Raw genomic sequence first — 110,714 nt, 5'->3', positions numbered from 1 at the left:
CTCAACGACGTCATGGGTGGCCGCGTCTCGATGATGTTCGTCGACATCCTGACCGGCCTGCCCCACGTCAACGGCAACGCCCTGCGCGCGCTCGCCGTCACCACCAAGGAACGCTCGCCGCTCGTGCCGCACCTGCCCTCGATGCAGGAGGCGGGCGTGCCTGACTTCGACATCTCGTCCTGGCAGGGCTATTTCGGCCCCGCCGGCATGCCGAAGGAGATCGTGACGCGGCTCAACGCCGAGATCCGGAAGATCGTCGAGAAGCCCGAGATAAAGGCCAAGCTCGCCACGCTCGGCATGGACGCCTTTTCCGGCACGCCGGAGCAGCTCGGCACCTTCGTGAACGAGCAGCTCGTGCTGTGGGAGAAGCTGATCACGAACGCGAAGATCGAGAAGCAGTAGCGCTGCGCCCCACGAAAGCTGTCATCCCCCGCGAAGGCGGGGGATCCAGTACTCCGAGACGTTGATGGTTGACCCGATGGGCCGCGGCGTACTGGATGCCCCGCCTTCGCGGGGCATGACAGCCTATAGGACTGAAAAGAAAAGATGGGCACGACGCTTCGCGTCTTTGCCCACCCGAATTCAGCTGCCGCGGCATGGGCCCCGGCTCTGCAGTGCACCGCTTCTGGACGATGCTTCGCATCGCCAGGGAAGCGCTGCGCTGCGTCCGGGGGCACGAGACCTGCGCGTTCAGCCTACGCCGCGCGAACCTTGGCGAGGAAGTTGTCGACGGCGGAGCGCAACGCGCCGGACTGGTTGTCCAGCTCGCGGGCGTTGGAGAGCACGTCGGTGGCTGCACTGCCGGTCGCTTCCGCGGCCGAGGTGACGCTGCCGATATGGGCGTTGATCTCGCTCGAGCCGGCCGCGACCGACTGGATGTTGCGCGCGATCTCGCGCGTCGCCTCGCCCTGCTGCTCGATCGACGCGGAAATGCCCGCGGTGATCTCGCTCATCTCGGCGATCGTCTGGGTGATGCCGGAGATGGCCGCGACCGCGTCGCTGGTCGAGGTCTGCATTGCCGCGACCTGGGCGGAGATCTCCTCAGTCGCCTTCGCGGTCTGGTTGGCGAGCGCCTTGACCTCGGAGGCGACCACGGCGAAGCCGCGGCCGGACTCGCCGGCGCGGGCCGCTTCGATGGTGGCGTTGAGCGCGAGCAGGTTGGTCTGCGCCGCGATCGAGTGGATCAGCTTGACGACCTCGCCGATCTTCTCGGCGCCGGAGGAGAGCACCTGGACGGTGGCGTTGGTACGCTCGGCATCGTTGACGGCGCGGCTCGCCACTTCGGTCGAGCGCGTGACCTGGCGGGAGATTTCCGCAACCGAGCTCGACAGCTCTTCGGCGGCCGCCGCGACCGTGCCGACATTGCCGGAAGCCTTTTGCGAGGCCGCGCCGACCGTCGCCGCACGCGACGAGGCGTCGCTGGCGGTTGCGGTCATCGACTGCGCCGTCGTCTGCATGCCGGCCGCGGCCGAGGAGACCGAGCGGACGATGCCGTTGACGCTGCGTTCGAAGTCGTTGGCGATCTCATCCATCGCACTGCGGCGTTCCGCCGCGGCACGCTCCTGGGCATCGGCTTCGGTCTTCTCGAGGTCGCGGATACGGACCGCGTTGTCCTTGAAGATCTGCACCGTAGCGGCCATTGCGCCGACCTCGTCGCCGCGGCCGACGCCCGGAATGTCGCCTTCGAGCTTGCCGTCGGCGAGGTCCTTCATGCGGCCGCCGAGCAGCGCCAGCGGGCGGCTGATGCCGCGGCCGATCAGCCAGGCAACGCCGCCGGCGACAATGAAGATGCCGAGCATGGCAAGGCCAAGTAGCCAATAGACCGGGCCCATCTTCTCGTCGATGTCCTCGAGATAGGCGCCGGTGCCGAGATACATCTCGAAGCCGGGCACCGCGACGGCGTAGCCGAGCTTGCGGATCGGCTTGGCCTGGCCGGGCTTCATATATTCGTAGAACAGCAGGATCTCGCCGTTCGCCTTCACACCGTCCATGATCTCGCGGGACAGCTTCCGGCCGTTCGTCTCCACGTCCATGCGGTTGGCGCCGATCACCTTCGGATCGGGCGCAAGCTGCGTGATGCCGTCGTAGGTCGTGCCGAACAGATAGCCGGAGCCCTTGTCGTAGGTCATCGCATTGCCGTAGCGGCGCAGCTCGGCGAGCGCGGCATCCTTGGTCATCTCGCCGGCATTGACCCGCTTCACCAGCGTGGCGGCGTAGTTGCGGGCCAGCTCGACGATTGCCTTGGTCTGGTCGATGCGCGCATTCACCATCTCGCGCTTCATCAGATAGCCGGCGAGAACACCGGAGACGCACAAGCCGAACAAGGTGACGCCGACAAGAATGCCCAGCTTGGGCGCGATCTTCAGATTGCTCAACTTCACAGGTTAGCTCCGGCAATGATGGGACACGGGCACGCGACCAGATCGATCAAAATCGAATCAATTTTTAGTGGGGGAGCCCTTAGCAAGTTACTTACGTGCCTCCGTAGAAGCCCGGACCGCGCACGGAAAAACGGAAATATACCGCGCTCATGACAACCGGGAATTGTACGCACCCGCCCCAATTTCGCGTAAAAGACGCAAAGGCCCGCCACGAAGGCGGGTCACAACAAGAAACCAAATCGGGAGCAGGACATGCCGAAATACAGGGTGGTGACGCCGAAGGGTGCGAGCTTCACCGTCGCGGGCAGCGATTATTCCTACGAGCGCGAGGCGCTCGATCCGATCGATGCCGAGATCGTCGAGGGGCCCGCCGACGAAGCCGGGTTCATCGCCGCCGCCAAAAATGCCGACGCCATCTACGCCAAGGGCATCCCGATCACCAAACCGATCATCGACGCGCTCGAGAGCTGCAAGGTCATCACGCTCGGCTCGGTCGGCGTCGACAGTGTCGACGTCAAGGCCGCCACCGCCCGTGGAATTCCGGTGACCAACATCCCCGACACCTTCATCGAGGAGGTCGCCGACCACGCCATGATGCTGCTGCTCGCCGGCTTCCGCCGCCTGGTCGAGCAGGACCGCATGGTGCGTGACGGCCGCTGGGCCGAGGGCCGGCCGGCACTGCTCAAGATCCCGAGGCTGATGGGCCAGACGCTCGGCTTCATCTCGTTCGGCCGCGTCGCGCGTGCGGTTGCGAAGCGCGCCGCGCCGTTCGGCCTGCGCATGATGGCCTACGATCCCTTCATCCAGGAAACGCTGATGTACGACCACGGCGTGATCCCGGCGACGCTGAACGAGGTGCTGTCGCAATCCGACTTCGTCTCGATGCACGCCCCGGCGAGGCCCGAGGTGCATCACATGCTGACCGAGAAGCATTTTCGGCAGATGAAGAAGGGCTCGATCTTCATCAACACCGGCCGCGGCGCCACCGTGGACGAGGAGAGCCTGATCAAGGCGCTGCAAGAGGGCTGGATCGCACACGCCGCCCTCGACGTGCTGGAGAAGGAACCGCCCTCGCACAACAATCCCCTGCTCGGCATGGAGAACGTGACCCTGACCGCCCACGTCGCCTCGGCCTCGGCACGGTTTGACGAGGCGCGCAAGCGCCGGGTGGGCTACGAATTGTCACTGGTGCTTCAGGGCATGTGGCCGGTAAGCTGCGTCAATCCGTCGGTGCTGCAGAACACCGCGCTCCGCCGCTGGCAGCCCGTCAGCATGGACCGCGGACCGAACAGCTAGACGGGCCGGCGCAAAACGCGCCGACGACCGAAACGGCCCTTCACCGGCGATCAACGCCGGGAAGGGAACATCATAGGGAGGTACTGATGAGGAACGACATCACACGTCGTGATGCCTTGGCGCTGGGCCTGTCCGCTGCAACGCTCGCGGCCACCGGTGCTGCAGCGCAAACATCCAATATCAAGGCTGCCGACGTGCCGGCGCCCAAGCGCGAGATCGAGAAGGGCGCATCCTTGCGCATGCTTCGCCCGGTGCGCTTCGTCCAGGCCGACGAGGACGTGTTCCGCGCCAATGCGGCGAAGTTCACCAAGGAGACCGGTGTCGAGGTCAAGGTCGACTTCGTCGGCTGGGAAGACATCAACCAGCAGACCGCGGTGACCGCCAATTCCGGTGCCGGCCCTGATATCATCATCGGCTTCTCGGATGCGCCGCACATCTACATCGACAAGCTGATCGAGCTGACTGACGTCGCCGACTATGTCGGCAAGAAGTATGGCGGCTGGCTGCCGCTGGCGCAGCGCTATGGCAAGAAGAACAAGAGCGAGGCCTGGATTGGGCTGCCGTTCGGCGCCACTGCGGGGCCCCTGATCTACCGCAAATCCATCCTGCAATCGGTCGGCTTCGACAAGGTGCCGGAAGACCATGCCGGAATCCTCGACCTCTGCCAGAAGCTACACAAGGCCGGCAAGCCGGCCGGCTTCGCGCTCGGCAACGCCAAGGGCGACGGCAACGGCTTCGCCAACTGGGCGCTGTGGTCGCACAACGGATCCCTGCTCGACGAAGAAGGCAACGTCGTCATCAACAGCAAGGAGACCATCGCCGCGCTGAACTGGGTCAAGCAGCTCTATCCGACCTTCATCGCCGGCACGACGTCGTGGAACGACGTCAGCAACAACCGCGCCTACTCCTCGCAGGAGATTTCCCTGACCGCCAACGGCGTCTCGCTGTACTTCTCCCTGAAGAACGATCCGGCGACCAAGGCGATCGCCGACGACAGCGAGCATCAATTGCTGCCGAAGGGCCTGGCCAAGGTCTCGCCGATGGCGGGCCTGACGCTGAACGCGATGGTGTTCAAGCACAGCCAGTATCCGAACGCTGCCAAGGCCTTCCTGCAATACATGCTGGAAAAGGATCAGTACGAGCCGTGGCTCAACGCCAATTCCGGCTACTGGTCGCAGCCGCTGGCCGCCTATGCCGAGGCGGCCGTATGGTCGCAGGATCCCAAGGTGAGGCTGTTCAAGGACACGATGAACAGCACCTATTACGACGGCTACAAAGGCCCGATCTCGACGGCGACGGGTGCCGTCAGCGCCGACTACGTGCTGATTCAGATGTTCTCGTCCGTTGCGACCGGCGCGGCCACGCCGGAGGCCGCGGCCGCGGAAGCCGAGCAGCGCTGCAAGCGCTATTTCCGGCGGCAGGGCCGGTGAGAAGCAAGCACGACGGACGTCATTGTGCCGGGCAATGACAAGCCGTCATTCCGGGACGGTGCGCAAGCACCAGACTTCAGGTGCGCAATTGCGCACCGGGAAATCTCGAGATTCCGGGTTCGATGCTGCGCATCGCCCCGGAATGACCTTGGAGCCCTGAAAAAGACAAAGGTCCGATGTCCGTAACCACTCTTTCAACGCACAGCGTCGTGGCCCGGCAGCCGAACTGGCTGGTCCGCCTGTTCGACTACAAGCCGTTCCTGATCGTGATGTGCCTCGCGCCCGCGATCGGGCTGCTCACGGTGTTCCTGACCTATCCGCTCGGCCTCGGCATCTGGCTCGCCTTCACCGACACCACGATCGGCAGGCGTGGCATCTATGTCGGCCTGGAGAATTTCCAGTATCTGCTGACCGATTCCCTGTGGTGGAACGCAGTGTTCTACAGCGTGGTGTACACGGCCATCGCGACCTTCGGGAAGTTCGCACTCGGCTTCTGGCTCGCGCTGCTGCTCAACAACCATTTTCCGTTCAAGAGCCTCTTGCGTGCGATCATCCTGTTGCCCTGGATCGTGCCGACCGTGCTCTCGGCGCTGGCTTTCTGGTGGATCTACGATCCGCAATTTTCGATCATCTCCTACCTGCTGGTCGACGTGCTGCATTGGCGCGACAGCAATGTCGACTTCCTCGGCTCACCCTGGCCGGCGCGCTTCTCGCTGATCGCCGCCAATATCTGGCGCGGCATTCCCTTCGTCGCGATCTCGCTGCTGGCGGGCCTGCAGACCATCTCGCCCTCGCTCTACGAGGCCGCGATGCTGGACGGCGCCAGCGCCTGGCAGCGCTTCCGCTACATCACCTTCCCGATGATGATGCCGATCCTCGCCATCGTCATGACCTTCTCGATCATCTTCACCTTCACCGACTTCCAGCTCGTCTACGCCATCACCCGTGGCGGTCCCGGCAACTCGACTCATCTGCTGGCAACACTGGCCTTCCAGCGTGGCATTGCCGGCGGCGAGCTCGGCGAAGGTGCAGCGATCGCGGTGTCGATGATCCCGTTCCTGGTGTTCGCGACGCTGTTCTCCTATTTCGGCCTGGCGCGCCGCAAATGGCAGCAGGGAGAGGCCAATGACTGACACTGTCGCGCAACCGACCGTCGCCGACGCGAAGGCGGCACCCGACACCATGGCCTGGGATTCCGGGCTGCGGCGGCTGATGATGATCTATCTGCCGCTCGGCTGCTTCGTGCTCATCCTGCTGTTCCCGTTCTACTGGATGGCGATCACCTCGTTCAAGCCGAACGCGGAGCTGATGAATTACAAGGAGCACAATCCGTTCTGGATCTCGTCGCCGACATTGGCGCACATCAAGCACCTCCTGTTCAACACCGCCTATCCGCACTGGCTGTGGACGACGATGCTGGTGGCGATCGGGTCGACCACGCTGTCGCTGATCGCGAGCACGCTGGCGGCGTACGCGATCGAGCGTCTGCGCTTCCGCGGCAGTCCCTATGTCGGCCTCGGCATCTATCTCGCCTATCTGGTGCCGCCGTCGATCCTGTTCATTCCGCTCGCGACCGTCGTGGTGCAATTCGGCCTGTTCGACTCGCCGCTCGCCCTGATCCTGGTCTATCCGACCTTCCTGGTGCCGTTCTGCACCTGGCTCCTGATCGGCTATTTCAAGTCGATCCCCTACGAGCTCGAGGAATGCGCGCTGGTCGACGGCGCCACCCGGCTGCAGATCCTGCGCCGGATCACGCTGCCACTGGCGGTGCCCGGGCTGATCTCGGCCGGCATCTTCTCCTTCACGCTGTCCTGGAACGAGTTCATCTACGCGCTCGCCTTCATCCAGAGCGGCGCCAACAAGACCGTGCCGGTCGCGATCCTGACCGAGCTCGTCACCGGCGACGTCTACCAATGGGGCGCACTGATGGCGGGCTCGCTGCTCGGCTCGCTGCCGGTCGCGATCTTCTACTCGCTGTTCGTGGACTACTACGTGTCCTCGCTGACCGGCGCGGTGAAGGAGTAGCCGGCGGCTGCGGCGTTTGGCCCGGCTTCACAATACTGCAACATGCGATCCGCATAAGGCGTGCGTCCGCCAACAGGAGACGCACATGCGCGCGACTTTTCTCTCTACCGTCGCAACGATCATTCTCACCGCGAGCACGGCGCTCGCGCAAGGCGAGGGCGAATTCCCGGCCAGGCTCGCCGGCCACGTGGTGATGCCGGCCGAGTCGTTCATCGATGCGCCGGCTGACGCACCCGCCGATCTCAAGACACCGGGCAAATATACCACCGGCAAGCGGATCGACGCGGTTGGCACCGTCATGGGCAAGTCCTATGAGCGACCGACCGGCGTGTCGCTGCCGTTCAAGGGCCAGCCGCTCCAGGGCCATTCCGGCATCAAGACCATGCCCGACGGCAGTTTCTGGGTCGTCACCGACAACGGCATGGGCGCGCGCGCCAACTCGCCGGACTCGATGCTGTACCTCAACCGCTACAAGATGGATTGGGCGAACGGCAAGATCGAGCGGCTGGAGACCATCTTCCTGCACGATCCCGACAGACGCGTGCCGTTCCGCATCGTGCATGAGGACACCCAGAAGCGCTACCTCACCGGCTCCGATTTCGACACCGAAGGTTTCCAGATCATCGGCGACACTTTCTGGATCGGCGACGAGTTCGGCCCCTACGTCCTGAAGGCGGACAAATCAGGAAAAATCCTCGGCGTGTTCGAGACGGTTGCCGACGGCAAGCCGGTGCGCTCGCCGGACAACTGGGCCGTGGCAACGCCCGGCGCACCCGGCGCGACCTACACCAACGTCAATCTCCGCCGCTCCAAGGGCTATGAGGGCTTCGCCGCGTCGAAGGACGGCAAGTTCCTCTACGGCCTGCTCGAAGGACCGCTGTGGGACGCCGAGAAGAAGGACTGGGAGAAGGTCGACGGCAAGGAAGCCTCCCGCATCCTCGAATTCGACGTCGCGGCGGAGAAATTCACCGGCCGCTACTGGCAGTATGTGTTCGAGCAGAACGGCAACGCGATCGGCGACTTCAACATGATCGATCAGGCCTCCGGCCTCATCATCGAGCGCGACAATGGCGAAGGCACCGCCGACAAGGCCTGCCCGCAGGGCACCCGCGGCGAGAACTGCTTCCCTGATCTCGCCAAGTTCAAGCGCATCTACAAGATCGAGCTCTCCGACGCCAATGTCGGCAAGCCCGTGCGCAAGATCGGCTATGTCGACCTGATGAAGATCCGGGATCCCGACAAGAAGGCGAAGAAGCCGCTCAATGACGGCGTCTACACCTTCCCGTTCTTCACCATCGAGAACGTCGATCGCGTCGACGACACCCACATCATCGTCGGCAACGACAACAACCTGCCGTTCTCCTCCAGCCGCGATCCCAACAAGGCCGACGACAACGAGTTCGTGCTGCTCGAGGTCGCGGATTTCCTGAAGGCGAAGTAGCAGCGAAGCTCTCTCGCCACGGTCATCGCCCGGCTCGCCCGGGCGATCCAGTACGCCGCGGCGCCAGCGATTGAATCGTAAGGCCTCGGCGTACTGGATGCCCCGGTCAAGCCGGGGCATGACAGCGGGGCTATCTCACCGTGAACTCCACCGGAATCGTAAAGCTCATCGAGCCGTTCTTGATCTCATCCGGGATCGGCGGGAACGGCGAGGCTTGGCGGACCATCGACATCGCCTGAGCGTCGAAGGCCGCGACGCCCGAGGAGCCGCCGAGGCGGCTGGATGTCACTTGCCCGCTACGGGTAATCGTGAAGCTCAGCCTCGCGATGCCGCGCTGACCACCGCCAGCGGACGGATATTGGTGAAAACGCATCAGATGCGCGCGGACGCGTTGATTGTAGGATGCGATCGTGGAGGCCGTCGCACCCGCACTCACGGCGGATGCCATCGGCGCCTCGCGCTCAGCGCGCGGCGGTGCGGTGGTGCGCGGCGCAGGCGTCGCATCCGACGGCTTCTTTGCATCGGGGCGAACCACCTTGGGCTTCGCCGGCAACGGCTTTTCAACAGGCACAACTTTCGTCGGTTCCGGCTTCGGAGGAACCGGCTCGAGCTTTTGCTCCGGCGGCGCGACCACGTCGGGCTTTTCCTGCGGTGGCGTCGGCGGAATCATCTCCTCGACGGCCTGCTGCTGCATCGGCTCCGGTGGCGAGGCATCCGCCTGCTGCATCAGCGGTCCGGGCGCAATATCGAGCGGCGTCGACTGCGGCGCCGACGTCTCCGGTGTCATGTCGATCAGGATGGCCGGCATGTTGACGCCCTCATCCGGCGCATGCTTCAGCCAGCCCATCGCAAGCACCGCGGCAGAAAGATGCAGCGCCACGATCACCGCCGCAGACGCGCCCCAGCGCGCGGTCTCGCGCTCGCCGAGCGGCTCGTGCAGGGCAAAGGCGTTCGCGGCGGCCATCAACTGCGTCCGTCGAGGCCAACGAGGGCGACCTTGAGATAGCCGGCGTTGCGCAAAGTGTTCATCACCTCCATCAGGTCGCCGTAGCTCACCGCCTTGTCGGCGCGTAAGTAAATGCGCTCGTCCTTGCGCCCATGGGTGGCTGCTGCGAGTGCAGCGGCGAGACCGTCGCGCGCCATCGTGTCCTCGCCGACGGCAACGGTGAGATCCGGCTTCACCGTCACGAAGACCGGCTTGTCGGGCCGCGGCGCCGGTTCGGCCGCCGTCGCCGGCAGATCGACGCCGATGTCGACTGTGGCAAGTGGCGCCGCCACCATGAAGATGATCAGGAGCACCAACATCACATCGATGAACGGCGTGACATTGATCTCGTGGGTGACGTCGAGATCATTGGAGTCGCCGCGCCCGCGCGGCGATCCCGAGTGCGTACCGAGCTTCGCAGCCATGGCCTACTCCGCCGCCCGTGCCAGGCGGAACTCCCTGTGGTCGCGCTGGCGGCTGACCAGCAGCATCAGCTGCGCCGAGGCGTCACCGAGCAGTGCGCGGTAATTGGCAATGCCGCGGACGAGATGATTGTAGATCACGACCGCCGGAATCGCGGCGACGAGGCCGAGCGCGGTGGCAAGCAACGCTTCCGCAATGCCGGGCGCGACCACCGCAAGACTGGTGGTGTGGCTCTCGGAGATGCCGATGAAGGAATTCATGATACCCCAGACGGTGCCGAACAGGCCGACGAAGGGCGCGATGGCGCCGATGGTCGCAAGCACGCCGGTGCCGCGCGCGATCTGCCGGGACACCGCCGCCTCGACCCGCTCCAGCCGCAACGCCACCCGCTCCTGCAGGCCGTCGTCGAGAATGCCGCCGGAGAGCTCGGCCTCCTTGGCGCAGGACTGGATGAGCTGAGCGACCGCGTCGCGCGCGTCGCTGGCCCGTACGGATGCCTCGGCCAGCGTCATGTTGCCCTCGAGCGCGCGCGTCCGCTGCAAGGCGAGCGAGCCCTTGCGGCGCAGCTCGACGGTCTTGGCGAGCCACACCGTCCATGTCACCAGCGAGGCGATGGCGAGCCCGACCATCACCGTCTTCACGATGATATCGGCACTGAGGAACATGCCCCAGGGCGACAGATTGCGTGGCAACAGGGCTTCGTCGATCGCGAAGGCCGGTGTCGGCGCCAAGGCCAGCGCGATTGTTGCGATCACGTGCCGAAGCCTGAAAATGCCGTGCATCCTGATCTCCCGACAGATGGAAGGAAGCTACGCAGCAGGCTGCGCCGCGATACGGTCAGCAAGCTGGCGGAACCGCGCCAGTTGATCCGCCCGCAGCGCCCGGGTCTCGTCGCGACCGACGAAGACCTTGAACATGATGCCACCGTCGGCGTTCACGAATGCGACGAAGGCCGAGATCTTGCCCATGAAGGGCCGCTCGACAAAGGCAACGCCTGCGCAGCGCTCGTGGCGGAGATGGCCATGCAGGCCCTTCGGCTGCATCAGGTTGAAATAGCCGCGGCCGATCTCGCCCGCGGGAATTGGGCCCGTGAACTCGAAGATCGCATCATCCGTGTGCACGATCAGCGTGACCTCGCCCCATTCCGCAATGTCCTGCATGGCGGCGGCGAAATGCTCGCCGCTGCCGATACGCACCATGGACGGCGGCAGCGCCTCGATCACCGCGCGCGGGGTGACCTTGCGCTCGCGCGCAACGTCCTCGATCACCGCGCCGGGATTGTCGGCCATGTATGCCTTGAGATCGGCGAGATCGGTGCTCAGCATGTCGGGCTCCTCTCGTGCGTCATTGACTCAGGCAGCCGCGGCCTTGCGCTCGCTCTGGATCACCTCAAAGCCCTCGAACTTGGGATGGCCGAGATACAGGCTCTCGCCGGTCCTGTTGTCGGCGCGGGCGTGGGCGCGACGGAATTCCTCCGAGCGTGTCCAGGCCTCGAACGCCGCCTTGTCGACCCAGCTGGTGTGCGACGAATAGAGCGTGTGGTCCTCGGCCTCCGGGCCCTTCAACAGATGAAACTCGACGAAGCCCGGCATGCTGCCGAGATAGGATTCGCGGGTCGCCCAGACGGTCTCGAACGCGGTCTCCGCGCCCTTCTTCACCTGAAAACGATTCATAGCGATGAACATGAAAGTCTCTCCTTGCTATCAAGACGAAAACGCGCCGAAGCCGCGCTGGAGCATCAGCGCGGCCCGGCGGAGGCTGTGGTGTTGCGGCGCCGGTCGGCTTACGCACCTCCAAAGTGGATCTTCATGCCGGCCTTGTAGACCCTGCCCGGACCCGGGCTCGACCACAGCACGTCATTCTGCGACGTCCCGTCGGTCGAGCTGCCGGGAACGGCGTAAGGCCGGTAGTACTGGTTCAAGAGATTGTCGATCGAGGCCGAGAACACGATGTCCCTGGTCGCGTTGTAGGTCAGGTAGAGGTTGACCAGCTCGTAACCGGTCGCAGGAAGATAGTTGGCGGGCACATCGTTGTTCGGACCGAACGAGGCCCATTGCGCCGTCAGGATCAGCGTGCGGTCGAGCAAGCGGACACCGCCGGTCGTGACGACCTTGCGCGGGGTGATGGTGGCGAGCCCGATATTGGTGGCGACGTTCTTGCCCTGGATGTAGTGACCGGCGACACCGATGAACCAGCTGCCGGCATCGTACATCGTCTCGGCCTCGAAGCCCTGGATGCGGGCCTGCGCGATGTTCTGGTACTGATAATATTGAGCGAACGTGCCAACGCCCGGGAACGTCACGAAGCCGAACGGAACGAGGTCGATGTAGTCGCTGACGTCATTGCGGAACAAGTTGATCTTGCCGCGGAACGAGTCTGACGCGGTGAAGATGTTGTCGTATTTGAGGTTGAAGCCGACTTCCTTGTTCTTGCCGACCTCGGGACGAAGGTTCGGGTTGGGCAGGAAGCAGAACAGGCCGACGGTGCCGTCTGGACAAGGGAATAAGGCCGGTCCGCCACCGGTCGCATGCGCCCCGGAAATCACGGTCTCGGTGATCGACGGCGCCCGGTAGCCTTCGGCGTAGCTCACATAAGGCTGGAAGCCCGGGACGGGCGTGACGCCGAGAGTGATCTTCGGCGAGAAGCGGTCGCCGCCGGCGCTGGTCCTGCCGGAATCGAGATCGTAGCGATCATAGCGGATCGCACTCACCGCCTCGAACCAGGTGCTGTAGTTCTGCTTCAACTGCACGAAGCCGCCAGACACGGTGCGGATGCCGCTCGGCGTTGTGATGTTGGAGTTTCCGCGGCTGTCGGTCGTGATCACGTCGTCCTGGAAGGCGTCGACGCCCCAGGTGACGGCATTGCGCCAGTCGCCCACGTTGAAGCGCGTGGTGTTGTTGACGTCGATGCCGTAAGTATTGAGGACATAGCCGCGCTTGTCGCCGACGCAGCCCGAAATGTTGTTGCCGAAATTGCCGGCGCCGCAATAGGCCGCGCCCCCGGTCGAGTAGTGATAGGTCTTGGTCTGGTCGTTGTCGACCCGGTTGCCGTAGACCGACATGTGCCAGTCGAACAGATTGTCGCTCGGCAGCGAATAGTTCCAGGTGATGGTGCCGGTGTAGTTCTTCGCATCGGAGGCATAGACCGACGAGCCCTGATAGAGCGCGCGCTGCGCCGCCGTTGCCACCGGGCCGCGGTTGAACTGGCCGATGTCGTATTGGTAGTCCTGGAAGACGGCGCCGAACTTGACCTCGTGACCGAGGGCCGGCCGCACCGTGAGCTTCATCAGCCCGGCCTCGACCTGGTTGCCGGTGTTGCCGATCTCGGTGCCGTTGCCGTCCTTGTAGTTGCCCTGCGTGCGATAAACCGCGCCGCCGAAAATATCGACGTCGGGGGTGGCGCGCACGCCGCCGAACACCGAGCCGAGGCCGCGATTGTTGTTGGAGCCGTAGGAGCCCGAGAGATCGACGCCCCAGCGCTCGCCGGGACGCAGCACGTCGTCGATGTCCTTGGTGCGGAACGAGACCAGGCCACCGATCGCGCCGGAGCCGTAGATGTTGGCGGTCGGTCCGCGCACGACGTCGACGCCGCCGATCAATTCAGGATCGAGGAAGAAGGAGCCGTTGGCGTTGTGGCCGGTGCGCTGATAATTCTGCCGCGCGCCGTCGACGACGACAGCGACACGGCCGAAATCCTGCAAGCCGCGGATGTTGATGACCGTTGCGGGATCGTCACCGCGTTCCTGGAACGACACGCCGGGCACCGCATAGAAAATGCCCGACAGCCGGTTCGGCTGGATGCCCTGGATCTGGTCGAGCGTAATCGAGCTGACAGGCGCGAGCGCGTCGATGGCGCGCTCCTTGGTCTTGGTTGCGGCGACGGTAATGGTGTCGAGCACCTGAACGGGCGCCGTGCCGCCGGCCTGGGCGCGGGCGTTCATGACCTCAGGCGTTGCCTGCTGCGCGACTTGCGCCTTCCCCGGCTTGCGCTTGGCCTGTTTCGGTCGTTCCGAGGACGCGTTTTCAGCCTGCGGCGATGCGGTCTGCGCGAGACTGCCCTCCGTCATCATTGCCGCAATTGAAACCACCGACGCGCCCAAAATCAGGGCGCGCGAATACCTAGCCCCGTCAGCCATATCAGCCCCAGCCTGCACTTTACTTTAGCTTTTTCAGTCTGTTGGCTGGCGTGCGCTCGCAACGCGAGCGACTGGCTGGCTGATTGTCGCAAGAGGCGGGCATGTTCCCCGCTGCAAGAAATGGTTACGTGGCAACACTCTGACGGTCAATGACATCAGGTTGCACTTTATATCGATTGTAAATTGCGACCGTTGGAATGCGCTTCGCGCCGCCTATACAAACAAGCGGTACTCCAGATTTTCGAAAGCGCATCACACTCACAATGTCAGCAACATCAGGAGACAGCAGCGGCAGCGCGGCAGGGCCGGCACAAAGCCCTTCCGCAACAACGCGAACTCTGACCATGCGCGGGACCCGGATCGACAGCCGCGAGCTGTTTGCGGCCGAGCGCGAGATCATCATTGCGCATGGCGAGGACAGCTATCGTCTCCGCTTGACCTCGCAGAACAAGCTGATCCTGACGAAGTGACCTTCAATGACATTTTGCCGCACCCTCGCCAATCTCCTGCTCTCCGGCGGAATCGCGCTCGCGTCTGCCGCGCACGCGGCCGGCATCACCGTCCATGACGCGCGCAATCGCGAAGTCACTGTTGCCGATTTTGCGCGCACGGTCTCGATCGGCGGCGCCATCACCGAGATCCTCTATGCGCTCGGGCTGGAGAGCCGGCTGGTCGGCGTCGACACCACGAGCCTTTATCCGGCGGCGGCGCTGCACGACAAACCCAATGTCGGCTACATGCGCCAGATCTCGGCCGAAGGCGTGCTCGGCCTCAACCCGACGCTGATCCTGGCGATCCAGGGATCTGGCCCGCGCGAGACCATGGACATCCTGGAGACGGCGAAGGTGCCGCTGGTGCTGGTGCCCGAGACCTTCTCCGAGGAAGGCCTGATCGAGAAGATAAAACTGGTCGGCCACGCCATGGGCGTCGATGCGCGCGCCGAATGCCTGAGCGCCGCTGTCGGCGCCGATCTTGCGCAGCTGCGCGCGCTGCGCGCCAAGGTGACGAAGCCGGTGCGTGTGATGTTCGTGATGTCGCTGCAGAACGGGCGCGCGATGGTGGCCGGCCACAAGACCGCGGCCGACGAGATCATCCAGCTCGCGGGCGCGACCAATGCGGTGGGCGATTACGACGGCTACAAGATCATCGGCGACGAGGCGATCGTAGCGGCCAAGCCCGAATTCGTGCTGTCGATCGAGCGCGGCAAGGACTCGCTCCAGGCCGATGCGGTCTATGCACATCCGGGCTTTTCGCTGACGCCGGTTGCGGCCAACAAGAGCTTCATCACCATGGACGGGCTCTATCTGCTCGGCTTCGGGCCGCGCACGGCCGCGGCGGCGCGCGATCTCTCCGTCAAGCTATACCCGGCATTGGCCGACGGCGGCGCATTCACGTCGGCACTGTCGACGACGAATTGCCGGCAATGAGCGTGGCCGTCGAGATCGAAGCACGAAGCCCGCGACGAAGCCCGGGACGGCGGTCGGCATCGTTCGCGATCCCCCTACTGCTCGTGGTGCTATTGATCACCATCATCGTTGCTCTGACGGTCGGCGCGGCCGGCATCCCGCTCTCTCGGCTGCCTGCCGCCCTGGGCCTGGCCGGCGAAATCACGGCCATGACGGTCCGCGACCAGCTCGTGCTGTGGTCGATCCGTATCCCTCGGATCGCGGCGGCCGCGATGGTCGGCGGCCTGCTCGCCGCGGCCGGCGCGATCATGCAGGGGCTGTTTCGCAACCCGCTCGCCGATCCCGCCCTGGTCGGCGTCTCCAGCGGCGGCGCGCTCGCAGCCGCGAGCGCGATCGTCTTCACGGATTCGCGCTTCGGCGAAGCGCTCCGATTCCTCCAGACCGAGCTGTTGCCGCTCGCGGCCTTCGCGGGCTCGCTGGCGACCACAGCAATCCTCTACGGCATCTCCAGCCGCTCGGGGCGGACCTCGATCGCGATCTTCCTGCTCGCGGGCGTTGCCATCACCGCCATCGCCAACGCAGGCATCGGTCTGCTGGTGTTCATCGCCGACGACCGCCAGCTCCGCGACATCACGTTCTGGATGCTCGGCTCGATGAGCGGCGCGACCTGGACCAAGGTCGCCGTGCTCGCGCCGGTCCTCGTCGCGGGACTCGCGTCCTGTGCCTTCATCGCCCGCGGTCTCGATCTGCTGGTGCTCGGCGAGGCCGATGCCTTTCACGGCGGCATCGATGTCGAGCGTCTCAAGCGGATCTCGATCGTCATGGTGTCCGCCATGACCGGTGTCGCGGTGTCGATCAGCGGCGTCATCGGCTTCGTCGGCATCGTGGTGCCGCATCTGCTCCGTCTCGTGATCGGGCCGGCGCATCGCCTGCTGCTGCCGGCCTCGGTGCTGCTCGGCGCGGTCCTCATGGTCGGCGCCGACACGCTGGCGCGGACCATCGTCGCGCCGGCGGAGATGCCGATCGGCATCCTGACGGCCGCCGTCGGCGCGCCTATCTTTCTCTTCATCCTGCTGCGACAGCGCGGGCGCGCCGCGCTATGACCGCGGTGATCGAGGCGCGACGTTTGAGCAAGCGCGTCGGCCGCGCGACGCTGCTCGATGACGTCGGCCTGACGGTTGCGGCCGGCGAGATGGTCGCCATCATCGGCCCGAACGGCGCCGGCAAGTCGACGCTGCTGCGGCTGCTCTCCGGCGATCTTCGCCCGAGCGCAGGCGAGGTGCGGCTGAAGCAGCGCGACATCGGCAGCTTCACGCCGCGCGAGCTCGCCGCACGCCGCGCGATGCTGTCCCAGCACGTCAACGTCACCTTCCCGTTCACGGTCGAGGAGATCGTGCTGATGGGCGCGGGCGAGCGCAGCCTTCGTGATGCCGGTCCGTTCGTCGACGCCGCGCTGGACGAGGTCGGGCTTTCGCAATTCCGCGAGCGGCAATTGCCGACGCTATCAGGCGGCGAGCAGCAGCGCGCCCATTTCGCCCGCGTGCTGGTGCAGCTCGCCTGCGGCGAGGCTGAGCACGGACCCGGGCTCCTGCTGCTGGACGAGCCGACCTCGAGCCTCGATCTGCGTCACCAGATCGACCTCGTCGAAGCGGCGCGCCGCCGCGCGGCTGCCGGCACCGCAGTCATCGCCATTCTGCACGATCTCAATCTCGCGATCCGCTTCGCCAACCGGCTGGTCGTGCTGGCCGGCGGCAGGCTCGCCGCGGACGGCCCGCGCACGAATGTCGTCACGCGCGAGATCATCCGCGACATCTTCGAGATCGACGCGCTCGTGCATCAGGCTGACGGCGTGCCGTATGTGCTGCCGCAGTCGATGCGGGCAATTGAAACCGGAATTTAGCCAATCCTGTTTCTGCAAGGACCGTGCGCTCCCTCCCCCGCTTGCGCAGGGCTATCGCATTTGAGAGCTTTTCCCTGCGGCCATCCTTCGAGACGCCCGCTTTAGGCGGGCTCCTCAGGATGAGGACGGAGTGCGCGGCAGCAGTTTCAACGGGTACTGAGGCCGATTAGCCTCATCCTGAGCCCCCAGCGCCGAAAGCGGGCGCTGCACATGGAACCATGAATCACCTGCCAGACGTCGTCTGACAGGTGGCTCATGGAGAGGAGGCGCGTAAGCGCCGTCTCGAAGGACGAGGCGTGCGCGCGGGCTGCCGCCACGAGTCATATGCGATAGCCCTGCCCGCCTGCGGAGGAGGGTTGGGGAGAGGGTGTCTCCAACACGGGACAATCCCCTAGAGGAGAGAGCCCTCACCCCGGCCCTCTCCCGCAAGCGGGAGAGGGAGCGCCCCTCGTTCGTGGCTGGCAATCTCCCCCGCCGGCACGATCACCATGCTCTTGTCCTTCGGCCAGCGGACGCGCCAGGCGAAGTTGATGTCGCGGGCCTCGCCGGGCTTGGCGTCGAACGACCATTCCAGCACGCCGCGCTTGTCGCGGATGTTGGTTGCGGTCGGCTGCGTGCTCGACGGCAGCATCTCGACGACGATGTCCTCATTCTCGCTGACCGGCAGCTGATCCTCGATCGCGACGCGAATCGGGAAATCATGGCCGTTGCGGATCGTGGTCTTGAACGAACGCTCATCGGTCCTCGACGTCGTGACCAAGAGGCCTGCCGAACCCTCGTTGCGCTTGAGCACCGCGCGCTCGATTCTCACCTTGTCGTCGGCGCCGAAGCCGAGCCGCACGATGTCGTCCTTGGCGGACGCCGTGATCTTGCCGCGGCCGACAAAGGTACCGTCGCGGTAGATCGCGACCTTGCCGGGCAGCAGGGTCGTGTCGTCCGCTTGCTTGAAGCTGGCTTCGAGGAACGCGGTGGGATTCATGACCGGCGCGGCGCGCACCGCGAGATCGGCGGGCACATTCACCGCAGCGATACGCAGGCTCTTGGCGCCCTCGGCAGCGCCGAGGCTGACGCGGCCGGGAATTTTGAAGGTGGCCTGGAAGTCGCCGATCTCGGCGACGGCCTGTTGCTCGTCGGCGCGCTCGCGCGGCTCGGCCGCTTCCGCAACCTTGGGCATCAGCGATTGCGCCTGGCGCGTCATCGGGGCCGGCCGCGCCAGATCCGACACGGTCCCGAGCGCCAGCGGCTTCGGCACTTGCGGATATTGCGCGACCAGCGAGCTCAGCTCCGGGGCACTGCCGCCGCGGCTGATGCGGACGGTGGAGACGCCGAGCGTCACGTTCGACCAGTCCTCGCCGGTCGACTGCGTGACCTCGGCGCGCCGAACGAGCTCGAGCTGCGGCTTGCGATCCTTGGCGCCAGTGTCGAGCCGGGCGTCGTAGAGCGGCACCCAGCGCGCGTTGCGCACGGCATAGGTCACGCGCAGCGTCGCCTTGGTCGCCGCGGCTGAGGCGACGTCGATCCGCACCTCAAGCTTGCTCGGCGGCTTGGCCGAGCGCTCGGCTTCCAATTCCGCGATCTGGCGGTCGATCTCGCGCTGTTTTCGCGCGGCGTCGCGAATTGCGGTGTCAGCGGTCGCGATCTCCTCGGCAACCGCTGCAAAGGCCGCGCGCCATTCGGCAATCGGGCGCGCATCGCCCTTCTCGCCGAGGCCGGCCGGCGACGCCTCAGCAAAGTGCTGTGCAAACTTGCGCCGGGCGTTGGCCGAGTCGACCGCACCCTGCAGATCGGCGCGCTGATCCCTCAGTGCTTCGATGCGCTTGTCCAGCTCGGAGAGGTTTGCGGGCGGTGCCGCCTTCGGCGGCCGCGCATCGATCGTGCCGATGGTGAGCTTGGCGCCCGCCTCGCCTTCAACACGGAGGGAAGACGGATCGAGCGAGAGCGGAAAATCCTTGGCGACCAGCGTCGAGTCACCGGAGGCGAGGTCCAATGAAATGACACGGGTGACGGTGGCACCGTCGGGATAGACGGTGACCGTGTCGATCGTCGACGTGGCATCCACGTTGGCCGCCCATGACGGCGATGCGATGGCCGTGGTCACCAGGACCAGGCCCGTGGTTGCCAAATATCTTGCGGTGATGCGCATCAAGTCCCTCCTGCCGGTATCGCCGCGCCGCCAGCCGGACGCGCGCGATGAAATGCCTCGCCATCGTGGTTGGACGCGGCAGGGAAGGAACTGGTTCGATTGAGGTTTCTGTGCGGCGCCGCCGCGGCGGCACCATGGCCGCGGAACGCTTTGTCGTTCCCGGAAGCCCTTAAAACTGGGTCGGCGAGGCCTGGCCGAAGATACGGCGCAGCAGATCGGTCACGTTGCGGGCGCCGGCCTTCTTCAGGATGCTGGCGCGGTAACCCTCGACCGTCCGCGCGCTCAGATGCATGCGCCGGGCGATCTCCTTGTTGGTGAGGCCGGCGGCGAGATGCTCGAGCACGTCGCCTTCACGCTCGGTCAGGGGCTCGCAACCGGGCAGCCAGCATTGCCGGATCGTGGCGGGCTGGGCGAACTCATCGATGGCGGCATCGATCCGGCCGACGATGTCGTGGGTGCGGAACGGCTTTTCGATGAAGTCGGCCGCGCCGCTCTTGATGGCGTCGACCGCCATGGCAATGCTGCCGTTCGCCGAGGTCACCAGCACCGGCGCCATGCAGTTCTCGCCGCGCAGCCGCTTGAGCACCTCGAGGCCCGAGTGATCGGACGGCAGCTCCAGCAGCACGCAGGCCGGCATCCGCGCCTTTGCTGCGGACACGAGAGACGCACCGTCAGCGAAACAGATCACCTCATAGGCGTTCCGTTGGAGCGCCGCCGAAAGTTGCTCGCGAGAGGCTGCGTCGGTGTCGATGACGAATATCTCACCCTTGGAAAGCATGTTTCCCGGCATGATCCCGATCCAGCAATGTCTTGGTCAAATGGTCCGAGACGGTAGCCGGCTCCATCGCCCTGCCGCGCCGTCGTAAGCACGGCATTCACGCTCGTGCTTCGGTTTCCCCTATGTATGTTCCGTCCGGTTCCTGGGTTTGACTGACCGGGACAGAAATTTTACATTTCGAGACATCTGCAGGGATGGCTGGAACGGTTCGCATGACCGACCTCATTCGCAGCTCAAGCCTGAGTTATTATCCGGACGTCGCCCGGTCAGTCGGGCTCGACCCCAGGCAGATGATGCGCAAGGCAAGGCTGCCGCCAACCTGCCTCGACAAACCCGACACGCCCATTGCCGTCGCCGGCCTGCGCCGTCTGCTCGAATCGTCGGCGGAGGCGTCCGGCACTGAGGATTTCGGCTTGCGCCTCGCCGAGCGCGGCGGCCTGACCAATTTCGGCGCGGTCGGCCTGATCGTGCGCGAGCAAGCGACCGTCGGTGAGGCCATCGATGCGTTCTCGCGCTTCATCCATGTCCATCATGACGGCATGCGGCTGGACGTTGCGCGCGGCAAGCAGACCGTGACCATCACGATGCATCTGCGCGGCCGGCACCCGAGCGCGTCGCGGCAGTCGATCGACATGGCGCTCGGCAGCGTCCACCGCATCATCCAGTCGCTGTTCGGTCACGACTGGCGGCCGCAAGAGGTGCACCTGCATTACCCACCGCCGCACGACCGCAAGCGCCACCGCGAATTCTTCGGCTGCCGCGTGATCTTCAACGCGAAGGATAACGCGATCCTGTTGTCGCTGCACGATATGGAACGTCGGATCCCGAGCGCGCATCCACTGATCGCGAGCTATCTGCGCAAGCGGATCGAGGCGATCGAAACACGGCCCGCCAGCTGGGAGCAGAAGGTCGACGAGGTCGTACGCCTCCTGCTCGCCGGCGGCGACTGCACGGTCGAGCGCGTCGCCGAGCATCTTGCCTGCACCCGCCGGACCATCCACCGCCGCCTCGCTGCATCGGGCACCAGCTTCTCGGCCATCCTCGACGCGCGACGCGCCGATCTCGTGACCCGGCTGATCGAAGATCCCGGCCGGCCGCTGGCCGACATCGCGGTACAGCTTGGCTTCTCCGCGCAGAGCGCCATGGCGCGCTGGTTCCGCGGCCGGTTCGGCTGCACCATCACCGAGTGGCGCAAGGGCGTGCGGCCTCTGACGGCGCCGCCCGCGGCGACTGCCGCTTGAGCTCAGCGCGCCGGAGCGGGCACGCCCATCGTGGCGAGGGCACGCCGCCGGCTGCCGGCGAGCAACGGGCCGAACGCGATGGCAAATCCGAGGAAGGCGACGATCCAGCCGAAGGCGGCGATGTGCAACAACACATCGTTGTGCGCGGGCAGTAGGACGGCAGCGACCCGGGCCAGAGCCGCGATGATGACCGCGGCATAGATTCCCTGGATCGCCGGCGAAGCCGTCAAGGCCTGTCCGGTATGGCCGAGGCTTGCGCGGGTCATCACCGCGAGAGTCATGGTTCCCGCCGCACCCGCCATCCAGGCGTGGATGCCGGCGCTTGGCGGCAGCACGCCGAAGGCGGCCAGAGCGTTCAAAATGAAACCGAACGGCACGAAGACATAACCGACATGCAGGATCAGCAGCAGCCGCTCGCGCGTGGTGCGATCGCCGGCCCAGCGTGCAAGCCGAACCAGATGCAGTATGCCAATCGCCGCCATCACGATGCCGGTGATCATGTTGAGCGGCGCCACGATCCATGAGACGAGCGCGAGCGCGCTGCATCCGATCACCGCGCCGTCGAAGCGTCCGAATGGCACGGGCAGACGGCCGGGATTGAACTTGACCAGCCAGTTGCGGGTGAAGCTCGGAATGATGCGGCCGCCGATCAAGGCGATCAGCAGAATGACCACGCCGATGCCGACGCGGATGCTGACATCGGCCGCGCCCTCGTCATGCGTTTCAACATGGAAGGCGACATTGCCGGCGAGCAGAACGAGCACCAGCCCCACCACGGGCAGATTGCGCCAGTTGCCGCCTGCGATGATCTCGCGCGCCGCGGCAGCGACGACCAATGCCAGGAAGGCGGCATCGACGACCAGCGCAAACGCCCAGCCGATATTGGCCGACATCGTCACCACGACGCGCCCGGCAAGCCAGACCGCCAGCAGCGCTCCCAGCGGCGTGCCCCGGATCGGCAGCCGCCCCGTCCAGTTCGGGATTGCGGTGAACAGGAACCCGGTGATGACAGCCGGCAGAAAGCCATAGAGCATCTCGTGGATGTGCCAGTCGCGGGGTGCGAATGCGGAGCTCACGGACAATTCGCCATAGAACATCGGCAGCCAGGCCAGGATCGACAGGGCCGCCTGGATCGCGGCGAGCAGGAAAAAGGGGCGAAAGCTGTTCGCAAACAGCGGCCAGCCCGCAAAGTTGCGGGATCGGGCGCCAGCCATGGGGTCAACTCCAATGAATTCAGACCGTCATTTGGAAAAATACTGCCACCCGGCCGGCCCGTTTTGCGCTATCGCAAACTACCTGACGATTGCAGGTGCCATCACACTCCCGAGCGTCAAGGAGGCAGAATGGCCAAGGTCGACACATCGCTGGTTGCGCATTTGCCGCTGTTTGCGGGGGTGACACCGGAAGCTCTGGACGAGATCCTGCGTGAGGCCCGCTCGGCGCGCTACCCCAAGAACAGTGCCATCTTCGAGCAGGGGGCGGACGCGCAGTCCTTCTTCCTGCTGCTGCACGGCCATGTCCGCGCGGCCAAGACCACGCCGACCGGCGAGCAGATCGTGGTGCGCTATGTCGCGCCCGGCGAAACATTCGGGCTCGCGATGGCGATCGGAGCCACGCGGTATCCGGCGACGGCGATGGCGGTCGATGACAGCGTCGTGCTGATCTGGCCGACCTCGGCCTGGCCGCGGTTGATCGATCGGTTTCCGGCGCTTGCCGCCAACACGCTCCAGACCGTCGGCACGCGGCTTCAGGAGAGTCACACCCGCATCCTGGAAATGTCGACCCAGCAGGTCGAGCAACGCGTCGCGCACGCGCTGCTGCGCCTCGCCAAGCAATCCGGCAAGAAGCTCGACCACGGCATCGAGATCGATTTCCCGATCAGCCGCCAGGACATCGCGCAGATGACCGGCACCACGCTGCACACGGTCAGCCGCATCCTGAGCGGCTGGGAGAGCCAAGGCCTCGTCGAGAGCGGCCGGCAGCGCATCATCCTGCGCGAGCCGCACAAGATCGTCGTGCTGGCGGAGCGGAGCGCCGACGGCGGCGCGACGTGAGAGCCGCACCAGGATATCTCCGCTCAAGATAGGGGTGAGGGGTGCTTCCGCTTACGGCGAAAGCGCTCCCTCATCCGGGAATTCGCGCGCACCCGCGCAAATTCCAGACCGCGTCACGCCGGCACGCAATCGCTCAGTGCAGCGAGGAATTTCTCGCGATCGATGCCATGCTCGCGGCAGGCGTCATCCACGGTGTGGAAGATCGCGATCGGACAGCCGACACAAGCCATCCTGAAGGCGAGAAACACGCGGATCGTGTGCGGCGCCGTGCGCATGATGTCATCGACCAAATCATCGGATCGGAAGGGCATGGACAACTCCGTTCCGAATTGACGATAGCGGCGCGGGCGGAAGTCTCTTTGTTGAAGCGCAAGCTGCTGCCAGTTCCTCAGCTCGTCATTCCGGGGCGCGCCTCTTGGCGCGAGCCCGGAATGCCGGAGAGAGGGTGGCTCTAAACCGCCCGACTATGCAGCTGCTTGTCCGGATCCAGATGCGCATCGAACGCGGCTGCGACGCTGCGCACCAGAAAGCGCGAGTCCTTGGCGACCGCGAGCCGATCGCCGTCCAACCTCACGACGCCGTCGGAGATCAGCGGCTTCAGACGCGCCGCCGATTTCAACATCGCGCCGGCCTCTGCGCCATGGCGCGCGCAGATGTCGCCGAGATCGGCACTGAACTCGCACATGATGCGTTCGATGATGTCGGCGCGCAGCCGGTCGTCGTCAGTAAGCCCATAGCCCTTCGCGGTGGCGAGGCGGCCGGCGGCGATGCTCTGCGCATAGGCGCCGATCTGCACCTCGTTCTGGACGTAGCCCTGCGGCAGATGTCCGATCGCGCTCGCACCGAAGCCGAGCAGGACTTCACACTTGTCGGTGGTGTAGCCCTGAAAATTGCGCCGCAGCGTTCCCTGCTCGAACGCCACGGCCATGGCATCGTCGGGGCGCGCGAAATGATCGAGCCCGATCTGCACGTAACCTGCCTCCTTCAGGGCATTCGCGATCGCGCAGGCCTGGTCGTGGCGGGCAAGGCCGTCGGGCAGCACGGCCTCGTTGATCATGCGCTGGTGCTTCTTGAAATCAGGCACATGAGCATAGCCGAACACCGAAAAACGATTGGGCGCGAGCGCGAGGCTGCGCCGCACGGTGTCCAGGCACGACGCGACAGTCTGGTGCGGCAACCCGTAGATCAGGTCGAAATTGATGCCCTCGATCCCGGCATGGCGGAGCATGTCGACCACGGAGGCCGTCTGCTCGAAACTCTGCACGCGATTGATTGCCCGCTGCACCACGGGATCGAAGCTCTGCACGCCGAGGCTCGCGCGGTTGACGCCCGAGAGCCGCATGGCCTCGACCATGTCCACGGTCAATGTGCGGGGATCGATCTCGACGGCGATTTCGGCCGAAGGCAGCACGAAGAAGTTCTGGCGCATCGTCGCCATCAGTTCGGCAAAAGCCTCCGGCGCCATGATCGTCGGCGTACCGCCGCCGAAATGGATGTGCTCGACCTTGATGCGGCGGCCGATGGTTTCGGCAGCGAGCGCGATCTCGCTGCGGAGCGTGCGTTGATAACCGGCAATGAGCTCGTCGCGGCGGACGATCTGGGTGTGGCAGCCGCAGTACCAGCACATCTCGCGGCAGAACGGCACGTGCAGATAAAGCGACGCGCTCGCGCCCGGCGGCAGCTCCGCCAGCCACCGGGCATATGTGTCCGGTCCGATCGCGGGCGTAAAGTGCGGTGCGGTCGGATAGCTGGTGTAGCGTGGCAGACGTTCCTCGCCGTAGATCGCCGCAAGATCAGCTCTCATATCTTACCCATTCGTAAATTTCCGCCGCGCGCAGACATCGCGGCAAATCAGGGAATGAGTTCAATTAACCCGGATGCGCGGAAGCGACTTTGCGCTCGCGCAAAGCGCGGCGATCGGTTCCCGACCATGATGAGAATAATTCGCGCGGCCATCCGGAGCGTTTGCCATGAGGCTTCTCGCACTCGAACTCATTCTCTCCCTGCCCGACGTCCGCGGCCACATCCCGCGTTTCGACGACTTCCGGCCGGCCCCGGCCACGCCAGCCGCCGCCGGCGTGGTGCGCGCCCTGGCCGCAGCGATCGCCGTCTTCGTCGTGCTGGCGCTGGCGATCTGGGGAACGGTCTGGCTTGCCGTGCATCTGCTCTAACCTCGATTTCGACAAGGCTTCGATTCGGCGCATAGGTGCCGGGCGAGTAGATCATCCAACTTTGAAGATGCAAACGAGTTGCCGCTGAGCGCCGATACCGTTGCGCTCACGCGCGGCAATCAACGTGATGGCACCCATCCTGCTACGTTGAGGCACCTAAGTACTGTTGCGGAGTTGGAAACGCGGCAAAAGCTTGTCGCAGCGCAAACACGCTTGCCGCGATCGGCGCACACTGCATCCGTCATCAAAACCTTTTCACATGAAGGATGCTTCCGATGTTGACCCGCAGAGCCGCATTGATCAGCGCCGCCGCGACCGCCCTGATGTTGGCGACGCCGGCTTTCGCCGCCAGCGATCTCAAGCTGCCGCGTCAGAAGGTAGAGCTGGTCGCTCCGCCCTTCGTGCATGCGCACGAGCAGGCCACGACGCAGGGCCCCAAGATCATCGAGTTCAAGCTCACGATCGAGGAGAAGAAGGTCGTCATCGACGAGAAGGGCACCACCTTCCAGGCCATGACCTTCAACGGCTCGATGCCGGGCCCGCTCATGGTCGTGCATGAGGGCGACTACGTCGAGACGACGCTGGTCAATCCCGCGACCAACACCATGCCGCACAACATCGACTTCCATTCCGCGACCGGTGCGCTCGGCGGCGGCGCGCTCACTTTGATCAATCCCGGCGAACAGGTCGTGTTGCGCTGGAAGGCGACCAAGACCGGCGTGTTCGTCTATCACTGCGCGCCGGGCGGCCCGATGATCCCCTGGCACGTCGTCTCCGGCATGAACGGCGCCGTGATGGTGCTGCCGCGCGAGGGACTGAACGACGGCAAGGGCCACGCGCTGAAGTACGACAAGGTCTACTATATCGGCGAGCAGGACATGTACGTGCCGCGTGACGAGAAGGGCAATTTCAAGTCCTACGACTCGCCGGGCGAGGCCTTCACCGACACGGAAGAGGTGATGAAGAAGCTGACTCCCACCCATGTCGTGTTCAACGGCAAGGTCGGCGCACTCACCGGCAAGAATGCGCTGACCGCCAATGTCGGCGAGAACGTGCTGATCGTGCACTCCCAGGCCAATCGCGACAGCCGTCCGCATCTGATCGGCGGCCATGGCGACTATGTCTGGGAGACCGGAAAGTTCGGCAATGCACCTGAGGTCGGGCTCGAGACCTGGTTCATCCGCGGCGGTTCGGCGGGAGCTGCGCTGTACAAATTCCAGCAACCCGGCATCTACGCCTATGTCACGCATAATCTGATCGAGGCGGCCGATCTCGGCGCCACCGCGCACTTCAAGGTCGAAGGCAAGTGGAACGACGATCTGATGACCCAGGTGAAGGTGCCTGCAGAAATACCGCCTGCCGGCACCAACTAAACGCGACGAGGGGCCGGTCATCACCGGCCCCTTTTTCTTTCTTCGGGGAATGACCGTGCTGATCGCATTCAAGCTCAAACTGGCACTCGCCTGCGCGGCCGGGCTTGCGGGACCGCTGGCGGTCGCGCCTCTGGTTTCGGAGATGGCGACGCGCCACGCGGGAGGTGAGCCGGCGATGATCGAAGTCGCCGCCGGCAGCTTCTCATATCGTGAAGCCGGCGACTTCACCCGCGGCGGGCGGCAGGCGGAAGCGCCGCTGCGCACCATTCGGATGGACCGGCCGCTGCACATCATGCGAAATCAGGTCGCCTCATCCGATTATCAGGCCTGCGTGCGAGACGGCGCCTGCCGCGCGCTCGATCGCGACGTGGCGATCGCCCCCGATCGCCCCGCAGTGCAGGTGAGCTGGCACGATGCCGAGGCCTATGCAGGCTGGCTGTCGCGCAAGACCGGCCACCATTACCGCCTGCCGAGTGACGAGGAATGGGCCTTCGCCGCCGGCTCCAGATTTAAGGACGATGGTGTCGCGGTCGATGCCAACGATCCTTCGAAGCGCTGGATCAGCCGCTACGAGCGTGAATCCGAACGCGACCTCGCCGACACCACCGCCTATCCGTTCGGCAAGTTCGGCCCGAACGAGCATGGCGTCGAGGATCTCGCCGGCAACGTCTGGGAGTGGACCACGACCTGCTTCGTGCGCTCGCGCGTCGACGACACCGGCAATGTCGGCCGCCCGACCGTGAACTGCGGCGTGCGTGTCGCCGAGGGCGCCCACCGCGCCTATGTCACCGATTTCATCCGCGACGCCCGCGCCGGCGGCTGTGCCCAAGGCGTGCCGCCTGCCAATCTCGGCTTCCGCCTGGTGCGCGAGGAGACGTCCTGGGTGGCGAGCGTATCGGCGCGATGGAGCAAGGCGTGGGCGGCGAGGTCGTAGCCGCCCCACACTCGATGTCATTGCCCGCGAAGGCGGGCGATCCAGTACTCCGGGGCGGCGGTGATCGAATCGAGATGCCGCGGCGTACTGGATGCCCCGCCTAAAGCGGGGCATGACACTGTCGGATGCGGCGACTAGGCGCGCTCAAATCGTGCGCGCGAACATTCGAAAACCGGGCGCGCCGATGATCGCCTCGAAGGCCGGATCACGCTTCTCCTCGGCAAAGACAAACCCGGCCTTGGCGTAGGCGCGCTCGGCCGCATCGTTACCGATCAGGAACGATATCGTCGCCCGCGCAAATCCGGCCGACCGTCCCTTCTCAAGTGCGTGGACAATCAGCGCCTGCACCAGCCCGCGGCCGCGATATGCGGGGTCGGTCGCGACATACTCGATCATCCAGTCGCCCTCGCCGCCCTGAACCCAGCAGGCGCGCGAATAGGCGCCGCGTTGGCGGATGGTGTCCAGCTCCGGCCGAGCGAGCCCGGTCGCAGTGGCGACTTCCTCGATCGCGTGCCAGGCCGCAGGCCCCGTGCCCGCCGCCGGCAAGGCACAGAGCGCCGCCGCCGGCCTGCCATCGACCTCGGCGACCAGGAATTGCGAGACGTGCCACATCGACACGGTGCGGGCGACCGCGATGCGCGCGATGAAATCGCGGCACTGTGCTTCGGGCCAGCCAAGCGCGACGTCGAACCAGCCGCGCGAGCGGTAGCCGCGCTGCGACGACAGGATGGTTTGTACGATGAAACCGGCGTCTTCGGAACGCGCAGACCGTATTGTCATGCGCGCCCCATTGCAAAGCCTCAGGTATTCTTCAGCGCGACGCGGAATTCGGCTTCGGTCTTGGACTTGACCTCGTCGAGCGAGACGCCGTCGGCGAGCTCGATCAGGGCCATGCCGCCGTCGCCGTGCTTGTCGATGGTGAAGACGGCGAGATCGGTGACGACCATGTCGACCACGCGCTCGCCGGTCAGCGGCAGGTTGCACTTCTTCAGCAGCTTCGGGCCGTCCTTGGCCGAATGCTCCATCACCACGACGACGCGCTTGACGCCGGCGACGAGATCCATCGCGCCGCCCATGCCCTTGACCATCTTGCCGGGGATCATCCAGTTGGCGAGATCGCCATTCTGGGCCACCTGCATGGCGCCGAGGATCGAAAGATCCATGTGGCCGCCGCGGATCATGCCGAAGGAATCCGCGCTCGAGAAGTACGAGGTCGAGGGCAGCTCGCTCACGGTCTGCTTGCCGGCGTTGATGAGGTCCGCATCCACCTCGTCTTCATAGGGGAACGGGCCCATGCCGAGCATGCCGTTCTCGCTCTGGAGGCTGACGTCCATGCCATCAGGGATGTAGTTCGAGACCAGCGTCGGGATGCCGATGCCGAGATTGACGTAATAGCCGTCGCGCAATTCCTTCGCGGCGCGCGCGGCCATCTGTTCACGGGTCCAGGCCATCAGATTTCAACTCCAGTGCCGGCCGCCGGCGCCGTCGTCGGACGCGGGCGGGTGTTGCGGAATTCGATGCGCTTCTTGGCCGTGCCGACCTCGACGATGCGCTTCACGAAGATGCCGGGGGTGTGGATGTGGTCGGGATTGAGTTCACCGGCCGGAACCAGATGCTCGACCTCGGCCACCGTGATCTTCGCGGCGGTCGCCATCATCGGGTTAAAATTACGGGCGGTCTTGCGGTAGATGAGGTTGCCGGCGGTGTCGCCCTTCCAGGCATGCACGATGGCGAGGTCGGCGAACAGGCCGCGCTCCATCAGGTACTTCTCGCCGTCGAACTCCTTCACTTCCTTGCCTTCGGCGATCAGCGTGCCGACGCCGGTCTTGGTGTAGAAAGCCGGGATGCCGGCGCCGCCGGCGCGGATGCGCTCGGCCAGCGTGCCCTGCGGGTTGAATTCAAGTTCCAGCTCGCCGGCAAGGAATTGCTGGGCGAACAGCTTGTTCTCGCCGACATAGGACGAGATCATCTTCTTGATCTGGCGGGTTTCGAGAAGGCGGCTGAGGCCGATACCGTCGACGCCGGCATTGTTGGAGACCACCGTCAAGCCCTTGACGCCGGACTCCCGGATCGCGTCCGATAGCTCCTCGGCAATGCCGCAGAGGCCGAAGCCGCCCGACATGATCATCATGTTGTCTTTTAGAATGCCGTCGAGCGCCGACTTGGCGTCGGGATAGACCTTGTTCATGCAAAAAACCTCGACTGAACCTTCGGCTTGCAGGCGTCGCGCCTCATTGGCGGCGATTATTAGGCGAAATCGTCCGAAGCCGTCAATGATACGGGGGTTCTCCGCTCCGCCCCCGGGTGATAGAAGCTGCCCATGCCGTGGGCATAACCGTGCCGCGGCCTTGAAAGCGTCAAGAAAACCCATCAAGTTGCGGGGGTTGGGTGTGGGCGCGCAGGTTTCCCGGCCCGCCCTTCTGGCTCCAACGACCAACCCGATCAGGACATGCCATTGACCATGGCCCAAGGAATGAAGCGCCTCGGGACGCCGATCGCGGCGCTGCTCGGCGTCGCCCTGATCGCCCTGATCGCGACCTCCTGGCTCATCAACCGCGACGCGCTGCGCAAGGCGGTCGAAGCGCAGATCCGCGACGTCACCGGGCTCGAGCTCAACGTCGCGGGCAGCATCGACATCTCGGTGCTGCCGGCGAGCTACATCTCCTTTCACGACGTCGGCCTCAAGGGCGGCGGCACTAGCGCTCCCGCGCTCCAGGTCGACGTGCTCACCGCGAATTTGCGGCTGCTCCCGCTGCTGCTGCAGCGGTTCGAGATCGCCGACCTGATGCTGCTGCGGCCGCGGATCCACGTCAACCTCAAGCCGGACGGCGAGAGCAACTGGACGCCCTTCATCCAGACCATCGCCCGCACCATGAAGCCCGGGGCCGAGAACCAGGTCTCGTTCTCCGAAATCCGGATCCAGGACGGCGTGCTCGATTACGAGGACGCCGCCACGCATGCCACCGAGAAGCTCGAGGACATCGACCTGTCGCTGGCCTGGCCTTCGATCTCGCGCTCCTTTGCTGCGACCGGGCAGTTCGACTGGCGCGGCGAGCGCGTCGACGGCTCGATCAGCTTTTCCGATTTCGTCGCCGCCCTCTCCGGCGACCGGTCCGGCCTGAAGGCGCGAATCGCCAGCGCGCCGCTCAAGCTCGCCTTCGACGGCAGCGTCGCCAATCGCACCAGCCCGATGATGGAAGGCACGCTCACCGTCGACAGCCCGTCCTTGCGCAACGCGCTGCGCTGGACCGGGCAGCCGCAGCCCGGCAGCGGCGGCTTCGGCCGCTTCGCGCTAAAGGCGCGCGCCAACGTCGTCGGCGCCTCGATCGCGCTCACCAATGTCAATGTCGAGCTCGACGGCAATGCCGCCGAGGGTGTCATGACCTACGCCAATAACGGCCGGCAGACGCTGCAGGCGACGCTCGCCGCCGACGCGCTCGACTTCACACCTTATATCTCGACGTTCCGCCTGCTCGCGAGCGGCGCACGCGACTGGAACAGGCAGCTGTTCGATCTCAATGGATTGTCGACCACCGACCTCGACATGCGCCTGTCGGCCGCAAGGCTGACGGTCGGGCCGACGAAGCTCGGCCGCACCGCGATCGGCGCCAATTTGCGCAATGGCACGCTGGCGCTCTCGGTCGGCGAGGCGCAAGTCTATGGCGGGATCGCGAAGGGCTCGTTCGGCATCGCGCGGTCCGACACAGTCGCCGACATCAAGGCGCAATTCCAGTTCACCGACGTCGATCTCCAGGCCTGCGCCACCGAACTGTTCGGTCTCAACAAGCTGTCCGGCCGCGGCAACATCAATGTCTCGCTCCTCGCCTCAGGATCGAGCCCGTTCGGCCTCGTGCAGTCACTCGACGGAAGCGCCACCGTGACCGGGCATGACGGTGCGATCGCGGGCTTCAACGCCGAGCAGCTCTTGAAGCGGCTGGAGCGGCGGCCGTTGTCGGGCGGTGGCAATTTCCGCAACGGCTCGACGCCCTACAACAATCTCACCATCGCCGTGAAATTCTCCGACGGGATCGCCACCGCCGAGGACATCCGCGTCGAAGGGCCGGCGGCGAAGATCACGCTCACCGGCACCGCCTCGGTTCCGACGCGCGAATACGACATGAAGGGCGTGGCGAGCCTCAACAGTGCGTCGGGGTTCGAACTGCCCTTCGTGGTGCAGGGCCCCTGGGACGATCCGCTGATCTTCCCCGATCCGGAAAGCCTGATCCGCCGCTCGCCGGCCTCCGCGCCGCTGCTCGACATGCTGAAGGACCGCAAGGGAGGCGACGCCGTGCGCTCCGCAATCGAGCGCATCACCGGCAGCGGAAAGCGCCCCGCACCGGCGGAATCGCCCACGGCGGAGAACGCGAAGGACAGCGCCAAGTCCAACTAGAGGCGTCAACTTCGCTCTCTCAGAAGTTGGCTGCCTGCGCACGACGGCCCAACTTGCCATACTGACCGATTTCATGCGAATGCGGCGTCACGCGGCCGATTGCGGCGTCGAAATCCAGCTTTTGTCCTCCCGCACCACTGGTGCCGCAGCGATCTTCGGCGCGGCCGCGACCTCGCCCTGACCCAGTTCACGGGCCAACACCTCGCGATCACAGGCGTCCTCCCACAGCGAAATGGTGATGGATGCGACACAGTTGCTGATCATGCTGGTCAGCGCCCGCGCCTCCGACATGAAGCGGTCGATGCCGACAAGCAGCGCCACGCCGGTCACGGGCAGGTCCGGCATGACGGAGAGGGTCGCGACAAGCGCAACGAAGCCGCTGCCGGTAACACCGGCGGCCCCTTTGGACGTCAGCAGCATCAATCCGAGCATCGCCGCAATCTGCCCCCATGACAGGTGAATGTCGCAGGCTTGCGCGATGAAGATGGACGCCAGGGTGAGATAAATGGCGCTGCCATCCAAATTGAAGGAATAGCCCATCGGCAACACGAGCCCCGATACGCCTTTCCGGCATCCGAGCTGCTCCAGCTTGCGCAGCGCGCCAGGCAGCGCCGGCTCCGACGACGACGTGCCGAGCACGATCAGCAATTCTTCCTTGAAGTAGCGGATCGTCTTCCACAGGCTGAAGCCGTTCAGCCGCGCCAGCGTGCCCAGCACGATGACCACGAAGACGGAGCAGGCAAGATAGAACGTCAGGATCAGCAGTCCGAGCGAGCCAATCGAACGGATGCCATAGCGGCCCACCGTGAACGCCATGGCGCCAAAGGCGCCGAGCGGAGCGAGCTTCATGATGAAGCCGAAGGACACGAACAGCACCTCAGAGAACGAGGCGACTGCCTTTGTCACCACGACACCCCCGTCACCGGCGCGGCTCAGCCCAAAGGCGATGAGAATGGAGACCAGCAGGACCGGCAGCACTTCGCCGTCGGCGAACGCTCCAAAGAACGAATGCGGGATGATGTGCAGCATGAAGTCCGCGAAGCCGGATACCCCTGCCTGCTTGGTGAATTTCGCGGCTACCGACGGATCCAGCGTATTGACCGCAACATGCATGCCCGCGCCCGGCTGGATCAGCGACACCGCGATCAGCCCTGCCAGCAAAGCGAGCACGGTCAGCAGGTAGAACAGCGCCATGGACTTCACCAGCGTGCGGCCGACCTCGCGCGAATCGCTGATGCTGTTGATGCCGCTCACGATGGTGCAGAACACGATCGGCGCGATCATCATCTTGACCAGCTTGACGAAGCCGTCGCCAAACGGCTTCAGCGCGGCGCCGAATTCGGGCCAGAAATGGCCGGTGAGGACACCGAGCATGAGGCCGATCAGCACCTGGACATAGAGAATCCGGTAGAACGGCTTTCGCGGCTCACTGCTCGCGGGCCCAGCCTGCGCTCGCATCTGCATTCTCGTTTCTCCCTTGTCTTATTTCTTGAGGTTTAAGAGCAGCCCGGCGTCAGGCCGCCAGGACCGAACAAGGCACGTGCGACCGGCGGGCGAAGACCTGGCCCTCGAAGATTCGCCGGGCTGTCCGCAGCACCCGGGCAACCGGGCCGGGCTCCAGCCTGACCACGAGCTGGCCGGAGGGGTGGGCGAGTGTGATCGGCACCGGCGGCACCAGCGGTCCGACCATCTCTGCGGCGATCGTCCCGGGCGTGACGCACGCCGTCGCGATCGCGACCGCGCCGGTGACCGCCAGCGCGCTATGGCAGTCGTGTGGCATGAAGTACCTGACGTTCAACGTCGCCCCGCACGCGGGCGCAATCAGAACCGGTTTCGGGATCACCATCGTCGCGGGATCTGGAAAGCCCATCCGGCGGCCCGCCTCGATGCGCAGATCTTCGAGACGTGCGCGGAAGCCGCTGTCGGCGAAATCCGACGGAGCCTCACGGCCGCTCCATCCCAGATCCGCCGCGCGGACCAGCATGACCGGCATCGCCGCGTCGAGGCAGGTCACATCGATGCCTTCGATGCGGTCGACGGATCGTCCCGTCGGCAGCAGGCGACCAGTGCGTGCGCCGGCCGCGTTGGGGAACGACAGTTCGATCGGCGCGGCCGTTCCCGGCACACCGTCGATCCGCGTCTCACCATCGTAAGTCACGCGTCCTGCGGGGGTCGGAACGGTCGCGTCAATCAACTTGCCGGTGTTGACATTGTGGATGCGCACATGGGTGCGATCCGCGGCAGCGGCGACCAGGCCGGCTTCAATTGCGAACGGCCCCACGGCCGCCAACATGTTTCCGCAATTCGGCGAGGTATCGACGATCCCTTCACGAACCCGCACCTGGGCAAACAGGTAGTCAACATCGGCACCGGGCACCGTTGCCGGCCCGATGATCGCGACCTTGTTGATGACGGCGTTGCCGCCGCCGATCCCGTCGATTCCAAGGTCGTGTCCCCCTCCCATCACGGACAACAGGAGCGCGTCGCGCAGGTTGGCGTCGGCCGGAAGATCACGGGCCAGGAAAAACGGCCCGCGCGAGGTGCCCCCGCGCATGACCACACAGGGAATGGCAATCTGATCGTTCATGGAGCTGTTCCGTTCGGCGACATCTTCGCGCGAGCCAAAGCATCCTCCGGCAGAACTCTTTTGTGAAATGCAAATATCTGATGTATTATTTCTTTTATCGAAATAATGGAGCCTGCCGTGAACGCAGAACTGCTCGACCTCAAGGCGTTCATCACCGTGGCGGAGACGGGAAGCTTCGTCCGCACCGCCAGGGCGCTGAACCTGTCGCAGCCGGCGCTGAGCCGACGCATTCAGAAACTGGAAGAAGGCCTCGGTGCGCCGTTGCTCGAACGGTCGACGCGCCACGTCAATCTCACCATGACCGGGCGCGACTTCTTGCCGAAGGTGCGCCGCCTCATCGACGAGTTCGAGACCTCGGTGCTCGCCATCCACGATATCGGCGCGCGAAGTTCAGGCCTGGTCTCGGTGGCTGCGGTGCCGACAGCGGTGTTCTATTTCCTGCCGCGTGCGATCGGTCGGTTTGCCGAAGCGTATCCGCGCATTCGCATCCGGATACTCGACATCGGTGCCAACGAGGGATTGGAAGCGGTCGCGCGCGGAGAAGCCGACTTCGGCATCAACTTCATCGGTGCTTCGCATGCGGAAATCGAGTTCGAGAAACTGGTTGAGGACCCTTTCGTCCTGGCCTGCCGTCATGACCATCCGCTGGCATCGCGCAAGCAGGTCAGCTGGTCGGAAATCGTGTCGCACCGGGTCATCACCGTCGGTCGCAACAGCGGCAATCGCGCGCTGATCGACAATGCGCTGGCGCGACACGGCTTGCAGCTGAACTGGTCCTATGAAGTCGCTCACCTTTCCGGCTCGCTTGGCCTGGTCGAAGCCGGCCTCGGCATCGCCGTGCTGCCGAGGCTCGCGACGCCAGCGGCCGGCCATCCGATCATTCACACCATTCGGCTGACCGAGCCGGAAGTCTCGCGGACGATCGGCATCGTGCGCAGGCGCGGGGCGACGCTGTCGCCTCACGCCGGCCAATTTCTCAAGATGCTCCTCGAGGCATGGCGTTCGCCTTCCCCGACGAGCGGACAAGGCAAGCCGCGGCCGCGATCCGCCGAGGCAAGTTCGAATGCCGCGTCCACGGGCCTGAAGCGGAAACGCTGATAGCTCGCCGGCAGAGCGGTGCAAGACCGTCCGCCGTCGCGCCGGAGTTCCTCGACTCGTCCAGCCTAGATTTTCTAGAGACATGTCTTCGGAGACATTTTCGCTCCTGCAGCCGGAGCATCGCGGCGTTGCGAACTCATTGCGTTGCGTTCAGTCCTCATACCGCCTACAACCGCGGGCTTTCGCGGGCGAGCAGGTGTGCGGAGTTGCGCATGGTCCAGGCGAAGCCAGAACGCACAAACCCGAATTGATTGCCGGGAATTGATGCGGTCATTGCATCGATGCGTGTGTTAAGCATCTCCGCTGGCCCGATATCCCGCGACCATGGTCTGACAAGATGGCGCTAGATCGGACTTCCGCCATGGGCTAGTGTTTTATACGACCGGTTAAAAACACCGGCCGTTTGAGGGAGAAAAACGTGAGATCCAAGGTTATTGGCGCAGTATCATTGGCGGTCGCTGCGGTTGGGCTTTTTGCCGCCACTGCACCCGCCTTTGCGCAGCAGAAGACGATCACAGTCTGGTGGGGCAAGGGCTTCTATCGCTCCGAAGACGACGCGCTGATCGAGACGATCAAGAAATTCGAAGCCAAGACCGGCATCAAGGTCGAATTGTCGCAATACGCGATCCAGGACATGATTCCGAAGACGGTCGCCGCGCTCGATGCCGGCACCGTGCCCGATGTGGCCTATTCCGATTCCTATGACGTGCAGGCACAGGGCAAGTGGGCCTATGAGGGCAAGCTCGAAGACCTCACTGATGTGATGGAGCCGATCAAGGGCCGGTTCGTGCAGAACACGCTGGACGCCTCGATCCTCTACAACGACGTCACCAAGAAGAAAGCCTATTACGGCTTTCCGCTGAAGCAGCAGAGCATGCACGTCCAGATCTGGAACGACATGCTGGAGAAAGCCGGCGTCAAGCAGAGCGACATCCCGAACGACTGGACGGGTTATTGGACGTTCTGGTGCGACAAGGTGCAGCCGGCGATCCGCAAGGCCACCGGCCAGCGCATCTACGCCGTCGGCCAGCCGATGGGCGTGGAATCCACCGACGCGTTCCAGTCGTTCTACACCTTCATGGACGCCTACCACGTCAAGCTGGTCGACGACGACGGCAAGCTGCTGGTCGACGATCCCAAGGTCCGCGACGGCCTGATCAAGGCGATGAAGGACTACACCGACACTTATATCAAGGGCTGCACCCCGCCCTCCTCGACGACCTGGAAGGACCCCGACAACAACGTCGCTTTCCACAACAAGACCATCGTGATGACCCACAACTTCACGATCTCGATCGCGGCGAAGTGGTTCGAGGACTCGCAGAACCAGGCCCTGACCCAGGAGCAGCGCGACGCCGGCAAGAAGGCCTACGAGCAGGACATCATCACGGCCTCCTTCCCGAAGGCTCCGGACGGCTCGACCATCCGCTACCGCTCCGACGTCAAGACCGGGCTGATCTTCACCGCGGCCAAGAACAAGGCCGAGGCCAAGCAGTTCATCAGCTTCCTGCTCCAGGAAGAGAACGTCCGTCCCTATATCGAGGGCGCACTCGGCCGCTGGTTCCCGGTGACCAAGGAAAGCCAGGAAAGTCCGTTCTGGCAGGCTGACAAGCACCGCAAGGCGGTCTACACGCAGTTCAAAGGCGGCACCGCGGCGTTCGACTTCACCAAGAACTGGAAGTTCACGATTCTCAACAACGAGAACGTGTGGGCGAAGGCGATGAACCGCGTCGTCAGCGAGAAGGTTCCGGTCGACAAGGCCGTCGACGAACTGATTGCCCGCATCAAGCAGGTCGCGGGTTAGTCATCCGCCCCTCTCCCCGCGTTGCAGGGAGAGGTATAAGAACAACACCGGCCGCGTTTCGCGGCCGGCTTCTCTTTGAAGAGTCCGAAAAGAATGGCGATCACGCTCTCTGGCGATCAGGCAATCCCCGGCCCGCCCTTGTCGTCGCGGCTGACCCCGGCGCAGGTCTGGGGCATCATCCTGCTCGCGCCCTATCTGCTCGTTTTCCTCGCCTTCGTGGTCTATCCCGTCTGCTACGGGCTGTGGCTGGCGCGTGCTCCGGAGAACTATGTCGCGCTGTACAACGACCCGATCTTTGCACGCGCCGCGGTCAACACGCTGATCTTCCTGGTCATCGGCATCAACATCAAGATGCTGATCGCGCTGCTGCTGTCCGGCTTCTTCGCGCAGCAGCGCACCTGGATCAAATGGCTCTCGGTGATCTTCATCCTGCCCTGGGCGGTGCCGTCGATCCCGACCATCCTGTCGGTGCGCTTCATGCTCAATCCCGAGTGGGGCGTCATCAACCACCTCATCTTCTCCTTCACCGGCGATGACGGCCCGAACTGGCTGAACGATCCGACCGTGGCGCTCAGCATGGCGATCGGCGTGCACATCTGGAAGTCGCTGCCGTTCTGGACGCTGATCCTGATCACCGGACGCCTTGCGATCTCGCACGATCTGTTCGAAGCCGCCGAAGTGGACGGCGCGAGCTGGTGGCAGAAATTCCGCTACATCACCTGGCCGTCGATGCAGACGCTCTACGTGACCTGCACGCTGCTCTCGATGATCTGGACGCTGGGCGATTTCAACAGCGTCTACCTGCTCACCGGCGGTGGCCCGGCCGACCTCACGCACGTGCTGTCGACGCTCGGTATCCGCTATTTGCGGCTCGACCAGCTCTCACTGGCAATGGCATCCATCGTCTGCGCGATGCCGTTCGTCCTGCCGCTCGTGTACTTCATGATGAAACGGCTGTCGCGATGAAGCTCCCCGGCGTAAGAGAATTTTCTTGGCGCGAAGTCGCGACTGAAGCGCGGCTGCTGCTGATCGGCATTCCCGTCTTCCTGTGGACGATGATCCCGATCTATCACATGTTCCTGTTCGCGATCTCCCCGAAGGAGGACGCGTTCTCGGGCAAGCTGTGGCCGGATCATCCGACGCTGCATAATTTCGAGATCGTGTTCAAGCAGCAGCACTATTTCCTGCGCGACTTCTACGTCCAGTTCTGGAACTCGACCCTGATCGCGGCGTCCGTCGGCATGCTGACGCTGTTCATCGCCACGGCCGCGGCGTTCTCGATCTCGCGGCTGAAGGTGCCGGGCGGACGCATGGTGCTGAACCTCGCGCTCTTCACCTACTTCATTCCGGCGGCGTTCCTCGCCGTGCCGATGTACCGCACCATGGGCAATTACGGCCTGCTCAACAATCATTGGGCGCTGATCCTGGCCATGGTGACGATCGCGAGCCCCTACGCGATCTGGGTGCTGAAGCAGGCCTCCGACAAGCTGCCGGTGGAGCTGGACGAGGCGGCCGTGATGGACGGCGCCACGACGCTGCAGATCTTCCGCCTGGTCTACCTGCCGCTGATGATGCCCTCGCTGGTCGCGATCGGCACCTATGCGGTGCTGCTGGCCTGGAACGAATATCTTTACGCGTTCCTGCTGCTCTCGAACGACCGCGAGATCACCCTGCCCGTCGCGCTCGGCAACTTCCTCGCCGCCGACGACTCACCGTGGGAGCTGTTGATGACCACCGGCTTCATCTACGCGCTGCCGCCGGCCGCGGTCTACTACGCCTTCCGCCGCTACATGGTGGGCGGGCTCACGGCGGGTGCGGGGAAGTCCTAGAGCATGATGCGATCGGGTACAGTCGATCGGCGCGCGTTCACCTCTCCCCATCGGGGAGAGGTCGATTTGCGTAGCAAATCGGGTGAGGGGCCGCGGCTCCAACGATAGACCGTAACCCCTCACCCGGCGCTACGCGCCGACCTCTCCCAAGGGAGAGGTGATCCTCCCTTGCCGCAACACTCAACCCGATTTCATCAGGCTCTCGGCGACGAGACTTTGGGCGCAACCCTTGTTAGGTCCGGATGTCACTGCTCTTCTTCGTTTGGTAGTACTTCTTCTTCCACGACAGCTCGTAGAAGAGAGTTCCGTGCAATCCGACCATATCCGGTTTCTTTACGCGACGATTCCAAACATTGCGCATCATCGCTCCCAATTCCTCATCCCCCACCCGCGCGATCGCGTCCTCGATGAATTCCACATCTTGACCAGCCTCGGGAAATAGAACGGAGAACTCCTCTTCGGTCACTGAGAATATGTCATAAGAACAATTCATGGCGCCGTCGATCACTTGAATATTTTTCATCGGGCGATCCTCGATTTGTCGTATTGAATGGAATGCACGACTACCGGCTCACAGCGGCGCCGCGCTCTCGCCCTGCGAGCTCGACAGTTTCGAAGCGAGCGAGGCGATGACGATGACCACCGCGATCAGGGCGATCACCAGCGTGCAGATCGCGTTGATCTCGGGCTTCACCCCGAGCCGCACCTCCGAATAGATCCTGATCGGCAGCGTCGCCGCGCCGGGACCGGTGGTGAAGCTCGCGATCACGAGATCGTCCAGCGAGAGCGTGAAGGCCAGCATCCAGCCGGCGACGATGGCGGGCGCGATCAGCGGCAGCGTCACGGATACGAACGCGCGGACCGGGTCGCAGCCGAGGTCCATCGCGGCCTCCTCCAGCGAGCGATCGAGCGAGCCGAGACGGGACTGCACGACCACCGCGACAAAGCACATCGTCAGCGTGGTGTGGGCGATCGTCACGGTCCAGAAGCCGCGCTCGGCGTTCAGCGCCACGAATAGCAAGAGCAGCGACAATCCGGTGATCACCTCCGGCATCACCAGCGGCGCATAGAGCATGCCGGAGAACAGCGTGCGGCCGCGAAAGCGCTCGCCGCGCGACAGTGCGATCGCCGCGAGCGTGCCGAGCAGTGTCGCAATGGTCGCGGAGGAGACCGCAACCCGCAGGCTCATCCACGCCGCCTCTATCATGGCGCGGTCGTTGAAGAATTCGTGATACCAGCGCAACGACCAGCCGCCCCACACCGTCACCAGCCGCGAGGCGTTGAAGGAATAGATCACGAGGATGAGGATCGGCAAATAGAGGAACGCCAACCCCAGCGCGAGCGAGGCGATGTTGAAGCGGGACAGGCGGGGGACCTTGCGCATCGCCCTACCTTCCCTGTTCCAGCTGCCGCTTCTGCAGCCGCTCGTACAACAGCAGCGGCACCAGCAGCACCACCAGCAGCACGATGGCCGCGGCGGAGGCGACCGGCCAGTCCTTGTTGGTGAAGAATTCAAGCCACAGGGTCTGGCCGATCATCAGCGAATTGGAGCCGGCCAGAAGGTCGGGAATCACGAACTCGCCGACGATCGGGATGAAGCATAGCAGCACGCCGGCGCCGACGCCGGGCAGCGACAGCGGGAAGGTGACGAGCCAGAACACCTGCCACGGCGGCGCGCCAAGATCGGAGGCCGCCTCCTCCAGCGCTGGCTCCATCTTGGCGAGCGTGGCGTAGAGCGGCAGGATCATGAACGGCAGATACGAATAGACGATGCCGATATACATCGCGGTGTCGGTGGACAGCCACACCACGGGCTCGCGGACCAGATGCAGCGCCAGCAGGACCTGGTTGAGCAGGCCGTCATGCTGGAGGATGTTGATCCAGGCATAGATGCGGATCAGGAACGAGGTCCAGAACGGCACGATCACCAGCACCATCGCCACCGCCTGCCAGCGCTTCGGCAGCCGCGCCATGCCATAGGCAATGGGATAGCCGATCAGGAGCAGCAGCGCGGTCGCCGTGAGCGCAACAGTAAGGCTGCGCACATAGGCAAAGACATAGATGTCGTCGGAGACAAGCAGCCTGAAATTGTCGATCGAGAGTGCGGCAAGGGCGCCCCTGAGCGCTTCCCATCCCGCCGTCAGGTCGAACACAGGCTCGTAAGGCGGCTGCGCGATCGCGGTCTGCGACAGGCTGATCTTGAGCACGAAGGCGAACGGCACCAGGAAGAACAGCGCCATCCAGACATAGGGTGCGATCGCGGCAAAGCGCGCCGGTCGCGCGAAGATGCGACGGGCGCTCATGATTGCAGCACCACGCAATCGTCGGGCGTGAACCAGGCGACGACGTGCTGGTTCAAGCTGTAGGCGTCGACGTCGATGCGCGCGCTGTTGGCGACGGAAGCCTGCAGCATCCCGCCGGTATCGAGCTTCACCTTGTAGGTGGTGGTGCCGCCGAGATAGCAGATGTCGGCGATGACGCCGTCGAGCCGGTTGATCGCCGTCTCACGACCGGCCTCGCTCACCGGGCCGCGCCGCGAGAGCTTGACCTTCTCGGGGCGGATCGCGACGGCAAATTTTCCCGTGCCAATCGGCTCGCGCGGCTCGGCCACCACCAGCGCACCCGCATCGCGCGTGCCAACGACCAGACGATGACCGTCGCGCAATTTGGACTCGCCGTCGAACAGATTGATGTCGCCGACGAACTCCGCGATCCAGCGCGAGCGCGGCGCCTCGTAGAGCTCGCGTGGGCTCGCGACCTGGGCGAGCTTGCCTGATTTCATCACGCCGATCCGGCCCGCCATCGTCATCGCCTCCTCCTGGTCGTGGGTGACGATGATGAAGGTCATGCCGAGCCGGCGCTGCAGCTCCATCAATTCGCCTTGCGTGCTCTCGCGCAGCTTCTTGTCGAGCGCTGCGAGCGGCTCGTCGAGCAGCAGGAGTTGCGGCCGGCGCGCCAGGGCGCGGGCGAGCGCGACACGCTGGCGCTGGCCGCCGGAGAGCTGGTCGGGCTTGCGCTTCTCCAGCCCCTCGAGTTTCACCAGCGCGACCATTTCCGCAACGCGGGTGGCAGTCTCGGCGCGCGCCATGCCGGCACGCTTCAGGCCGAAGGCGATGTTGTCGCGCACCGACAGATGCGGGAACAGCGCATAGTTCTGGAACATCATGTTGATGGGACGCTCGTGCGGCAGCGCCTGCGCGATGTCCTTGCCGCCGAGCAGGATGCGCCCCTCGTCCGGCGCCTCGAAGCCGGCGAGCATGCGCAGCAGCGTGGTCTTGCCGCAGCCGCTGGGGCCGAGCAGCGCGAAGAACTCGCCGGCCTTGATCTCGAGCGACACGCCGTCGACGGCGCGGAACGTCCCGAACGTCTTGGCGACGCCCTCGATGCGCAGCAGCGGCTGACCCGCCGCCGGACTAGCATCTCCGTCGGCCGCATGAGCCGCGACGTCCGTTCTGGGCAACTCGTCAGTCATGGTCCCTGCCAACCCCGATTCCGCCGCACGCTAGCGGCCGATCGTTCCCAGCTCAACCGGTTCGGGTTCGATCGTTCACACCCGACATGAACGCGGCCAGGGCGTCGCGGTCCGCCGCCGGCATGGTCAGGCCGAGCTTAGAGCGGCGCCATAGGATGTCGTCCGGAAAACGCGCCCATTCATGGCTCATGAGATAGCGCACCTCGGCGCCGGTCAGTTCGGGACCGAAGGCAGGGCCGAGCTCGTCGCGGGCTTTCGCCTCGCCCAGCACCGCCGGCAGCCGCGAGCCATAGGCCGCAACCAGACGCTGGGCTTCCGGCTCCGACAGAAAGCGCCAGCGGTCGCGTGCGATGTCGACCTCGGTGTCGAACTGATCCCAGGCGAAATCGCCACCCGGTAGCGCCGCGCCGGCGGTCCAGGGCGGCGACATCGGGTAGAACGGCGTCAGCTTCGTCACCGCCCGCTCCGCGCGCAGGCGCGAGGTGGTGAGGTCGCCGCCGAACATCGTGAGCAGCGGGGCCTTGCGCCGACGCGCGTGGAACAGAGTCGTGCCGTCACGTCGCCGCGCGGACGCCGGCCTCAAATTGACGCCGGAGACCGTCCGAACCACGTCGGTCGGAACGACGCGCTCGCGGAAATAGCGGCTGGCGGCCTCGCAGAGATAGCTGACGTCGGCGCCCGACATCGCCACGATGGCGGGATCGCCGGTGAAATCATGCGTGACCGTGCCGATCAGCGTGAACTCGCGCTCGAACGGGCTTGCGAAAATCAGTCGGCCATCACTGTTCTGGAAGACGTAGACGTTGTCTGAATCGAACAGCCTGGGCACGATGATCTGGCTCATCTGAGTGGCCACCATCGCCGGCTGCGGCTGCCGCAGCACGGTCTCCGCGACCATCGAGGTCCAGCCACCGGTGGTGTTGGCCAGCGCCCGGGTCGTGATGGAGCGGCGATGGCCGCGATCGACCACGGCGAGCCGCCAGGTATCGGTTCGATCGGCGCGGACGCAGCGCGCCCCAGTCCGGATCGCAGCGCCACGTTCGGCCGCGTCCAGCGCCGTGAGCACGACCAGGCGGGAATCGTCGACGACGCAATCCGAATATTCGAACGCCGTGCCGAATGGGCGCTTCAGCGCGTTGCCGACCGGATGATGGGTGATGTCGAGGGTCGTCGATCCCGGCAACCCGCTCCGGCCGGCGAGGCTGTCATAGAGGAGCAGGCCGGCGCGCAACAGCCACGGTGGACGCTCGTCCGCATGCGCAGGAATCACGAAACGCATCGGCCGGACCAGATGCGGCGCGATCCGGAGCCAGGTTCGGCGCTCGGCCAGAGCCCGGCGGACCCGCCAAAAGCCGCGGCGCTCCAGCACCGAGAGATCGCCGTGGATCAGCCGCGGTGTTGCCGACGATGCCGCGCCGCCGAGATCGCCCTGCTCGAACAGGATGACCCGCAGGCCGCGGCCGGCCGCATCGCGGGCGAGGCTGACGCCGTTCAGGCCGCCGCCGATGATCGCGAGGTCGTAATCCGCCATGAAGCCGTCGAATGGGAGCGAAGCACTCCCATAACTAACCGGTCTTCAGCGCAAGCTCCATGGCTTCGGCGCGGCCGACGAGGCCGGCATATTTCCCGATCGGCAGCGGCTTGCCGAGCAGATAGCCCTGCACGCCGTCGCAGCCCTCCTTGGCGAGGAAGGCGAGCTGGTCCACCGTCTCGACGCCCTCGGCGATGATCGACATTTCGAGGCCGTGGCCGAGATCGATCACGGCGCGCACGATCGCCGCCGATTGCGGGTTGCGGCCGAGATTGATGATGAAGGCGCGGTCGATCTTGATCTTGTCGAACGGGAACGCCTGGAGATAGCTCAGCGAGGAGTAACCGCTGCCGAAATCGTCCATGGAGATGCGCACGCCGAGCGCCTTGAGGCGGCGCAGCAGCGCGAGGCCCCGGTCGAAATCCTCGATCAGGACACCCTCGGTGATCTCGAGTTCGAGACGGCCCGGTGCAAGACCCGTCTCGATCAGGATCGAATGGACGAGGCCAACCACGTCACCGTGCATGAACTGCGCAGGGGACAGGTTGACCGCGACCTGAAGCGGCTTCGGCCAGGACGACGCCTCGCGGCAGGCCTCGCGCAGGATCCACTCGCCCATCTCGACGATGAGGCCGCTCTCCTCGGCGATCGGGATGAATTCGGCCGGCGAGACCTGGCCGCGCACCGGATGCTGCCAGCGCGCCAGCGCCTCGAAGCCGATGATCTCGCTCTCGGCGACGCTGTGGCCCGCGGCCCCCTGCGGCTGGAAAGCGAGCGAGAGCTCGCCGTTCTTGATCGCCATGGAGAGGTCCTGATGCAGCACGCGGCGATCGCGGATCTGCTGGTCCATCTCCGGCTGGTAGAGGCTGATCGTGCCGCGGGACTTCTGCTTGGCGCGGAACAGCGCCGCACCGGCGTTGGCAAGCAGCGAGGCGCCGTCACTGCCATTGTGCGGGAAGATCGCCATTCCGGTGGTGGCGCCGGCGCGGACCGGCCGCCCGTCGATCTGGAATTCCTGCGCGACGGCCTCGCCGAGCTGCTGCGCCAGCGCCAGACCCGATTCCGGCTGCTTGCCGTCGATGATCAGGCCGAACTCGTCGCCGGACAGGCGCGCCACCACGCCGCCGCGCGCCGAGTCCTGGAGCCGCTGGGCCACCTCGATCAGGAGCTTGTCGCCGAGCGCATGGCCGAAGACGTCGTTGACCTCCTTGAGCCCGTCGAGGTCGACGCAGAGGACGGCGAACTCCTCGCCGGTGCCTTCACAGGCCTCGATCATCTGGGTCAGCGCCTGCAGGAAGGCGGCGCGGTTCGGCAGATCGGTGAGACCGTCATGATAGGCCATGTGCGCCATGCGCGACTCAGTCTGCCGGCGGTCGGTGACGTCCTCATGGGTCTTGATCAGATATTGCGGCTCACCGGCATCGCTGAGCACCGTGGCGCGGCGGGTCAGGAACAGCCGCAGGCCGTCCTTGGTGGAGATCGGATGCTCCTCGGTGATCATCCCGCGCTTCTTGATCGCGGCCTCGTCGCGCGCGATGATCAGCTTGGCTTCCTTGGCGTTGAAGATGTCGGACGCCGTCAGACCCGTGGCTTCCTCGCGCCGGCGGTTGAGGATCGTCTCGGCGCTGCGGTTGGCGAGCAGGTAGCGGCCGTCCTTGACCTGCTCGACGATCAGCGCGACCGGGATATTGTCGACCACGAGCTCGAGGAACTTCTTGGTGCTCTCCAGCTCCTGCGACAGGGAGCGGCGGTCGGTGATGTCCTCGAACACCAGCAGCAGGAATCCGGGCCGGTTGCTTTCATTGCGCACCGCGATCCGGATCGAGGCGACCATGCGCCGCTCCCCGCCGCGCTCGACCTCGAATTCGTTGCGGAATTGGCCGTCCGGCGAATTAAGCGCGGCCTGATCGGTTGTCTCGATCGTGGCCGCCGAGACGGGCTCAAACAGCTCTCGTGCATTCTTGCCGACGACGTGGTCCCGCGAGAAGCCCCAGAAGCGCTCATAGGCCGTATTTGCGAAGATATAGCGGCCATCTTCGATGTTCTTGGCGGCGACACAGGCCGGCACGTTGTCCAGCACCGTCTCCAGGAATTGCTTGGTGGAGGCGAGCTGTTGCGACAGCCTGCGCTGCTCGCTGACGTCGAGATGCGTCGCCACCGAGCCGCCGTTCGGCAGCACGAAGAATTTCACCAGGATGGCCCGTCCGTCGGGAAGTTCCGTGATCAGACCATTGGCGCTGGCCGCCTTGTCGTAAAATTCGTCGTCGGAGGCGCCCAGCACTCCGCGCTTGCGTCGCAGCTCGAGGAGGTCGTGGCCGTTCATGCCGGGTCGGACATCCGAGCGCGTCAAACCATAGATTTCGAGGTAGCGGTCGTTGCAGAAGATGACACGGCGCTGTGCATCCGTCATCACCACGCCCTGGTTGAGATTGTTCATCGCGGAGGAGATGAAGGCATTGCGCCGCAACTGCAAACGCCGGGTCTGGCGCAGCGAGGAATGGATCCACAGCGCGATCGCGGCGAGAAACGAGCAGACGACGATGCCGGCGATCAGGACCTCCCAGATCACGTTGGGATCGAGCTTGGCAAGATCCGGAGCGGCGAAGCTGTCGGACAGCGCAAAGGCAGGCGCAGGCGCGACCGCGCCGGCCAGGCACATGACGGCCTGCACAGCAATCGGAAGCGTGCTGCCCACGTGCCAGTTCTTCTCAGCCATCAGCCACCCGCGATTTCAACGTCGGATTGTCTGGCCTCGCCGGTTTGGATCGGGTAAACGCCTGTAGGCACAACAGAATAATGTGACGTGAAATACGGCAATTGCCCTGACATGATAAATGCTTGCTTAACGGAAAATTCCCCTGCCCCGCCGCTCCCGAGCCTGATGCCACCGGCGCTTCCCGCGGACATCCTGCACAACCATGGATAGGGTCGACTGCGTCGTCATCGGAGCCGGCGTGGTCGGTCTCGCGGTGGCCCGAAAGCTCGCGCGGGCCGGGCGTGAGGTGATCGTGCTCGAGGAAGCCGAGGCCATTGGAACCGTCACCTCCTCGCGCAACAGCGAGGTGATCCATGCCGGCATCTACTACCGCGCCGGGAGCTGGATGGCGCGGATGTGCGTTGCCGGCAAGCACGCGCTCTACCGCTACTGCGCCGAGCGCGGCATCCCGCACAGAAATTGCGGCAAGCTGATCGTCGCGACCAGCCCGAAGGAGACCGAGAAGCTGCAATCGATCAAGGCGCATGCCGAAGCCAACGGCGTGCTCGACATGCAGCTGCTCTCGGGCGAGGCCGCGCGCGCGCTGGAGCCGGCGCTCGCCTGCGACGCTGCGCTGCTGTCACCGTCAACCGGCATCATCGACAGCCACGCCTACATGCTATCGTTGCGCGGCGAAGCCGAGGACGCCGGCGCCGCTTTTGCGTTTCACACCCCGCTGATCCGCGCCAAGGCGGCAGCCGGCTTCATCGAGATCGATGCCGGCGGCGAGGCGCCGATGACTCTGCAATGCGACCTTCTCGTCAACGCCGCGGGGCTGTCGGCAACGAATGTGGCGCGCAACATCGACGGCATGCCGCTGGATCGGATTCCGCCGGCCTATCTCGCCAAGGGAAACTACTTCAGCTGCAATGCCAAGGCGCCGTTCTCGCGCCTGATCTATCCGGTGCCTGAACCCGGCGGATTAGGGGTGCACCTGACGCTGGACATGGCAGGGCAGGCGCGCTTCGGGCCTGACGTCGAGTGGATCGAAACGATCAACTACGAGGTTGACCCGTCACGGGCCGAGCGCTTCTACCCGGCGATCCGCAAATACTGGCCGACGCTGCCCGATGGCGCGCTGATGCCGAGCTATTCGGGTATCCGCCCAAAAATCGTGCCGCCGGCTGTGGCCACGCAGGACTTCTTGATGCAAGGCCCGCGCGATCACGGCGTCGCAGGGCTGATCAATCTGTTCGGCATCGAATCGCCGGGATTGACGTCGTCGCTCGCGATCGCCGATCACGTCGCCGAGCTCGCCGACCTCTAGAGAGTTCTCGAGCGGAGTGGATACCGGTTCGCGTCAAGAACAAAAAAACCAGCGCCGCGCAAACATCTTGCGCGGCGTCCACCTTGCAGCAGGGATGGGCACGAATGCTCTCACCCCCGCGCGAAAGGATGTGATCAACTCTACAGTTTTACGGGGTTTACTAGTGGAGCGTGTCGCCTTGCTTCAGACGCTCGATCTGGTCCTTGACCATCAACTTCCGGCGCTTCAACTCAACAATTTGCAGGTCGTCTGTTGAAAGGTGCACGAGAGCTTCGTGCAATTCGTTTTCGAGAAGTTTGTGCTTCCGTTCCAATTCAACGAGATGTGCCTGAATTGTCATTCGAAACCTCCTCGGTAGGGTTGAACCTCAGGATTCGATCCGGACGGCGAAGTCTACATCACCGATTCGTCCTGTCGATGGGTATCCGTCGTCGCAGCGTCATTTTTGAAAGTTCATATGTAAGGAAGCGTGACTAGGGGGAACCACACGGGAAAAATCCATGATATCAATGCGCCTGCGCAACGCCGCAGCTCCACGCAGAAATATGTTGCGGGAGATCGGCGAGCGAGGATCGCAGATCGCTTGCGATCACGCTGCGCAAGGACGATAATTTCCACAGGGCATCCACAGCCCAGATCTTACGCCTATCGGTTTTCGGCCACCGCAGACATGACCAATGAAAATGAGCGTGAGCTCGAAGCCGAGCTCACCCGGTTGCAGCAGGAACACCGAGATCTCGATGCGGCGATCGATGCGTTGCATCAATCGCCCGCCCCCGACCTATTGCGGTTACAGCGCTTGAAGAAGCGCAAGCTGTTGTTGCGGGACCGCATCGCGTTCATCGAAGACCAGATTACCCCCGACATCATCGCCTGACCGTGAGCCGGCGTTCGCCGCGGCTCACCGCATGAATCCGCTTGACTCAAACAGAACAAAAAGGGAACATTCGCGGGCACCCCAACACCTCAGAGAACGCCCAGGCACAAGACACGAGGACAACGCAGATGTCGGCAACCGCCCTTCTCGACAACAGCCACTATGAACAGGCCTGCGATCAGGCGATCGCGATGTGCGACGGCAATCTGCGCAGCACCATCAAGGCGCTGATCATGGCCAACGAATATCTGGAAGCCGAGCTGGCGGAATTGCAGGCGGCGATTTCCGCCGGCTGCATTCCGGAGACCTCGCGCAGCAAAATGCGGAGCAAGAGCAGCGCCGCCTGAGTTCAAAGCGCGATGAGATCGCGCTTTTGTTTTTAAGCATGATCTTGTTGGAAAACCGCTTCACACTTTTCCGGATCATGCTCCATTGGAGCAACGCCATGTCGGATGTGACCTACTACGTTGCAATGCCCTTCTTGATCGATGCCGACGGCTCGCCGGTCGCGGGAACTGCCGAGGAATGCCAGACCTCGGCGGCCGCGTTGCGGCGCGCCGAGATATTGGCGCACGGTACCGGCCACATCGGCGCGATCGCGTTCAGCCGCAGCGGCGATCCCATGACCGGCGAATTCGGCGATGCCAGGCTGCTGCGCAAATTCGGCAACGTGCCGGAAGATCTGGCGACGCTGTAAATTCAGCTGCTGACCAGCCTGATCCGCGGCTCGTGCCGGCGGTGCGCCTTGCGCACGTACATGGCGGCATCGGCCTCCTCCAGGGCGCGGCCTGCGTCGGAGTGGGGACCAAGCAACGCGACGCCGGCAGAGGCGCCCGCGGTCACGTGCTGGCCGCGGAAAGCGAAGGACAATTGGTCGATCGCCTGCTCCAAGGCCGCGGCCTTCGCCTTGGCATCGGTCTCGCTGAGGTTCCAGAGCAGCAGCGCGAACTCGTCCCCCCCGAGCCGGCCGACCACGTCGGAGGCACGGACCTGTCGCGTCAACGTGGCGACAATCGCCTTGAGCACCTCGTCGCCGGCGGCATGGCCGAAGGAATCGTTGATCGGCTTCAGCCGATCGACGTCGAGCACGATCAGCGCCCCGCTGGCGCGGTAGCGCTTCATATAGGCGATGGCGCGCGCGAGCTCGCGCTCGAAGCCGCGCCGGTTGGGAATCTCGAGCAGGAAATCGGTGGCGGCCACAGCTTCCAGTTCCGCGACCCGGCGCTGTGCCTCCTTGAGCTTGGCCCGCAAGCCCCGGATCGTCGCCCTGACGTTGTCCTTGGCTCCATCGTCGCCCGACGCGGCGCGCCGCGGCGGCTTCGCCGGACGCTTGGTCAGCCGTTTGGGGGCGGCATTGGATCGGCCGGTGCTGGTCTTTCGGCCAACCTTGGCCGTGGCAGCGCTAGCCCTTTTTGGTTTCTTCATGGGCATCCTGCTCAATGAAGGCTTGCGGGGATTCACCAAGACAGGATAGTGGATTCCCTTCTCCTTGCCACCGCCTTGCGAGCCGCCGGCCGGAACCGTTAATCTGGCCTATCTTTCTGTTTTTCCGGGCACAATTGACGTCATGACCGCGCCGATCGCCATCATCATGGGAAGCCAGTCGGACTGGGACACGATGCGGCATGCCGCCGACACGCTTGACGCGCTCGGGATTGCCGCCGACAGCCGCGTCGTCTCGGCCCACCGCACTCCCGACCGGCTGTTTGCTTTCGCCAAGGGCGCCAAGGCCGCGGGTTACAAGGTCATCATCGCCGGCGCCGGTGGCGCTGCCCATCTGCCCGGCATGGCGGCGGCGCTGACGGAGCTCCCGGTATTCGGCGTTCCCGTCGAATCCAAGACGCTCAAGGGTATCGATTCGCTCTATTCGATCGTCCAGATGCCCGCGGGTATCCCGGTCGGAACCCTCGCAATCGGCAAGGCCGGCGCGATCAACGCCGCGCTGCTGGCTGCCGCCGTGCTGGCATTGTCCGACCCGGCCCTGTCCGATCGCCTCGCCGCCTGGCGCAAGGCGCAGACCGACGCGGTTGCCGAGCGTCCGGAGGACAAGGCGTGACTGACGCAAAGCAGGTGAAGCTGAAGCCCGGCGACACCATCGGAATCCTCGGCGGCGGGCAATTGGGGCGGATGCTGGCGATGGCCGCGGCGCGGCTCGGCCTGCGCTGCCAGGTGTTCTCGCCCGATCCGGACTCGCCGGCCTTTGACGTCGTGCTCAACGCGACCTGCGCCGAATATGCCGATGTCGAAGCGCTGGAGCTGTTCGCGAGCGACGTCGATGTCATCACCTACGAATTCGAGAACGTGCCGGCGGCGGCCGCGATGGTGCTGGATGCGCGCCGCCCGGTGCTACCCAATCGCAAGATCCTCGAGACCACACAGGACCGGCTCGCCGAGAAGGATTTTGTGACGAAGCTCGGCATCGGCACTGCACCCTATGCTGACGTTACCTCCGTCTCCACGCTGCGCGAGGCGATCCTGAGGATCGGCCTCCCGGCGGTGCTGAAGACCCGCCGCTTCGGTTATGACGGCAAGGGCCAGGCCATCATCCGCGAGGGCGACGACATCGCCAAGGTGTGGACCAGTCTCGCCACCAAATCGGCAATCCTGGAGGCCTTCGTGCCGTTCGAGCGCGAAATCTCGGTGATCGCCGCGCGTTCGGCCGCAGGCGATGTCGAGTGTTTCGACGTGACCGAGAACGAGCACCGCGACCACATCCTGAAAGTGTCGCGTGCGCCCGCGCCGATCCCCGACTCGCTCGCGGACGAGGCGCGCAACGTCGCGAGCAAGATTGCGACTGCGCTCGACTATGTCGGCGTCCTGGCGGTGGAGATGTTCGTGCTTGCCAACGGCACCGGACCGAAGGTGCTGGTCAACGAGATCGCCCCGCGCGTGCATAATTCCGGGCACTGGACGCTGGACGGCGCCTCCGTCTCGCAGTTCGAGCAGCACATCCGCGCCATTGCCGGCTGGCCGCTCGGCAAGCCCGTGCGCCACGGCGAGATCGTCACCATGACCAACCTGATAGGCGACGAGATCAACGACTACGACAAGTGGCTGACCGTTCCGGGCGCGACCGTGCACATCTACGGCAAGGGCGCACCGCGCCCCGGCCGCAAGATGGGCCACGTGACCGAAGTCAGGCCGCCCCGGGACACGTAACGGGATCGCAGCAAAGGCTGCAATCCCGCTTGCAGTTACGCCGTCTTCACGCCCGCGACGACGCCGGTGGGCTCCTCGCTGAGCCAGCGATAGATCACCCCGCCGAGCGCACCGCCGATCAGCGGCGCAACCCAGAACAGCCAAAGCTGCGACAGCGCCCAGCCGCCGACGAACAGCGCGGGGCCGGTGCTGCGCGCCGGGTTCACCGACGTGTTGGTGACGGGAATGCTGACGAGATGGATCATCACCAGCGCGAGCCCGATCGCGAGCGGTGCGAAGCCCGCGGGGGCGCGGCCATGGGTGGCGCCCATGATGATGAACAGGAACATCATGGTCATCACCACCTCGGTGAGGAAGCACACGATCATGCTGTACTGGCCAGGCGAATGCGCGTCATAGCCGTTGGAAGCAAAGCCCTTGCCGACATCGAATCCGGGCGCCCCGCTCGCGATGACATAGAGGATCCACGCCGCAACGATCGCGCCCGCCACCTGGGCGATCACGTAAGGCAGGACCTGGCCCGCCGGAAAACGGCCGCCGGCGGCGAGACCGACCGTGACGGCCGGGTTGAGATGGCAGCCCGAGATGTGGCCGATCGCATAGGCCATGGTGACCACGCTCAGTCCGAAGGCGAGGGAGACGCCGACGAGGCCGATACCGACCTGGGGGAAGCCGGCGGCGATCACTGCGCTTCCGCAACCCGCGAATGTGAGCCAGAAGGTGCCGATGGCTTCGGCAGCGTATTTTTTCATGTCCATTGTGGTCCCTCATTGCAAAGATTCCGGAACAAAGCTCCGGCCGCGGCCTCGTCCCCGGCGTCAAACCGCCCAAATCGCGGCCGCATGGAGGTATTTTCGCCGCATTTAATGGCCGAACTTGGCCCGAAAACACGCTTGGCCGGTGGACATCTCCGGTTTTGTCTGATACATCCGCGCGCTCAAGGTTAAGGGCTTGCGCGTTCTGCCATCCCCTTTGACTTACCAGAATTCAAATCCGATCCACCTGAAGAGGATGCCGCGTGCAGGTTCTCGTTCGCGATAACAATGTCGATCAAGCCCTCAAGGCGCTGAAGAAGAAGATGCAGCGCGAGGGAATTTTCCGCGAGATGAAGCTCCGCGGTCATTACGAGAAGCCCTCCGAGAAGAAGGCCCGCGAAAAGGCCGAAGCCGTGCGCCGCGCGCGCAAGCTGGCCCGCAAGAAGCTGCAGCGCGAAGGCCTGCTGCCGATGAAGCCGAAGCCGGTGTTCGGCGCCGGCCCGGGCGGTGATCGCGGCGCTCGTGGCGGCACCGGTGCAGGCCCGCGCGGCCCGCGCTGATTTGCCGAACCTGTAAGACCTCAGTTTTCGATGACGCGGGCCCTTGGCCCGCGTTATTGTTTGTGAGCGGTGCCTTTCTGGGACGGGCACTACCGATGCGGCACCAGCGCGGGCGACCCGTAGATGGCCTCTCCTTTCCCCGAGCGTGGCTTGCCGCGGCTACGCCAAATCTGGCGGCAGCCGCTCGCGCTGGCCGTGATGGGGATCGCGCTCTGCGGCTGCTCCTTCGATCTCGGATCGCTGCTCCCTGAGAAGGACAAGCCGCCGGAAGCACCCAAGGCGGCCGCGCCCGCCGAGAGCGCGGTGAGCGCCGGCAACGTCACCGAAGCCCAAGCCCACACCGCAAAGGCCCAGTCCCTCGCCAAGTCGGGCGAGACCGCGGCAGCGCTCGACGAGTTCAATCGCGCGGTCGGGCTCGATCCCTACAATGCGCAGGCACTTTATGGCCGCGCCCTGATCTACCAGGGCAAGAACCAGCACGACTTCGCGATCGCCGATTTCAGCGCCGCGAGCGGGCTCAACCCGCAAAAGGCCGAGCCGCTGCTCGGCCGTGCCAACAGCCATCTCGCGCTCGGCAAGGTCAAGGAGGCCGCAGCCGATCTCGATGAAGCCTCCGAAGCCGATCCGCACAATGCCCAGGTCTGGACCACGCGCGGACAGGCCTATGAGCGGCTGGGCGACAGGGCCAAGGCGGCGGCGTCCTACACCAAGGCCGTCGCGCTGCGCCCACGCGATGACGCCGCCCGCAGCGGCCTCGCCCGCGTCGGCGGCTGACGGTTTGGCGCAACGCGGGCGCAGCTTTAGTCGGGGGTGGCGCTCTTCGGCAGAACGGCGTTGAACATCGACTTCATGCCCGACAGCATCTCGTCGGCGACATTGGTCTTCTTCGGCCGCGGCATGGAGGCACCAGCATCGGCACGCAGATCGAGCGGTGGCGCGATGACCGGCACGGGAATGTCCGCCGGCGGCGTCACCCGATTCGGATCCTCGCCGCTGATCGAGGCCGTGTAGGGCGGATTGGAGCCAGCATTGCCATAAGCCTCAGATGAGGGCGTCGATACCGTGATCGGCGGCGGCAGCGGACGGACCGGGGTCGGCTCCACACTCACGACCCGCGGAGCCTCCGGCGTGCGGGCGGCTTCCCGCACCACAGGCTCTGCCGGCCTCTCGGCCGGCTTGGTATCGGACGAGCGAACCTCGGCGGGCCTGGTTTCGGAAGATCTGGCCTCCGCAGCCTTGCCCTCAGGTGACTTGCGCAGACGCTCGATCGCAGCACGCGCGAGATCGTTGGCGTCGGGGGTGGCGGCCGGGGAAGCCGCGGTCGAGGCCGAATTGGCCTCAACCACGGGAGCAGAGGCAGCCGGGGCGGACTTGGCCGCGGCCTTGTCGCGCGCAGAGGGACGGCCGCGCGGGCTGGTTTCAGCGGGAGCCACGTCTGCGGCCTTGGTCTCGGCCGTCGGCTGATGATCGGCAGGCTTCTCGACCGCAGCCTTGTCCGTGACGCTCTTCTCGGAGATCCCCTTGGCCTTGACGCCGGGGGCAGGAAGGTTGGCGGCATCGGTGGGCTTGCCGTCAGTTTGGGCAGGCGCGACCACGGCGGCTGGGGTGTCGGCCGCCGGCTTGGCGTTGATGTAATGATTAACGATGTAGGCCCCGATGATCGTCGCGAGCACCGAGGGGAAAATATCCATCGAGATTTTAGCGAGGTATTTCAGCATTTCTCGGCCACTCCCCGCGCGATCTGATGCGGGAACTTTAGGGCATTGTGAGGGATCAACTGCGACGGATCGATGGCAAACAATAGCGCCAACTTAGGGTTTTAGCTCGATCTCAAGGAACACGATCTCAGTTGAGGTTTCGTTAAGTACGTCATGTTGGACGCCCGCCTTGCGGAAGTAGGATTTTCCGGCCGCGAGCTGCGCCTTGGACCGCTCGCCATTGGGCGCCACGATGGTCATCTCGCCGGCCACGACTGGAACAATCACATAGTCCATCCCGTGGGTGTGATGGCCGGTCGCGCTGCCCGGGGTAAGCCGCCATTCCGTCACCCGGACCTCTTCGTTGTCGACCTGAATCTCGGACTTGGCGGCAAGCATTGGAATTCCCCCTAGGGCACGAAAACCATGAACACGTAGACGGCAAATACCACCATATGGACCAGGCCGAACAGGACATTGGTCCTGCCCGTGCCGAAGGTCAGCATGCTCAGGAAGAAGGTCAGCAGCAAAAGCACGCTGCCCTGGGCGCTGAGGCCGAGCTCGAGTTCCTTGTCGAGCGCGTAGGTGGCGACGCCGACGGCAGGGATCGTGAGACCAATGGTCGCCAGCGAAGAGCCGAGCGCAAGATTGATGCTCTTCTGCAGGTCGTTCCTGCGGGCCGCCGCGATGGCCGCGACGCCCTCGGGCATCAGGATCAGCAGCGCGACCAGAAGGCCGGCGAAGGCCGGCGGCGCACCGATCCTGGCGCCGACGGCATCGACCACCAACGAGAATTTCTTGGCGAGCAGCACGACCGCCAGCAGCGAGACCAGGAGCAGCGCCACGGTGAGTGCGAGCGCCCCCGCCGACAGGTGCACCTCCCCGCCCTCGCCCTCCGCCCATTCATGAACGAAGTAATCCTTGTGCAGGACCGTCTGGGTGTAGAGAAAGACGCCGTACAGCGCGAGCGTGACGACGTCGACGAAGCCGAGCTGAACCGCGGAATAGACCGGGCCCGGTGTGGTGGTGGTGTAGTTCGGCAGGATCAGCGTTATGGTCGCGAGCGCGAACAGCACGCTGAGATAGACGTTGGCGCCGGAGAGCTGAAAACCCTGCTCGCGATAGCGCAGGCCGCCGATGAAGATGCAGAGGCCGACGAGGCCGTTGCAAACGATCATGACCACGGCGAATACGGTGTCGCGGGCCAGTGCCGGGGCAGGCTTGTCGCCCAGCATGATCGTGGTGATCAGCGCCACCTCGATGATGGTCACCGAGAGCGTCAGCACCAGCGTGCCATAGGGTTCGCCGACCCGCTCCGCGATCACTTCGGCATGGTGAACCGCGGCGAACACCGTGCCGAACAGGATAACCAGAAGGACGATGGCGAAGAGGAGCCCGCCAAACGACAGCGTGAACACGTAGCCCGTCGCGCCGACGGCTGCGAACAACAGTACGGCCAGCGCCGGGAAGATCCAGGCAGACCGGGGCATCGGATTATGCGCGCTCATACACCGCTTCCAGTTGCTTGAATGAGCAGTAGCAAATCAGGCGCGAGATTCAATGCCAGTGCAGGATCGGGGCGACCGGCAGGAACGTCAGCAGCAGGAACAGCGGGATCAGCACGGCGCCCGCGCGCAGCAGATAGCCGAAGAAGCTCGGCATCTCGATGCCATTCTCGCTGGCAATGCTGCTCACCATGAAGTTCGGCGCGTTGCCGACATAGGTGAGCGCGCCCATGTAGACCGCCCCCATGGAGATCGAAGCGAGCGTGCCGGAGAGCTCATGCATCAGCACCTGCGGGTCGCCACCGGCGAGCTCGAAGAACAACAGATATGTCGGCGCGTTGTCGAGGAACGCGGACATCAGGCCGGTGAACCAGAAATAGGCGGCCTCGCGCGGTACGCCGTTCGGCTCCGTCACGGCCGACAGCAGCCAGGCGAACGCACCGTGATGGCCGGCATTGAGCATGGCAATGACCGGGATGATGGCGACAAAGATCCCTGCGAACAGTTTGGCGACCTCGCGGATCGGCTCCCAGGTGAAGCCGTTGGCCTGCCTGTGCTCGTCGGGCGTCAGCCACACCGACAGCGCCGCGATGGCCAGCAGAACCAAATTGCGGACGACGTCCTCCAGGTCCAGCTTGGTGCCGAGAATGTCGACCGCGATGCCGGGCTTCCACACCGCCGAGACGAGCAGGCTGGCGACGATGGCCGCGATCAGCACCAGATTGACGAGGCCGCGGATGCGGACCGGCTGCGCGGGGCCGGTGTCATCGGGCGGCGGCTCGCTCTGGAAGCGCCAGACGTCGATTGCGACGAAGATGGCGAGCAGCAGCCCGGCCACGATCACGGTCTGCAACCAGATGGTCCGCGTGGTCCAGAAGAAGTCGACACCGTGCAGGAAGCCGACGAAGAGCGGGGGATCGCCAAGCGGGCTGAGCGCACCACCGACATTGGCCACCAGGATGATGAAGAAGATGACGACGTGGGTGTTGTGGCGCCGCAGCCGGTTGGCGCGGAGCAAGGGGCGGATCAGGATCATCGCGGCACCCGTGGTGCCGACGACGCTCGCCCCGAACGTGCCAAGTGCGAGGATGCCCACATTGGTCGCCGGCGTCGCCTTGATGTCCCCTGTGATGAGGATGCCACCGGCCACGACGTAGAGCGAGAACAGCAGCACGATGAAGCCGAGATATTCGGCGAGCATGGCATGAACGAGCGCCGCCAGCGTCGCCGTGCCGCCGGCGAAGACGACGAGCGAGGCGAGCGCCAGCAGCGACCAGGCAGCAGCGATCTTGCCGTAATGATGGTGCCAGAATTTTGCAAACAGCAGCGGCCCCAGAGCGATCGACAGCAACAAGCCGGCAAAGGGCAGCGCATAGGGCCAGCGCATCGCCGCACCGTCGAGTCCAGTCGCCGCAAGCGCATTCTGCGGCAGAAGCGTCAAGCAGGAGACAGCGAGCGCGGGAACGTAACGTTTAACCAAGCCGTCAGCCGCCAATGAAGCCTCTCGCCGTTTCGATCGCGCCATATTGATCGAGATTGTCGTGTCCGCCGCCCACCATGCGAACGAACCGCTTGGGCTCATGGGCGAGCGCGAACAGACGCTCTCCGAAGATGATCGAAATGGCAAGGTCATTGGTGCCATGCATGACGAGCAGCGGCACCGTGACGCGCGCCATGCGCTGGTCCGAATGGAACGGATCGCGCATCAGAAGGCGGACCGGAACGAACCAGAACGACGAAGCCGCAACGTCGACGGTCGATGTATAGGGCGCCTCCAGGATGAGTTTTCCCACGCGATGTTCCGAGGCGATGGCAACTGCCACGCCCGTCCCCAGCGAGAAGCCCCACGTGACGATTCGTTCCGCTCCATAGCGCGCAGTGGTGAAGGCGTAAGCGGTCGCAGCATCGTACAGCAGTCCCCGTTCGCTCGGCATCCCGCTCGAGCCGGCATAGCCGCGATAGGACAAGGCGACGAGGCCGGTGCCGTCGGCGGTCATCGCCTTGAAACGGCTGACGCGGCCGGCGAGAAAATCGCCATTGCCCGGGAAGTACAGGATCACGGAATGACCGGGCTTCGCCGGCACGTGCCAGACGATGACCTTCTCGCCATCCGACGTGGTCAGGACGTGCTCTTCCGCCTCGGGAAGGCCCGCGGCATCGGGAGCTGTGCGGCCGATGGGCGGGATCGGAAACAGCATCTCGCGCTGGTGGACATACAGCACGACGAGACCGGCGCAATAGACGGTCACTAGCAGGATGGCGGTCCACTTGACGATGGTCATCATTGCCCGGCCCGGTCCTCGGTTGAGCCAGGGCTTGCGACGGCTCCGCAGCAATTTCATGACATCGGGCCGGAGGTTCGGCGGAACGTCGCGGCAGCCGCACGCCGCGTTGTGGGCGGCGTGTCATTTGACGCGCTGCGCGCGCGTGGATTTGGGCGGCGTGGGGTGGGACCGGTGCCATTCCTTGTTGATGGCCACGGTCCCTTCCGCGTTACATTGCCTTGACGATGTTCTCGGTGACCTTCTTGGCGTCGCCGAGCAGCATCATGGTGTTGTCGCGATAGAACAGCGGATTGTCGATGCCGGCATAGCCCGACGCCAGCGAGCGCTTGATGAACATCACCGTGCCGGCCTTCCAGACCTGCAGCACCGGCATACCGTAGATCGGCGAGGACTTGTCCTCTTCGGCCGCCGGGTTGGTGACGTCGTTGGCGCCGATCACGAAGGCAATGTCGGCCTGCGCGAATTCGGAGTTGATGTCCTCGAGCTCGAACACCTCGTCATAGGGCACGTTGGCTTCGGCGAGCAGCACGTTCATGTGGCCGGGCATACGGCCGGCGACCGGGTGAATGGCGTATTTCACCTCGACGCCTTCCTTCTTCAACATGTCGGCCATCTCGCGCAGCGCGTGCTGGGCCTGCGCCACCGCCATGCCGTAGCCGGGCACGATGATGACCTTGGAGGCGTTCTTCATGATGAAGGCCGCATCGTCAGCCGAGCCGAGCTTGGCGGGCTTCTGCTCGCCCGTAGCACCGCCAGCCGCGGCGGTCTCGCCGCCGAAGCCGCCGAGGATGACCGAGATGAAGGACCGGTTCATCGCGTGGCACATGATGTAGGACAGGATCGCGCCCGAGGAGCCGACCAGCGCGCCCGTGATGATCAGCGCGGAATTGCCGAGCGTGAAGCCGATGCCGGCCGCGGCCCAGCCGGAATAGGAGTTCAGCATCGAGATCACGACCGGCATGTCGGCGCCGCCGATCGGGATGATCATGAGCACGCCGAGCGCCAGGGCGAGGATGGTGATCATCCAGAAGTCGAACGCGCCGCCGGTGAGGACGAGACGAACGATGAAGAACACCAGCGCCAAGGCCAGCGCGATGTTGATGATGTGGCGGGCGGGCAGAATGATCGGCGCGCCACTCATGCGCGCGGACAGCTTGAGGAAGGCGATCACCGAGCCGGTGAAGGTCAGCGCGCCGATGGCGACGCCGAGCGACATCTCGATCAGGCTCTGCGGATGGATATTGCCGGGGGTGCCGATGTCGAATGCCTCGGGCGCGTAGAACGCGCCGGCCGCGACCAGCACCGCGGCCATGCCGACCAGCGAGTGGAAGGCGGCGACCAGCTCCGGCATCGAGGTCATCGGCACGCGGCGGGCGATCACTGCGCCGATGCCGCCGCCGATCGCGATGCCGACGATGACGAGCACCCAGGCGAGACCGTCTGCGGGCGGATGGTTGGCAAGCGTCGTGGCGACCGCGATCGCCATGCCGATCATGCCGAACAGATTGCCCTGGCGCGACGATGCCGGGCTCGACAGCCCGCGCAGCGACAGGATGAACAGCACTCCCGCCACGAGATACAGAAATGCAGAGAGGTTGGCGCTCATCTCAGGTCCCCATTGATCCCTTCAGCCCGAGGTGGCCGCTTACTTCGACTTCTTCTTGTACATCGCCAGCATGCGCTGGGTGACAAGGAAGCCGCCAAAAATGTTCACGCAGGCGAAGATCAGCGCGACGAAGCCGAAGGCGCGCGCCCAGCCCGAGCCGCTCGAGACATTCGCGACGCCGCCGGCAAGCAGCGCGCCGACCACGATCACCGAGGAGATCGCGTTGGTGACGCTCATCAGCGGCGTGTGCAGCGCGGGCGTCACCGACCACACCACGAAATAGCCGACGAAGACGGCGAGGACGAAGATCGACAGCCGGAAGATGAAGGGGTCGACGACCTGTGCAGCATGCTCCATGGCGGCTCTCCTTAAGCCTTCGGCTGGAAGTTCGGGTGGATCACCGCGCCGTCTTTCGTGAGCGCGGTGGCCTTGACCAGCTCGTCGTCCCAGTTGACGGCGAGCTTCTTCTCTTTCTTGTCGACCATGGTCTCGATGAAAGAGAACAGATTGCGGGCATAGAGGCTGGAGGCCGAGGCCGCGACGCGGCCGGCGACGTTGGTGTAGCCAACGATCTTGATGCCATCGGCATCGACGACCTCGCCCGGCTTCGCACCCTCGACATTGCCGCCGCGCTCGACGGCGAGATCGACCAGCACCGAGCCGGGCTTCATCGACTTGACCATGTCGGCGCTGACAAGCCTCGGCGCCGGCCGGCCCGGGATCAGCGCGGTGGTGATCACGATGTCCTGCTTCTTGATGTGCTCGGCGGTGAGCGCGGCCTGCTTGGCCTGGTACTCCTTGGACATCTCCTTGGCGTAGCCGCCGGCGGTCTGCGCGTTCTTGAACTCCTCGTCCTCGACGGCGAGGAATTTTGCGCCGAGGGATTCGACCTGCTCCTTGGTGGCGGGCCGCACGTCGGTCGCGGTGACGACAGCGCCGAGACGGCGCGCGGTCGCGATCGCCTGGAGACCGGCAACGCCGACGCCCATCACAAACACCTTCGCCGCAGGCACGGTGCCGGCGGCGGTCATCATCATCGGGAAGGCGCGGCCGAACGCCTCGGCACCCTCGATCACGGCGCGGTAGCCGGCGAGGTTGGCCTGCGAGGACAGCACGTCCATCACCTGCGCGCGGGTGATGCGCGGCATCAGCTCCATCGCGAAGGCGGCAACGCCGGCATCGGCGATCGCCTTCAGCGCGGCCTCGTTGCCATAGGGATCCATGATGGCGATGACCAGCGCGCCGCGCTTGTACTGCGCGAGCTCCGACGCCTCGGGACGTTTCACCTTGATGATGATGTCCGCGTCCTTGAGCGCGTCGGCACTAACGGTGGCGCCAACCGCGGTGAATTCGGAATCCGGCAGGCCCGACTTGATGCCGGCACCCGGCTCGACGGCGATCTCGGCGCCCAACGCCTTGAACTTCTTCACCGTATCGGGCGAAGCAGCGACCCGCGGTTCGAGCGGATCGATTTCCTTGGCAACGGCAATCTTCATGAGGCCTCCGGCGGCGCAGGACAGCGCGCGCGCAAACTAAGCGTTACTCCCGCGGCGTTCGATACCGGTTTTGGCACCGGCTTGGATGCAAATTTTCTGGGCAGCTGCTGCCGCTGGCGTGTGCAGCCGCCGATCGATCAGGTCAGGAAGATCGCCATCAGGATCACGATGAGCGCGACCGAGGCCGTGCCGTACTTCACCAGCTTGATGAAGCCCTCGTAGGTCTGCTCGTGAGCAACGTAGTCGTTGCCGTCGGCGGTGCTGTACGCCACTTCGCTATGGTCAGCCATGGAATGTCCCCAGTCGAAAGTCCAATTCTTGGGCTGGGATACCGCAAAGCTTTGGGCAGGGCAACGGCACCGAGGCGGGGTTTTCCCGCAAATCAGGTCATTTGGAATCCCAATTGTCGCGGATCCAGCGCGTGAGGCTTTCCTCGCTGACTTCGCCAGCGGCAAGGGAAAGGATGATGGCTGCAGCTTCCGCCTCGGGCACAACGAAATCGACACCGTTCACACCGAGAAACGTGTACAGCGCCAGCAGAGACGTGCGCTTATTCCCGTCGACGAACGGATGGTTGCGCGCAATGCCGAAGGCGTAAGCTGCCGCCAATTCGGGGAGATCAGCGTTCTCGTACGACCATTTGTTTCTCGGCCGATCGAGCGCAGAGTCGAGCATGCCCTCGTCCCGAAGGCCGCTTGCACCACCATGGATCGCCAGCTGTTCGTCGTGGATCGCAATGATGATTCGACGCGTCAGCCAGAACGGCTCGCTCATTTGGCAAGCTCGGCGAGGGCGTTGTGATAACGCTTCATGCCTCGCCTCGCGACTTCCATCGCTCTTTCGAAGTCGGGATCATGCGGCGTCAGCAAGACGCCACCGTCCGATTGCCCAACCGGAAACAGCTTGTCGCCCTCTTGGAGATTCAGACGAGCCGCGAGTTCCTTCGGCAGGATCACGCCGATTGAATTACCTATCTTGCGCACCTGAAGCACAGTGGACTCATTCTTCAGGTCCTTGGGGTCCGTGTTTTCGTTCATGGCCGCACCTCGTTATACATTTGTATAACATCACCCGCCCGACCGTTCAACAAATGTTTTACGGAACCTGCTTCCAAAGAAGGCATTTCGCCCTCAGCCCATCGCCTCGAGCTCGTCGATCATCCCGGCGATGACCGAGAGCCCACCGTCCCAAAACTTGGGATCCTTGGCATCTAACCCGAACGGGCGCAGCAGCTCGGAATAATGCTTGGTGCCGCCGGCGGCGAGCATGTCGAGATAGCGCTCGGCAAAGCCTTCGGCCGCGTTCTCGTAGACGGCGTAGAGCGAGTTCACCAGGCAATCGCCGAAGGCGTAGGCGTAGACGTAGAACGGCGAGTGGATGAAGTGCGGGATGTACATCCAGTAGTTCTCGTAGCCCGCCTTGATCTCGATCGCCGGCCCAAGGCTCTCGCCCTGCACCGACAGCCAGATCTCGCCGAGCCGGGTCGCGGTGAGCTCGCCGTTCTTGCGCTCGGTGTGGACCGCGCGCTCGAAGGAATAGAACGCGATCTGCCGCACCACGGTGTTGATCATGTCCTCGACCTTGCCGGCGAGCAGCGCCTGTCGCTGCTTTGCGTTCCTGGTCTGGGCAAGCAGACGCTTGAACGTGAGCATCTCGCCGAACACGCTCGCGGTCTCCGCCAGCGTCAGCGGCGTCGGCGCCATCAGCGCGCCGTTCCTGGCCGCCAGCACCTGATGGACGCCATGGCCAAGCTCATGCGCGAGCGTCATCACGTCGCGCGGCTTGCCCTGGTAGTTCATGAGCACGTAGGGGTGCGCCGATGGCGTGGTCGGATGCGAGAACGCCCCCGGCACCTTGCCCGGCCGCACCGGCGCGTCGATCCAGCGGTCCGTGAAGAAGCGCTCGGCGATATCGGCCATTTTGGGCGAGAAGCCGCGATAGGCCGTCAGCACCATGCCTCGCGCCTCCGGCCAGGCGATGACGTCGGTCGCCGCAAACGGCAGCGGCGCGTTGCGGTCCCAATAGGCCAGCCGCTTCTTGCCGAACCACTTCGCCTTCAGCGCGTAATAGCGATGCGACAGCTTCGGATAAGCCGCGCGGACCGAGGCGACCAGCGCGTCGACCACCTCACGCTCGACGCGGTTGTTCAGATGGCGGGAATCCGCGACGTCCTTGAAACCGCGCCAGCGGTCGGAGATGTCCTTGTCCTTGGCGAGCGTGTTGGTGATCAGCGCAAAGGTGCGCTCATTGGCCTTGAAGGTTTTCGCCAGCGCCTCCGCCGCGCTCTTGCGCTTTGAGCCATCGCGGTCCTGCAGCAGATTGAGCGTCGGCTCGATCGCGAGCTCCTTAGGCCCGACCTTGAAGCGCAGGCCGGAGATGGTCTGGTCGAACAGCCGGTTGAAGGCGGAATAGCCGGTCTGCGCCTTCTCCAGGAAGAGCTGCTCGAGCTTGTCGTCGAGCTGGTAGGGCTTCTCCTTGCGCAGATCCTCGATCCAGGGACGATAGTGCGCGAGCTCGGCGGCCTGCATCGCGCGGGTCAAAATATCGTCATCGATCCGATTAAGCTCGAGCGCGAAGAACAACAGATGCGTGGACGCCGCCGTCAGGCGTTCGGACACGTCGCCGTAAAACTTTGAAATCGCAGGGTCCACGCTGTCGCCGGCATGGACGAGGCCGGCATAGGAGCCGAGACGGCCGGCGAGATCGTCGATCGCCTCATAGCGTCGCACCGCTTCGGCGAGCCACTTTCCGCCATCTTCGTTTGCTGTCCCTGTCGCCAGCTTGCCCTTGTAGTCCGTCTCGAAGGCGACGCAGTCGGCATCCAACTTTTCGAGATCGCGCGCCACTTCCGGCGCGTCGATCCCGGAATAGAGATCGGCCAGGTTCCATTCCGGAAGCTTGCCGGTTTTGCTCGCAGGCTTTGCGGGCGACGGCTTGGAGGGCTTTGCCTTGGCGGTGGATTTCTTGGCGGCGGATGTCTTGGCGGCGGATGTCTTGGCGGCGGATGACTTGGTGGCTGGCTTGCGGAGGGCAGACTTTGTGACAGCGGTCTTGGAGCGCGAATTCATTGTGTGGGAAACCTGTGTTCAACAATCGCGGCGAGGGGCGGGGGCATCAAGGTTTAAGCGTGTGTTAATCGGCTTCGGCCAGAGTGCCCCGATTCGAGACAGATAGTAGTAGCGTGCGGGGAACACCATGGCTGCCAGTATTTTGATCGCCGACGACGACGCCGTTGCCCGCCGGCTGGTCGAGAACATGGTGCAGAAATGCGGCTATGAGACGGTCGTCGTGGACTCCGGCGACGCCGCAATCGCCATCCTCACCGCCCCCGACGCACCGGCCATCGACGCCGTCATCCTCGATCTCGTGATGCCCGGCCTCGACGGCATGGGCGTATTGGCGAAGATCCGCGAAGCGGGCCTGAGCATCCCCGTCATCGTGCAGACCGCCCATGGCGGCATCGACAACGTGATCTCGGCGATGCGCGCGGGCGCGGCCGATTTCGTCGTCAAGCCGGTCGGCGTGGAGCGGCTCCAGGTCTCCTTGCGCAACGCGCTCAACACCTCCGCGCTCAAGGGCGAATTGCAGCGTATCCGTCACAGCCGCGAGGGCCGGCTGACCTTCTCGGACATCATCACGCGCGCTGAAGCCATGACGGGCGTGATGCGAGCCGCACAGAAAGCGGCAAACTCCGCGATCCCCGTGCTGATCGAGGGCGAGTCCGGCGTCGGCAAGGAGATGTTCGCACGCGCCATCCACGGCAGCGGCGAGCGCAAGGCAAAACCGTTCGTCGCGGTCAATTGCGGCGCGATTCCCGACAATCTCGTCGAGTCCATCCTGTTCGGCCACGAGAAGGGCGCCTTCACCGGCGCGACCGAGCGGCACATGGGCAAGTTCGTCGAGGCCCATGGCGGCACGCTGTTTCTGGATGAGGTCAGCGAGCTGCCGCTGACCGCGCAGGTGAAGCTGCTGCGCGCGCTCCAGGAAGGTGCAGTGGAGGCCGTCGGCGGCCGCAAGCCGGTCAAGGTCGACGTCCGCATCATCTCGGCGACCAATCGCAAGCTGCTGGAGCGGGTGAAGCAGGGACATTTCCGGGAAGACCTGTTCTATCGCCTCCACGTGCTGCCGCTGACGATCCCTTCGCTGCGGGCCCGGCGTGAGGATATCCCGCATCTGCTCAGGCATTTCATCGCGCGCTTTGCCGCCGAGGAGAGCCGCCCAATCACCGGCATCAGCGGCGAGGCCGTGGCGCAGCTTGCCCAGCTCGACTGGCCCGGCAACATTCGCCAGCTCGAGAACGCGGTCTACCGCGCGGTGGTGATGAGCGACGGCGACCAGCTCGGACTTGGCGATTTCCCCCTGCTCGTTTCGCAGCCGCATCCCCTCACGGATATTCCGACCGCCCCGCTGATGCTCGAGCCGGCGGCGACGCCTTCTGTGGTATCGGGTAATGAAATACCAATCGCTCCGCTCCCCGCCATGGGAACTCTCGCCATGCTCACCGCGACCGGGGATGTCCGCTCGCTGGAAGACATGGAGAACGAGATCATCCGCTTCGCGATCTCGCACTATCGCGGACAGATGTCCGAAGTGGCGCGCCGCCTCAGAATCGGCCGGTCAACGCTCTACCGCAAACTCGACGAGGCAGGGGTTCCCGGACATGGCGGCAAAAGCGGTGAGGAGACGCACTGAGCCCACTGCGAACGGAGGTTCGCGCGGCGGTGCGGGACGGCCGTAAGCCGTTCGCACGACGACAGAATTCGACTGCAATTTGAACCGTGACCTGGAAGTGACAGACAGAGGGAAAAGCGCGTGGCAGAAGCGCACAATCCGTTGCCAAGAGGCTCCCTTGAAGTCAGTTTGTCGTGAGTTGTCCCGGGTAGCGCTGGCTGCAAAATCGGGGCCTGTATATCGTCTGCGTAGGGAATCGTTGCGTGCAGGCGTGCAACTTTCGAGAGGCCGGCGCGGTTTAGCCGAAACTCACCAATAGGCGATAACGAAGCTGTTCCACGAGGGGACAGCTCACCCGAGGGGTGCGACACAATGCGTGACTGTTTGAACCACCGTGCGGGCTTTGACCGTGTCTTGATGACGGTCGCGGCGACCTTCCTCACGGTGTCGGCCAGCTCGGCCCTGGCGCAGGATCAGGCGCGCAGCAGCGCCGCCGAGCTCGCGATCGAAGCTGCGATCCCGCGCCCCGAGCCGGCAAACGTCCCGCCCCCGACTGCAGCCGACATCAAGCTCGACACCACCGCCACGGTGCAGGATCCCGCCAAGGAGATTGCGCGGGAGTCGATCAAGGCGGACGCCGCGCCGGCGCCGGACAAGGTCGAGACCAAGCCGTCCGACGTCGCCACAACGCCTGCGCCTGAAGCGCCGAAGAGCGAGACGGCCAAATCCGAATCTGCAAAGACCGAGCCTGCCAAGTCCGAGCCTGCCAAGTCCGAGCCTGCCAAGTCCGACACCGCAACCGTCACGCCGGCCGCTCCCGCGGCACCTGCTGCCGCAGCGGCTCCCGCCGCCGAGCCGGTGAAGGCCGCGAGCAACGTGCCCGCCGCCGACCAGCCGGTCGCGGACAAGCTCAAGGACATCATCGGCGCCAAGACCTCGCGCCATTTCGACCGCAAGAACGAGCGCGCGGCGATCGAGAAGTTTTACGGCGCGCGCGATTTCGCGCCGGTCTGGACGCAAGGCGGCAGCCTGACCGCTGCGGCCAAGGGCGTGATCGCGCGGCTGAAGGACGCGGCGTCCGACGGCCTCAATCCCGCCGACTATCCGGTGCCGGACTTCGCCGCCGCCACGACGCCCGATGCGCTGGCGGATGCCGAGCTCAAGCTCACCGCCAGCACGTTCGATTATGCGCGCCATGCTCAGAGCGGCCGCATGCATTGGTCGCAGGTCAGCGGCGACATTCTCTATCCCGAACATCCGGTCGACCCCAACGAGGTGCTCGCCAAGGTCACGACCGCGGCGGACGCCTCCGCGGCGCTCGACAGCTACAACCCGCCGCACAAGCTCTACAAGGAGCTGAAGGCCAAGCTCGCCGAGCTGCGCGGCCAGGGCAATGGCCCGGTGATCGAGATCGCCGACGGCCCGGCGCTGAAATACACCCCGGCCGGCAAGAAGCAGGCTGAGATCGTCGTGGACGATCCGCGCGTGCCGCAGCTTCGCGCCAAGCTCGGCCTCGCCGAGAATCCGAGCGACACCCGCTACGACGCGGCGGTCGCCGACGCCGTGCGCAAATTCCAGAGCGGCGCCGAGATGAAGGCGACCGGCATCCTCGACGACAAGACCGTCAAGGCGCTCAACACCCCCAAGCGCGACAAGCAGATCGACACCGTGCTGGTGAACATGGAGCGCTGGCGCTGGCTGCCGCGCGATCTCGGCGCGCCCGCGCTGGGGGATGCCTATGTCATCCTCAACATTCCCGACTTCACGTTGAAGGTGATGCAGCGCGGCCAACAGGTCTGGACCACTCGCGTCGTGACCGGCAAGCCGGGAACGCATGCGACCCCGCTGCTCAGCGAGACGATGAAGTACATCACGGTCAATCCGACCTGGAACGTGCCGCCGTCGATCGTTTACAACGAATACCTGCCGGCGCTGCAGCAGGACCCGACCGTGCTTCAGCGCATGGGCCTCAAGCTCGAACAGAACCGCGACGGCTCGGTGCACATCTCGCAGCCGCCCGGCGAAGCCAACGCGCTCGGCCGCATCCGCTTCAACTTCCCGAACAAGTTTCTGGTCTATCAGCACGACACGCCGGACAAGCATTTGTTCGCCCGCGACGAGCGCGCCTTCAGCCATGGCTGCATGCGCGTGCAGAATCCGGATCAGTATGCGTCCGTGCTGCTCAACATCACCATGCCGAACGAGAGGTACTCGCCTGAGCGCGTACGCAGCATGTACGGCAAGAGCGAGATCGATCTGAAATTCCCGACCCCGATCCCGGTCAACATCACCTATCAGACCGCGTTCGTGGACGACGCCGGCAAGCTGCAGTTCCGCAAGGACGTCTATGGCCGCGACGCGGTCATGATCAACATCCTGAAGAACAACCGCGGCAAGGACCTCGAGGCTGTCGTCGCCCATTCCCAGCCGAGCTATTCGCGCCCGGCAACGACGCTGCCGTCGGGGGTCGCGGTGGCCAACAATGGCGGGGGCTTCGGCTCGTCTGGGCCAAACTTCTTCGAACGGCTGTTCGGAGCACCGGCCCCGACCCAGCCGCCGGCGCCGGTCGGCCGTCGTCCGCAGCGGGTGTTTACCCGCTGAGGCCGGCTCAGCGCCTGGCTCACTGGAATTCTACAATGAAATCAGCGGCCCTGTCCTCTGGATGGGGCCGCTTAACGTTAACCACGCTCCAACCTGCGCTCGGGCGGCGGGCGTTTTTTTGCCACAGTCAACCGTTTAGGATCGTATTCTGACTTGGTTTGGGGGCGGGAAGGTCAACCTCGAATTAACCTTCTCGCTTTAAGAAAGCGTTCACCCTCTTTCGCGCTGCTAACGGGGTTGGCGGGAGAGTCCATTTGAACGCTCGTCGACTGGGTGGGCTCATACGTGCTGACTGGTCTCGCACGCCAATTTGCTGTGCTGTCGTTGTCCCATGCGGGCGTGAAGGCCGGATCCCGGATCGGCCTCGCTGCTGCATTGCTGCTTGCGGCCGCCGGTTCGGTTCATGACGCGGCCGCGCTGAACGAGACCAAGACGCTCTCGTTCCATCACACCCATTCCGGCGAAGACCTCACCGTCACCTTCAAGCGCGACGGGCGCTACGACGAAGCGGCGCTGAAGCAGCTCAACCACTTCCTGCGCGACTGGCGCACCCAGGACGAGACGGTCATGGACCGTCGCCTCTTCGACATCCTCTGGGAAGTCTATCGCGACGTCGACGGCAAGCAGCCGATCCAGATCATCTCCTCCTATCGCTCCCCCGCCACCAACGCCATGCTCCGCCGCCGCTCCTCCGGTGTGGCGCGCTTCAGCCAGCACATGCTGGGACATGCGATGGACTTCTACATCCCGGGCGTGCCGCTGGAGCAGATCCGTTTCGCCGGCCTGCGCCTGCAGCGCGGCGGCGTCGGCTTCTATCCCACCTCCGGCTCGCCCTTCGTGCACCTCGACACCGGCAGCATCCGGCACTGGCCGCGCATGTCGCATGACCAGCTCGCCCGCGTCTTCCCGGACGGAAAGACGGTGCATCTGCCGACCGATGGCGTGCCGCTGAAAGGCTATGAGCTCGCCAAGGCCGAGATCGAGCGGCGCGGCAGCGGCGACGATGCCGGTAGCAAGCCGAATTTCTTTGCCGCCTTGTTCAAGAGCAAGCCGGCTCCCGCCGCCGCGAACAGCGACGAGGATGACGAGGGCGCGCCCGCAATGGCCGCGAAGCCGGCGGCGCCGCCCGTGGTCGCAGCCGCCGCCAAGCCAGCCGAGCCGGTGCCGACGCCGCGCGCCAAGCCGCAGATCGCCGCAGCCCTCCAGCTCGCCTCGGCCGATGCACAGCTCGTCGCGCCGCCCAAGCCGAAGCACGCGCCCGTGGCTGACAGGCCGGCCACCGGCAAGTCTGTTGACGGAAAGCTGGAGACCCCGGCCGACATCATCAATGCCCGCGGCTTCTGGGATGATGTCCCGGCAGCGCCGCAGCGGGCGACGCCGGCGCAAGCCGCGGCGTTGAAGGCGCGCCAGGCGCCGACCGCCGCCACCGACCCGCAACCAACCGCGAGCGTGTCCAACGCAGCCTTCCAGGCCCTGGCTTACGCGCCGGCCGCCTCTCCGGTCGACCGCGCCAATGTCGTCGCCGCCTCCGCGCCGATTCCGCGCGCCAGCCGCCCCGCCGCTGCGTCCCGCAGCGTGGCTCAGGCGACGGAGATCAACACGGTGGTCGGCAAGAGCATCGACGGCAGGATCGCAACCGCCACCCGCCTCTCCGCGGCCAAGGGCGAGAGCATCTGGCTCAAGATCGTGATGCTGTCGCCGAGCGCCAGCCGCGCGATGTCGGTGACGCTGATGGGCGAGCTCGATACCGCGGCGCTGCGCGGCTATTTCGTCAAGCCGCAGACGGTGATCGCGATGGGCTTCACCGACGATCCGATGCCGGGCCTGTCCTGCGACGGTTTCTCGGGCAGCGCGACCGCGAAGCTCGAGACGACGTCGTTCGTCATGCGCACCGCCGCGCTGCGCTGAGGCGCAGAACAACCTCCACGAAGTCGGTCGAGGTGCCGCCCGTCCTGCGATGATCGCGATCGGTCGCGCTGCGCGCCAGCTCAAGCCGGCAGGCCTGCCCGGAGAAGGCCTGCCTCATAGCGCTGGCGATCGACCTGCCGCTTGTAATGCTGGGTGGCAAGATGATTGGCCACGGAAAATGCCGGCTCACGCTTGAGAACTTCGGCTGCATGCGCGCCAGCAGCCACTGCATTGCCCATCTGCGCGAAGATCCCAGCAAGGAACGCATGATGGGTGTGATCGGGGCGTGAGATCCTCGAGAAGGCTTCGGCGGCTTCGGCGTATTTCTCGGCACAGTAATAGGCGCGCCCGAGATGGCTCCAGAAGCGTTCCGGGTGATACGGGTTGAGCCGCATCGCCTTCTTGATCCAGTCGATGCCCTCCTCCGGCCGCCCCAGCCAGGTCAGCAGTTCGCCCTGCTGCACCACCACGAGGTCATAGTTCGGGTTGAGCGCGAGCGCGCGTTCCTGATGATAGGTGGCCTTGTCATGGTCGTCGCGATTCAGATTGAGTGCCGCGAGGATGCGGTGGACGTCGCTGTCGTTGTCGTCGAGGCCCAGCGCGGTTTCCAGCTCCGCAGCCACCTGCTGGAAGGTGGCGTCGCGATCCGCGCACCAATTATAGACCCAGGTCTGGCCGAGGACGCACGCCTTCCACGCGTGTGCGTGAGCATAATTGCCGTCGAGCTCGAGCGCCCGGTCGAGCAGAAGCTGCGCCCGCGCGTTGTCTTCGCGATTGGAGCGATGGTGCAGGATCTTCGCGGCCAGCACGCATTCATAGGCTGCCATGTTGTCCGTCGGCTTGCGGTTCGCCCGGTCGTGCGTCGCCGCCTCGACACGGCCGGGCAACGTCGCGGCGATCGCGCGGGTCATCTCGTCCTGGATGGCGAAGATGTCCTTGAGCTCGCCGTCGTAACGTTCGGCCCAAATATGGCGGTCGGTCTCCGCATCGATCAGCTGCACGGTGACGCGGACGCGATTCCCGGCCTTTCGCACGCTTCCCTCGATGACGTAGTCGACACCGAACTCGCGGCCGACGTCCTGCACCTTGACCGACTTTCCCTTGTACACGAAGGTCGAGTTGCGCGAGATCACCAGCAGGTCGTGGAAGCGTGAAAGCTCCGTGATGATGTCCTCGGTCAAACCGTCCGCAAAGAACTCCTGTTCCGGATCGCCGCTCATGTTGGCGAAGGGCAACACGGCGATGGATGGCTTCTTCGACTTGCCAGCCGTCTTTGCAGCAACCGTCGTGCTTGCCAGCGCATCCTCCAATCGGATCCGGTAGACGCGGATAGAGCGGGCGATGTTCTTGACGTTCTGCTCGCCGATGTCTTCGAATGCGACGCCATCGAGACGCTGGCCGAGTTGGTCACGCACCGCGCCGGAGATGCAGATGCCTCCAGGCTCGGCCAGTGCCTCCAACCGCGCCGCGACGTTGACGCCGTCGCCGAAAATGTCGTTCTGATCGACGATCACGTCGCCCAGATTGATGCCGATGCGGAATTGTATCCACCGCGGCGGCGGGACATCGGCGTTGCGGCGCCCCATCCGGCTCTGAATTTCAGCAGCACACAACACTGCGTCGACGACGCTATGGAATTCGACGAGCAGGCCATCGCCCGTTGTCTTGATGATGCGGCCGTGGTTTTTGGCAATCGCCGGATCGATGAGCTCGATCCGGTGGGTCTTGAGACGCGCGAGCGTACCACCCTCGTCGACCTCCATGAGACGACTAAAGCCGACCATGTCAGCCGCGAGGACCGCGGCGAGCCTGCGCTCTGGTCCAGGCACATCCATTGCTCGGTCCCTTCACCGAGCATTCTAGCAGACGAGCGGGTTTTGCCCAAGCGCGGGCCCCCGCAAATGGCGGCCCGGCGAGGTACTCTTACGGGTAAGGCGCGGTCCTGCCGCCTTCAGAGCATCCCCAGCGCCTGCATGTAGGTCTCGAGAATGGTCTCGGCCTCGGCACGCTCGTTGGGGTCCTGCTTGCGCAGGCGCACGATGGTGCGCAGCGCCTTGACGTCGTAGCCGTTGCCCTTGCTCTCGGCATAGACGTCGCGGATGTCGTCCGAGATCGCCTTCTTCTCTTCCTCCAGCCGCTCGATGCGCTCGATGATGGATTTGAGCTGGTCCTTGGCAAATTTCGTCGCGGGCTCGTCGTCGCGGACGGCGGCGGAGGTGGCCATCTTGGTACTCCCAATGGAACTGGCAAAACGAGGTGACGCCGGCATCGTCACCGCGCGTGCTGGGTAGACCCTTAGGGTCGGCGCTCCCGGCGTTCAAGCAAGCATCGCGCTCGTCCACAGCGCGCCCACACCTTCCTGCGCCGACGCAAAGAAAGCTGTTGAGTGGTGCGACTCAGGGCACCGCGACGGACCGTTCAGTGCCCGTGAGGATGGACCTTCTTCATCGCCTCGAGCTGCTCGGGCGTGGCCGTGCCCTGGTACTTCGTCTTCCAGGTCTCGTAGGGCATGCCGTAGACGGCCTCCCGGCTCTCGTCCTTGCTCAAGGCGACGCCTTGGGCGTCCGCGGCGTCCTTGAGCCAGTTGGAGAGGCAGTTGCGGCAGAAACCAGCGAGATTCATCAGGTCAATGTTCTGGACATCGGTCCGGCTCCGCAAATGATCGACCAGGCGCCGGAAAGCGGCCGCCTCGAGCTCCGTTCTGGTTTTGTCGTCGATTGCCATGGCTGTCTTCCTTACCCGTCCCGATGGAGGTCACCCTTACGGGATCAGGTGGGCCCTGTCACAGATTTTGCCATATCGCGGCGCAAACGGGCCAAAGCCCGGCCATGGGGCAGCTCCCCCGCCCTACGCCAAATCGTCAATGATCTGGTATAGCTTCCGCGACAATGACGACCGAATCTCCCCGTTCCCCGCTTCGTCTGCTCGCCCGGTTGGTCCCGGTGCTGGCGGTCGCCCTGCTGTGCCTCTGCGCCAGCCCGGCCTCCGCCGATTTCCGCCTCTGCAACAACACATCGAGCCGGGTCGGCATTGCGCTCGGCTACAAGGACGCCGAGGGCTGGACCACCGAGGGCTGGTGGAACATCTCGTCGCGTTCCTGCGAGACGCTGCTGCGGGGCACCCTGGTCGCCCGCTACTACTACATCTACGCCATCGACTATGACCGCGGCGGCGAATGGTCGGGCCAAGCCTTCATGTGCTCGCGCGACAAGGAGTTCACCATCCGCGGTACCGAGGATTGCCTGGCGCGCGGCTATGATCGCACCGGCTATTTCGAGGTCGACACCGGCGAGCAGCGGGCCTGGACGGTGCAGCTGACCGACGCCAACGAACAGCCGGCGCAGCAACGCGTGCCTGGCCTGCCCGGCCCGGTTGGCCCGGGCGGCGTTCCGGGTTTGCCCAATGGTCCGCCCGGTGGTACGCCCCCCGCCGCGCCTGGCCTTCCGCCGGCGCCCTCGCCCCCGTCTGGAAATAAGCCATGAGGCGTCTTCGCCGTATCAAGATTCTCGCGACCCTGGGACCCGCCTCTTCAGACCTCGCGATGATCCGCCGCCTGTTCGAGGCCGGCGCCGACCTGTTCCGCATCAACATGAGCCACACCCCGCATGACAAGATGCGGGAGCTGGTGGCGACGATCCGCAACGTCGAGAGCAGCTATGGCCGGCCGATCGGCATCCTGGTCGACCTTCAGGGTCCGAAGCTGAGACTCGGCTCCTTCGCTGAAGGCGCGGTCCAGCTCCAGAACGGGCAGACCTTCACGCTGGATTCCGACAAGACGCCCGGCGATGCCACGCGCGTCCACCTCCCGCATCCGGAGATCCTGGCCGCGCTCAGGCCCGGCCATGCGCTGCTGCTCGACGACGGCAAGGTGCGGCTGATCGCGGAGGAGACCTCGAAGCAGCATGCCGTGACCCGCGTCGTCGTCGGCGGCAAGATGAGCGACCGCAAGGGCGTCAGCCTGCCCGACACCGACCTGCCGGTCTCGGCGATGACGCCCAAGGACCGCGCCGACCTCGAGGCGGCCCTCGTCACCGGCGTCGACTGGATCGCGCTGTCCTTCGTGCAGCGCGCCGACGACGTGATCGAGGCCAAGAAGATGATCCGCGGCCGCGCCGCGGTGATGGCCAAGATCGAGAAGCCGCAGGCGATCGACCGCCTCGCCGACATCATCGAGGCCTCCGACGCGCTGATGGTGGCGCGCGGCGACCTCGGCGTCGGGCTGCCGCTCGAGCGGGTGCCGAGCCTGCAGAAGCAGATGACGCGGATGGCGCGCCGCGCCGGCAAGCCGGTGGTGATCGCGACCCAGATGCTGGAATCGATGATCCAGTCGCCGGTGCCGACCCGCGCCGAAGTCTCCGACGTCGCCACCGCCGTCTATGAGGGCGCCGACGCCATCATGCTGTCGGCGGAATCGGCGGCCGGCAAATTCCCGGTCGAGGCGGTCTCGACCATGAACCGCATCGGCGAGGAGGTCGAACGCGACCCGACCTACCGCTCGGTGATCATGGCCCAGCGGCCGGATCCCGAATCAACCGTCGGCGATGCCATCGCAGACGCCGCGCGCGTGATGGCGGAAACCCTCGACCTGCCCGCTTTGATCTGCTGGACCAGCTCGGGCTCGACCGCCGTGCGGGTGGCACGCGAGCGGCCGAAGCCGCCGATCGTGGCGATTACGCCGAACATCACGGCGGGTCGCCGCCTCGCGGTGGTCTGGGGCGTGCATTGCGTGGTGGCGGAGGACGCGCGCGACCAGGACGACATGGTCGGCCGCGCCGGCCAGATCGCGTTCCGGGACGGGTTCGTCCGCGCCGGTCAGCGTGTGATCATCGTCGCCGGCGTGCCGCTCGGCATCCCCGGCACCACCAACATGGTGCGCATCGCCTCGGTCGGCCCCGAGGGCGAAGCGAACATGTGATGTCCGGGCCGCTCAAACAAAAAACGCGAAAACAACCCCATGCACAGTAGAAGGCGATGTCGGCGCGGGTGCTGCGGTTTCGCCAAAAGGCCCGCTCAAACAACGGCCTGAGTGCGATCAGGTCTCCACCTCGACCGCGTGCCCGATTGTTACGCCCCAACCAGCGCCTTCGTGGTCGGCAGCAGCGTCTGCTGCACCACGAGGCCACGGGCGCGAGCGTCCATGACGCCGACGGCGCGCAGCGCCAGCAGCGTCACGGTCTGCACCGCGTCGCGCATCTTGACGGGATCATCGAGATTGTCGGGCGCGAGCGGCCCGACCAGCGCCTCATGCAGCGCGCCGAGCAGCGCGGTGGCGGCGAGCGCGGTGTCCTGCGCCGGCAGATGGCCGGCGCGCACCGCAGCGTCGATCCGGGAGGCGATCTCGCCGGCGATGTCGCGTCGGCTGGCAAGCCTGGAGGCGCTGACGTCGACATCGACGGGCTCGGCCAGGATGCCCCAGGCCAGCCTGCGCTGCGACAGCGTATGGACCGCCACGGTGGTCACGGCGGCGGCCAGCGCCGTGGACGGCCCCGGCGCGGCATCGGCCGCCCGGCGGATCGCCGCGAGCTCGTCGCGGGAGACCTCGGCAATGAGCTCGGAGATCAGCTCGGCCTTGGAGGGGAAATAGCGGTAGACGGTGCCGGCTGCGACATTGGCCCGGACCGCGACCGGCGCGATCTGCACCGCCGCCATCCCGCCTTCCGCCGCCGCCTCCCGCGCCGCCGCCAGTATAGCGCTGCGCCGCGCCGCAAGGCGCTTCACCACTTGATGCGTCCGCCGATAAACCATGGCGCGCTTCCTGTCCCACACGCCGGCCGCACGCCCTGCGGTCAAACGCTTCGTCATGTCAAAAGATGCAAATCGCCCCGCAAGGACTGAACAACTATTCAGGATGAATGACAAGATGGGAAATGCGTGAAGCGCCATGTTGAGCGGACGGGGGCGCCAACCCTGCCTGTGAAGGGCCTCGTCCCGGAAACCGCCCAAGCGGAACGAGCGGGAGACGAGATGACTATTGCGCGATGTCCACCTGGAAGGACCGCCGCGCGATCTCGGCACCTTGTCGGCGCAGAACGAAAGTTGCCCGATAGCTGCCGACCGGCCAAGTGGAGCCTGCGCGCTTTCGCCCAGCCGAGATGAAATACTGGGCCTGGTCCCGTGGCAGCTTCGGCGCGCGATACTCCGCAACGACTTGCCCCTCGGGTGACCTCAGCTCAAGCGCTTGCTCGTCGTCTGCCTGAAGTCCGATTGCGCGAACATACGCAACGATGGCGGCCGATTGCGAGCCAGGCAAGGATCGCTTGACCTCACCTGTCTCGATCTCGTCCATGGTCACCGCTCGATCGGCAAAACCGGCATTGATGATCTCGGTGGACGGATAGTTCGAAACGGCGCCTTGCGTCGGCTGCCACAGCGAGCGGCCGGAATTGCATTCGCCCTTCGCGGCGCCCTCGGCGAATGGATCCACAATTTTCCCGTCATGCCTCACGGTGAAATGGAGGTGTGGGAACTCGGTATTTCCGGACAGCCCCACCAGACCAAGCGCCTGCCCGGACCTGACGCTGTCACCGGGTTTCACTCCGAGACTGCCCTTGGCCATGTGGCAGTATTGCGTGCTCCAGCCATCTCCGTGTTCGACGACTGCGCCGTTGCCACATTCCCTGCCGGTGATTGCGGCTTTGCCGACGACCTTGACCGAGACGTCATCCATGCCGTCGCGTACATGAGTAACGCGCCCCGAAGCGGCAGCAACGACTTCGACCCCTTTTCGCTGAACGTCCAGATCGGGGAGCCGGATGTCGGTGCCGTCATGGCCATCATAGGTTCGGTGACCACATCGAAAGTCCAAGGTCTTGTCCGAGGGATCATGGTCGACGTAGTTCTGGATGAAACAGGTCGTTCCCAACTCGCAAGTGACCGGCCAAGCAAATGGTTGCAGCTCGGCGCTGCGAGCCACCGACGCACAAGTGATGACCGCGCAGACCACCGATACAAACACAAACGCTCTCATCGATCTGTCCGTCCTCGAAGGTTGGCTTCGATAAGGTTGTCTTCACCGTAACGCCGCCGGAGCCTTCGAAGGTCACCGAGGCACTTGGAGAATTCCTGGACGGTGCTCTCGATCCTCTCCTGCAGACCGACGCGGGCTCATTGCCGATCAAATTTCTCTACAAGTATTTCGGTCCGGGCAGCACCGCCAATGAAATCAACAAGGTGATCACCAGGGAGGACGGCTTCTTCTATCTGGACGGAGTCAAGATCATCGCGGACACCGGACCCAAAGCTGAAATCGCGGAAGCGTCGGCCAGCTCACGTTCGCGGACGACTTCATCCTGAGTTGACCCGGTCGCATGCTTGATGCGTTCGGAGGCGCTGACGGACACCAGATGCGTCCGCGCGGGTCGGCCGCGCAGACTTCGTTAACGGCCCCCATCGCCCAAAAGAAAAGAGCCCCGCCGAAGACGGGGCTCTCGAAACTGTCAGATCGTCCCGGCCTTACTTGAGGCTCGACGAGATCGAGGTGAACTTGGAGTTCAGCGTGGTGCCGAGGTTGTTGACGACGGTGATGATCGCCAGCGCGATGCCGGCAGCGATCAGGCCGTATTCAATGGCGGTGGCGCCGGATTCATCCTTCACGAAACGCGCAACGAGGTTCTTCATAGAGTGCTCCAAATGAGTACACGAGGCTACAACTGATCTGGTCTTTTCGGCTTCCCAGCGCCGCCCGACCATGGAACCGAACCTAGAGGCAAAGAATTGCGCCGCAGTTAACTCGACTGCGTAAACACTGGGCGGTTTGCGTGTATTGGCCCATGGTAAATCGAATTCCAAAACAATCCGTTAAATTGTCGCGACATGAAGCCGGCCTGGCGCAGCCGGTTTACCCGAAGTTATGACCGCCGTGGTCCAATGCCGCCGGCTCGGGCTGAAGCACGATGAGATGAATCGTTCATCGCGCGTCAGGTTATTGTTTGCGCATGGTCTGCCCGTAATACCGCACCACACTTTGCGCTAACGCGGCGCTCCGGGGCCGGATCGTGCCCGGACCGACAAGAACAACAGGACGACGAGGCGGCATGTCCCTTTCCTTTGCCAACAGCATCGCGGTGCAGAGCCGCGCGCGGGCCCTGGTGCCACTGTGCGTCGGCGCCGGCGCCTATCTGTTCTTCCTTTTTCTCGGCGACACGCTGCTTCACGATTCCGACTCGTTCTGGCAGATCAAGATCGGGCAATGGATCCTCGATCACCGCGCCATGCCCACCATCGACCTCTATTCCTTCACGCGAACCGGCGTGCCGTGGATTTCGACGTCCTGGCTGTCGCAGGTCGCGTTCGCCTTCTCCCATGCGCAATGGGACTGGGCAGGTCCCGTCGTCCTCACCGCGGCCGCCGTCGCGCTTGCGGTCGCAATCTTCGTCTATTTGCTCGACGCGCAGATCGAGGCACCGCGCGCAGTGCTGTTCGCGATGCTGGCGCTGCTGCTGTCGATCCATCACGTGCTGGCGCGCCCGCATGTCCTGGCGCTGCCCGTGATGGTGGCGTGGGTCGGCTTGTTGATGGCGGCTGCCGACCGCAAGAGCGCGCCGTCCTGGACCTGGCTGCCGCTGATGGCGCTCTGGGCGAACCTGCATGGCGGCTTCGTGCTGGGCCTCGCACTGATCGGCCCGATCTCGCTCGACGCGGTCGAGCATGCCGAGAAGGGGCGGCGGCTTTCGCTGTTCATGCGCTGGGTGCTGTTCGGAATCGGGGCGCTGGTCGCGAGCTGCTGCACACCGTACGGATGGCGGACGCTGCAGGGCGCGACCAATATCCTCGGGCTCGGCGAGCTGCTGTCGCTGATCTTCGAATGGATGCCCGCGAACTTCTCCACGTTCACCCCGTTCGAAGGCGCCCTGCTCGGCCTGATCGCATTCGGCTATTATCGCGGCCTGGTGCTGTCGGCGCCCCGGATCTTCTTGATCCTGTTCCTGACCTGGAGCGCGCTGACCCATGTCAGGAGCATCGACGCATTTGCTTTCCTGGTGCCGCTGGTGCTGGCAAAGCCGCTCGGCGAGATGTTCCAGCGCCCGGCGCCTGACGCCGCCGGTGCCGACCGCTGGCCGGCCCGCTATGTCACCGCGCTTGGCGCGCTGATGATCGTGGCGGCAGGCTGGACCTCGACGTCGCTCTACATGGGGCACCACCGCTTCACCTTCACGATGACGCAGACACCGGTTGCGGCGGTCGACCTGCTCGAGCAACGCAAGGTGCAGCGCGTCTTCAACGCGTACCAGTTCGGCGGCTATCTGATCTCGCGCGATATTCCCGTTTTCGTCGACGGCCGCGCCGAGCTCTATGGCGAGAAGTTCGTCATGGACTTCTTCAAGGCGACTGAGGGCAGGAAGCCTGAGCTGCTGCCGCGGCTGCTGGATGAGTACAAGATCGACGCGACGCTATTGGTCGCCGACGCGCCGGGCCCGCAGATCCTCGACCAGCTCAAGGGCTGGAAGCGGATCTATACGGACGACATCGCCGTGGTCCATGTGCGGGACCATGCGGACAGCGCGGCCGCGGCGCCTTCGAAGTGAGGACCTGCTTCAGGGCGCGTCCTCGGAAGCGTAAGACGTCCCTTCAAGGCGACGCGGACGCGACCCGGCACACCGCGCCTGGACCTCAATGACCCCGTGACATGATTCTCTCCAGCAAGCCGACCCTGACAATTCCGGCGCGTCCCGGCTCGGACCGATCCGTCGCGATCATCGTTCTTGCGATGCTGGCGGCCGCCTCGTTTCTTCCGGTGCTGCTGACCCCCATTCCCGCGATGGTCGATTATCCCAATCACCTCGCCCGCATGTACATTCTGAGCCAAAGCAGCACCCCCGATGCCAATCCGCATTACGAGGTGACCTGGGCGTTCTATCCCAACCTCGGAATGGATCTCTTGGTCCCGCAGATGGCGCGGCTGATGAGCGTCGAGAGCGCCACACGGCTGTTTCTGCTGCTGAGCCAATTGCTGATCGTCGCCGGCGCGCTGCTGCTCGAATGGGTCCGGAAGGGACGGGTTGAGCTTGCCGGCTTCGCTGCGCTCGCTTTCCTCTATTGCCTGCCGTTCAGCTGGGGCTTCGTGAATTTCGAGTTCGGGCTTGGGCTCGCGCTCTGGGGCGTCGCCGTTTATCTGATGCTGGCGGAAGGCCCATGGCCGCTGCGTTTCGTCGCCAATTTGATCTTCGTCGCCGCGCTATATGTGGCACATTTCTTTTCGCTCGGCATCTACGGCGCGACGCTTGGCCTTTTCGAGCTGTCGCGCATCCGCCAACGGCAAATAACGTATCCCGCCGCGGCTGCGCGGCTTGGCGCGTTGGCCCTGCCGGCGCTTTTGCTGCTTGGGATCATGCATGTCACGGCGGGCTCGATCGGAAGCGAGGGCACGAGCTGGTTCCTCGGATTCAAGCCGGTATGGCCGCTCCGCATCATGAACGGCTACAATCTGACGACAGCTGCAGCGACCGGGCTGGCGCTGATGATCGCGTTGCTGTTCGCCGCAAGACGCAGCGTTCTCAGGCTCGAGCCGGCCGGGGTCTGGCTCGCGACCGGTTTTGCGCTCCTCTATCTGGTCATTCCCTCGAAGCTGTTCGGGACCTCGTTCGTCGATCTGCGCGTGATTCCCGCTGCGGCTCTGATCCTGCCGGCCTTCTGCTCGCTGTCCTTGCCGAGCCGGGCGTGGAGAATGGCTGCGCTCGCTGCGATCAGCGGCATCATACTGCTCAATCTCGCCGTCGTCCTCGCGGTCTGGCTGCCTTACCGCGCCGACTATGCGGCGATCATCGCCTCGTTCCAGAAGATCGATCGCGGCTCACGCGTTCTCGTCGGCAGCATAGGCGACCATGGAGATCCGCCCTTCGCCGACCTCACCTCGTATCCGATGTATTATGCGCCGACGCTGGCCGTGCACTATGCCAACGCCTTCGTGCCCAACCTGTTCACCGAAGCGGGCAAGCAGCCCGTGCGGCCGCGTGAGGCCGTGCGCAATATTGCCATTCCCTACGGGGGTCCGGTGCCGTCAGGCCTGCTTGCCGCGATCGCGACCGGCCAGCCGCCAGCGGACGCTCCGCCGTTTGTCCGCACCTGGTACCGGGATTTCGACTACCTCTATGTGCTGGGATCGCCGGCCGCAAATCCGCTCCCGGATCTGCTGGAGGTGCTGGAAACCTCGAAGCGATTTGTCCTCTACAGGATTCGCCGCAAGTCCTAGACGGAAGCCGCGGCGGCAAAAGCGTGGTTAACCGGGCTTCATCATTTCGGTCCGCCTCCCATCGCGCCCTCAAGCCATGCTCCGGGCGATAGACCCTTAACGGTTGCCGCAAGGCGACCTTAACCACCGACCAATAGACTTCCGCCCCTGCAACCCAGTCGGAATCCTTCGCATGGCGGCCAATTCCAGATCGATCCGCTACAGCCTCGTCATCCCCGTGTTCAACGAGGAAGCCGTGTTGCCGGTCCTGTTGCGACGGCTCGACCAGGTCATGTCCAAGCTCGACGGGCCGGCAGAAGCGATCTTCGTCGACGACGGCAGCAGCGATTCCAGCTCGATCGTGCTGCGGGCGCTCGCCGCGCGCGACACGCGCTTTCGCTATATCGGCTTGTCGCGAAATTTCGGCCATCAGATCGCCATCACCGCCGGCATGGACGCCGCGCAAGGTGACGCGATCATCGTCATGGATGCCGATTTGCAGGATCCGCCCGAAGTGATCGAGCAATTGATCGCGAAGTGGAAGGAAGGCAACGACATCGTCCACGCCCGCCGCCTGTCGCGCGAAGGCGAAAGCCGTTTCAAGCGTGCGACCGCGCATCTGTTCTACCGGCTTCTTGGCAGGATGTCCTCCGTCGGCATCCCCGCCGATGTCGGCGACTTCCGTCTGATCGATCGCAAGGTGCTGGACGCACTTCGGCAGATGCCGGAGCAGGACCGCTTCGTGCGCGGCATGATCGCCTGGCTCGGTTTCCGGCAGGCCGAGGTCGCCTTCCACCGCCTCGAGCGCGCCGCGGGCGAAACCAAATATCCGCTGTTCAAGATGGTCCGGCTGGCGGTGAACGCCGCGCTCGGCTTTTCCGATCTGCCCTTGCGGCTGGCAATCTGGTGCGGATTGACGGTCTCCGGGTTAGCGCTGCTCTACGGCGGCTGGGTGGTCCTGTTATGGCTCGGCAAGGACAGCCATCTCGTGACCGGCTGGTCCTCGACGATCGTGGTCGTGTCGCTGCTGTGTGGCATCAACATGCTGATGACGGGCATCGTGGGACTCTATGTCGGCCGCATCCATGCCGAGGTGAAACGCCGCCCGCTCTACGTGGTGCAGGCTCGCGTCGGCTTCGATCGCGGCGAGACGGCGGCACCTGCGATCCACGCCGTCAACGAGTGACCCCAGCGCATGGCCGAGCTCTTCGATGGCTATCACGACAACTACCGTGATGTGGTCCAATCCTCGATCGACTTCTCGGGCTTGCCGCATGATTTCTTCATGCGCGCGAAGGCCGATCTGCTGCGCGATCTGATCGCGCAGCGGCTGGACGTTGCGAAGCCTGAGATGCTGGACGTCGGCTGCGGCGTCGGAAGCCTTCATCCGCTGCTGCACGGCATGGTCGGCCGCCTGAGCGGCATCGACGTTTCGTCGGCCAGCCTGGCGCAGGCGCGCGCTCACAACACTGCGGTCGACTACCGCGAGTTCGATGGGCGCACTTTTCCCTTCGCCGACGCCAGCTTCGATCTGGTCACGGCCATCTGCGTGATGCACCATATCGTGCCGGCCGAATGGGCGCAGTTCATCGCCGAGATGCGCCGTGTGACGCGTCCCGGCGGGCTCGTCTGCGTGATCGAGCACAATCCGTACAACCCGCTGACCCGCCTGGCCGTTGCGCGCTGCGAGTTCGACCGGGACGCCGTCCTGCTCGGCGCCGGCACGACCAGGAAGTTGATCGCTGCGGGCGGCCTGCGCGAGATCGGCGCGCGGCATTTCCTGCTGCTCCCATGGGACACCAAGCCGGCGCGGCGCCTCGAACAGGCCCTGAGTGGTGTGTGGCTTGGAGGCCAATACGCCGCCTTCGGGACCGCTTGATCTATCTTTGCGGCATATCCCGCCGCTTGTGCACGACCGCCACATCGTCACTGTAGACGCGCTGCCACTGGGGCAGCCGGTCGAGCAGCGCGACCGCCGGTGTGCGCGGTGCGAGCAGCGTCGCGCCGATGTCGTATTCGTCGAGCAGCTTGAGAAGGTCTTCCAGGTCGATCAGCGCCAGGGCACGATTGTAGCGGTTGATGAACGGTCCCCCGTACAGCTCGCCGCGACCATCGATAAAGGTGGGAATGCCGGCAAAGATCAAATAGCCGCCGAAAGAATAGTCGTTGAGCACGCGGCCCGCTTTGGCGAGGTTGGCTTCGGCGATGGCAGCCTGAGGAGTGATGAACGGAGCCGGCCTGACGTCACGCGCGAAGGCCACCCCGCTCATCGCGATCAACACACCGAGCCCCACCAGATTCAGGCCACGCGGCGAGATAGAAGCGTCGTCCGCGGCCGGTCCGCCGAACCTCCGACCCAGCGGGGCTGCCAGATAGAGCGGCGCCAGCATGGCCAGCAGATCCGCATTGCGTATTTGCGCCAGCGCGAAATGGAGCAAGCCAATCACCACCAAGGCCCGCACGACCGGCAGCGTGACGCCGCGCGCGAGCGCAAAGATTCCGGCCAGCAGCAGCAGCTCGAAGCCGCCCAGGTGACTGAAATCCTGCGGCCGCCATTCCGCGATCCAGGCGAGCGCGGAGCCGAGGCCGAGCGTGGTCAGCGGCATCAGCAGGGGTTCCGGCCCGTGGGGCGTCAGGCAGGACGCCGCCAGGGCAAGTGCCGCGAATGGCAGCCAACGCAGTAGCACGCGCGGCCATTCGCTTCGCTCCTCACGCAGCAGCGCCTCGAGCACCGCCGGGCCGATCAGCCCAAGCGCCAGCACCACGCTGCCGTGCAGATTGGTCCACAGCACCAGCAGCGGCAGGGCCCAATATGGTGGAGGTCCCCCACGGTCCATGCAGCGGACCAGCGCAGCCGCCCAGGTCACCATCAGCGGCAGCACGAAGACATGTGGCCGTGCCAGCATGTGCGGCGCCAGCAAGATGACGGCCGCCATCACCATGAGCAGCGTCAGGGTTGGCGACAGCTCCCGCAGCAGGAAGAACGTGAACAGGCCAAAGGCGAGCGCGATCGCCGCCGCCGCGATGACGACGGCGCCCGGCCAGCCGGACAGCGCGTAGACGGCGGCATAGATGACCTCGGAAAGCCATTCGAAGGTGATCCAGGGCGCGCCGCGCATCGAAAAGGAAAACGGGTCGCTCGTCGGCAGGGTGCCGTGCGCGATGATCCAGCGTCCGACCTCGATGTGAGAATAGCTGTCGGGATCACCGAGCAGCCGCGGTCCGACGATCAGCAGCAGGGCATAGACGCAAAGGCCCACTGCCCAAGGGAGCGCTGCACGTGCCGAAAACGGTTGAACCGCGCTGTGGACGACCTGGTCAGTCATGGCGGGCCAAAGTAGGACGCAAGCGTTAAGTTCTTCTTTAATGTTTCTCGCCGTTGCCCAAGGCGGGTTCAGGAACTCCGCGTCTACCGCTCGCCTCAAGCGTCGCGCGTTTCGCTCGCGCCGGGGCTCCTGAACCGCCAGCCAACAAAAAACGCGGCGTTTCCGCCGCGTTTTTCAATCTCGTCTGCCGCTCGCGATTACGCCTGCGGCTGCGGCTCCAGGCCGGGATCCGCATCGGGCCGCGGGCGCGGCGACTTGCCGGCCGGGGGCACGGCGGAAGCGCGCGGCGTGGTCGGCTCGAGCACGGATTCGCGGTTCGGCTTCTTGCCCTTGAGCAGGTCGACGATCTCGTCGCCGGTCAGCGTCTCGAACTCGAGCAGGCCCTTTGCCAAGGCTTCGAGATCGGCGTGCTTCTCGGTGAGGATGCGGGTCGCTTCCTTGTAGCCCTCCTCGACCAGGCGCTTGATCTCGGAGTCGATCTTCTGGACCGTCGCCTCGGAGGCGTTCTGCGTCCGCGACACCGACATGCCTAGGAACACCTCGTCCTGGTTCTCGCCGTAGGAGACCGTGCCGAGCTCTTCCGAGAGGCCCCAGCGCGTCACCATCATGCGGGCAAGGCGCGTGGCCTGTTCGATGTCGGAAGCGGCGCCCGAGGTCACCTTCTCGCGGCCGAAGATCAGCTCTTCGGCAACGCGGCCGCCCATCATGATGGCGAGGCGCGAGGTCATCTGCTCCAGCGACATCGACAGCTTGTCGCGCTCGGGCAGCTGCATGACCATGCCGAGCGCACGGCCGCGCGGGATGATGGTCGCCTTGTGGATCGGATCGGTTGCGGGCACGTTGAGGCCGACGATGGCGTGGCCGCCCTCGTGATAGGCCGTGAGCAGCTTCTCTTCCTCGGTCATGACGAGCGACTTGCGCTCGGCGCCCATCATCACCTTGTCCTTGGCCTCCTCGAACTCGGCCTGCGTCACCATCCGCTTGTTGCGGCGGGCGGCGGTAAGCGCAGCCTCGTTGACGAGGTTCATCAGGTCGGCGCCGGAGAAGCCCGGAGTGCCGCGCGCGATGGTCTTGAGGTTGATATCCGGAGCCAGCGGCACCTTGCGGACATGGACTTTCAGGATCTGCTCGCGGCCGACGACGTCAGGGTTCGGCACCACGACCTGGCGGTCGAAGCGGCCCGGACGCAGCAGCGCGGGATCGAGCACGTCGGGACGGTTGGTCGCCGCGATCAGGATCACGCCCTCGTTGGCCTCGAAGCCGTCCATCTCGACCAGCAGCTGGTTCAGCGTCTGCTCGCGCTCGTCATTGCCGCCGCCGAGGCCAGCGCCGCGGTGACGACCGACGGCATCGATTTCGTCGATGAAGATGATGCAGGGCGCGTTCTTCTTGGCCTGCTCGAACATGTCGCGGACGCGGCTGGCGCCGACGCCGACGAACATCTCGACGAAGTCCGAACCCGAAATGGTGAAGAACGGCACGTTGGCTTCGCCCGCGACCGCACGCGCGATCAGGGTCTTACCGGTGCCGGGAGGGCCGACCAGCAGCACGCCGCGCGGGATGCGGCCGCCGAGGCGCTGGAATTTGCCGGGGTCGCGGAGGAATTCGACGATCTCCTGCAGGTCCTGCTTGGCTTCGTCGACGCCGGCGACGTCCTCGAAGGTGACGCGGCCATGCGCTTCGGTCAGCATCTTGGCGCGCGACTTGCCGAAGCCCATGGCCTTGCCGGCGCCGCCCTGCATCTGCCGCGACAGGAAGATCCACACGCCGATCAGCGCGATGAACGGCAGCCAGGAGACCAGCAGCGAGACGAACCAGGGCACGTTGTCGCCCGGCGGCTTCGCGGTGATCTGCACCTTGCTGTCATAGAGGCGCTTCACCAGCGTCGGATCGTTCGGCGCGTAAGTCTGGAAGCTGGAGCCGTTGGTGAAGGTGCCGTGGATGTCCGGCCCCTGGATCACGACGTCGCGCACATTGCCGCGGTCAACTTCGCTCAGGAGCTGTGAGAAGGCGATGTCTTGCGAGGAGGCCCGCTGACCCGGATTCTGGAAGAGCGTGAACAACGCCAACAGCAGCAAAACAATGATGACCCAGAGGGCGAAATTGCGCAGATTGGCGTTCATCGATCTTCCTTCGTGGTCGCGCGGATCGCGACCCTGATCCTTGGGCAGTGGATTTGGTCAATGCGAGGAAATCCCAAGGAATCCTCTCGGTTGGACGCATACAATTTAGGTGCCGCCCCGTTCGCTGCCAAGGGAACGAGATGGGACTATTTATCCCATCTTAGAGCGATTCCCGCGGAAATAATGGCGCCCGATCGGGGGTTTTTCCGGCCTGGTTAAGGTGGACTGACGGCGCGGCGGCGAAACGGCCGGTGCCATGATCCGCCCTCATTCGTGCTCATTTCCCGGTGCGCCGCCGGGCCGGCGCCGGCGCGATGTGGATACGCCCGCCGGCAAGGCTGATCAAGGCTCCCGCGAGGGTCTGCTTCAGGACCGGCCGGCCGGTGGCGCGGACGTCGGGACTTGCGGCAATGGCCTGGTCCAATGCAGACAGCAGGGCTTCGACCTTGCCGAGTTCCGCCGGCCCTTCATGTCCGAGCGCGTTGATGGCCCGCAGCAGGAGCCGCAGCCGGACCTCCTCCGGCAGGGCGGCAAAGGCCAAGGCCTCGAAGCTTCGGACGCCCGCCTGTGGCGCATCGCCGCGATCCCGCAAATGGAGGAAGCGCTCGGCGCCGTCGGCCAGCACCTCGACCGCCGCATTGGCCCGCGCCAGCCTTGCCGCGAGCCGCGCCAGATTGCGGGCATCGCCGCCCCCGGCCGCGAGCAGCGGCAGCAGCGCGCGCAGCCGCGGCCGGGTGAGGGCGGTATCCCGGTTGGTGGGGTCCTCGGCAAAGCCGATCCTGGCCCGCCTCAAGGTCGCGATCAGCTGCGATTTCGGGACATCGAGCAGCGGACGCGCCAGCACGATTCCGTCGCGCTCGCTGAGGGAAGCCATGGCCGACAGCCCGGCAAGTCCACTGCCGCGGAACAGGCGCATCAACAGGGTCTCGGCCTGATCGTCGCGGGTGTGGGCGGTCAGCACATGGCTGGCGCCCACGACACGCGCGGCCTCTGCGAGCAGGCGGTAGCGGGCCTCGCGCGCGGCCGCAGGCAGCCCTGTCTTCGGCTTTGCGCCGCGCCAGCGCAGGGTCCGGTGCGGCAATCCGAGCTCGGCGGCGAGCCGCTTGACCTGGCGTGCCTCGCGGGCTGCCTCGGGGCGCAGGCCGTGATTGACGGTGACGACGGTGAGTTGCGGGCCGCGCACAAGACTGCGCTGCCAGCGTGCCGCAAGCCACATCAGCGCGACCGAGTCGGGCCCGCCGGAGACCGCGAGCACCAGCGCCGGCGCGCCCCTGAGGCCGGCGAACAGCCGCCTCGCCTCGCGCGCCGAGATCGGAGAATTGTCGTCGTCTGACATGACGCTGCCCAGCTATCGCCAGACTGTTTAGCGCAGCGCGCTCCGCATTGTCAGCGCCCCGACGCTGCGAGTCGGATGTCTGCCGATGTTCACCTCTCCCGTAGGGAGAGGTCGGATTGCATCGAAAGATGCAATCCGGGTGAGGGGTTACAGTCTCACTGGCCGCCGAGCCCCCTCACCCGGATTGCTGCGCAATCCGACCTCTCCCCGCTGGGGAGAGGTGAACCACGGCCGACCAGTAAGGTCTAACTAGCACTTCACCCGCTTCTGCTCGCGATCGACCGCCACTTTGACGCCGGCGGAGGCGCGCGGATATTTGCGGCCGATCTCGCCGAAGGCGGCGCAGGCGGCCTCCTTCTCCTTCAGCGCGGCGAGCGACTGGCCGAGCCGCAGCAGCGCATCCGGCGCCTTGGCCGATTTTTCGTATTTGGTGGTGACGGCGAGGAAAGCTTCCGCGGAGTCGCGATATTGCTGGCGCTGGAAATAGCTCTCGCCGAGCCAGTATTGGGCGTCGCCGAGCAGCGGGTCGCTCGGATATTTCTGGGCAAAGTTCTTCATGGTCTGCTCGGCCAGCGCATAGTCCTTGCGCTGCATGTAACCGATGCCGAGGTCGAACTCGTCGCGCGGCGTTGCGGAGGGCGGCAGCGTGGTCAGGCCGGTGCCGCCACTCTGGGCCGGATAGCCCTGCTGGGCCGGCGGATGGCCGGGCTGGGCTGCGGGCGGCACGCCTTGCTGGTAGCGCGGGGCGGTGTTGGCAAGATCGAGCGGCTCGCCGGCGTTGCGTCCGCCGGGGGCGCCGGCTCCTGCCGGCATCGGCTGCTGGCCGCCGCCGAGCGCGCGCGGCGCGCCCGGCGCGTTCGGGTTCTGGTTCGGATCGAAGGCATCGCCGCGGCGGCGCGTGCCGGGTGCGCCGGGCGCCGGCTGCTCCTGAACGATCGGCGCGGGAGCGGCGATCTGCGGCTGCTCGTGAGCAGGCTGCACGGCCTGCTGTTGCGGCGGCTGCTGGCGATAGCCGGGCGCGACCTGGCTTGGTGCGACCTGCGCGGGCGGCATCGCCGCGACGTTGGGCGCCTGTCCGGGCGCGCCTTGCGCGCCGCCCTCGAGCGCCCGCAGCCGCTCCTCAAGCTGACGGTTGCGGTATTGCAGCTCCTCGTTCTGGCCGGTGAGCTGGCGCAGCTGGTTCTCCAGCCGCTCGATCCGCATCTCCGGGTCGGCATCATCCGACTGCGCGAACACCGATTGCGCAAGTGCGGGCGAGCACAAAGAGAGCAGCGCGGCGGTCGCCACGGTGCCGGTAAAGACCTTAAATCTGGATGACATCTTGCCCTGACGACAAAAGCGAAATGGCCTGCGACGGAACATTCGACGCGCCACACATTGAAGTGGAGTACGCCAAAAATGTGACTGGTACCAAGGGGTTTCTGTCACAGAATGCTGAAACGAAACCGGCGCCCGAGAGGGCGCCGGCATCATCCAATTCCGAAGCTGAACGGCACCTGACTGAACGTCAGGAGCTCGCGTTCAAGACAGTGACGGCGCGGCGGTTCTGCGACCAGCAGGAGATGTCGTTACAGACGGCCACCGGCCGCTCCTTGCCGTAGGAGATCGTGCGCATGCGGTTCGGATCGATGCCGCGCGAGGCGAGGAACGAGCGCACCGACTGGGCTCTCCGGGCGCCGAGCGCGATGTTGTATTCGCGGGTGCCGCGCTCGTCGGCGTGACCTTCGATGGTGAAGCTGTAGCGCGGATAGGTCTGGAGCCACTGCGCCTGCTTCTCCAGCGTCACGATCGCCTGCGGGGTCAGATCGGTCTGGTCGCTTTCGAAGAACACGCGGTCACCCACGTTGACGACGAAATCCTGCTGGCTGCCGGGCGTCGCCGCATTGGCCATCGCATCCGTCGCGGCATTCTTGTTGGCGCAGGCGCCCATCGACAGCGCGACGGCAAGCACCGCGGCCAGCTTCAATCCCTGGAGGATACGCATAGGATGTTTCATTCCGGAGCCTCCACGCTCACGTTAGTCCACTGCTGTCCGGTCTACAGGGGGTTGGTTAAGCGAACGTTCCGTCAACCTTGACGGAACCTTGCCACAGCCGGTCAAATGCCCCCAACCAGCGAAAAGCAACCGGCATGGTTAATGAGTTGTAAATGTGGCGCCAGGGTGAAGGCAAGCCGCGTCGGTCGGCAAAGGCGCCGGCTTTTGCTGGAAATTTGGGCCGTATCGTAAGTTGGCCGGTCCTAGTAGACGGAACCCAGTGCTGGAGCCGCCGCATCCAGGGTCCGCGGCGTGGTCAGCAGCACGGGGCGCGTGACAGCTTGGCGCGGGGTGCTGCGCTCAAACAGCATGCGCCGCTCAAACGCGCTGGAGCGCATGATCGGAAAGCGTGCCAGAACCTTGTCCCGCTGCCGCCGGACGTCGGTCGCCATCAGGACCGCCTTCTTGGTGGGCCACCCCGGAAACCCCCGCGGCTCCGGTGAAATGGTCTCATGCAGGAAGATGCGGCGGTAAAACGCCTGATGATCAGTCCGGATCATGGCGAGCCCGGTGTCGGCATTGAAATGATCGCACGCGACGAAGGCCAGGCGGACCGTCAGGTAGGGCAGTTCGGGAAAGCGATGGTGCTTGTCGGGATCTGCAACAAGCCGACACGGATCGACAAAGACCTCGCCGCGATCGAGACGGGGATGCAGGATGTCGCCAAACACCTCGGTGGTATAGGACATCCGCCATTCCGACGTCAGAAGATGGATGCGGACGGAGCTGCAAAGCTCTCCATCAACATAGATCCCGAAATTCCAGGTGTTGGGCGTTTCGTCGAAGCGATCGCTGACGCGCAGTGAAGCTGACGGCTCGATCAGACCGGCCTGCAGATAGGCGCGGTAGCGCATCAAATACAGGTTGTCCTTGTCCTCGGGAGTCTCGATGAGCCGATAATCGATGCGGTCAAACAACGCGGCGCCTCGGGGAAGGAGCGCCGGGGTCGGTTCGGCTCCGGACTTCATCTGCTACCTCTAAACTCCAAGCAACTTCCGCGAGTAGTAACAGATTAATGGTTCCTTAACAAAATTGCAAAGCCTTAGAACTGTTAGGGTTAACCTTTGCGGGTCCGCAAAATTACGGAGCAAGCGAGAGCCGATTGTGATGAAGGAGCTGCCAGGAAAGGATCAGGCCGATCGGAATGACACGACGGCGAGCTGGTCGTCAGGCATGCGACGGCCATGCGAGGCGTTGAGCAATTGGCGGATCCGCACCGCCGGAACGGGCCGGCTGAACAGGTAACCCTGGCCTTCGGTCACGGTGCCGTCGGCGCTGATCAGCTCAAGCTGCTCGTTGGTCTCGATACCCTCGACAACGACGGACATGCCGAGGTCGGCGGACAGCCGCGCGACGCCGCGCAGCAGCGTCAACGGCCGGTCGGTATCGATGCCTTCGAGGAAGGAGCGGTCGATCTTCACCTTCTGCATCGGGAAATTGTGCAGGTAGCTGAGGCTGGAATAGCCGGTGCCGAAATCGTCGAGCGAGATGCGCACGCCGAGCGCGTGCAGTTGCGACAGGATGTCGTGGGTGAGCTGGGTGTTGCGCAGCAGCGAGGACTCGGTGATCTCGATCTCGAGGCGATGCGCCGGAAGCCCTGAGACCTCCAGCGCGTAACGGATCTCGCTCAAGACGTCGCGCTGGTGGAATTGCTGCGGCGAGAAGTTGACGGCGACGCTGACACCCTCCGGCCACTTCATGCATTCCATGCAGGCGCGGCGCAGGATCCAGCGGCCGAGATCGACGATCAGGCCCATATCCTCGGCGACCGGGATGATGTCGACCGGCGAAACCGTGCCGCGCACCGGATGATTCCAGCGCAGCAGCGCCTCACAGGTGGTGATCTTGCCGGACTTCAGATTGACCAGCGGTTGGAAGAACAGCTCGAATTCCTCGTTGGCGAGCGCCTTGCGCAGATCGAGCTCGAGGATGCGGCGCGCCTCGACGGTCGCCGCCATCTCGTCGCGGAAGAAACAGAAGGTGCCGCGGCCGTCGGCCTTGGCGCGATACAGCGCCATGTCGGCGTTCTTGAGCAGCGTATCGGCGCTGGTGCCGTCCGGCGAGGTTAGTGCGATGCCGACGCTGGCGCCGATCTCGACCAGGTGATTGTCGATGCGATAACGTTCGCTCAACCGCTCGACGATGCGGCGGGCGAGCGCTGCGGCGTCCTCGGGCGCGCCGATGTTCTGCTGGAACACGACGAACTCGTCGCCGCCGAACCGGGCGACGAAATCCTCGGGGCGCAGCATCTCGCGCAGGCGGTTGGCGACGGCGCACAGGAGCTGGTCGCCGCAGGGATGACCCAGCGTGTCGTTGACCTGCTTGAACTGGTCGAGATCGATGAACAGCAGCGCGGAGAGCTGCTCCGCGTCGTGGGAGACAGCCAGCAGGTGCTCGATCTCGTCGCGGAAATTGACCCTGTTCGGCAGTGCCGTGAGATCGTCGTATCGCGCAAGATGGCTGATCTTGGCTTCGGCGTTGCGCCGCTCCGTAATATCCTCGAGCAGCAGCACTGCTCCTCCGTCCACCATCGGCTGAACGGTCCAGGACAGCGAGCGATTTCGCTCGATGTTCGCATCGGCGGTGATGATCTCCTTCTCCCGCGAACTCTCGATGCCAGCGATGATATGCTCGCCGTTCGCAGCCGAGATGGACCCGGCTTTGACACAGGCCGCGATGATGTCGCGCGCGCTGGCGCCGCTCTGCGGCAGATTGTCGGGCAGGCTCATCATCGCCGCGAAACGGTGATTCATCACCGCAAGCTGCCCATCGAGATGGAACATGCAGAGCCCGTGCGGCATGTTGTTCAGGGCGGTATCGAACTGGCCCGCGAGGGCCGCTTCGCGTTCCCGCGCCACCACCGCTCTGATGAATATCCGGTGCAGGTTGACCGAAAGCTGCATGATCGCCAACAGGAAGGCAGCGCTCACACCCGCCATCGCGATATAGTAGGGCGTGCCGCGCCACGCCAAAGCCAACACCGCCGGCGCGAAAATGAGCACGGCCTGAAGATGGAAGATCGACGGTCGTCCGTACGCCCTTGCCGCCCCCCCTGCGGCAATACCTGTGGTGACCGACAGGGCAATCATGTGCGAGACGGCGTCGTCGGTGGCGAGCAGGGTCGTGCCGCACCAGGTGCCAATCGCAGCGGCCTGAATCATCGCCCCGATCTGATAGCGCGTCTGCCAGCGTTTGGCCGCCTCGGCGGTCACGTTCGACTTACGTGCCTGATAGCGACGTAAGTCGATCGCCCGCACCGCCCCGGCCAAGACGAGAAGCGCCACACACGCCCAAATGAGAGGTTCGCCCGTCTTCAGCGCCGTCAGCGCAGCACCGATCGACACGAAGATGAGACCGGCCAGCAGCGGTCCCGGCGCTTCAAAGAGCGAATCGATCTGCGCCGCCGGGTTGACCGGCGGCGGCTGCCCCTGCTCTCCGCTCTGGCTTGCGAACTGCATTTTGGTTTGTACGCGCGTCCTGTTTGGCGCGTAGTCTTACCCAGCCGAGATGAAGCTTTTCTGAGGGAACATCGTTAAAGTCGGGTTGTTTTTCGGCAATAGCGAAACGATTTCCGCTTATAGATCAAGCAGCTAGGCAAGCCTTGCCGGGCACAAGGTGAAGGAAGTCTTGCCCTCCGCAGCGAACTCGGAAAAAAAGTCGGCGCGCATTTTCGAAAACATCGCGCATCTGAACACGCGATGTTTCAGCTGCAATGTTGTCAGCCCGACGTCGAGGACAGCAGCGGCGACCATGCCGGATCGGAGGCAAAGCCCGGCGTCGGCACCTTCAGCTCGTTGCGGCCGGAGATGTCGACCGAATACAGCGACGGTCCGCCATTGCCGCCGGGATCGCGGAAGAACATCAGCACGCGGCCGTTCGGCGAGAAGGTCGGGCCCTCGTTATGGAAGCCGGAGGTGAGCAGCCGCTCGCCGGAGCCGTCCGGCTTCATGACGCCGATCGCGAACTGCCCGCCGCCTTGTCTGGTGAAGGCGATGTAATCGCCCTTCGGCGACCACACCGGTGTCGAATAGCTGGCGTTGGTGTCGTCCTTGGAGAAGGAGATCCGCTGCGCCTGTCCTCCGCCCGCCGCCATCACGTAGATCTGCGACCTGCCGCCACGATCGGACTCGAAGCAGATACGGGCGCCGTCCGGTGAATAGGATGGAGACGTGTCAATCGCCGGCGTGTCGGTGAGGCGCGTGGTCGAGCGCGAGCGCAGATCCATCACGAACAGGTTGGAATTGCCGCCCTGCTGCAGGCTCATGATGACGCGCTGGCCGTCCGGCGAAAAGCGCGGCGCAAAGGTCATGCCGGGGAAGTTGCCGACGATCTCGCGCTGGCCGGTCTCGATGTTGAACAGATAGACCTTCGGATCGCCCTGGCCGAACTCCATGTAGGTGATCTCTTGGGAGTTCGGCGAGAAGCGCGGCGTCAGCACGAGGTCGGAGCCGCGGGTCAAATAGCGCACATTGGCGCCGTCTTGATCCATCATCGCAAGCCGCTTGACGCGGCGCTCCTTCGGCCCGGTCTCGTCCACGAACACGACGCGGCTGTCGAAATAGCCCTTCTCGCCCGTCATCCGCTCATAGATCTGGTCGGAGATGATGTGGGCGATGCGGCGCCAATATTCCGGCGAGGTGAAATATTGCTGCCCCGTGAGCTGCTGGCCGGAGACCACGTCCCATAGGCGGAATTCGGCCTTGAGGCGGCCGTCCGGCTGCCGCGTCATGCGGCCGGTGACGAGGGCCTGCGCGTTGATGGTCTTCCAGTTCTGGAACTGCGGCGCGACGTCGATATTGCTGATGCGCTCGATGAAGGCGGCCTGATCGATCGGCGCGAACAGCCCCGAGCGCCTGAGATTGTTGGTGATGACCTGCGTGACCCCGTTACCGACGTCGCCGTCGGAGGGCGAGCCCGGCACGAAGCCCGTGATCGCGATCGGGATCGGCTGGAATGCCGTCGGATCGATGCGGAGGCGGGGTTCCTGGCCTTGAGCGAAGGCGCGTCCGCTCCCGAGCACGGCAAGCGTCGATCCAGTCAGCGTCATGAAACGGCGGCGGTTCATCGAGCGAGCGTCATTCATTGCAAAATTCTTTTGTTCGGATGTCACAACATATCTTTCAGGCCGAAAGTCATCGGAATGAGCTTCCAGCTCTCGTACTGCTGTTTCGGCATGAAGGAATAGACCTGGCACTGGACGATGGCGCGCTTGGCGCTCTCGGCAATGGCCTGAGCAATCGAGCGCGACGGTCCTCGCACCGCGACCACAATCGGCTCCGAAGCAAGCGATCCGTCGATCTTCATGGGAATGTCGATGTCGGCCTCGTACTGATCGGCGTCCTGCCCGTTATAGGTCGGCGTGAAGCAGCGCTTGACGGCGCCCTGGAATGCACCACGCCAGGTCGCGACGTTGTTGGCGGCAGTCCCGGTCGCCGCTCCCAGCGAGGCCGATGCATTCAGCGCCGAGCCGGCGAGCTCGTGCCGGGTCGCGGCGCGCTTGTCGAGGTCGCGCTGGATTTGCGCGGGGTCGAAGGTACGCTCCTTCGGCTTGGGCTGCTGCTGCGGCTGCACCGCCGCGACCTTCTGCTCCACGGGCTTGGGCGGCGGCTTCTTGGTGTCCAGCTTCTTCTGCAGCTCGGCGATCGGATCTTCCTTGGCCGGATCAGGCTTCTTTTCCTGCGGCTTCGGCTCCTCCTTCGGCTTGGCCTCGGCAACCGGCTTGGGCGGCTCGGGCTTCTTCTCCACCGGCTTCTCGACCGGTTTCGGCGGCGGCTCTGGCTGCGAATTGGTCTTGATCAGCTCTTTCTTCTCGGTGACCTTGCCGACGGCGTCTTCCTCGGGCTTTGCTTCCGCGATCTTCTCGACCTTGGGCTTCGGCTCTTCCTTCTTGCCGGTCTTTTGCCCGGCCATCATCTTGGCGAGCTGATCGGTGGAGATGATGTCGACCGGAAGCGACTCCTCCGGCGCGATGTAGGCCTTGCTGCTAAAGGTGACGAGCCCCCATCCAAGCACGAAGACATGCAGGGCAATCGACGCAACGAGTGTCTTGTCGACGTTCACCTTCACTGCTTACCCCTGATCCGCTTCCGTGACGAGGGCGAGCTTCTTGAATCCGGCGCCGGACAACAGGCCCATGACCTTGGCCACCGTCCCGTAATCCGCCTTCTTGTCGGCGCGCAGGTAGATGCGTTCCTCGAGCCCGCCACGCGCGTCCGTGATGGCCTTGAGCTTCGGTACCAGTTCGTTCAGCGCGATCTCGGCGTCGTTGATGAACACCTTGCCCTTGATGTCGACCGACATCTGGATCGGCTTCTGGTCGTTGTTTTCGAGGCTCTTGGCTTGGGTCTGGGGCAGGTCAAGCGGCACGCCGACCGTCAACATCGGTGCCGAGACCATGAAGATGATGAGCAGCACCAGCATGACGTCGACCATCGGCGTGACGTTGATCTCGGCCACGACCGGCTTGCGCCGGCCACGGCGCCCGCCGCCGCCGGACGAACTCGCAACGTTCATCGCCATGATCGCGTGCCCAACTTGCCCTTCACACCATGCCGTCCGTCAGCCCCGCTCGTCGATCTGACGGGACAAGATGGCTGAAAATTCATCGGCGAAGCCCTCCAGCCGCTGAGCCTGACGGTTCACCTCGGACGTGAACTTATTATAGAAAATAGTGGCAGGAATGGCGGCGATAAGGCCGACGGCGGTCGCAAACAGCGCCTCCGCGATACCGGGGGCCACCACCGCCAGGGAGGTATTTTTCGAGGCCGCGATCGACTGGAAGCTCGACATGATGCCCCAGACCGTGCCGAACAGGCCGACGAAGGGGCCGGCGGAGCCGACGGTCGCGAGCACCAGGAGCCGGCGTTCCAGCCGTTCCACCTCGCGCGCGATCGAGACGTTCATCACCTTGTCGATCCGCATCTGGAGCCCTGAGACCGAGCGGGCGTGGCTCTCGAACGAACGCTTCCACTCGCGCATCGCCGCCACGAAGCAGGCCGCCATGGAATGCGTCGGCTTGGCCGAGAGCGTGCGATAGAGCTCCTCGATCGACTCGCCGGACCAGAACGCCTGCTCAAACCGGTCCATGGAGCGCCGGGTGCGCGCGTAAAGAAAGATCTTGTCGATGGCGATCGCCCAAACCCAGACCGAGCAGGACAGAAGTCCCAGCATCACCGCTTTCACGATCCAGTGAGCCTGCCAGAACAGCGCAATCAGCGACACGTCGGCGGAGGCAGCAACCGGAAGGGCTGACTGAGCCACGTCGGCCGGATTCATAAGCAGTATCCTCTCAAGGCGATCGTTACCTAATGTCCTTCGGCCAGCAAATCGCTGCCGGTGTTCCCCAACCGCCGCGCGAACCGCGCGGCCGGCAAGCCCGCTCAAAGCCTTGTCTTTCTGGGTGCAGGGCTCGTCCAAAGCCGGCCGCCTGCATTCCCCGCCAAGATGTCAAAACTAAGGGGCCTCGACCCCAGGCCTTGACTTCGGGCTCCGGGCACGCCTGTCCACACTTACCAGAGCCCGCCGATGGTTAATGCGGGGTTACCGGCGGCGAATTTGGCCGCGGGAAGGGTAAGCCGTGCAGGCGGTTGGGGCGGCGGACAGGTGCGGTGCACCGGTCCGAGGGCCCGGGTTCCAAACCATCCATATCCCGGAGGAACCAGCCCTCGCCCCAAAACTTGTCCGGAAAATCACTTTTGGCGAGGCCTTGCCATGACCATCAACCCCAAGACGACCGCCGCGATCGGCGATCACCCGCTCCACCCCATGCTCATCCCGTTCCCCGTCGCGTTCCTGGTCGGCGCGCCCATCGCCGATCTGGCCTTTATCGGAACCGGTGACGCCTTCTGGGCACGCACCGCGATGTGGCTGATCGGCGCCGGCATCGTCATGGCGCTGGTTGCCGCCGCAGCCGGCTTGACGGACTTCCTGAGCGAGCCGCGCATCCGCAGTCTCAATGATGCTTGGTACCACATGGCCGGCAATCTCACGGCGGTCGTGCTGGCGTTGGTCAATTTCTACCTTCGCTACGCACAGGGTGCAGAGGCTGCGATCAAGCCGTGGGGCGTGGCGCTCTCCCTGATCGTGGTCGGCATCCTGCTGTTCACGGGATGGAAGGGCTGGGAGATGGTGTACCGGCACCATGTCGCGGTGCTGGATGCACCGGGCCAGACCAGCTCGGAGCCGGTCACGCCGCACCATGGCGGCGAAAGCCAGCGCCGCGCCGCCTAAGCGAGGGGCGCCTCAAGCCGCGGAGGCCGGTTCGGGGCAGTTGGTCAATCGCACGGGATTGCCGACCGCGGTGCAGCCGGCAGGAATGTCCGACGTCACGACCGTGTCGGCACCGATCTTGGCAAAATCGCCGATGCTGATGTCGCCGAGAATGGTCGCGCCGGAGCCGATGAAGACGCCGCGGCCGATCCTCGGCGAGCGCGCCGGCAGTTCGCTGGTGCGTCCGATGCTGACGTTCTGGAGAATGGTGACCTCGTCGCCGATGACGACGTTGGCGCCGATCACGATGCCCGTGGCGTGATCGAGATAGACCGACGATCCGATGCTGGCCGCCGGATGAATGCTGATCTGCAAAACGTTCGAGGCCTCGTTCTGGAACAGCAGCGCCGTATCGATATGGCCGCGATGCCAGAGCCAATGCGAGACGCGAAAGGCCTGCAGCGCGACGTAGCCCTTGTAATGCAGCAAGGGCGGCAGCAGTTCGGCGATGGCGGGATCGCGAAGCGCGATGGCCTGCAAGTCGCGGCCGGCGGTCTCGATCAGGTCCGGCTGGCTGCGAAAGGCGTCGCGTGCAAAGGACGTGAAGCGCGCGCGCTCAGTCGAGCCACTGCCGAGCCGCTGGCCGATCAGATCGGCCAAGGCCGCGGCGAAATCATCATGGGCGAGAATGGCGCCGGCAACGGCCTTGCCGAACACGGGATCGGCAGCGGCCGCGCACTGCGCCTCGCTGCGAAGCTTCCGCCAGAGGCTGTCGCTCGCCATGATCGCAGCTTCCGCCATTATCGCCTCCGGTCCGCCTGCTTTTGTGACGGCGAATATAGGCGGTCCGGATCAGGGCGCCAGTGATGCCGGGGGGACGTAACGCCGCTCGGGCGCGCGGCCTGACCGCGCCCGCTTGCGCAGGCTGAGCGCATATAGCCAGCCGCCGCCTGCGACGACGGCCGGCAAGACGTAAAGCGCGAAATCGCGGAGCAGGATCATGGGGCGAGGTCCGACTTGGCAAACTCGACCGCACGCTTGAGCGCAAAGGCGGCGAGTTGATAGAGGGCACAACTGAGAAAGCCCTTCCAGGCGCCGCTAACCACCAGCTCCTGATAGGATTTGACCTCCGTCGGCCAGCCGTTGAGGAATGCGATCGCAAGCGGCAGGAAAACTGCGAGCCGGTCGAACAGGTCCGCCGCGCGCGCAAATAGCGCGACGCGTCGTCCGATCTCTTTGTCTTCGGCCTTGGTCATGGTCGCACCGCTCGGCGCGCGACGCGCGCTGTCGGGAATTAGTCGGTGCTCGCGCGGCCTGGGTTCTATAGCCCTTGGCGTCCAGCGTATGGACCACGCCGCAGAATGAGCGAAAAGCCCGCCAAAACCAAACCGCCCGCCTGCGGGTTGCGCAGGCGGGCGGCTCGGGGCCATCAGGACTTTGGGGGCATGCGCCTGAAGGCTTTGAGAGGTGTCAACCCTGCTGCTGGTCGGTCGGCGGCGGCGGGGTCGGACGCGTCTTGTGCTGCGCCATGAACTGGTCGAACTCTTCCTTGTCCTTGGCGTGACGCAGACGGGTCAGGAAATCCTTGAACTCGCGCTGCTCTTCCTCGAGGCGCTGCAGCGTCTCGGCGCGATATTCGTCGAAGGCGCGGTTGCCGGAGGACGGCGGGCCGAAGCCAAAGCCGAAGCCGCGGCGCTCCATGCGGTCACGCATGCGATCCATCTTGTACTGCATCCGCTCCATCTTGTTCTGCCAGCGATCCTGGTGGCTCCAGCACGACATTCTTCTGCTCCCGAGTGTGAAAAAGAGAAGGGCAAGTCCGATCGGCCACCAGATGATGAAGCCGAGAATGGTCACGGCAATCCAGCCGGGATGCCAGGGCGTGTCGAGCATGCGGGGACGCTCGTACTGTTGGTATTGGTCCGAAGGGCCGCGCCATCGATTGACATCAGCGGTGTAGGCCATTTCCCATCTCCATCACGGCACCAGCGCCGTTGTGAATGTAAATAACATTTACATAGCTAGACCATCCCGCGATTTTGTCAAGCCGACCGCCCGACAGGGCGGGCGAATTATTTGCGCAACTTTATTTCGGCTTGCCCCAGGGGCCACCCGGAGGCACGCCCGAACCGGAGGGAGCCTCCGGCGGCACCGGCGGCGGCTCGGCACTCTTGCCGGCCGGACGGCGGTCGATCGGGAAGCCGAGCCCGCGCAGATAGATCAGCACTTCGGCCTCCAACAGCTCGTCCGGCGACATCGGCAGCTTGCGCCGCGCGGCATCGCCACGCGAGAACAGCGAGGCGATGCCGTGCGACATCGACCAGATGTGCAGCGCCATCATCATCGCCGGCGGACGAGGTGTGCCGGGCGGCGTCAGCGCGGCGAGGCGCTCGGCGGCGGCACGGATGATGTTGAAGGCCCGTTCGCTGGCGGCCTGGAGTGCGGGATTGGCATCGACCGGCACGCCCGATTCGAACATCGCGTTGTAGAAGGCGGGCTCCTCGCGGGCGAAGGCGAGATAGGCCTTGCCGACACGTTCGAACGCGGTGACCGTATCGGGCCGCCCGTCGTCCCAAGCCGCGGACAGGCGCGCCTCGAACTGCTCGAATCCGCGCTGGGCGATCGAGGACAACAGCTCGTCGCGGTCGCGGAAATGCCGGTAGGGCGCCGCCGCGCTGACGCCGGCCATGCGCGCGGCATCGGCAAAGGTGAAGCCCGCCGCACCCTTCTCGGCGATGAGGCCGAGAGCGGCCTGCAACAGGGCCTCCTTCAGATTGCCGTGGTGATAGCCGCGCTCGGCGCGGCGCTGCTCCTTGCGCCAGCTCATGTGAACGAGCTTTACATGAGCCGGGCGTGAAGGTCACTAGCGGCGATACGGCGTGATTAACCCCGTACTTTCACGGTGGTGCCGGGCGGATGCGTCGGCATCGCGCCCGGAGGTGACCTCTCCCGGAGCTACAGTTGGGGAATGGCCAGCACGGGCATGACCTCGATCGCCTCGCCCGGGAAGATCGCAAAATGCGGATGGTTCTCGAACAGTTTTGCAGCTTCCTCCTGCGAGGCGGCGCGCACCACCGTGAAGCCGGTCAGCGCGTTGCTGACCTCGGTGATGCCATTCGCGTCGATCCTGCGGGTCTTGCCGAGCGGGCCACCCATCTCGACGATGACGGACTTGTGCTTCTCGACCCAGCCGTGCCAGGCAGCCATGCCCTCCTTCTCCTTCGCCTTCCGTTCGGCCTCGGGCAGCGCGCGCCAGGCCGCCATTTTCGATCCGGTCATGCTGCCGAGATAGACGGCGAGGAATTTGTGTTCAGCGCTCATGGGTTTTCTCCTCTGTTGATCGATAGACGACAGCCGCGATCTCATCGCGGCGGCTGCGGTTACTTCTTCAGTTCGTCGAAACCGGCGGCGGCCTGCTGCACGTCGGGCGGAAAATCGCTCATCTCCTGCACCTGCCGGATCTCGATGATCTCGTTGGGCGAGGCCGGACACTTCTTGGCCCAGGCGATCGCCTCGGCGCGCGAGGCGACCTCGATCATCCAGTAGCCGCCCAGGACCTCCTTGGCTTCAGTGAACGGCCCGTCCGTGACGATGGGCTTGCCGGTGGCGAACGAGACGCGTGCGCCCATCGAGGGCGGGTGCAGGCCGTCGAGCGTGATCAACACGCCGGCATCCTTCAGCGCCTCGTTGTAACGCATCATCGCCGCAACGCGCTCCGGATCGAGCTGCACGTCCGGCGGTGCGCTCTCGTAGCCGAGCGGGATCATCAGCATCATGAATCGCATGGAACTTCCTCGCTGCTCTCAGTCATTCCGATATTTCCAGCGGGCGAAAACAGCTGGCCCGCGTTCCCCTCCAAGACGAACGACCTTCCGCCGGGCCGACAGCGGGGCAGAAATTATTTGGGGGCCGCAGCGCAACCGCGGCTGGCGCCTTCTGGGCCGCATCGGGCCCGATAGGCACGGCTCGAGGCCTTTCTTGGGGGAACGAAAGCGCAGTAAAAGGGGCCGGCGCTCTCGCGCCACCCTCCCGGACACAGGACAGATCAGCCAATGCCGCAAGCCCCGCAAAAAGTCGCCCTCGTCACCGGAGCCGCACGCGGCATCGGGCTTGCGACCGCGAAGAAATTCTTGGCCGAGGGCTGGCGCGTGGCGCTGCTCGACATCGAGGGCGAACTGCTCAGCCGCGCGGTCGCCGAAATCGGCCGAAGCGAAGCGACGCTGGCGCTGACCTGCGACGTTTCGGACGCGGCCGCGGTCAACGCCGCAATGACGACGATCGAGCAGCGGTTCGGCCGCTTGGATGCGCTGGTCAACAACGCCGGCATCGCGGTGTTCGCGCCGCTGATGGAGACGTCAGAGGCTGACTGGCGCCGCGTGCTCGAGGTCAACCTCACCGGACCGTTCCTCTGCACCAAGGCGGCGGTGCCCTTGATGCGCGACGGCAATGGCGGCGCCATCGTCAACATCACTTCGATCTCGGCTGTACGCGCTTCGACGCTGCGCTCGGCCTACGGCACCAGCAAGGCGGGCCTTGCGCACCTCACCAAGCAGCTCGCGGTCGAGCTCGCCTCCCTCAACATCCGCGTCAACGCTGTCGCGCCGGGACCGGTCGACACCGCGATGGCGAAGCAGGTGCACACCAAGGAGATCCGCGCCGACTATCACGACGCCATTCCGCTCAACCGCTACGGCCTGGAAGAGGAGCTCGCGGAAGCGATCTATTTCCTGTGCTCGGGCCGCGCGAGCTACATCACCGGCCAAATTTTGGCCGTGGATGGTGGCTTCGATGCGGCGGGTATCGGCCTGCCGACGCTGCGTGGGCAGAGGCGCAACGGGTAGGGCATGTGGGGTGGGTTAGCACTGCGGGCCGCGCAAAGCGCGGGCCGTTGGGCGTACCCCACCCTACAAAATCGAGTTGGTGGAGATTTCATGCAACGCATCACCTTCCTCAAAGCCTTGATGCTTGCATCCGCGCTGCTCGCCGTCACGCCCGCCGCGGCAGAGATCCGCATCATCCAGTCTCCGGGCGGACAGGTCGGGCCGTTCCTCGATCTGTTCGAGAAAGTGCGCGAGAGCGGCGAGCGCGTGGTGATCGACGGTCCCTGCCTGTCCGCCTGCACGCTGGTGCTGAGCATCGTGCCGGGCGAGCGCATCTGCGTCACCAAGCGCGCCGTGCTCGGCTTCCACGCCGCGCGCTCGGTGGACCGGCGCGGGCGCTTCTATGCCGAGCCGGAGGCATCGGTCGCGGTGCTTGCCGCCTATCCCGGCCCGGTGCGCGACTGGATCAGCCGCCGTGGCGGCTTGAGCTCACGGCTGCTGCTGTTGAAGGGGCGCGATCTCGCCGCGATCTATCCGCGGTGCCGGTGACGAGGCTGGCAGCTGCCACGCGTGTGACGGGAATGAGCTCCGTGAACCGCGTCACATTGAAGGCGATCTGCTTGGCTGGTCCAGGCCATACGCCATGTTCCCTGCGCTCACATGCAGCGTGCGCGCCGGGTGATCTGCGCCATCAGGCGCTGGCTGCCTTCAAAAGAGAGTCTGTATCACCGGTACCAGCTTTGCGCTGGCGCAGATGAGCATTCCCCAAAGAGCAAAGTTGATCTGTAGCGCCGCCGCCATCGGTCGCTCCCCTTGCAAGTGACGTCCATCCCAGTTTGTAACTTTTATGAATCACCAATAACGATTCTGGCGTGCAGATCACAGCCCAATATTGCGCCAATTGTTGTGCGATGCAGTTGGTTTTCACGAAGCGGCCTCACTGCGCCCGCAAAGTGATGCGAAAGCACGACTCATATTCGGCCATGCTGGCAAATTTGTTTTGCCTTGAGTTCCATTGAACCGACATGACGCGCATGTCTCATGCGGATTCTGCGCGTCGCATACGCAGCGAAGGCCCGGCATGATTCGACACGGCTTCATCTTGCTCACTTTTTGCACAGCGCTGATCGGATGCGCAGGCGCTGCAGCGCAGGAAGGTCGCTCCATCGCGTGGGATGGTCTTGGCAAGGATCCGAACCGCCCTCGTGTCGCGAAGCGGCACGTCACGGATCATGCGCCCGCGGCAAGTGATCCCAATCAGGAACGGGAAAGGGTGCTCGGCACTTTGCGCCCATATTCCGAAGCGTGGTGGGCGGTCCATGACGAAATACAGGCGGAGAACGACAGGCAGCTCGGCAGCAGGCTCGTGATCTGCCCTCGCTGCGTGGAATCGTCGCCGCCGCGCGAGGACGTCACCGGATCAATCCGGTGAGGGACAAACGGCCGATCGACGCGTGACGCAACGAGTCCATGCGTGTCCCCTCTCCCGCAGCATTGGAGAGAGGGGATCGCAACTCAGCGGATTGCGCGCGCTCGCGCCCGTCACATGCCTTCCGCTGGGCAGTTCACCATCCAGGGAATGCCGTATTTGTCGACGCACATGCCAAAGCCCTTGGCCCAGAACGTCTTGCTGAAGGGCATGGTGACGCTGCCGCCGTCGGCGAGCGCGTTGAACTTGCGCTCGCCATCCGCGGGGTCCGTGACCGTGAGCGAGATCGAGAAGCCTTGCGGCTTGTGAAAGTGCTCGGCCGGCGCGTCGGAGGCCATCAGCACGCCGCCGTCGGGGAGCGACATCCGCGCATGCATGATCATCCTCTCTCGGCCAGGCGCGGCCGGCACCTCCGGCGGTGCGTCCGAGGACCGCATCATTGCATCGATCTTGCCGCCCAAAACCTTGGCGTAATAGTTGAATGCCGCTTCGCAAGTGTCCTGATAGAACAGATAGGGATTGAGCATCGTTTCTCTCCTCTTCGTTTGCAGTGAGGCTTATGGCTTCTCGGTGAGCTTCTTCAGGCTAGCGAGGCCGGCCTCGAAATCCTTGCCGATCATGCTGTCCATGTTGAGGAACACCTGCATCAATTTGGACAGGAACGGAGCCGGACCCGTACATCGCCCATGTGACCAGTGTGGCATCGCCTTGCGGCACAAAGGTGAACTCGGCGGTGTTGTGACCTTCGAACGGCCGCTCGAAATCGAGCTTGATGCGGAGCTTTGACGGTCCGTTCGCCTCCAGGATCTCCATATGGCCGGCACCGACATTGTTGTTGCCGTCCCAGGCATAGGTCGCACCCTTTCCCGCCGCGGTTCCCCCGAACGTCCGCTTCATGGCGGGATCGCGCCCCTCATAGGGCGACCAGGCGGTCCAGCGATGGAAATCAGCGACCAGCGGATAGATCGCATCGGCCGGCGCCTTCACGGCGAGCGAGCGCTCGACACGGAACGTGTCGGGTTTCGTCAGGGCGAAGACGAGGATGCCCGCAAGTCCGGCCGCGAGGACGATGGCGATGACGGTGACGGCTTTCAGCATGGGCGACTCCCTGGATACGGAACTAAGACGAAGGGGAACGGCGGGAGTCGACAATTCGGAGTGAACTTTTTTGAGCTGCTCGCTCAGCGTCACGGCCGGGGGTTGGTCATCCACGTTCTTTGCCGCCGCTACAAAAACGTGGGTGGCCGGGCCGAGCCCGGGCATGACGATGTGAAGGCACCCTGCCCTATTTCGCCTTCGCGCTTTCCTTTGCCTTCGGCTGGCTGTCGCGGATCAGGCGGTCGAGATGCATGCGGATGTGAGCGGCTTCGGCCGACGTATTGGCGAGCGCGATGGCACGGTCGAAGGCGACGCGGGCTTCGTCGTTGCGGCCGAGCTGCATCAGGAAGGCGCCGCGCACGCCGTAGAAATGAAAGTAGTTGGCGAGCTTCGGCGCCAGCGGCTCGATCAGATCGAGCGCGGCCTGCGGCCCGCGCACCTTGGAGACCGCGACGGCGCGGTTGAGCGTCACCACCGGCGAGGGCTGCACCACTTCGAGCGCGCCGTAGAGCAGGTCGATCTGGGCCCAGTCGGTCTCCTCCGGCGTCGCTGCGCGCGCATGCAGCGCGGCGATCGCGGCCTGGATCTGGTAGGGCCCGCTGCGGCGGTGGCGCATCGCCTTGTCGATCAGCGCGAGGCCTTCGGCGATCATGGTGCCGTTCCACAAGGAACGATCCTGATCGTCCAGCAGGATCAGCGATCCATCCTCGGCAAAGCGCGCGGCGCTGCGCGCGTGTTGTAACAGGATCAGCGCCGTCAGGCCCATGATCTCCGGCTCGCTCGGAAACAGCCGCAGCAGCAACCGCGCCAGCCGGATCGCCTCCTCGCACAGCGGCTTCCTGATTTCGGCGGTGTCGCCGCTTGCCGAATAGCCTTCGTTGAAGATCAGGTAGATCATCGCGGCAACGCCGGCGAGCCGTTCGGAGCGCTCGACCGCGCCGGGCGTCTCGAACGGCGCCCCGGCCTCGGCGACCTTCGCCTTGGCGCGCGTGATGCGCTGCTCCATCGCGGCCTCCGAGACCAGGAAGGCGCGCGCGATCTGCTTCACCGTGAGGCCTGAGACGATGCGCAGCGCCAGCGCGATCTGCTGCGTCGCCGGCAGCCCTGGATGGCAGCAGATGAACATCAGCCGCAAAATGTCGTCGCGATAGTGCGAACCGTCGAGCCGCTCGGCGAGCGCACCTTCGGCGTCATCGAGATCGGAAATCGCCTGGTCGTCCTCGGGCAGCGGCTGCTGCTTGCGGGCGCGCCGCACCTCGTCGATCGCAACGTTGCGGCCGACCATGATCAGCCAGGCTGCGGGATCGCGCGGCGGCCCGTTCTGCGGCCAGGTCTTCAGCGCGCGCAGGCAGGCGTTCTGAAACGCCTCCTCTGCGGTGTCGAGATCGCGGAAATAGCGCAGCAGCGCACCCACCGCCTGGGGTCGCGCCGAGGTCAGCGCAGTCTCGATCCAGGCGGTGTCGGCCTCGCTCACGTCAGGTTTCCTCCGGGCCGGAACACGCCGACGGGACGCACCTCGTAGGCGCCGCCGGGATTGGCGGCGCCCAGCTCGCGTGCGACGTCGAGCGCGTCGTCGAGGTTCTTGCAGTCGACGATGTAGAAGCCGAGCAGCTGCTCCTTGGTCTCGGCATAGGGGCCGTCGAGCACCAGCGGCGGGTCCTCCTTGCGCAGGGTCGCCGCCGCAGTCGTCGGCAACAGCCGCGCCACCGGCCCGAGCCGGCCCTGTTTGGTGAGCTTCTCCTGCACCACGGCAAGCTTCTTCATCACGGCCTCGTCCTGGTCCTTGCTCCAGGAGCCGACGAAGTCCTCATCGTGATAGCAGAGAATGGCGTAAAGCATGGGCGGCACTTTCCTCGTCTGTTCTGAAGACGCGCCAATATGCCCCGCGCCGACAGGGCTGCGGAAAAAATTTGCAGGAAAAATCCAGCAGATCATGCCAAGGAGGGTCCTTCTCAAGCGGAACCGACGAGGCACGAATGACCCTGGGCACACTGGCCGTCCTGATCAACAGCACGCAGCAGAACTGGCTGCCGGAGCGCTGGAAGGCTCGGTTCGATTCGGTCTGCGGCGGCCGCCGCGTAGTACTGCTGCCCGATTCCGGGCTCGATCCGGCCGAGGTGCACTATGCGGCGGTGTGGAAGCCGGTGCCGGGCGATCTCGGCTCGTTTCCCAATCTGCGTGCGATCTTCAATCTCGGCGCCGGCGTCGATGCGCTGATGGCGGACAAGAGCCTGCCCGATGTGCCGCTGGTGCGCGTCGCCGTGCCCGACCTGACCAACCGTATGACCGAATATGTCGTGCTGCACGTGCTGATGCATCACCGCCAGGAGCTGTACTTGCGGGAGTCGCAGCGTGTGAAGCGCTGGGAGCCCAAATATCAGTGGCCCGCGAGCGCGATCACGGTCGGCGTCATGGGGTTGGGCACACTGGGCGCGGATGCCGCAGACGTGCTGCGACGGCTCGGCTTCCGCGTCGCCGGCTGGAGCCGCAGCCCGCGCACGATCGAGGGCGTCGAATGCTTCCATGGCACTGCAGGCATGGACGCGTTCCTGCGCAAGACCGACATTCTGGTGTCACTGTTGCCTCTGACGCCTGACACGCACGGCATCCTCAACCGCGACGTCTTCGCAAAGCTCAACCACAGCAGCCCGCTCGGCGCGCCGGTGCTGATCAATGCCGGCCGCGGCGGCCTGCAGAACGAAGCCGACATTCTCGCCTGCCTCGACGACGGCACGCTGGGCGCCGCCTCGCTCGACGTCTTCGTCCAGGAGCCGCAGCCGGCGGACAGCCGCTTCTGGACCCATCCCAAAGTGGTGCTGACGCCGCACAACGCCGCCGACACCGACGCCGATGCCATCTCGGCCTATGTCGCCGAGCAGATCGCGCGCTTCGAGGCGGGCGGCGCGTTGGGGAACGTGGTGGACCGGGTCAGGGGGTATTGAGGCCGGCTGAGAGGCGCACGACCGCGCCTCATACTCCGCTGTCGTCCCCGCGCACGACCCATACCGCGTGATTTATCGTTGTGGATGGTCGCAGTACTGAACGACCAGTCTTCGCCAAACCACTCCCTGTGGTCATGGGTCCCGGATTGCATGTTGTTGGCGTCTTCCTGATGGAAGATCTGACGCCGGCGGGACCTCGCGGTCCCGGAAGATCTTGACGATCGTGCAGATCTGGAGGCCCGCCGGCGCTTCTGGGTCCGG

Annotated in this window: 108 protein-coding genes and 1 pseudogene (1 of these 109 running past the window's edge); 43 read left to right on the top strand and 66 right to left on the bottom strand. The window is 64.8% G+C overall.

From position 1 onward, the window contains the following. On the top strand, positions 1-402 hold the 3' portion of the coding sequence (locus CVM73_RS24915; protein WP_100234484.1) for a Bug family tripartite tricarboxylate transporter substrate binding protein. Its footprint begins 576 nt before the window's first position; only the last 402 of its 978 coding nucleotides appear in the window; its start codon lies off the left edge, out of view; its stop codon occupies positions 400-402. Between the two features lie 293 nt (positions 403-695). Here the strand turns inward: CVM73_RS24915 and CVM73_RS24910 are convergent, their stop codons facing one another. Next, complete coding sequence (locus CVM73_RS24910) at positions 696-2,381, bottom strand: methyl-accepting chemotaxis protein (protein WP_100234483.1); 1,686 nt, start codon at positions 2,379-2,381, stop codon at positions 696-698. A gap of 252 nt (positions 2,382-2,633) precedes the next feature. Here CVM73_RS24910 and CVM73_RS24905 point away from each other — a divergent pair, with 252 nt between their 5' ends. The 5 genes from CVM73_RS24905 (at position 2,634) to CVM73_RS24885 (ending at position 8,573) form a co-directional block, all read left to right on the top strand. Further along, positions 2,634-3,677 carry a C-terminal binding protein gene (locus tag CVM73_RS24905; protein ID WP_100234482.1) on the top strand — a complete coding sequence of 348 codons (1,044 nt, stop codon included), beginning with the start codon at positions 2,634-2,636 and terminating at the stop codon, positions 3,675-3,677. Between the two features lie 86 nt (positions 3,678-3,763). Then, positions 3,764-5,107, top strand: coding sequence for an ABC transporter substrate-binding protein (locus CVM73_RS24900; protein ID WP_100234481.1), 1,344 nt, complete (start codon positions 3,764-3,766; stop codon positions 5,105-5,107). Between the two features lie 176 nt (positions 5,108-5,283). After that, positions 5,284-6,240: a carbohydrate ABC transporter permease gene (locus tag CVM73_RS24895; RefSeq protein WP_100234480.1), complete on the top strand. Its 957-nt coding sequence runs from the start codon at positions 5,284-5,286 to the stop codon at positions 6,238-6,240. Then, positions 6,233-7,132 carry a carbohydrate ABC transporter permease gene (locus CVM73_RS24890; RefSeq protein ID WP_100234479.1) on the top strand — a complete coding sequence of 300 codons (900 nt, stop codon included), beginning with the start codon at positions 6,233-6,235 and terminating at the stop codon, positions 7,130-7,132. The genes CVM73_RS24895 and CVM73_RS24890 overlap by 8 nt, the downstream gene beginning before the upstream one ends. Positions 7,133-7,217: 85 nt before the next feature. Next, entirely contained in the window at positions 7,218-8,573 is a 1,356-nt protein-coding gene (locus tag CVM73_RS24885; RefSeq protein WP_100234478.1) for an esterase-like activity of phytase family protein, read from the top strand. Positions 8,574-8,703: 130 nt separating this feature from the next. Here CVM73_RS24885 and CVM73_RS24880 read toward each other — a convergent pair whose 3' ends face one another. From CVM73_RS24880 to CVM73_RS24855, 6 genes are all read right to left on the bottom strand, one after another. After that, complete coding sequence (locus tag CVM73_RS24880) at positions 8,704-9,537, bottom strand: TonB family protein (protein ID WP_100234477.1); 834 nt, start codon at positions 9,535-9,537, stop codon at positions 8,704-8,706. Then, entirely contained in the window at positions 9,537-9,983 is a 447-nt protein-coding gene (gene exbD / locus CVM73_RS24875) for a TonB system transport protein ExbD (protein WP_100234476.1), read from the bottom strand. The genes CVM73_RS24880 and exbD overlap by 1 nt, the downstream gene beginning before the upstream one ends. Before the next feature lie 3 nt (positions 9,984-9,986). Next, positions 9,987-10,763 carry a tonB-system energizer ExbB gene (gene exbB / locus CVM73_RS24870; protein ID WP_100234475.1) on the bottom strand — a complete coding sequence of 259 codons (777 nt, stop codon included), beginning with the start codon at positions 10,761-10,763 and terminating at the stop codon, positions 9,987-9,989. 27 nt (positions 10,764-10,790) lie between these two features. Further along, positions 10,791-11,306, bottom strand: a complete 516-nt coding sequence (gene hutX / locus CVM73_RS24865; RefSeq protein ID WP_100234474.1) for a heme utilization cystosolic carrier protein HutX — start codon at positions 11,304-11,306, stop codon at positions 10,791-10,793. 27 nt (positions 11,307-11,333) lie between these two features. Beyond that, positions 11,334-11,666, bottom strand: a complete 333-nt coding sequence (gene hmuQ / locus CVM73_RS24860; RefSeq protein ID WP_027573166.1) for a heme-degrading protein HmuQ — start codon at positions 11,664-11,666, stop codon at positions 11,334-11,336. A 98-nt stretch (positions 11,667-11,764) separates the two neighbouring features. Beyond that, on the bottom strand, positions 11,765-14,116 hold the full coding sequence (locus CVM73_RS24855) for a TonB-dependent hemoglobin/transferrin/lactoferrin family receptor (RefSeq protein ID WP_208639240.1): 2,352 nt from the start codon (positions 14,114-14,116) through the stop codon (positions 11,765-11,767). A 263-nt stretch (positions 14,117-14,379) separates the two neighbouring features. Between CVM73_RS24855 and CVM73_RS41170 the strand changes: the two genes are divergently transcribed. From CVM73_RS41170 to CVM73_RS24835, 4 genes are read left to right on the top strand one after another with little or no spacing between them, the layout of a single operon-like run. After that, complete coding sequence (locus CVM73_RS41170; protein ID WP_167407035.1) at positions 14,380-14,586, top strand: hemin uptake protein HemP; 207 nt, start codon at positions 14,380-14,382, stop codon at positions 14,584-14,586. Positions 14,587-14,592: 6 nt separating this feature from the next. Further along, positions 14,593-15,543, top strand: a complete 951-nt coding sequence (locus tag CVM73_RS24845; protein ID WP_100234471.1) for a heme/hemin ABC transporter substrate-binding protein — start codon at positions 14,593-14,595, stop codon at positions 15,541-15,543. Continuing rightward, positions 15,540-16,625 carry a FecCD family ABC transporter permease gene (locus tag CVM73_RS24840; RefSeq protein WP_100234470.1) on the top strand — a complete coding sequence of 362 codons (1,086 nt, stop codon included), beginning with the start codon at positions 15,540-15,542 and terminating at the stop codon, positions 16,623-16,625. Before CVM73_RS24845 ends, CVM73_RS24840 begins: the two co-directional genes overlap by 4 nt. Further along, positions 16,622-17,422, top strand: a complete 801-nt coding sequence (locus tag CVM73_RS24835) for a heme ABC transporter ATP-binding protein (protein ID WP_100234469.1) — start codon at positions 16,622-16,624, stop codon at positions 17,420-17,422. The genes CVM73_RS24840 and CVM73_RS24835 overlap by 4 nt, the downstream gene beginning before the upstream one ends. A gap of 391 nt (positions 17,423-17,813) precedes the next feature. Here CVM73_RS24835 and CVM73_RS24830 read toward each other — a convergent pair whose 3' ends face one another. Together CVM73_RS24830 and CVM73_RS24825 are read right to left on the bottom strand one after the other, a co-directional pair. Then, positions 17,814-19,565 carry a mucoidy inhibitor MuiA family protein gene (locus tag CVM73_RS24830; protein WP_245452419.1) on the bottom strand — a complete coding sequence of 584 codons (1,752 nt, stop codon included), beginning with the start codon at positions 19,563-19,565 and terminating at the stop codon, positions 17,814-17,816. Between the two features lie 169 nt (positions 19,566-19,734). Beyond that, a complete protein-coding gene (locus tag CVM73_RS24825) occupies positions 19,735-20,355 on the bottom strand; it encodes a response regulator transcription factor (RefSeq protein ID WP_100234468.1) in 621 nt (206 codons plus the stop codon). 200 nt (positions 20,356-20,555) lie between these two features. Between CVM73_RS24825 and CVM73_RS24820 the strand changes: the two genes are divergently transcribed. Continuing rightward, the gene (locus CVM73_RS24820; protein WP_100234467.1) at positions 20,556-21,584 is read left to right on the top strand and encodes an AraC family transcriptional regulator; all 1,029 of its coding nucleotides are present in this window, start codon (positions 20,556-20,558) and stop codon (positions 21,582-21,584) included. Positions 21,585-21,586: 2 nt separating this feature from the next. Here CVM73_RS24820 and CVM73_RS24815 read toward each other — a convergent pair whose 3' ends face one another. Further along, the gene (locus CVM73_RS24815) at positions 21,587-22,798 is read right to left on the bottom strand and encodes an NnrS family protein (RefSeq protein ID WP_100234466.1); all 1,212 of its coding nucleotides are present in this window, start codon (positions 22,796-22,798) and stop codon (positions 21,587-21,589) included. 129 nt (positions 22,799-22,927) lie between these two features. On the opposite strand from CVM73_RS24815, the gene CVM73_RS24810 reads away from it, so the two are divergent. After that, positions 22,928-23,638 carry a Crp/Fnr family transcriptional regulator gene (locus CVM73_RS24810; RefSeq protein WP_100234465.1) on the top strand — a complete coding sequence of 237 codons (711 nt, stop codon included), beginning with the start codon at positions 22,928-22,930 and terminating at the stop codon, positions 23,636-23,638. Between the two features lie 113 nt (positions 23,639-23,751). Here CVM73_RS24810 and CVM73_RS24805 read toward each other — a convergent pair whose 3' ends face one another. Next, positions 23,752-23,949, bottom strand: a complete 198-nt coding sequence (locus CVM73_RS24805; protein WP_100234464.1) for a DUF1858 domain-containing protein — start codon at positions 23,947-23,949, stop codon at positions 23,752-23,754. A gap of 140 nt (positions 23,950-24,089) precedes the next feature. Next, positions 24,090-25,442 (bottom strand): oxygen-independent coproporphyrinogen III oxidase, encoded by a 1,353-nt coding sequence (gene hemN / locus CVM73_RS24800; RefSeq protein WP_100234463.1) that lies wholly within the window; start codon positions 25,440-25,442, stop codon positions 24,090-24,092. A gap of 166 nt (positions 25,443-25,608) precedes the next feature. On the opposite strand from hemN, the gene CVM73_RS24795 reads away from it, so the two are divergent. From CVM73_RS24795 to CVM73_RS24785, 3 genes are all read left to right on the top strand, one after another. Beyond that, entirely contained in the window at positions 25,609-25,809 is a 201-nt protein-coding gene (locus tag CVM73_RS24795) for a hypothetical protein (RefSeq protein ID WP_100234462.1), read from the top strand. Between the two features lie 275 nt (positions 25,810-26,084). Then, on the top strand, positions 26,085-27,182 hold the full coding sequence (nirK, locus tag CVM73_RS24790) for a copper-containing nitrite reductase (RefSeq protein WP_167407030.1): 1,098 nt from the start codon (positions 26,085-26,087) through the stop codon (positions 27,180-27,182). Between the two features lie 55 nt (positions 27,183-27,237). Then, entirely contained in the window at positions 27,238-28,116 is an 879-nt protein-coding gene (locus CVM73_RS24785; RefSeq protein WP_100234498.1) for an SUMF1/EgtB/PvdO family nonheme iron enzyme, read from the top strand. A gap of 144 nt (positions 28,117-28,260) precedes the next feature. Here CVM73_RS24785 and CVM73_RS24780 read toward each other — a convergent pair whose 3' ends face one another. From CVM73_RS24780 to CVM73_RS24770, 3 genes are read right to left on the bottom strand one after another with little or no spacing between them, the layout of a single operon-like run. Further along, entirely contained in the window at positions 28,261-28,896 is a 636-nt protein-coding gene (locus CVM73_RS24780; RefSeq protein WP_100234460.1) for a GNAT family N-acetyltransferase, read from the bottom strand. Positions 28,897-28,916: 20 nt separating this feature from the next. Then, entirely contained in the window at positions 28,917-29,567 is a 651-nt protein-coding gene (locus tag CVM73_RS24775) for a 3-oxoacid CoA-transferase subunit B (protein ID WP_100234459.1), read from the bottom strand. Next, positions 29,567-30,304, bottom strand: a complete 738-nt coding sequence (locus CVM73_RS24770; RefSeq protein WP_035704746.1) for a CoA transferase subunit A — start codon at positions 30,302-30,304, stop codon at positions 29,567-29,569. Before CVM73_RS24770 ends, CVM73_RS24775 begins: the two co-directional genes overlap by 1 nt. 273 nt (positions 30,305-30,577) lie before the next feature. Between CVM73_RS24770 and CVM73_RS24765 the strand changes: the two genes are divergently transcribed. After that, complete coding sequence (locus CVM73_RS24765) at positions 30,578-32,506, top strand: AsmA family protein (RefSeq protein ID WP_167407034.1); 1,929 nt, start codon at positions 30,578-30,580, stop codon at positions 32,504-32,506. Between the two features lie 87 nt (positions 32,507-32,593). Here CVM73_RS24765 and dctA read toward each other — a convergent pair whose 3' ends face one another. Continuing rightward, positions 32,594-33,964, bottom strand: coding sequence for a C4-dicarboxylate transporter DctA (gene dctA / locus CVM73_RS24760; protein WP_100234497.1), 1,371 nt, complete (start codon positions 33,962-33,964; stop codon positions 32,594-32,596). A 55-nt stretch (positions 33,965-34,019) separates the two neighbouring features. Continuing rightward, on the bottom strand, positions 34,020-35,093 hold the full coding sequence (locus tag CVM73_RS24755; protein ID WP_100234457.1) for a 4-oxalomesaconate tautomerase: 1,074 nt from the start codon (positions 35,091-35,093) through the stop codon (positions 34,020-34,022). A 105-nt stretch (positions 35,094-35,198) separates the two neighbouring features. Between CVM73_RS24755 and CVM73_RS24750 the strand changes: the two genes are divergently transcribed. From CVM73_RS24750 to CVM73_RS24735, 4 genes are all read left to right on the top strand, one after another. Continuing rightward, positions 35,199-36,191: a LysR family transcriptional regulator gene (locus CVM73_RS24750; RefSeq protein WP_100234456.1), complete on the top strand. Its 993-nt coding sequence runs from the start codon at positions 35,199-35,201 to the stop codon at positions 36,189-36,191. A gap of 418 nt (positions 36,192-36,609) precedes the next feature. Further along, positions 36,610-37,995, top strand: a complete 1,386-nt coding sequence (locus tag CVM73_RS24745; protein ID WP_100234455.1) for an ABC transporter substrate-binding protein — start codon at positions 36,610-36,612, stop codon at positions 37,993-37,995. 93 nt (positions 37,996-38,088) lie between these two features. Continuing rightward, positions 38,089-38,961: a carbohydrate ABC transporter permease gene (locus CVM73_RS24740; RefSeq protein ID WP_100234454.1), complete on the top strand. Its 873-nt coding sequence runs from the start codon at positions 38,089-38,091 to the stop codon at positions 38,959-38,961. Beyond that, on the top strand, positions 38,958-39,824 hold the full coding sequence (locus CVM73_RS24735; protein WP_100234453.1) for a carbohydrate ABC transporter permease: 867 nt from the start codon (positions 38,958-38,960) through the stop codon (positions 39,822-39,824). The genes CVM73_RS24740 and CVM73_RS24735 overlap by 4 nt, the downstream gene beginning before the upstream one ends. A 232-nt stretch (positions 39,825-40,056) precedes the next feature. Here the strand turns inward: CVM73_RS24735 and CVM73_RS24730 are convergent, their stop codons facing one another. Genes CVM73_RS24730 through CVM73_RS24705 form a run of 6 tightly spaced genes read right to left on the bottom strand, consistent with a single transcriptional unit; the run spans position 40,057 to position 47,543 of the window. Further along, positions 40,057-40,347 carry a hypothetical protein gene (locus CVM73_RS24730; protein ID WP_100234452.1) on the bottom strand — a complete coding sequence of 97 codons (291 nt, stop codon included), beginning with the start codon at positions 40,345-40,347 and terminating at the stop codon, positions 40,057-40,059. A gap of 48 nt (positions 40,348-40,395) precedes the next feature. After that, positions 40,396-41,208, bottom strand: a complete 813-nt coding sequence (locus tag CVM73_RS24725; RefSeq protein ID WP_100234451.1) for an ABC transporter permease — start codon at positions 41,206-41,208, stop codon at positions 40,396-40,398. Positions 41,209-41,212: 4 nt separating this feature from the next. Further along, positions 41,213-42,127 (bottom strand): ABC transporter permease, encoded by a 915-nt coding sequence (locus CVM73_RS24720; RefSeq protein WP_100234450.1) that lies wholly within the window; start codon positions 42,125-42,127, stop codon positions 41,213-41,215. Next, a complete protein-coding gene (locus tag CVM73_RS24715) occupies positions 42,124-43,296 on the bottom strand; it encodes an ABC transporter ATP-binding protein (RefSeq protein WP_100234449.1) in 1,173 nt (390 codons plus the stop codon). The genes CVM73_RS24720 and CVM73_RS24715 overlap by 4 nt, the downstream gene beginning before the upstream one ends. 52 nt (positions 43,297-43,348) lie before the next feature. Beyond that, on the bottom strand, positions 43,349-44,827 hold the full coding sequence (locus tag CVM73_RS24710) for a glycerol-3-phosphate dehydrogenase (RefSeq protein WP_100234448.1): 1,479 nt from the start codon (positions 44,825-44,827) through the stop codon (positions 43,349-43,351). A 34-nt stretch (positions 44,828-44,861) separates the two neighbouring features. Then, positions 44,862-47,543 carry a sensor domain-containing protein gene (locus CVM73_RS24705; RefSeq protein ID WP_100234447.1) on the bottom strand — a complete coding sequence of 894 codons (2,682 nt, stop codon included), beginning with the start codon at positions 47,541-47,543 and terminating at the stop codon, positions 44,862-44,864. 202 nt (positions 47,544-47,745) lie between these two features. On the opposite strand from CVM73_RS24705, the gene CVM73_RS24700 reads away from it, so the two are divergent. After that, positions 47,746-48,849: an NAD(P)/FAD-dependent oxidoreductase gene (locus CVM73_RS24700; RefSeq protein WP_100234446.1), complete on the top strand. Its 1,104-nt coding sequence runs from the start codon at positions 47,746-47,748 to the stop codon at positions 48,847-48,849. Between the two features lie 160 nt (positions 48,850-49,009). Here the strand turns inward: CVM73_RS24700 and CVM73_RS24695 are convergent, their stop codons facing one another. Then, on the bottom strand, positions 49,010-49,189 hold the full coding sequence (locus CVM73_RS24695) for a YdcH family protein (protein WP_025034152.1): 180 nt from the start codon (positions 49,187-49,189) through the stop codon (positions 49,010-49,012). A gap of 330 nt (positions 49,190-49,519) precedes the next feature. Here CVM73_RS24695 and CVM73_RS24690 point away from each other — a divergent pair, with 330 nt between their 5' ends. From CVM73_RS24690 to CVM73_RS24680, 3 genes are all read left to right on the top strand, one after another. Continuing rightward, positions 49,520-49,726 carry a YdcH family protein gene (locus CVM73_RS24690; protein ID WP_100234445.1) on the top strand — a complete coding sequence of 69 codons (207 nt, stop codon included), beginning with the start codon at positions 49,520-49,522 and terminating at the stop codon, positions 49,724-49,726. Between the two features lie 128 nt (positions 49,727-49,854). Next, positions 49,855-50,073, top strand: coding sequence for a hypothetical protein (locus CVM73_RS24685; protein WP_100234444.1), 219 nt, complete (start codon positions 49,855-49,857; stop codon positions 50,071-50,073). A 98-nt stretch (positions 50,074-50,171) separates the two neighbouring features. Next, the gene (locus CVM73_RS24680; protein WP_100234496.1) at positions 50,172-50,423 is read left to right on the top strand and encodes a hypothetical protein; all 252 of its coding nucleotides are present in this window, start codon (positions 50,172-50,174) and stop codon (positions 50,421-50,423) included. Between the two features lie 2 nt (positions 50,424-50,425). On the opposite strand, the gene CVM73_RS24675 is transcribed toward CVM73_RS24680, so the two are convergent. Beyond that, positions 50,426-51,151: a GGDEF domain-containing protein gene (locus CVM73_RS24675; RefSeq protein ID WP_167407027.1), complete on the bottom strand. Its 726-nt coding sequence runs from the start codon at positions 51,149-51,151 to the stop codon at positions 50,426-50,428. 142 nt (positions 51,152-51,293) lie between these two features. Between CVM73_RS24675 and purE the strand changes: the two genes are divergently transcribed. Beyond that, positions 51,294-51,782 carry a 5-(carboxyamino)imidazole ribonucleotide mutase gene (gene purE / locus CVM73_RS24670; RefSeq protein ID WP_100234442.1) on the top strand — a complete coding sequence of 163 codons (489 nt, stop codon included), beginning with the start codon at positions 51,294-51,296 and terminating at the stop codon, positions 51,780-51,782. Then, the gene (locus CVM73_RS24665; RefSeq protein ID WP_100234441.1) at positions 51,779-52,885 is read left to right on the top strand and encodes a 5-(carboxyamino)imidazole ribonucleotide synthase; all 1,107 of its coding nucleotides are present in this window, start codon (positions 51,779-51,781) and stop codon (positions 52,883-52,885) included. Before purE ends, CVM73_RS24665 begins: the two co-directional genes overlap by 4 nt. 35 nt (positions 52,886-52,920) lie before the next feature. Here CVM73_RS24665 and aqpZ read toward each other — a convergent pair whose 3' ends face one another. Beyond that, entirely contained in the window at positions 52,921-53,643 is a 723-nt protein-coding gene (aqpZ, locus tag CVM73_RS24660; RefSeq protein ID WP_100234440.1) for an aquaporin Z, read from the bottom strand. Between the two features lie 260 nt (positions 53,644-53,903). Here aqpZ and rpsU point away from each other — a divergent pair, with 260 nt between their 5' ends. Both rpsU and CVM73_RS24650 read left to right on the top strand, forming a co-directional pair. Beyond that, on the top strand, positions 53,904-54,200 hold the full coding sequence (gene rpsU, locus CVM73_RS24655) for a 30S ribosomal protein S21 (RefSeq protein ID WP_100234439.1): 297 nt from the start codon (positions 53,904-53,906) through the stop codon (positions 54,198-54,200). Between the two features lie 123 nt (positions 54,201-54,323). After that, positions 54,324-54,974, top strand: coding sequence for a tetratricopeptide repeat protein (locus tag CVM73_RS24650; protein WP_100234438.1), 651 nt, complete (start codon positions 54,324-54,326; stop codon positions 54,972-54,974). 26 nt (positions 54,975-55,000) lie between these two features. Here CVM73_RS24650 and CVM73_RS24645 read toward each other — a convergent pair whose 3' ends face one another. From CVM73_RS24645 to CVM73_RS24590, 12 genes are all read right to left on the bottom strand, one after another. Beyond that, a complete protein-coding gene (locus tag CVM73_RS24645; protein ID WP_100234437.1) occupies positions 55,001-55,918 on the bottom strand; it encodes a hypothetical protein in 918 nt (305 codons plus the stop codon). Between the two features lie 93 nt (positions 55,919-56,011). Continuing rightward, the gene (locus CVM73_RS24640) at positions 56,012-56,296 is read right to left on the bottom strand and encodes a cupin domain-containing protein (protein WP_100234436.1); all 285 of its coding nucleotides are present in this window, start codon (positions 56,294-56,296) and stop codon (positions 56,012-56,014) included. 11 nt (positions 56,297-56,307) lie between these two features. Then, the gene (locus CVM73_RS24635; protein ID WP_100234435.1) at positions 56,308-57,405 is read right to left on the bottom strand and encodes a calcium:cation antiporter; all 1,098 of its coding nucleotides are present in this window, start codon (positions 57,403-57,405) and stop codon (positions 56,308-56,310) included. Positions 57,406-57,454: 49 nt separating this feature from the next. Continuing rightward, positions 57,455-58,789, bottom strand: coding sequence for a sodium:proton antiporter (locus tag CVM73_RS24630; protein WP_167407033.1), 1,335 nt, complete (start codon positions 58,787-58,789; stop codon positions 57,455-57,457). 97 nt (positions 58,790-58,886) lie between these two features. Further along, a complete protein-coding gene (locus tag CVM73_RS24625; RefSeq protein ID WP_100234495.1) occupies positions 58,887-59,684 on the bottom strand; it encodes an alpha/beta hydrolase in 798 nt (265 codons plus the stop codon). 211 nt (positions 59,685-59,895) lie between these two features. After that, a complete protein-coding gene (locus tag CVM73_RS24620) occupies positions 59,896-61,293 on the bottom strand; it encodes an NAD(P)(+) transhydrogenase (Re/Si-specific) subunit beta (protein WP_100234433.1) in 1,398 nt (465 codons plus the stop codon). A 39-nt stretch (positions 61,294-61,332) separates the two neighbouring features. Further along, positions 61,333-61,650 (bottom strand): proton-translocating transhydrogenase family protein, encoded by a 318-nt coding sequence (locus CVM73_RS24615; RefSeq protein WP_018317801.1) that lies wholly within the window; start codon positions 61,648-61,650, stop codon positions 61,333-61,335. An 11-nt stretch (positions 61,651-61,661) separates the two neighbouring features. Beyond that, positions 61,662-62,789, bottom strand: coding sequence for a Re/Si-specific NAD(P)(+) transhydrogenase subunit alpha (locus tag CVM73_RS24610; protein ID WP_100234432.1), 1,128 nt, complete (start codon positions 62,787-62,789; stop codon positions 61,662-61,664). Positions 62,790-62,926: 137 nt separating this feature from the next. Then, positions 62,927-63,079: an aa3-type cytochrome c oxidase subunit IV gene (locus CVM73_RS24605; RefSeq protein WP_018317799.1), complete on the bottom strand. Its 153-nt coding sequence runs from the start codon at positions 63,077-63,079 to the stop codon at positions 62,927-62,929. Positions 63,080-63,176: 97 nt separating this feature from the next. Next, positions 63,177-63,563, bottom strand: coding sequence for a type II toxin-antitoxin system death-on-curing family toxin (locus tag CVM73_RS24600; RefSeq protein ID WP_100234431.1), 387 nt, complete (start codon positions 63,561-63,563; stop codon positions 63,177-63,179). Continuing rightward, positions 63,560-63,826 carry an AbrB/MazE/SpoVT family DNA-binding domain-containing protein gene (locus CVM73_RS24595; protein WP_100234430.1) on the bottom strand — a complete coding sequence of 89 codons (267 nt, stop codon included), beginning with the start codon at positions 63,824-63,826 and terminating at the stop codon, positions 63,560-63,562. The genes CVM73_RS24600 and CVM73_RS24595 overlap by 4 nt, the downstream gene beginning before the upstream one ends. A gap of 93 nt (positions 63,827-63,919) precedes the next feature. Beyond that, the gene (locus tag CVM73_RS24590) at positions 63,920-65,857 is read right to left on the bottom strand and encodes a M3 family oligoendopeptidase (protein ID WP_100234429.1); all 1,938 of its coding nucleotides are present in this window, start codon (positions 65,855-65,857) and stop codon (positions 63,920-63,922) included. Positions 65,858-65,984: 127 nt separating this feature from the next. On the opposite strand from CVM73_RS24590, the gene CVM73_RS24585 reads away from it, so the two are divergent. The 3 genes from CVM73_RS24585 (at position 65,985) to CVM73_RS24575 (ending at position 71,969) form a co-directional block, all read left to right on the top strand. After that, entirely contained in the window at positions 65,985-67,481 is a 1,497-nt protein-coding gene (locus tag CVM73_RS24585) for a sigma-54-dependent transcriptional regulator (protein WP_100234428.1), read from the top strand. 351 nt (positions 67,482-67,832) lie between these two features. Continuing rightward, entirely contained in the window at positions 67,833-70,061 is a 2,229-nt protein-coding gene (locus CVM73_RS24580) for a L,D-transpeptidase family protein (RefSeq protein WP_100234427.1), read from the top strand. Between the two features lie 273 nt (positions 70,062-70,334). After that, positions 70,335-71,969, top strand: coding sequence for a peptidoglycan L,D-endopeptidase MepK (locus CVM73_RS24575; RefSeq protein ID WP_100234426.1), 1,635 nt, complete (start codon positions 70,335-70,337; stop codon positions 71,967-71,969). An 80-nt stretch (positions 71,970-72,049) separates the two neighbouring features. Here the strand turns inward: CVM73_RS24575 and CVM73_RS24570 are convergent, their stop codons facing one another. The 3 genes from CVM73_RS24570 to CVM73_RS24560 all read right to left on the bottom strand — a co-directional run bounded on the left by CVM73_RS24570 (position 72,050) and on the right by CVM73_RS24560 (position 74,693). Beyond that, positions 72,050-73,804: an adenylate/guanylate cyclase domain-containing protein gene (locus CVM73_RS24570; protein ID WP_100234425.1), complete on the bottom strand. Its 1,755-nt coding sequence runs from the start codon at positions 73,802-73,804 to the stop codon at positions 72,050-72,052. Positions 73,805-73,920: 116 nt separating this feature from the next. After that, entirely contained in the window at positions 73,921-74,193 is a 273-nt protein-coding gene (locus tag CVM73_RS24565) for a DUF2312 domain-containing protein (protein ID WP_018641571.1), read from the bottom strand. Positions 74,194-74,387: 194 nt separating this feature from the next. Further along, complete coding sequence (locus CVM73_RS24560) at positions 74,388-74,693, bottom strand: DUF1244 domain-containing protein (protein WP_100234424.1); 306 nt, start codon at positions 74,691-74,693, stop codon at positions 74,388-74,390. 164 nt (positions 74,694-74,857) lie between these two features. Between CVM73_RS24560 and CVM73_RS24555 the strand changes: the two genes are divergently transcribed. Together CVM73_RS24555 and pyk are read left to right on the top strand one after the other, a co-directional pair. Beyond that, on the top strand, positions 74,858-75,451 hold the full coding sequence (locus CVM73_RS24555; protein ID WP_100234423.1) for a DUF1036 domain-containing protein: 594 nt from the start codon (positions 74,858-74,860) through the stop codon (positions 75,449-75,451). Next, positions 75,448-76,884 (top strand): pyruvate kinase, encoded by a 1,437-nt coding sequence (pyk, locus tag CVM73_RS24550; RefSeq protein ID WP_100234422.1) that lies wholly within the window; start codon positions 75,448-75,450, stop codon positions 76,882-76,884. The genes CVM73_RS24555 and pyk overlap by 4 nt, the downstream gene beginning before the upstream one ends. Positions 76,885-77,033: 149 nt before the next feature. Here the strand turns inward: pyk and CVM73_RS24545 are convergent, their stop codons facing one another. Together CVM73_RS24545 and CVM73_RS24540 are read right to left on the bottom strand one after the other, a co-directional pair. Beyond that, entirely contained in the window at positions 77,034-77,714 is a 681-nt protein-coding gene (locus CVM73_RS24545) for a TetR/AcrR family transcriptional regulator (RefSeq protein WP_100234494.1), read from the bottom strand. 223 nt (positions 77,715-77,937) lie between these two features. Further along, entirely contained in the window at positions 77,938-78,936 is a 999-nt protein-coding gene (locus CVM73_RS24540) for a M23 family metallopeptidase (protein ID WP_100234421.1), read from the bottom strand. A gap of 140 nt (positions 78,937-79,076) precedes the next feature. On the opposite strand from CVM73_RS24540, the gene CVM73_RS24535 reads away from it, so the two are divergent. Next, positions 79,077-79,262: a hypothetical protein gene (locus tag CVM73_RS24535; RefSeq protein ID WP_100234420.1), complete on the top strand. Its 186-nt coding sequence runs from the start codon at positions 79,077-79,079 to the stop codon at positions 79,260-79,262. A 159-nt stretch (positions 79,263-79,421) separates the two neighbouring features. On the opposite strand, the gene CVM73_RS24530 is transcribed toward CVM73_RS24535, so the two are convergent. Continuing rightward, complete coding sequence (locus CVM73_RS24530) at positions 79,422-79,586, bottom strand: Flp family type IVb pilin (RefSeq protein ID WP_100234419.1); 165 nt, start codon at positions 79,584-79,586, stop codon at positions 79,422-79,424. A gap of 416 nt (positions 79,587-80,002) precedes the next feature. On the opposite strand from CVM73_RS24530, the gene CVM73_RS24525 reads away from it, so the two are divergent. From CVM73_RS24525 to CVM73_RS24510, 4 genes are all read left to right on the top strand, one after another. Further along, positions 80,003-81,493 (top strand): hypothetical protein, encoded by a 1,491-nt coding sequence (locus CVM73_RS24525; protein ID WP_100234418.1) that lies wholly within the window; start codon positions 80,003-80,005, stop codon positions 81,491-81,493. A 101-nt stretch (positions 81,494-81,594) separates the two neighbouring features. Further along, on the top strand, positions 81,595-83,157 hold the full coding sequence (locus CVM73_RS24520; protein ID WP_100234417.1) for a hypothetical protein: 1,563 nt from the start codon (positions 81,595-81,597) through the stop codon (positions 83,155-83,157). A gap of 172 nt (positions 83,158-83,329) precedes the next feature. Then, positions 83,330-84,322: a glycosyltransferase family 2 protein gene (locus CVM73_RS24515; protein WP_100234416.1), complete on the top strand. Its 993-nt coding sequence runs from the start codon at positions 83,330-83,332 to the stop codon at positions 84,320-84,322. 9 nt (positions 84,323-84,331) lie between these two features. Next, complete coding sequence (locus CVM73_RS24510) at positions 84,332-85,015, top strand: class I SAM-dependent methyltransferase (RefSeq protein WP_100234415.1); 684 nt, start codon at positions 84,332-84,334, stop codon at positions 85,013-85,015. A gap of 1 nt (position 85,016) precedes the next feature. Here the strand turns inward: CVM73_RS24510 and CVM73_RS24505 are convergent, their stop codons facing one another. The 11 genes from CVM73_RS24505 to tolQ form a co-directional block, all read right to left on the bottom strand. Continuing rightward, positions 85,017-86,462 carry a hypothetical protein gene (locus CVM73_RS24505; protein ID WP_100234414.1) on the bottom strand — a complete coding sequence of 482 codons (1,446 nt, stop codon included), beginning with the start codon at positions 86,460-86,462 and terminating at the stop codon, positions 85,017-85,019. Positions 86,463-86,659: 197 nt separating this feature from the next. Then, a complete protein-coding gene (gene ftsH / locus CVM73_RS24500) occupies positions 86,660-88,585 on the bottom strand; it encodes an ATP-dependent zinc metalloprotease FtsH (RefSeq protein ID WP_008546307.1) in 1,926 nt (641 codons plus the stop codon). A gap of 277 nt (positions 88,586-88,862) precedes the next feature. After that, the gene (gene tilS, locus CVM73_RS24495; protein WP_100234413.1) at positions 88,863-89,921 is read right to left on the bottom strand and encodes a tRNA lysidine(34) synthetase TilS; all 1,059 of its coding nucleotides are present in this window, start codon (positions 89,919-89,921) and stop codon (positions 88,863-88,865) included. Positions 89,922-90,170: 249 nt separating this feature from the next. Next, positions 90,171-91,241, bottom strand: a complete 1,071-nt coding sequence (ybgF, locus tag CVM73_RS24490; RefSeq protein WP_167407026.1) for a tol-pal system protein YbgF — start codon at positions 91,239-91,241, stop codon at positions 90,171-90,173. Positions 91,242-91,428: 187 nt separating this feature from the next. Further along, positions 91,429-91,917 (bottom strand): peptidoglycan-associated lipoprotein Pal, encoded by a 489-nt coding sequence (gene pal, locus CVM73_RS24485; RefSeq protein WP_018641585.1) that lies wholly within the window; start codon positions 91,915-91,917, stop codon positions 91,429-91,431. 242 nt (positions 91,918-92,159) lie between these two features. Beyond that, complete coding sequence (locus tag CVM73_RS24480; protein WP_100234412.1) at positions 92,160-92,924, bottom strand: N-acyl amino acid synthase FeeM domain-containing protein; 765 nt, start codon at positions 92,922-92,924, stop codon at positions 92,160-92,162. Between the two features lie 162 nt (positions 92,925-93,086). After that, positions 93,087-95,414 (bottom strand): putative bifunctional diguanylate cyclase/phosphodiesterase, encoded by a 2,328-nt coding sequence (locus CVM73_RS24475; RefSeq protein WP_100234411.1) that lies wholly within the window; start codon positions 95,412-95,414, stop codon positions 93,087-93,089. Positions 95,415-95,674: 260 nt separating this feature from the next. After that, positions 95,675-97,021, bottom strand: coding sequence for a Tol-Pal system beta propeller repeat protein TolB (tolB, locus tag CVM73_RS24470; protein WP_167407032.1), 1,347 nt, complete (start codon positions 97,019-97,021; stop codon positions 95,675-95,677). 41 nt (positions 97,022-97,062) lie between these two features. Further along, positions 97,063-98,022, bottom strand: a complete 960-nt coding sequence (locus tag CVM73_RS24465) for a protein TolA (protein ID WP_100234492.1) — start codon at positions 98,020-98,022, stop codon at positions 97,063-97,065. Between the two features lie 3 nt (positions 98,023-98,025). Continuing rightward, positions 98,026-98,475, bottom strand: a complete 450-nt coding sequence (tolR, locus tag CVM73_RS24460; RefSeq protein WP_027573098.1) for a protein TolR — start codon at positions 98,473-98,475, stop codon at positions 98,026-98,028. A gap of 39 nt (positions 98,476-98,514) precedes the next feature. After that, positions 98,515-99,231 (bottom strand): protein TolQ, encoded by a 717-nt coding sequence (gene tolQ / locus CVM73_RS24455; protein ID WP_100234409.1) that lies wholly within the window; start codon positions 99,229-99,231, stop codon positions 98,515-98,517. 435 nt (positions 99,232-99,666) lie between these two features. Here tolQ and CVM73_RS24450 point away from each other — a divergent pair, with 435 nt between their 5' ends. Beyond that, entirely contained in the window at positions 99,667-100,185 is a 519-nt protein-coding gene (locus tag CVM73_RS24450) for a DUF2231 domain-containing protein (protein WP_100234408.1), read from the top strand. Positions 100,186-100,197: 12 nt separating this feature from the next. Here the strand turns inward: CVM73_RS24450 and CVM73_RS24445 are convergent, their stop codons facing one another. From CVM73_RS24445 to CVM73_RS24420, 6 genes are all read right to left on the bottom strand, one after another. After that, entirely contained in the window at positions 100,198-100,965 is a 768-nt protein-coding gene (locus CVM73_RS24445; protein WP_100234407.1) for a serine acetyltransferase domain-containing protein, read from the bottom strand. Positions 100,966-101,162: 197 nt separating this feature from the next. Next, positions 101,163-101,420 (bottom strand): hypothetical protein, encoded by a 258-nt coding sequence (locus CVM73_RS24440; RefSeq protein ID WP_100234406.1) that lies wholly within the window; start codon positions 101,418-101,420, stop codon positions 101,163-101,165. 214 nt (positions 101,421-101,634) lie between these two features. Further along, positions 101,635-102,129, bottom strand: a complete 495-nt coding sequence (locus tag CVM73_RS24435) for a DUF2852 domain-containing protein (protein ID WP_100234405.1) — start codon at positions 102,127-102,129, stop codon at positions 101,635-101,637. A gap of 121 nt (positions 102,130-102,250) precedes the next feature. Continuing rightward, the gene (locus tag CVM73_RS24430; RefSeq protein WP_100234404.1) at positions 102,251-102,991 is read right to left on the bottom strand and encodes a TetR/AcrR family transcriptional regulator; all 741 of its coding nucleotides are present in this window, start codon (positions 102,989-102,991) and stop codon (positions 102,251-102,253) included. Positions 102,992-103,119: 128 nt separating this feature from the next. Beyond that, positions 103,120-103,485 (bottom strand): YciI family protein, encoded by a 366-nt coding sequence (locus CVM73_RS24425; RefSeq protein ID WP_100234403.1) that lies wholly within the window; start codon positions 103,483-103,485, stop codon positions 103,120-103,122. 59 nt (positions 103,486-103,544) lie between these two features. Further along, positions 103,545-103,949, bottom strand: coding sequence for a YciI family protein (locus tag CVM73_RS24420; protein ID WP_100234402.1), 405 nt, complete (start codon positions 103,947-103,949; stop codon positions 103,545-103,547). 267 nt (positions 103,950-104,216) lie between these two features. Here CVM73_RS24420 and CVM73_RS24415 point away from each other — a divergent pair, with 267 nt between their 5' ends. Beyond that, complete coding sequence (locus CVM73_RS24415) at positions 104,217-105,005, top strand: SDR family NAD(P)-dependent oxidoreductase (RefSeq protein WP_100234401.1); 789 nt, start codon at positions 104,217-104,219, stop codon at positions 105,003-105,005. 90 nt (positions 105,006-105,095) lie between these two features. After that, positions 105,096-105,533 (top strand): hypothetical protein, encoded by a 438-nt coding sequence (locus CVM73_RS24410; RefSeq protein WP_100234400.1) that lies wholly within the window; start codon positions 105,096-105,098, stop codon positions 105,531-105,533. Between the two features lie 142 nt (positions 105,534-105,675). Here the strand turns inward: CVM73_RS24410 and CVM73_RS40475 are convergent, their stop codons facing one another. After that, positions 105,676-105,912 (bottom strand): hypothetical protein, encoded by a 237-nt coding sequence (locus CVM73_RS40475; RefSeq protein ID WP_167407025.1) that lies wholly within the window; start codon positions 105,910-105,912, stop codon positions 105,676-105,678. A 153-nt stretch (positions 105,913-106,065) separates the two neighbouring features. Between CVM73_RS40475 and CVM73_RS24405 the strand changes: the two genes are divergently transcribed. Beyond that, positions 106,066-106,416 (top strand): hypothetical protein, encoded by a 351-nt coding sequence (locus CVM73_RS24405; RefSeq protein ID WP_100234399.1) that lies wholly within the window; start codon positions 106,066-106,068, stop codon positions 106,414-106,416. 110 nt (positions 106,417-106,526) lie between these two features. Here CVM73_RS24405 and CVM73_RS24400 read toward each other — a convergent pair whose 3' ends face one another. From CVM73_RS24400 to CVM73_RS24385, 4 genes and pseudogenes are all read right to left on the bottom strand, one after another. Beyond that, entirely contained in the window at positions 106,527-106,940 is a 414-nt protein-coding gene (locus tag CVM73_RS24400) for a VOC family protein (protein WP_100234398.1), read from the bottom strand. A gap of 30 nt (positions 106,941-106,970) precedes the next feature. After that, positions 106,971-107,511: pseudogene (locus tag CVM73_RS24395) on the bottom strand (SRPBCC family protein). 187 nt (positions 107,512-107,698) lie between these two features. Next, a complete protein-coding gene (locus CVM73_RS24390) occupies positions 107,699-108,985 on the bottom strand; it encodes an RNA polymerase sigma factor (protein WP_100234397.1) in 1,287 nt (428 codons plus the stop codon). After that, positions 108,982-109,350, bottom strand: coding sequence for a YciI family protein (locus CVM73_RS24385; protein WP_024337611.1), 369 nt, complete (start codon positions 109,348-109,350; stop codon positions 108,982-108,984). Before CVM73_RS24385 ends, CVM73_RS24390 begins: the two co-directional genes overlap by 4 nt. Before the next feature lie 137 nt (positions 109,351-109,487). Between CVM73_RS24385 and CVM73_RS24380 the strand changes: the two genes are divergently transcribed. Beyond that, positions 109,488-110,453, top strand: a complete 966-nt coding sequence (locus CVM73_RS24380; protein ID WP_100234396.1) for a 2-hydroxyacid dehydrogenase — start codon at positions 109,488-109,490, stop codon at positions 110,451-110,453. Positions 110,454-110,714 lie beyond the last annotated feature (261 nt).

Source organism: Bradyrhizobium forestalis (genome assembly GCF_002795245.1).
Lineage (GTDB): Bacteria > Pseudomonadota > Alphaproteobacteria > Rhizobiales > Xanthobacteraceae > Bradyrhizobium > Bradyrhizobium forestalis.
This window is presented reverse-complemented; position numbering and strand designations above follow the sequence as displayed.

Excerpts from the sequence above, each read along its gene's own strand:
- CVM73_RS24905 (WP_100234482.1), top strand. The coding sequence starts at position 2,634 with ATGCCGAAATACAGGGTGGTGACGCCGAAGGGTGCGAGCTTCACCGTC.
- CVM73_RS24900 (WP_100234481.1), top strand. The coding sequence starts at position 3,764 with ATGAGGAACGACATCACACGTCGTGATGCCTTGGCGCTGGGCCTGTCC.
- CVM73_RS24895 (WP_100234480.1), top strand. The coding sequence starts at position 5,284 with ATGTCCGTAACCACTCTTTCAACGCACAGCGTCGTGGCCCGGCAGCCG.
- CVM73_RS24890 (WP_100234479.1), top strand. The coding sequence starts at position 6,233 with ATGACTGACACTGTCGCGCAACCGACCGTCGCCGACGCGAAGGCGGCA.
- CVM73_RS24885 (WP_100234478.1), top strand. The coding sequence starts at position 7,218 with ATGCGCGCGACTTTTCTCTCTACCGTCGCAACGATCATTCTCACCGCG.
- CVM73_RS24880 (WP_100234477.1), bottom strand. The coding sequence starts at position 9,537 with ATGGCCGCCGCGAACGCCTTTGCCCTGCACGAGCCGCTCGGCGAGCGC.
- exbD (WP_100234476.1), bottom strand. The coding sequence starts at position 9,983 with ATGGCTGCGAAGCTCGGTACGCACTCGGGATCGCCGCGCGGGCGCGGC.
- exbB (WP_100234475.1), bottom strand. The coding sequence starts at position 10,763 with ATGCACGGCATTTTCAGGCTTCGGCACGTGATCGCAACAATCGCGCTG.
- hutX (WP_100234474.1), bottom strand. The coding sequence starts at position 11,306 with ATGCTGAGCACCGATCTCGCCGATCTCAAGGCATACATGGCCGACAAT.
- hmuQ (WP_027573166.1), bottom strand. The coding sequence starts at position 11,666 with ATGTTCATCGCTATGAATCGTTTTCAGGTGAAGAAGGGCGCGGAGACC.
- CVM73_RS24855 (WP_208639240.1), bottom strand. The coding sequence starts at position 14,116 with ATGGCTGACGGGGCTAGGTATTCGCGCGCCCTGATTTTGGGCGCGTCG.
- CVM73_RS41170 (WP_167407035.1), top strand. The coding sequence starts at position 14,380 with ATGTCAGCAACATCAGGAGACAGCAGCGGCAGCGCGGCAGGGCCGGCA.
- CVM73_RS24845 (WP_100234471.1), top strand. The coding sequence starts at position 14,593 with ATGACATTTTGCCGCACCCTCGCCAATCTCCTGCTCTCCGGCGGAATC.
- CVM73_RS24840 (WP_100234470.1), top strand. The coding sequence starts at position 15,540 with ATGAGCGTGGCCGTCGAGATCGAAGCACGAAGCCCGCGACGAAGCCCG.
- CVM73_RS24835 (WP_100234469.1), top strand. The coding sequence starts at position 16,622 with ATGACCGCGGTGATCGAGGCGCGACGTTTGAGCAAGCGCGTCGGCCGC.
- CVM73_RS24830 (WP_245452419.1), bottom strand. The coding sequence starts at position 19,565 with ATGCGCATCACCGCAAGATATTTGGCAACCACGGGCCTGGTCCTGGTG.
- CVM73_RS24825 (WP_100234468.1), bottom strand. The coding sequence starts at position 20,355 with ATGCCGGGAAACATGCTTTCCAAGGGTGAGATATTCGTCATCGACACC.
- CVM73_RS24820 (WP_100234467.1), top strand. The coding sequence starts at position 20,556 with ATGACCGACCTCATTCGCAGCTCAAGCCTGAGTTATTATCCGGACGTC.
- CVM73_RS24815 (WP_100234466.1), bottom strand. The coding sequence starts at position 22,798 with ATGGCTGGCGCCCGATCCCGCAACTTTGCGGGCTGGCCGCTGTTTGCG.
- CVM73_RS24810 (WP_100234465.1), top strand. The coding sequence starts at position 22,928 with ATGGCCAAGGTCGACACATCGCTGGTTGCGCATTTGCCGCTGTTTGCG.
- CVM73_RS24805 (WP_100234464.1), bottom strand. The coding sequence starts at position 23,949 with ATGCCCTTCCGATCCGATGATTTGGTCGATGACATCATGCGCACGGCG.
- hemN (WP_100234463.1), bottom strand. The coding sequence starts at position 25,442 with ATGAGAGCTGATCTTGCGGCGATCTACGGCGAGGAACGTCTGCCACGC.
- CVM73_RS24795 (WP_100234462.1), top strand. The coding sequence starts at position 25,609 with ATGAGGCTTCTCGCACTCGAACTCATTCTCTCCCTGCCCGACGTCCGC.
- nirK (WP_167407030.1), top strand. The coding sequence starts at position 26,085 with ATGTTGACCCGCAGAGCCGCATTGATCAGCGCCGCCGCGACCGCCCTG.
- CVM73_RS24780 (WP_100234460.1), bottom strand. The coding sequence starts at position 28,896 with ATGACAATACGGTCTGCGCGTTCCGAAGACGCCGGTTTCATCGTACAA.
- CVM73_RS24775 (WP_100234459.1), bottom strand. The coding sequence starts at position 29,567 with ATGGCCTGGACCCGTGAACAGATGGCCGCGCGCGCCGCGAAGGAATTG.
- CVM73_RS24770 (WP_035704746.1), bottom strand. The coding sequence starts at position 30,304 with ATGAACAAGGTCTATCCCGACGCCAAGTCGGCGCTCGACGGCATTCTA.
- CVM73_RS24765 (WP_167407034.1), top strand. The coding sequence starts at position 30,578 with ATGGCCCAAGGAATGAAGCGCCTCGGGACGCCGATCGCGGCGCTGCTC.
- dctA (WP_100234497.1), bottom strand. The coding sequence starts at position 33,964 with ATGCGAGCGCAGGCTGGGCCCGCGAGCAGTGAGCCGCGAAAGCCGTTC.
- CVM73_RS24755 (WP_100234457.1), bottom strand. The coding sequence starts at position 35,093 with ATGAACGATCAGATTGCCATTCCCTGTGTGGTCATGCGCGGGGGCACC.
- CVM73_RS24750 (WP_100234456.1), top strand. The coding sequence starts at position 35,199 with ATGGAGCCTGCCGTGAACGCAGAACTGCTCGACCTCAAGGCGTTCATC.
- CVM73_RS24740 (WP_100234454.1), top strand. The coding sequence starts at position 38,089 with ATGGCGATCACGCTCTCTGGCGATCAGGCAATCCCCGGCCCGCCCTTG.
- CVM73_RS24735 (WP_100234453.1), top strand. The coding sequence starts at position 38,958 with ATGAAGCTCCCCGGCGTAAGAGAATTTTCTTGGCGCGAAGTCGCGACT.
- CVM73_RS24730 (WP_100234452.1), bottom strand. The coding sequence starts at position 40,347 with ATGAAAAATATTCAAGTGATCGACGGCGCCATGAATTGTTCTTATGAC.
- CVM73_RS24725 (WP_100234451.1), bottom strand. The coding sequence starts at position 41,208 with ATGCGCAAGGTCCCCCGCCTGTCCCGCTTCAACATCGCCTCGCTCGCG.
- CVM73_RS24720 (WP_100234450.1), bottom strand. The coding sequence starts at position 42,127 with ATGAGCGCCCGTCGCATCTTCGCGCGACCGGCGCGCTTTGCCGCGATC.
- CVM73_RS24715 (WP_100234449.1), bottom strand. The coding sequence starts at position 43,296 with ATGACTGACGAGTTGCCCAGAACGGACGTCGCGGCTCATGCGGCCGAC.
- CVM73_RS24710 (WP_100234448.1), bottom strand. The coding sequence starts at position 44,827 with ATGGCGGATTACGACCTCGCGATCATCGGCGGCGGCCTGAACGGCGTC.
- CVM73_RS24705 (WP_100234447.1), bottom strand. The coding sequence starts at position 47,543 with ATGGCTGAGAAGAACTGGCACGTGGGCAGCACGCTTCCGATTGCTGTG.
- CVM73_RS24700 (WP_100234446.1), top strand. The coding sequence starts at position 47,746 with ATGGATAGGGTCGACTGCGTCGTCATCGGAGCCGGCGTGGTCGGTCTC.
- CVM73_RS24695 (WP_025034152.1), bottom strand. The coding sequence starts at position 49,189 with ATGACAATTCAGGCACATCTCGTTGAATTGGAACGGAAGCACAAACTT.
- CVM73_RS24690 (WP_100234445.1), top strand. The coding sequence starts at position 49,520 with ATGACCAATGAAAATGAGCGTGAGCTCGAAGCCGAGCTCACCCGGTTG.
- CVM73_RS24685 (WP_100234444.1), top strand. The coding sequence starts at position 49,855 with ATGTCGGCAACCGCCCTTCTCGACAACAGCCACTATGAACAGGCCTGC.
- CVM73_RS24680 (WP_100234496.1), top strand. The coding sequence starts at position 50,172 with ATGTCGGATGTGACCTACTACGTTGCAATGCCCTTCTTGATCGATGCC.
- CVM73_RS24675 (WP_167407027.1), bottom strand. The coding sequence starts at position 51,151 with ATGAAGAAACCAAAAAGGGCTAGCGCTGCCACGGCCAAGGTTGGCCGA.
- purE (WP_100234442.1), top strand. The coding sequence starts at position 51,294 with ATGACCGCGCCGATCGCCATCATCATGGGAAGCCAGTCGGACTGGGAC.
- aqpZ (WP_100234440.1), bottom strand. The coding sequence starts at position 53,643 with ATGGACATGAAAAAATACGCTGCCGAAGCCATCGGCACCTTCTGGCTC.
- CVM73_RS24650 (WP_100234438.1), top strand. The coding sequence starts at position 54,324 with ATGGCCTCTCCTTTCCCCGAGCGTGGCTTGCCGCGGCTACGCCAAATC.
- CVM73_RS24645 (WP_100234437.1), bottom strand. The coding sequence starts at position 55,918 with ATGCTGAAATACCTCGCTAAAATCTCGATGGATATTTTCCCCTCGGTG.
- CVM73_RS24640 (WP_100234436.1), bottom strand. The coding sequence starts at position 56,296 with ATGCTTGCCGCCAAGTCCGAGATTCAGGTCGACAACGAAGAGGTCCGG.
- CVM73_RS24635 (WP_100234435.1), bottom strand. The coding sequence starts at position 57,405 with ATGAGCGCGCATAATCCGATGCCCCGGTCTGCCTGGATCTTCCCGGCG.
- CVM73_RS24630 (WP_167407033.1), bottom strand. The coding sequence starts at position 58,789 with ATGCGCTGGCCCTATGCGCTGCCCTTTGCCGGCTTGTTGCTGTCGATC.
- CVM73_RS24625 (WP_100234495.1), bottom strand. The coding sequence starts at position 59,684 with ATGACCATCGTCAAGTGGACCGCCATCCTGCTAGTGACCGTCTATTGC.
- CVM73_RS24620 (WP_100234433.1), bottom strand. The coding sequence starts at position 61,293 with ATGAGCGCCAACCTCTCTGCATTTCTGTATCTCGTGGCGGGAGTGCTG.
- CVM73_RS24615 (WP_018317801.1), bottom strand. The coding sequence starts at position 61,650 with ATGGAGCATGCTGCACAGGTCGTCGACCCCTTCATCTTCCGGCTGTCG.
- CVM73_RS24610 (WP_100234432.1), bottom strand. The coding sequence starts at position 62,789 with ATGAAGATTGCCGTTGCCAAGGAAATCGATCCGCTCGAACCGCGGGTC.
- CVM73_RS24605 (WP_018317799.1), bottom strand. The coding sequence starts at position 63,079 with ATGGCTGACCATAGCGAAGTGGCGTACAGCACCGCCGACGGCAACGAC.
- CVM73_RS24600 (WP_100234431.1), bottom strand. The coding sequence starts at position 63,563 with ATGAGCGAGCCGTTCTGGCTGACGCGTCGAATCATCATTGCGATCCAC.
- CVM73_RS24595 (WP_100234430.1), bottom strand. The coding sequence starts at position 63,826 with ATGAACGAAAACACGGACCCCAAGGACCTGAAGAATGAGTCCACTGTG.
- CVM73_RS24590 (WP_100234429.1), bottom strand. The coding sequence starts at position 65,857 with ATGAATTCGCGCTCCAAGACCGCTGTCACAAAGTCTGCCCTCCGCAAG.
- CVM73_RS24585 (WP_100234428.1), top strand. The coding sequence starts at position 65,985 with ATGGCTGCCAGTATTTTGATCGCCGACGACGACGCCGTTGCCCGCCGG.
- CVM73_RS24580 (WP_100234427.1), top strand. The coding sequence starts at position 67,833 with ATGCGTGACTGTTTGAACCACCGTGCGGGCTTTGACCGTGTCTTGATG.
- CVM73_RS24570 (WP_100234425.1), bottom strand. The coding sequence starts at position 73,804 with ATGGATGTGCCTGGACCAGAGCGCAGGCTCGCCGCGGTCCTCGCGGCT.
- CVM73_RS24565 (WP_018641571.1), bottom strand. The coding sequence starts at position 74,193 with ATGGCCACCTCCGCCGCCGTCCGCGACGACGAGCCCGCGACGAAATTT.
- CVM73_RS24560 (WP_100234424.1), bottom strand. The coding sequence starts at position 74,693 with ATGGCAATCGACGACAAAACCAGAACGGAGCTCGAGGCGGCCGCTTTC.
- CVM73_RS24555 (WP_100234423.1), top strand. The coding sequence starts at position 74,858 with ATGACGACCGAATCTCCCCGTTCCCCGCTTCGTCTGCTCGCCCGGTTG.
- pyk (WP_100234422.1), top strand. The coding sequence starts at position 75,448 with ATGAGGCGTCTTCGCCGTATCAAGATTCTCGCGACCCTGGGACCCGCC.
- CVM73_RS24545 (WP_100234494.1), bottom strand. The coding sequence starts at position 77,714 with ATGGTTTATCGGCGGACGCATCAAGTGGTGAAGCGCCTTGCGGCGCGG.
- CVM73_RS24540 (WP_100234421.1), bottom strand. The coding sequence starts at position 78,936 with ATGAGAGCGTTTGTGTTTGTATCGGTGGTCTGCGCGGTCATCACTTGT.
- CVM73_RS24530 (WP_100234419.1), bottom strand. The coding sequence starts at position 79,586 with ATGAAGAACCTCGTTGCGCGTTTCGTGAAGGATGAATCCGGCGCCACC.
- CVM73_RS24525 (WP_100234418.1), top strand. The coding sequence starts at position 80,003 with ATGTCCCTTTCCTTTGCCAACAGCATCGCGGTGCAGAGCCGCGCGCGG.
- CVM73_RS24520 (WP_100234417.1), top strand. The coding sequence starts at position 81,595 with ATGATTCTCTCCAGCAAGCCGACCCTGACAATTCCGGCGCGTCCCGGC.
- CVM73_RS24515 (WP_100234416.1), top strand. The coding sequence starts at position 83,330 with ATGGCGGCCAATTCCAGATCGATCCGCTACAGCCTCGTCATCCCCGTG.
- CVM73_RS24510 (WP_100234415.1), top strand. The coding sequence starts at position 84,332 with ATGGCCGAGCTCTTCGATGGCTATCACGACAACTACCGTGATGTGGTC.
- CVM73_RS24505 (WP_100234414.1), bottom strand. The coding sequence starts at position 86,462 with ATGACTGACCAGGTCGTCCACAGCGCGGTTCAACCGTTTTCGGCACGT.
- ftsH (WP_008546307.1), bottom strand. The coding sequence starts at position 88,585 with ATGAACGCCAATCTGCGCAATTTCGCCCTCTGGGTCATCATTGTTTTG.
- tilS (WP_100234413.1), bottom strand. The coding sequence starts at position 89,921 with ATGTCAGACGACGACAATTCTCCGATCTCGGCGCGCGAGGCGAGGCGG.
- ybgF (WP_167407026.1), bottom strand. The coding sequence starts at position 91,241 with ATGTCATCCAGATTTAAGGTCTTTACCGGCACCGTGGCGACCGCCGCG.
- pal (WP_018641585.1), bottom strand. The coding sequence starts at position 91,917 with ATGAAACATCCTATGCGTATCCTCCAGGGATTGAAGCTGGCCGCGGTG.
- CVM73_RS24480 (WP_100234412.1), bottom strand. The coding sequence starts at position 92,924 with ATGAAGTCCGGAGCCGAACCGACCCCGGCGCTCCTTCCCCGAGGCGCC.
- CVM73_RS24475 (WP_100234411.1), bottom strand. The coding sequence starts at position 95,414 with ATGCAGTTCGCAAGCCAGAGCGGAGAGCAGGGGCAGCCGCCGCCGGTC.
- tolB (WP_167407032.1), bottom strand. The coding sequence starts at position 97,021 with ATGAACCGCCGCCGTTTCATGACGCTGACTGGATCGACGCTTGCCGTG.
- tolR (WP_027573098.1), bottom strand. The coding sequence starts at position 98,475 with ATGGCGATGAACGTTGCGAGTTCGTCCGGCGGCGGCGGGCGCCGTGGC.
- tolQ (WP_100234409.1), bottom strand. The coding sequence starts at position 99,231 with ATGAATCCGGCCGACGTGGCTCAGTCAGCCCTTCCGGTTGCTGCCTCC.
- CVM73_RS24450 (WP_100234408.1), top strand. The coding sequence starts at position 99,667 with ATGACCATCAACCCCAAGACGACCGCCGCGATCGGCGATCACCCGCTC.
- CVM73_RS24445 (WP_100234407.1), bottom strand. The coding sequence starts at position 100,965 with ATGGCGGAAGCTGCGATCATGGCGAGCGACAGCCTCTGGCGGAAGCTT.
- CVM73_RS24440 (WP_100234406.1), bottom strand. The coding sequence starts at position 101,420 with ATGACCAAGGCCGAAGACAAAGAGATCGGACGACGCGTCGCGCTATTT.
- CVM73_RS24435 (WP_100234405.1), bottom strand. The coding sequence starts at position 102,129 with ATGGCCTACACCGCTGATGTCAATCGATGGCGCGGCCCTTCGGACCAA.
- CVM73_RS24430 (WP_100234404.1), bottom strand. The coding sequence starts at position 102,991 with ATGAGCTGGCGCAAGGAGCAGCGCCGCGCCGAGCGCGGCTATCACCAC.
- CVM73_RS24425 (WP_100234403.1), bottom strand. The coding sequence starts at position 103,485 with ATGAGCGCTGAACACAAATTCCTCGCCGTCTATCTCGGCAGCATGACC.
- CVM73_RS24420 (WP_100234402.1), bottom strand. The coding sequence starts at position 103,949 with ATGCGATTCATGATGCTGATGATCCCGCTCGGCTACGAGAGCGCACCG.
- CVM73_RS24415 (WP_100234401.1), top strand. The coding sequence starts at position 104,217 with ATGCCGCAAGCCCCGCAAAAAGTCGCCCTCGTCACCGGAGCCGCACGC.
- CVM73_RS24410 (WP_100234400.1), top strand. The coding sequence starts at position 105,096 with ATGCAACGCATCACCTTCCTCAAAGCCTTGATGCTTGCATCCGCGCTG.
- CVM73_RS24405 (WP_100234399.1), top strand. The coding sequence starts at position 106,066 with ATGATTCGACACGGCTTCATCTTGCTCACTTTTTGCACAGCGCTGATC.
- CVM73_RS24400 (WP_100234398.1), bottom strand. The coding sequence starts at position 106,940 with ATGCTCAATCCCTATCTGTTCTATCAGGACACTTGCGAAGCGGCATTC.
- CVM73_RS24385 (WP_024337611.1), bottom strand. The coding sequence starts at position 109,350 with ATGCTTTACGCCATTCTCTGCTATCACGATGAGGACTTCGTCGGCTCC.
- CVM73_RS24380 (WP_100234396.1), top strand. The coding sequence starts at position 109,488 with ATGACCCTGGGCACACTGGCCGTCCTGATCAACAGCACGCAGCAGAAC.